General features: G+C 71.9%; 107 protein-coding genes, 4 pseudogenes and 1 riboswitch (2 of these 112 only partly in view). Of the genes and pseudogenes, 74 read left to right on the top strand and 37 right to left on the bottom strand.

Going from position 1 to position 113,411, the window contains the following annotated elements:
• Both FK529_RS02410 and FK529_RS19935 read left to right on the top strand, forming a co-directional pair.
• A protein-coding gene (locus FK529_RS02410; protein WP_205124347.1) for a DNA/RNA non-specific endonuclease crosses the window boundary here: on the top strand, positions 1–424 show its 3' portion. It extends 44 nt beyond the left edge of the window; the window shows 424 of its 468 coding nt (coding positions 45–468); its start codon lies off the left edge, out of view; the stop codon is at positions 422–424.
• Between the two features lie 48 nt (positions 425–472).
• A complete protein-coding gene (locus FK529_RS19935) occupies positions 473–640 on the top strand; it encodes a hypothetical protein (RefSeq protein WP_158635022.1) in 168 nt (55 codons plus the stop codon).
• A 451-nt stretch (positions 641–1,091) separates the two neighbouring features.
• Here FK529_RS19935 and FK529_RS02405 read toward each other — a convergent pair whose 3' ends face one another.
• Positions 1,092–1,787 carry a DUF6474 family protein gene (locus FK529_RS02405; protein ID WP_146559209.1) on the bottom strand — a complete coding sequence of 232 codons (696 nt, stop codon included), beginning with the start codon at positions 1,785–1,787 and terminating at the stop codon, positions 1,092–1,094.
• A gap of 97 nt (positions 1,788–1,884) precedes the next feature.
• On the opposite strand from FK529_RS02405, the gene FK529_RS02400 reads away from it, so the two are divergent.
• Positions 1,885–3,432, top strand: a complete 1,548-nt coding sequence (locus FK529_RS02400; protein WP_231702881.1) for a TM0106 family RecB-like putative nuclease — start codon at positions 1,885–1,887, stop codon at positions 3,430–3,432.
• Between the two features lie 45 nt (positions 3,433–3,477).
• Here the strand turns inward: FK529_RS02400 and FK529_RS20245 are convergent, their stop codons facing one another.
• On the bottom strand, positions 3,478–4,470 hold the full coding sequence (locus FK529_RS20245) for a hypothetical protein (protein WP_146559207.1): 993 nt from the start codon (positions 4,468–4,470) through the stop codon (positions 3,478–3,480).
• A 189-nt stretch (positions 4,471–4,659) separates the two neighbouring features.
• On the opposite strand from FK529_RS20245, the gene FK529_RS02390 reads away from it, so the two are divergent.
• The 3 genes from FK529_RS02390 (at position 4,660) to FK529_RS02380 (ending at position 6,848) form a co-directional block, all read left to right on the top strand.
• Positions 4,660–5,142: an XRE family transcriptional regulator gene (locus FK529_RS02390; RefSeq protein ID WP_231702880.1), complete on the top strand. Its 483-nt coding sequence runs from the start codon at positions 4,660–4,662 to the stop codon at positions 5,140–5,142.
• Positions 5,143–5,232: 90 nt separating this feature from the next.
• Positions 5,233–5,745: a hypothetical protein gene (locus FK529_RS02385; RefSeq protein ID WP_146559204.1), complete on the top strand. Its 513-nt coding sequence runs from the start codon at positions 5,233–5,235 to the stop codon at positions 5,743–5,745.
• Entirely contained in the window at positions 5,742–6,848 is a 1,107-nt protein-coding gene (locus FK529_RS02380; protein ID WP_146559202.1) for an MAB_1171c family putative transporter, read from the top strand. Before FK529_RS02385 ends, FK529_RS02380 begins: the two co-directional genes overlap by 4 nt.
• Here FK529_RS02380 and FK529_RS02375 read toward each other — a convergent pair.
• From FK529_RS02375 to FK529_RS19930, 5 genes are all read right to left on the bottom strand, one after another.
• On the bottom strand, positions 6,845–7,603 hold the full coding sequence (locus FK529_RS02375) for an SDR family oxidoreductase (RefSeq protein ID WP_146559200.1): 759 nt from the start codon (positions 7,601–7,603) through the stop codon (positions 6,845–6,847). The genes FK529_RS02380 and FK529_RS02375 overlap by 4 nt on opposite strands.
• 60 nt (positions 7,604–7,663) lie before the next feature.
• Positions 7,664–8,422 carry a TMEM165/GDT1 family protein gene (locus FK529_RS02370; RefSeq protein WP_146559198.1) on the bottom strand — a complete coding sequence of 253 codons (759 nt, stop codon included), beginning with the start codon at positions 8,420–8,422 and terminating at the stop codon, positions 7,664–7,666.
• A 235-nt stretch (positions 8,423–8,657) separates the two neighbouring features.
• Positions 8,658–9,263 (bottom strand): class I SAM-dependent methyltransferase, encoded by a 606-nt coding sequence (locus FK529_RS02365; protein ID WP_146559196.1) that lies wholly within the window; start codon positions 9,261–9,263, stop codon positions 8,658–8,660.
• Positions 9,264–9,470: 207 nt separating this feature from the next.
• On the bottom strand, positions 9,471–10,073 hold the full coding sequence (locus tag FK529_RS02360) for a superoxide dismutase (RefSeq protein WP_146559194.1): 603 nt from the start codon (positions 10,071–10,073) through the stop codon (positions 9,471–9,473).
• A 153-nt stretch (positions 10,074–10,226) separates the two neighbouring features.
• Positions 10,227–10,403, bottom strand: a complete 177-nt coding sequence (locus FK529_RS19930) for a hypothetical protein (protein WP_158635021.1) — start codon at positions 10,401–10,403, stop codon at positions 10,227–10,229.
• A 279-nt stretch (positions 10,404–10,682) separates the two neighbouring features.
• On the opposite strand from FK529_RS19930, the gene FK529_RS02355 reads away from it, so the two are divergent.
• The 7 genes from FK529_RS02355 (at position 10,683) to FK529_RS02325 (ending at position 15,475) form a co-directional block, all read left to right on the top strand.
• Entirely contained in the window at positions 10,683–11,081 is a 399-nt protein-coding gene (locus FK529_RS02355) for a hypothetical protein (protein ID WP_146559192.1), read from the top strand.
• Positions 11,082–11,116: 35 nt separating this feature from the next.
• A complete protein-coding gene (locus FK529_RS02350) occupies positions 11,117–11,536 on the top strand; it encodes a DUF2752 domain-containing protein (protein WP_146559190.1) in 420 nt (139 codons plus the stop codon).
• Positions 11,537–11,601: 65 nt separating this feature from the next.
• Positions 11,602–12,510 (top strand): S49 family peptidase, encoded by a 909-nt coding sequence (locus tag FK529_RS02345; RefSeq protein ID WP_146559188.1) that lies wholly within the window; start codon positions 11,602–11,604, stop codon positions 12,508–12,510.
• Positions 12,511–12,642: 132 nt separating this feature from the next.
• Positions 12,643–12,993: a rhodanese-like domain-containing protein gene (locus FK529_RS02340; protein ID WP_193559651.1), complete on the top strand. Its 351-nt coding sequence runs from the start codon at positions 12,643–12,645 to the stop codon at positions 12,991–12,993.
• Positions 12,993–13,826, top strand: a complete 834-nt coding sequence (locus FK529_RS02335) for a DUF4328 domain-containing protein (RefSeq protein ID WP_146559186.1) — start codon at positions 12,993–12,995, stop codon at positions 13,824–13,826. The genes FK529_RS02340 and FK529_RS02335 overlap by 1 nt, the downstream gene beginning before the upstream one ends.
• Positions 13,811–14,569, top strand: coding sequence for a glycerophosphodiester phosphodiesterase (locus FK529_RS02330; protein WP_146559184.1), 759 nt, complete (start codon positions 13,811–13,813; stop codon positions 14,567–14,569). The genes FK529_RS02335 and FK529_RS02330 overlap by 16 nt, the downstream gene beginning before the upstream one ends.
• Positions 14,570–14,578: 9 nt before the next feature.
• Positions 14,579–15,475, top strand: a complete 897-nt coding sequence (locus tag FK529_RS02325) for a DUF5926 family protein (protein WP_146559182.1) — start codon at positions 14,579–14,581, stop codon at positions 15,473–15,475.
• A gap of 40 nt (positions 15,476–15,515) precedes the next feature.
• On the opposite strand, the gene FK529_RS02320 is transcribed toward FK529_RS02325, so the two are convergent.
• The 3 genes from FK529_RS02320 to FK529_RS02310 all read right to left on the bottom strand — a co-directional run bounded on the left by FK529_RS02320 (position 15,516) and on the right by FK529_RS02310 (position 18,585).
• The gene (locus FK529_RS02320; RefSeq protein WP_146559180.1) at positions 15,516–16,172 is read right to left on the bottom strand and encodes a TetR/AcrR family transcriptional regulator; all 657 of its coding nucleotides are present in this window, start codon (positions 16,170–16,172) and stop codon (positions 15,516–15,518) included.
• A gap of 9 nt (positions 16,173–16,181) precedes the next feature.
• Positions 16,182–17,576 (bottom strand): LCP family protein, encoded by a 1,395-nt coding sequence (locus FK529_RS02315; protein WP_205124346.1) that lies wholly within the window; start codon positions 17,574–17,576, stop codon positions 16,182–16,184.
• Positions 17,577–17,805: 229 nt separating this feature from the next.
• The gene (locus tag FK529_RS02310; RefSeq protein ID WP_146559178.1) at positions 17,806–18,585 is read right to left on the bottom strand and encodes a CPBP family intramembrane glutamic endopeptidase; all 780 of its coding nucleotides are present in this window, start codon (positions 18,583–18,585) and stop codon (positions 17,806–17,808) included.
• 63 nt (positions 18,586–18,648) lie between these two features.
• Between FK529_RS02310 and FK529_RS02305 the strand changes: the two genes are divergently transcribed.
• Entirely contained in the window at positions 18,649–20,112 is a 1,464-nt protein-coding gene (locus FK529_RS02305) for an NCS2 family permease (protein ID WP_146559176.1), read from the top strand.
• A 3-nt stretch (positions 20,113–20,115) separates the two neighbouring features.
• Here FK529_RS02305 and FK529_RS02300 read toward each other — a convergent pair whose 3' ends face one another.
• Positions 20,116–20,835: a hypothetical protein gene (locus tag FK529_RS02300; protein WP_146559174.1), complete on the bottom strand. Its 720-nt coding sequence runs from the start codon at positions 20,833–20,835 to the stop codon at positions 20,116–20,118.
• 76 nt (positions 20,836–20,911) lie between these two features.
• Here FK529_RS02300 and FK529_RS02295 point away from each other — a divergent pair, with 76 nt between their 5' ends.
• Together FK529_RS02295 and FK529_RS02290 are read left to right on the top strand one after the other, a co-directional pair.
• Positions 20,912–21,478, top strand: a complete 567-nt coding sequence (locus FK529_RS02295) for a TetR/AcrR family transcriptional regulator (RefSeq protein WP_146559172.1) — start codon at positions 20,912–20,914, stop codon at positions 21,476–21,478.
• Positions 21,475–23,004: an MFS transporter gene (locus FK529_RS02290; protein ID WP_146559170.1), complete on the top strand. Its 1,530-nt coding sequence runs from the start codon at positions 21,475–21,477 to the stop codon at positions 23,002–23,004. The genes FK529_RS02295 and FK529_RS02290 overlap by 4 nt, the downstream gene beginning before the upstream one ends.
• A gap of 13 nt (positions 23,005–23,017) precedes the next feature.
• Here FK529_RS02290 and FK529_RS02285 read toward each other — a convergent pair whose 3' ends face one another.
• Positions 23,018–23,752 carry a DUF2470 domain-containing protein gene (locus FK529_RS02285; protein WP_146559168.1) on the bottom strand — a complete coding sequence of 245 codons (735 nt, stop codon included), beginning with the start codon at positions 23,750–23,752 and terminating at the stop codon, positions 23,018–23,020.
• Between the two features lie 87 nt (positions 23,753–23,839).
• On the opposite strand from FK529_RS02285, the gene FK529_RS02280 reads away from it, so the two are divergent.
• The 3 genes from FK529_RS02280 to FK529_RS02270 are packed head-to-tail and all read left to right on the top strand — an operon-like array spanning position 23,840 to position 25,844.
• Entirely contained in the window at positions 23,840–24,235 is a 396-nt protein-coding gene (locus FK529_RS02280) for a hypothetical protein (RefSeq protein WP_146559166.1), read from the top strand.
• 53 nt (positions 24,236–24,288) lie between these two features.
• Positions 24,289–25,221, top strand: a complete 933-nt coding sequence (gene pheA, locus FK529_RS02275) for a prephenate dehydratase (protein WP_146559164.1) — start codon at positions 24,289–24,291, stop codon at positions 25,219–25,221.
• Positions 25,218–25,844 (top strand): histidine phosphatase family protein, encoded by a 627-nt coding sequence (locus FK529_RS02270; RefSeq protein ID WP_146559162.1) that lies wholly within the window; start codon positions 25,218–25,220, stop codon positions 25,842–25,844. Before pheA ends, FK529_RS02270 begins: the two co-directional genes overlap by 4 nt.
• 4 nt (positions 25,845–25,848) lie before the next feature.
• Here the strand turns inward: FK529_RS02270 and FK529_RS02265 are convergent, their stop codons facing one another.
• Together FK529_RS02265 and FK529_RS02260 are read right to left on the bottom strand one after the other, a co-directional pair.
• Positions 25,849–26,193, bottom strand: coding sequence for a metallopeptidase family protein (locus tag FK529_RS02265; protein WP_126195512.1), 345 nt, complete (start codon positions 26,191–26,193; stop codon positions 25,849–25,851).
• A gap of 2 nt (positions 26,194–26,195) precedes the next feature.
• On the bottom strand, positions 26,196–27,200 hold the full coding sequence (locus FK529_RS02260) for a septum formation family protein (RefSeq protein ID WP_146559161.1): 1,005 nt from the start codon (positions 27,198–27,200) through the stop codon (positions 26,196–26,198).
• Between the two features lie 88 nt (positions 27,201–27,288).
• Between FK529_RS02260 and serS the strand changes: the two genes are divergently transcribed.
• Positions 27,289–28,542 carry a serine--tRNA ligase gene (gene serS / locus FK529_RS02255; protein ID WP_146559159.1) on the top strand — a complete coding sequence of 418 codons (1,254 nt, stop codon included), beginning with the start codon at positions 27,289–27,291 and terminating at the stop codon, positions 28,540–28,542.
• Positions 28,543–28,738: 196 nt separating this feature from the next.
• Here the strand turns inward: serS and FK529_RS20440 are convergent, their stop codons facing one another.
• Complete coding sequence (locus FK529_RS20440; RefSeq protein ID WP_231702879.1) at positions 28,739–29,920, bottom strand: roadblock/LC7 domain-containing protein; 1,182 nt, start codon at positions 29,918–29,920, stop codon at positions 28,739–28,741.
• Complete coding sequence (locus FK529_RS02245) at positions 29,917–31,506, bottom strand: MBL fold metallo-hydrolase (protein ID WP_146559157.1); 1,590 nt, start codon at positions 31,504–31,506, stop codon at positions 29,917–29,919. Before FK529_RS02245 ends, FK529_RS20440 begins: the two co-directional genes overlap by 4 nt.
• Positions 31,507–31,607: 101 nt before the next feature.
• On the opposite strand from FK529_RS02245, the gene FK529_RS02240 reads away from it, so the two are divergent.
• From FK529_RS02240 to FK529_RS02205, 8 genes are all read left to right on the top strand, one after another.
• Positions 31,608–32,372 carry a lysophospholipid acyltransferase family protein gene (locus FK529_RS02240; RefSeq protein WP_146559155.1) on the top strand — a complete coding sequence of 255 codons (765 nt, stop codon included), beginning with the start codon at positions 31,608–31,610 and terminating at the stop codon, positions 32,370–32,372.
• Positions 32,373–32,442: 70 nt separating this feature from the next.
• On the top strand, positions 32,443–33,264 hold the full coding sequence (locus FK529_RS02235) for an HAD family hydrolase (protein WP_146559534.1): 822 nt from the start codon (positions 32,443–32,445) through the stop codon (positions 33,262–33,264).
• A gap of 257 nt (positions 33,265–33,521) precedes the next feature.
• A complete protein-coding gene (locus tag FK529_RS02230) occupies positions 33,522–35,726 on the top strand; it encodes a SpoIID/LytB domain-containing protein (protein ID WP_146559153.1) in 2,205 nt (734 codons plus the stop codon).
• A 58-nt stretch (positions 35,727–35,784) separates the two neighbouring features.
• Positions 35,785–36,990: a UDP-galactopyranose mutase gene (glf, locus tag FK529_RS02225; RefSeq protein ID WP_146559152.1), complete on the top strand. Its 1,206-nt coding sequence runs from the start codon at positions 35,785–35,787 to the stop codon at positions 36,988–36,990.
• Positions 36,987–38,924 carry a glycosyltransferase gene (locus tag FK529_RS02220; protein ID WP_146559150.1) on the top strand — a complete coding sequence of 646 codons (1,938 nt, stop codon included), beginning with the start codon at positions 36,987–36,989 and terminating at the stop codon, positions 38,922–38,924. The genes glf and FK529_RS02220 overlap by 4 nt, the downstream gene beginning before the upstream one ends.
• The gene (locus tag FK529_RS02215) at positions 38,921–39,514 is read left to right on the top strand and encodes a phosphatase PAP2 family protein (RefSeq protein WP_438947162.1); all 594 of its coding nucleotides are present in this window, start codon (positions 38,921–38,923) and stop codon (positions 39,512–39,514) included. Before FK529_RS02220 ends, FK529_RS02215 begins: the two co-directional genes overlap by 4 nt.
• The gene (locus FK529_RS02210) at positions 39,514–40,434 is read left to right on the top strand and encodes a decaprenyl-phosphate phosphoribosyltransferase (RefSeq protein WP_146559148.1); all 921 of its coding nucleotides are present in this window, start codon (positions 39,514–39,516) and stop codon (positions 40,432–40,434) included. Before FK529_RS02215 ends, FK529_RS02210 begins: the two co-directional genes overlap by 1 nt.
• Positions 40,412–42,430, top strand: a complete 2,019-nt coding sequence (locus FK529_RS02205) for an arabinofuranosyltransferase AftB family protein (protein WP_146559146.1) — start codon at positions 40,412–40,414, stop codon at positions 42,428–42,430. The genes FK529_RS02210 and FK529_RS02205 overlap by 23 nt, the downstream gene beginning before the upstream one ends.
• A 75-nt stretch (positions 42,431–42,505) precedes the next feature.
• Here FK529_RS02205 and FK529_RS02200 read toward each other — a convergent pair whose 3' ends face one another.
• Entirely contained in the window at positions 42,506–43,378 is an 873-nt protein-coding gene (locus FK529_RS02200; protein WP_146559144.1) for an alpha/beta fold hydrolase, read from the bottom strand.
• A 137-nt stretch (positions 43,379–43,515) separates the two neighbouring features.
• On the opposite strand from FK529_RS02200, the pseudogene FK529_RS02195 reads away from it, so the two are divergent.
• Positions 43,516–44,622, top strand: a pseudogene (locus tag FK529_RS02195) (alpha/beta hydrolase); the annotation flags it as partial.
• Positions 44,623–44,667: 45 nt separating this feature from the next.
• On the opposite strand, the pseudogene FK529_RS02190 reads toward FK529_RS02195, so the two are convergent.
• Positions 44,668–44,937: pseudogene (locus FK529_RS02190) on the bottom strand (alcohol dehydrogenase catalytic domain-containing protein); the annotation flags it as partial.
• Positions 44,938–45,095: 158 nt separating this feature from the next.
• On the opposite strand from FK529_RS02190, the pseudogene FK529_RS02185 reads away from it, so the two are divergent.
• Both FK529_RS02185 and FK529_RS02180 read left to right on the top strand, forming a co-directional pair.
• A pseudogene (locus tag FK529_RS02185) lies at positions 45,096–45,272 on the top strand (2-C-methyl-D-erythritol 2,4-cyclodiphosphate synthase); the annotation flags it as partial.
• A gap of 43 nt (positions 45,273–45,315) precedes the next feature.
• Positions 45,316–45,579 (top strand): annotated as a pseudogene (locus FK529_RS02180) (DICT sensory domain-containing protein); the annotation flags it as partial.
• Here the strand turns inward: FK529_RS02180 and FK529_RS02175 are convergent.
• The 7 genes from FK529_RS02175 to FK529_RS02140 all read right to left on the bottom strand — a co-directional run bounded on the left by FK529_RS02175 (position 45,539) and on the right by FK529_RS02140 (position 52,107).
• Positions 45,539–46,285 carry a (2Fe-2S) ferredoxin domain-containing protein gene (locus tag FK529_RS02175; RefSeq protein WP_146559142.1) on the bottom strand — a complete coding sequence of 249 codons (747 nt, stop codon included), beginning with the start codon at positions 46,283–46,285 and terminating at the stop codon, positions 45,539–45,541. The pseudogene FK529_RS02180 and the gene FK529_RS02175 overlap by 41 nt on opposite strands.
• Positions 46,282–47,262 carry an ABC transporter substrate-binding protein gene (locus FK529_RS02170; protein WP_146559140.1) on the bottom strand — a complete coding sequence of 327 codons (981 nt, stop codon included), beginning with the start codon at positions 47,260–47,262 and terminating at the stop codon, positions 46,282–46,284. The genes FK529_RS02175 and FK529_RS02170 overlap by 4 nt, the downstream gene beginning before the upstream one ends.
• Positions 47,263–47,306: 44 nt before the next feature.
• A riboswitch (cobalamin riboswitch) is annotated at positions 47,307–47,424 on the bottom strand.
• Position 47,425: 1 nt separating this feature from the next.
• Complete coding sequence (locus tag FK529_RS20435; protein WP_158635020.1) at positions 47,426–48,913, bottom strand: ABC transporter ATP-binding protein; 1,488 nt, start codon at positions 48,911–48,913, stop codon at positions 47,426–47,428.
• The gene (locus FK529_RS02155) at positions 48,910–49,695 is read right to left on the bottom strand and encodes a hypothetical protein (RefSeq protein WP_146559136.1); all 786 of its coding nucleotides are present in this window, start codon (positions 49,693–49,695) and stop codon (positions 48,910–48,912) included. Before FK529_RS02155 ends, FK529_RS20435 begins: the two co-directional genes overlap by 4 nt.
• Positions 49,692–50,546, bottom strand: a complete 855-nt coding sequence (locus tag FK529_RS02150; protein ID WP_231702878.1) for a hypothetical protein — start codon at positions 50,544–50,546, stop codon at positions 49,692–49,694. The genes FK529_RS02155 and FK529_RS02150 overlap by 4 nt, the downstream gene beginning before the upstream one ends.
• Positions 50,543–51,541 carry a hypothetical protein gene (locus FK529_RS02145; RefSeq protein WP_146559134.1) on the bottom strand — a complete coding sequence of 333 codons (999 nt, stop codon included), beginning with the start codon at positions 51,539–51,541 and terminating at the stop codon, positions 50,543–50,545. The genes FK529_RS02150 and FK529_RS02145 overlap by 4 nt, the downstream gene beginning before the upstream one ends.
• The gene (locus FK529_RS02140; protein ID WP_146559132.1) at positions 51,511–52,107 is read right to left on the bottom strand and encodes a hypothetical protein; all 597 of its coding nucleotides are present in this window, start codon (positions 52,105–52,107) and stop codon (positions 51,511–51,513) included. The genes FK529_RS02145 and FK529_RS02140 overlap by 31 nt, the downstream gene beginning before the upstream one ends.
• 221 nt (positions 52,108–52,328) lie before the next feature.
• Here FK529_RS02140 and ftsY point away from each other — a divergent pair, with 221 nt between their 5' ends.
• The 6 genes from ftsY to FK529_RS02110 all read left to right on the top strand — a co-directional run bounded on the left by ftsY (position 52,329) and on the right by FK529_RS02110 (position 61,069).
• Complete coding sequence (gene ftsY, locus FK529_RS02135; protein ID WP_146559130.1) at positions 52,329–53,921, top strand: signal recognition particle-docking protein FtsY; 1,593 nt, start codon at positions 52,329–52,331, stop codon at positions 53,919–53,921.
• Between the two features lie 222 nt (positions 53,922–54,143).
• Positions 54,144–55,409, top strand: a complete 1,266-nt coding sequence (locus FK529_RS02130) for an ammonium transporter (protein WP_166436367.1) — start codon at positions 54,144–54,146, stop codon at positions 55,407–55,409.
• 51 nt (positions 55,410–55,460) lie between these two features.
• Positions 55,461–55,799 carry a P-II family nitrogen regulator gene (locus tag FK529_RS02125; protein WP_146559126.1) on the top strand — a complete coding sequence of 113 codons (339 nt, stop codon included), beginning with the start codon at positions 55,461–55,463 and terminating at the stop codon, positions 55,797–55,799.
• An 8-nt stretch (positions 55,800–55,807) separates the two neighbouring features.
• Positions 55,808–58,312 (top strand): [protein-PII] uridylyltransferase, encoded by a 2,505-nt coding sequence (locus FK529_RS02120; protein WP_146559124.1) that lies wholly within the window; start codon positions 55,808–55,810, stop codon positions 58,310–58,312.
• Positions 58,313–58,321: 9 nt separating this feature from the next.
• Positions 58,322–59,893, top strand: coding sequence for a signal recognition particle protein (gene ffh, locus FK529_RS02115; RefSeq protein ID WP_146559122.1), 1,572 nt, complete (start codon positions 58,322–58,324; stop codon positions 59,891–59,893).
• 93 nt (positions 59,894–59,986) lie between these two features.
• Positions 59,987–61,069: an amidohydrolase family protein gene (locus FK529_RS02110; protein ID WP_146559120.1), complete on the top strand. Its 1,083-nt coding sequence runs from the start codon at positions 59,987–59,989 to the stop codon at positions 61,067–61,069.
• 46 nt (positions 61,070–61,115) lie between these two features.
• Here the strand turns inward: FK529_RS02110 and FK529_RS02105 are convergent, their stop codons facing one another.
• Positions 61,116–62,378 (bottom strand): acyltransferase, encoded by a 1,263-nt coding sequence (locus tag FK529_RS02105; protein WP_146559118.1) that lies wholly within the window; start codon positions 62,376–62,378, stop codon positions 61,116–61,118.
• Positions 62,379–62,623: 245 nt separating this feature from the next.
• The gene (gene gad / locus FK529_RS02100; protein WP_146559116.1) at positions 62,624–64,006 is read right to left on the bottom strand and encodes a glutamate decarboxylase; all 1,383 of its coding nucleotides are present in this window, start codon (positions 64,004–64,006) and stop codon (positions 62,624–62,626) included.
• A gap of 226 nt (positions 64,007–64,232) precedes the next feature.
• Here gad and rpsP point away from each other — a divergent pair, with 226 nt between their 5' ends.
• The 22 genes from rpsP (at position 64,233) to FK529_RS01990 (ending at position 82,559) form a co-directional block, all read left to right on the top strand.
• Positions 64,233–64,709: a 30S ribosomal protein S16 gene (rpsP, locus tag FK529_RS02095; RefSeq protein ID WP_146559114.1), complete on the top strand. Its 477-nt coding sequence runs from the start codon at positions 64,233–64,235 to the stop codon at positions 64,707–64,709.
• The gene (locus tag FK529_RS02090; protein ID WP_013126270.1) at positions 64,709–64,957 is read left to right on the top strand and encodes an RNA-binding protein; all 249 of its coding nucleotides are present in this window, start codon (positions 64,709–64,711) and stop codon (positions 64,955–64,957) included. Before rpsP ends, FK529_RS02090 begins: the two co-directional genes overlap by 1 nt.
• Before the next feature lie 4 nt (positions 64,958–64,961).
• Positions 64,962–65,483 carry a ribosome maturation factor RimM gene (gene rimM / locus FK529_RS02085; RefSeq protein WP_146559104.1) on the top strand — a complete coding sequence of 174 codons (522 nt, stop codon included), beginning with the start codon at positions 64,962–64,964 and terminating at the stop codon, positions 65,481–65,483.
• A gap of 3 nt (positions 65,484–65,486) precedes the next feature.
• Positions 65,487–66,179: a tRNA (guanosine(37)-N1)-methyltransferase TrmD gene (gene trmD / locus FK529_RS02080; protein ID WP_146559102.1), complete on the top strand. Its 693-nt coding sequence runs from the start codon at positions 65,487–65,489 to the stop codon at positions 66,177–66,179.
• Positions 66,180–66,312: 133 nt separating this feature from the next.
• Positions 66,313–67,350 carry a sensor histidine kinase gene (locus tag FK529_RS02075; protein WP_146559100.1) on the top strand — a complete coding sequence of 346 codons (1,038 nt, stop codon included), beginning with the start codon at positions 66,313–66,315 and terminating at the stop codon, positions 67,348–67,350.
• An 85-nt stretch (positions 67,351–67,435) separates the two neighbouring features.
• Positions 67,436–67,738, top strand: coding sequence for a YbaB/EbfC family nucleoid-associated protein (locus FK529_RS02070; protein ID WP_146559098.1), 303 nt, complete (start codon positions 67,436–67,438; stop codon positions 67,736–67,738).
• Entirely contained in the window at positions 67,735–68,013 is a 279-nt protein-coding gene (locus FK529_RS02065; protein WP_146559096.1) for a hypothetical protein, read from the top strand. The genes FK529_RS02070 and FK529_RS02065 overlap by 4 nt, the downstream gene beginning before the upstream one ends.
• On the top strand, positions 68,010–68,894 hold the full coding sequence (locus FK529_RS02060; RefSeq protein ID WP_146559094.1) for a hypothetical protein: 885 nt from the start codon (positions 68,010–68,012) through the stop codon (positions 68,892–68,894). Before FK529_RS02065 ends, FK529_RS02060 begins: the two co-directional genes overlap by 4 nt.
• The gene (locus FK529_RS02055) at positions 68,878–69,297 is read left to right on the top strand and encodes a hypothetical protein (protein ID WP_146559092.1); all 420 of its coding nucleotides are present in this window, start codon (positions 68,878–68,880) and stop codon (positions 69,295–69,297) included. Before FK529_RS02060 ends, FK529_RS02055 begins: the two co-directional genes overlap by 17 nt.
• Positions 69,298–69,306: 9 nt before the next feature.
• Positions 69,307–71,718 (top strand): Tex family protein, encoded by a 2,412-nt coding sequence (locus FK529_RS02050; protein WP_146559090.1) that lies wholly within the window; start codon positions 69,307–69,309, stop codon positions 71,716–71,718.
• Between the two features lie 67 nt (positions 71,719–71,785).
• On the top strand, positions 71,786–72,763 hold the full coding sequence (locus FK529_RS02045; RefSeq protein WP_146559088.1) for a hypothetical protein: 978 nt from the start codon (positions 71,786–71,788) through the stop codon (positions 72,761–72,763).
• A gap of 61 nt (positions 72,764–72,824) precedes the next feature.
• Positions 72,825–73,166: a 50S ribosomal protein L19 gene (gene rplS, locus FK529_RS02040; protein WP_019203499.1), complete on the top strand. Its 342-nt coding sequence runs from the start codon at positions 72,825–72,827 to the stop codon at positions 73,164–73,166.
• A 142-nt stretch (positions 73,167–73,308) separates the two neighbouring features.
• Positions 73,309–73,935: a hypothetical protein gene (locus tag FK529_RS02035; protein ID WP_146559086.1), complete on the top strand. Its 627-nt coding sequence runs from the start codon at positions 73,309–73,311 to the stop codon at positions 73,933–73,935.
• 67 nt (positions 73,936–74,002) lie between these two features.
• The gene (gene lepB, locus FK529_RS02030) at positions 74,003–74,854 is read left to right on the top strand and encodes a signal peptidase I (protein WP_146559084.1); all 852 of its coding nucleotides are present in this window, start codon (positions 74,003–74,005) and stop codon (positions 74,852–74,854) included.
• Between the two features lie 6 nt (positions 74,855–74,860).
• Entirely contained in the window at positions 74,861–75,544 is a 684-nt protein-coding gene (locus FK529_RS02025; RefSeq protein WP_146559082.1) for a ribonuclease HII, read from the top strand.
• A 43-nt stretch (positions 75,545–75,587) separates the two neighbouring features.
• Positions 75,588–75,893, top strand: a complete 306-nt coding sequence (locus FK529_RS02020) for a DUF2469 domain-containing protein (RefSeq protein ID WP_040768524.1) — start codon at positions 75,588–75,590, stop codon at positions 75,891–75,893.
• A gap of 163 nt (positions 75,894–76,056) precedes the next feature.
• A complete protein-coding gene (locus tag FK529_RS02015) occupies positions 76,057–76,425 on the top strand; it encodes a YraN family protein (protein ID WP_146559080.1) in 369 nt (122 codons plus the stop codon).
• Positions 76,425–77,939 carry a YifB family Mg chelatase-like AAA ATPase gene (locus tag FK529_RS02010; protein WP_146559078.1) on the top strand — a complete coding sequence of 505 codons (1,515 nt, stop codon included), beginning with the start codon at positions 76,425–76,427 and terminating at the stop codon, positions 77,937–77,939. Before FK529_RS02015 ends, FK529_RS02010 begins: the two co-directional genes overlap by 1 nt.
• Before the next feature lie 2 nt (positions 77,940–77,941).
• Positions 77,942–79,090 (top strand): DNA-processing protein DprA, encoded by a 1,149-nt coding sequence (gene dprA / locus FK529_RS02005; RefSeq protein WP_146559076.1) that lies wholly within the window; start codon positions 77,942–77,944, stop codon positions 79,088–79,090.
• Between the two features lie 216 nt (positions 79,091–79,306).
• Positions 79,307–80,458: a mechanosensitive ion channel family protein gene (locus FK529_RS02000; protein WP_146559074.1), complete on the top strand. Its 1,152-nt coding sequence runs from the start codon at positions 79,307–79,309 to the stop codon at positions 80,456–80,458.
• Positions 80,407–80,607, top strand: coding sequence for a DUF6802 family protein (locus tag FK529_RS01995; protein ID WP_158635019.1), 201 nt, complete (start codon positions 80,407–80,409; stop codon positions 80,605–80,607). The genes FK529_RS02000 and FK529_RS01995 overlap by 52 nt, the downstream gene beginning before the upstream one ends.
• Before the next feature lie 107 nt (positions 80,608–80,714).
• Positions 80,715–82,559: a phosphoenolpyruvate carboxykinase (GTP) gene (locus FK529_RS01990; RefSeq protein ID WP_146559069.1), complete on the top strand. Its 1,845-nt coding sequence runs from the start codon at positions 80,715–80,717 to the stop codon at positions 82,557–82,559.
• 26 nt (positions 82,560–82,585) lie between these two features.
• On the opposite strand, the gene FK529_RS01985 is transcribed toward FK529_RS01990, so the two are convergent.
• Positions 82,586–83,737, bottom strand: coding sequence for an FAD-dependent monooxygenase (locus FK529_RS01985; RefSeq protein ID WP_231702877.1), 1,152 nt, complete (start codon positions 83,735–83,737; stop codon positions 82,586–82,588).
• Between the two features lie 166 nt (positions 83,738–83,903).
• On the opposite strand from FK529_RS01985, the gene FK529_RS01980 reads away from it, so the two are divergent.
• Complete coding sequence (locus FK529_RS01980; protein ID WP_146559067.1) at positions 83,904–84,434, top strand: FAS1-like dehydratase domain-containing protein; 531 nt, start codon at positions 83,904–83,906, stop codon at positions 84,432–84,434.
• 26 nt (positions 84,435–84,460) lie between these two features.
• On the opposite strand, the gene eccA is transcribed toward FK529_RS01980, so the two are convergent.
• Together eccA and FK529_RS01970 are read right to left on the bottom strand one after the other, a co-directional pair.
• Positions 84,461–86,146 (bottom strand): type VII secretion AAA-ATPase EccA, encoded by a 1,686-nt coding sequence (gene eccA / locus FK529_RS01975; RefSeq protein WP_146559065.1) that lies wholly within the window; start codon positions 86,144–86,146, stop codon positions 84,461–84,463.
• 59 nt (positions 86,147–86,205) lie between these two features.
• Positions 86,206–86,688, bottom strand: coding sequence for a hypothetical protein (locus FK529_RS01970; protein WP_146559063.1), 483 nt, complete (start codon positions 86,686–86,688; stop codon positions 86,206–86,208).
• A gap of 104 nt (positions 86,689–86,792) precedes the next feature.
• Here FK529_RS01970 and FK529_RS01965 point away from each other — a divergent pair, with 104 nt between their 5' ends.
• From FK529_RS01965 to FK529_RS01950, 5 genes are all read left to right on the top strand, one after another.
• On the top strand, positions 86,793–87,572 hold the full coding sequence (locus FK529_RS01965) for an ABC transporter ATP-binding protein (protein WP_231702876.1): 780 nt from the start codon (positions 86,793–86,795) through the stop codon (positions 87,570–87,572).
• The gene (locus FK529_RS01960) at positions 87,572–90,145 is read left to right on the top strand and encodes an ABC transporter permease (protein WP_146559059.1); all 2,574 of its coding nucleotides are present in this window, start codon (positions 87,572–87,574) and stop codon (positions 90,143–90,145) included. Before FK529_RS01965 ends, FK529_RS01960 begins: the two co-directional genes overlap by 1 nt.
• 82 nt (positions 90,146–90,227) lie before the next feature.
• A complete protein-coding gene (locus tag FK529_RS01955) occupies positions 90,228–91,124 on the top strand; it encodes an NAD(P)/FAD-dependent oxidoreductase (RefSeq protein WP_231702875.1) in 897 nt (298 codons plus the stop codon).
• Complete coding sequence (locus tag FK529_RS20430) at positions 91,076–91,267, top strand: hypothetical protein (protein ID WP_231702874.1); 192 nt, start codon at positions 91,076–91,078, stop codon at positions 91,265–91,267. Before FK529_RS01955 ends, FK529_RS20430 begins: the two co-directional genes overlap by 49 nt.
• Positions 91,264–92,133 (top strand): RNA polymerase sigma-70 factor, encoded by an 870-nt coding sequence (locus FK529_RS01950; RefSeq protein ID WP_146559057.1) that lies wholly within the window; start codon positions 91,264–91,266, stop codon positions 92,131–92,133. The genes FK529_RS20430 and FK529_RS01950 overlap by 4 nt, the downstream gene beginning before the upstream one ends.
• A 34-nt stretch (positions 92,134–92,167) precedes the next feature.
• Here FK529_RS01950 and FK529_RS01945 read toward each other — a convergent pair whose 3' ends face one another.
• Positions 92,168–92,932 carry a class I SAM-dependent methyltransferase gene (locus FK529_RS01945; RefSeq protein WP_146559055.1) on the bottom strand — a complete coding sequence of 255 codons (765 nt, stop codon included), beginning with the start codon at positions 92,930–92,932 and terminating at the stop codon, positions 92,168–92,170.
• Between the two features lie 25 nt (positions 92,933–92,957).
• Here FK529_RS01945 and FK529_RS01940 point away from each other — a divergent pair, with 25 nt between their 5' ends.
• From FK529_RS01940 to FK529_RS01915, 6 genes are all read left to right on the top strand, one after another.
• Entirely contained in the window at positions 92,958–94,100 is a 1,143-nt protein-coding gene (locus FK529_RS01940) for a glycosyltransferase family 4 protein (RefSeq protein WP_146559053.1), read from the top strand.
• A 289-nt stretch (positions 94,101–94,389) separates the two neighbouring features.
• On the top strand, positions 94,390–94,605 hold the full coding sequence (locus FK529_RS01935) for a hypothetical protein (RefSeq protein WP_146559051.1): 216 nt from the start codon (positions 94,390–94,392) through the stop codon (positions 94,603–94,605).
• Positions 94,606–94,688: 83 nt separating this feature from the next.
• Complete coding sequence (locus FK529_RS01930; RefSeq protein WP_146559049.1) at positions 94,689–96,368, top strand: NAD(P)/FAD-dependent oxidoreductase; 1,680 nt, start codon at positions 94,689–94,691, stop codon at positions 96,366–96,368.
• A complete protein-coding gene (locus FK529_RS01925) occupies positions 96,365–97,849 on the top strand; it encodes an ATP-binding protein (protein WP_231702873.1) in 1,485 nt (494 codons plus the stop codon). The genes FK529_RS01930 and FK529_RS01925 overlap by 4 nt, the downstream gene beginning before the upstream one ends.
• A gap of 168 nt (positions 97,850–98,017) precedes the next feature.
• A complete protein-coding gene (locus FK529_RS01920; RefSeq protein ID WP_146559047.1) occupies positions 98,018–99,103 on the top strand; it encodes an S-(hydroxymethyl)mycothiol dehydrogenase in 1,086 nt (361 codons plus the stop codon).
• Positions 99,100–99,726 carry an MBL fold metallo-hydrolase gene (locus FK529_RS01915; protein ID WP_146559045.1) on the top strand — a complete coding sequence of 209 codons (627 nt, stop codon included), beginning with the start codon at positions 99,100–99,102 and terminating at the stop codon, positions 99,724–99,726. Before FK529_RS01920 ends, FK529_RS01915 begins: the two co-directional genes overlap by 4 nt.
• A 79-nt stretch (positions 99,727–99,805) precedes the next feature.
• Here the strand turns inward: FK529_RS01915 and FK529_RS01910 are convergent, their stop codons facing one another.
• Both FK529_RS01910 and FK529_RS01905 read right to left on the bottom strand, forming a co-directional pair.
• Positions 99,806–101,221 carry a condensation domain-containing protein gene (locus tag FK529_RS01910; RefSeq protein ID WP_146559043.1) on the bottom strand — a complete coding sequence of 472 codons (1,416 nt, stop codon included), beginning with the start codon at positions 101,219–101,221 and terminating at the stop codon, positions 99,806–99,808.
• Between the two features lie 99 nt (positions 101,222–101,320).
• Positions 101,321–103,030 (bottom strand): MmpA family trehalose lipid delivery protein, encoded by a 1,710-nt coding sequence (locus FK529_RS01905; protein ID WP_231702872.1) that lies wholly within the window; start codon positions 103,028–103,030, stop codon positions 101,321–101,323.
• A 29-nt stretch (positions 103,031–103,059) separates the two neighbouring features.
• Here FK529_RS01905 and FK529_RS01900 point away from each other — a divergent pair, with 29 nt between their 5' ends.
• Positions 103,060–104,259, top strand: coding sequence for a polysaccharide biosynthesis protein (locus tag FK529_RS01900; protein WP_146559041.1), 1,200 nt, complete (start codon positions 103,060–103,062; stop codon positions 104,257–104,259).
• Here the strand turns inward: FK529_RS01900 and pgfA are convergent.
• Positions 104,189–105,526: a cell envelope lipid trafficking protein PgfA gene (pgfA, locus tag FK529_RS01895; protein ID WP_146559039.1), complete on the bottom strand. Its 1,338-nt coding sequence runs from the start codon at positions 105,524–105,526 to the stop codon at positions 104,189–104,191. The two genes, FK529_RS01900 and pgfA, sit on opposite strands and share 71 nt — an antisense overlap.
• A gap of 165 nt (positions 105,527–105,691) precedes the next feature.
• On the opposite strand from pgfA, the gene FK529_RS01890 reads away from it, so the two are divergent.
• Positions 105,692–106,888, top strand: a complete 1,197-nt coding sequence (locus FK529_RS01890) for an acyltransferase family protein (protein WP_146559037.1) — start codon at positions 105,692–105,694, stop codon at positions 106,886–106,888.
• Positions 106,889–107,155: 267 nt separating this feature from the next.
• Here the strand turns inward: FK529_RS01890 and FK529_RS01885 are convergent, their stop codons facing one another.
• The 3 genes from FK529_RS01885 to FK529_RS01875 all read right to left on the bottom strand — a co-directional run bounded on the left by FK529_RS01885 (position 107,156) and on the right by FK529_RS01875 (position 112,200).
• Positions 107,156–111,445 (bottom strand): alpha-(1->3)-arabinofuranosyltransferase, encoded by a 4,290-nt coding sequence (locus FK529_RS01885; protein WP_146559035.1) that lies wholly within the window; start codon positions 111,443–111,445, stop codon positions 107,156–107,158.
• A complete protein-coding gene (locus FK529_RS01880) occupies positions 111,432–111,632 on the bottom strand; it encodes a DUF2613 family protein (RefSeq protein ID WP_068740648.1) in 201 nt (66 codons plus the stop codon). The genes FK529_RS01885 and FK529_RS01880 overlap by 14 nt, the downstream gene beginning before the upstream one ends.
• Positions 111,633–111,705: 73 nt before the next feature.
• On the bottom strand, positions 111,706–112,200 hold the full coding sequence (locus tag FK529_RS01875) for a universal stress protein (protein ID WP_146559033.1): 495 nt from the start codon (positions 112,198–112,200) through the stop codon (positions 111,706–111,708).
• Positions 112,201–112,359: 159 nt separating this feature from the next.
• Between FK529_RS01875 and FK529_RS01870 the strand changes: the two genes are divergently transcribed.
• Positions 112,360–113,411 carry the 5' portion of a glycoside hydrolase family 3 N-terminal domain-containing protein gene (locus FK529_RS01870; protein ID WP_146559031.1) on the top strand. The gene runs 112 nt beyond the window's last position, so the window shows 1,052 of its 1,164 coding nt (coding positions 1–1,052); its start codon is at positions 112,360–112,362; its stop codon lies off the right edge, out of view.

Below are 113,411 nucleotides of genomic sequence, written 5' to 3'. Positions count from 1 at the left end.
AGGTGTCACCTATTTGTGCAGCAGTCCCATTTCAGATGGCAGCCATTTCAATGCAGACGGCAGCCTTAAACCGAATACCACTTACGAGGCTGGTGAACATCGTTACCGCTATCGCACCGATGCGAACGGTCACATCATCCAGTTCGACGCGGACGTCTTAAAATTCAAGACCCACGAAGGTCGCCTTAAGCATGACTCCGATACTCCTGGTAAACTTCCAGGAAACCACGCCGGACACCTCGGTGGCGACAGATTCGGCGGGTCGCACAAGCTTGACAATATCGTCTCGCAGTTGTCGTCGGTCAATCTAAGTGCATACGAGATGCTTGAGAACAAGTGGGCGACGGCCCTAAAGGAAGGGAAGGACGTGTCTGTTCACGTGCAGATTACGAATGACCAGACGGGTCGCCCCAGCACTCTTTGAGATTGATTACAGTATCGACGGAGACTGGATTCACGAGGAGATCGACAATTGAGCGAGGATTACGAGTCCACTCTTGCGGATGCACAGTCGGAAATCATCGCTGCAGCGCTTGAGTTCTCGGGCGACGATGTCGACGATGTGTACGTTCTGTTTGCAACCGAGACGACCCTGTATGCGCAGGTATTCTATTCTACCGCGCACGTAACACGATCGTGATGAAGTCCCAACTCCCGGGTGTCGACGTGTCAAGCAGCCGTCAAATCGCGCTGATGCGATATGTTGTTGCACAACTGCGCCGAGTGCGCGACTCCGCTCTCACCGCTGATCGACCGGTTCCGGTTGAAGCGCGACTGCATTACAAAACTCAGACTGGCAGCTTGCATACGGAATTTAGTTACGAACCCCTCGAACTTGCCACCGACGAAAGCGAAGATGACCTGGTTCTCCGATGGATGGAGTCGGAGGAGGGGCAGAACGGCACTGTCGCTCATGCACGGTAGTTGTAGACGCTCTGCCGACAGATCCCATACTGTGAACTACCACTGGTTTCATGCCGCCTCCATTTGAACCCTGACACGGCACGACCAGGGGCCCGGCGCTGCGCTGGCGCCAGCGCCTCTCCGATGCCGACGAGTCGACGTCCACGGGCTGCGGCTCGGCCGCGGAGCTACGAGCTCACGCCGAGGCGGTTGAGGAGGTCCGCATCGATGCCGTCCAGCTCGCGGGCGATCGCCTGGTGCGCCGGGCGCCGGCGCGCGGGCGGCATCGATTCGGACGCGGTGATCGCGGTGGCGAGGTCGTCGAGGCGCTGGGCGACCGCGGTGGTGAAGGACTTGGTCTCCGCATCGGGGTGCGTCGCCGCGAGCTGATCCAGCGATCGGCGGGCCGTGACGACCCGGGCCGAGAGCCCGCCGCCGTACCCGGCGAACGCTGCGACCTCGTCGACGGGCACGCCGAGGCGCGAGGCCTTCGCGGCGTCGAGCTGGTTCCGGCCGGCCTGCGCCGCCCGGTACACGATCGGGACGACGACGGGCGCGAGCAGGCGCGCGGTCGAGACGTAGCGCTTGAGCCGCGCCTCCGACAGGAGTTTGCCGTCGACGGCCGCGCGGGCCTTCGTCTCGGCGATCTTCAGGTTGGTCGCATCGGCCTTGCCCTGCGCCTTCGCGATGATCTTCGAGCGCTGCAGGTCGGTCTTCAGCGCCTTGCGCTCGCTCTTCGACGCGGTCTTCACGAGGCGCTTGGCGTCGCGATCCGCGTTCTTGGCGGCGAGCTTCGCCTCGAGGCGCGCCTTGGACTTGAGCGCCTTGGCCTGCGCGCGGCGCTCCGCGCGGGAGGACTTCGTCTTCTTGCCGAACAAACCCATCAGTGCACGTCCTTGTAGGTCAGTACTGCCGTCCGGTACAGCATTGCACAGCGCGGCTCCGCGGGTTGTCGGTGCCGCCCGCCATACTGCTAGTGAAGTGAACATCGACGAGGCAACGACGACGAATCCGGTGAGCGCGCGGTCGCTCACCGGATGTCGGCACCGCCTGGCGCTCGAGGCGCGGGCACCGCAGAGCGATCCCGATCCCGGCGTGGAGCTGCGGGTCGAGGCGGCGGCGGTCTTCCGCGCCTCCGTCCGGGACCGGCTGCCTGGGCTGACGATCATCGAACCGGGGGAGGGCGCGGTGCGGCGCACTCTCGCCGCGATGGAGGCGGGCGCCGACCGGATCTGGAACGCCGTGCTGCCCACCGCGCACGACCGGCGCGGCCACAGCGAGCTCCTCGTCCGCCTCGCGGACGGCTACATCCCCGTCATCGTCGTCAACCACAAGACCTGCGATCCCGGCGCGGGGGCGATCACGTCGCCGCTGGACCGCTGGGAGCCCCGCGAGGACCCGACGGTCCGCTTCCGGCAGCACCGCGGCGACCAGATGCGCCTCGCGCACCTCACCCGGATGCTGCAGGACGCGGGCTTCGCGTCCCGGACGCTCCTCGGCGGGTGCATCGGGGTCGACGGTGCGCGCATCGTCGTCCAGGAGGTCGCGCCCCTGCTGGCCGCCTACGACGAGCGGTTCGCGGACCGTCGGGACGTGCTGGCCGGCACCGTGGCGACGGAGCCCGTGCGGGTGGCCGAGTGCCGGCGGTGCCCCTGGTGGCCGCAGTGCGCGCAGACCCTGACGCTCGCGCGGGACGTGAGCCTGGTGGCCGACGGGCGCTCGGCGACCGGGCTGCGCGCGGCGGGCATCGGCACCGTCGACCAGCTGGCCGAGTACGACGGGCCTCAGCCCGAGGACGTGCCCGTCCCCATCGCGGACCTGCGGGCCATGGCCCGCGCGTGGCGGGAGGGGCAGGTGCTCGTGCGCAGGCGCCCCGAGGTGAAGGTGCGCCGGGCCGACGTCGAAGTGGACGTCGACATGGAGAGCTACCAGGAGTACGGCGCCTACCTGTGGGGCACCTGGCTGCGGCGCGACGGCGTCGACCTCGGCTACCGGCCCTTCGTCACCTGGGACCCCGTGCCCACGCGCGACGAGGCCCGCTCGTTCGCCGAGTTCTGGGCCTTCCTCATGGACCGTCGCGCGGAGGCGCACGCCGCGGGCAAGACCTTCGCCGCGTACTGCTACTCGCAGAACGCCGAGAACAAGTGGCTGCTCGCCTCGGCGGACCGGTTCGCGGGCGAGCCGGGCGTGCCCGCGCGCCGCACCGTGGAGGAGTTCATCGCCTCGCCCGAGTGGGTCGACATGTTCGACGCCGTCGGCGACGCCTTCCTCTCCCTCGAGGGCCGCGGCCTGAAGAAGGTGGCGCCCGTCGCGGGATTCCAGTGGCGCGACGCGGAGGCCGGCGGCGAGGCGTCGATGCTCTGGTACCGCGTGGGCGTGGGGATCGACGCGGGCTTCGCGGACGAGGACCGGGCCGTCCAGCGGCAGCGGATCCTCGACTACAACGAGGACGACGTGCGGGCTACCGCCTCGCTGCGCGCGTTCATGTCGAGCGAGAAGGTACTCGACCTGCCGGTGGTCGGCGGTTAGGGCCCGCCCGCGGCGAGGGATTCGGGCCCCGCGCGGCGCGGGTGGTTACGCCTGGGACTGGCGCAAGTGCGCACGGCGCAGGGCGTCGGCGAAGCTGCCGCTGCCCAGGAGCGCGATGCCGCCGAGGATGGCGATCATCGCGGGGGAGAGCTGTCGCGCCGTCTCGGCCGCGACCGGCGCTACCCGCTGCGCCGAGCTGTACGCCGCGGCGAAGACGGTGCTGTCGCCGCTGCTGCCGGAGCTCTGTTCCGCCTGCTGGCGATCGGTGTTCGACGGTGCCGGGGCAGCGGGAGGCCGAGCCGGGGCCGCCGGAGCCGCGGGGGCGGCCGGCGTCGGCGCGGGTGCCGGCGCCGGGACGACCGGACCCATCACGAGCGACGGGGCGACGAGCGGCGCCACTGCGGCCGGGGCGGCGGGCGCCGGGGCGGCCGGGGCCGTTGCGGCGGGAGCCGGAGCAGCCGGTGCCGGATCCGAGGCGCGAGACTCGTCGCCGCTGCTCGAGGAGTCGCCGTCCCGGCCCGACCCCGGCGACATGGGAAGCGGGTTGCCCGTGCGGACACCGGTGCCGCTGGAGATCGACGCGCCGCCCGAGCCGGTGGACCCGGTCGACGTGCCGGTGCCCGAGCCGGCGGAACCGGTGTCCCCGCCGGGCGCGCCCGTCGAACCGCCCGTCGAACCGCCCGTTGAGCCGTTGCCCGGGGAGCCGTTGCCCGCGCCGCCGCCGAGGATGTCGCCGATGATGCCGAGCAGGCCGCCGTGGCTGTGGCCCTGGCCCGTGCCGGGCTGGGTGCCGCCCGTCCCGGTCCCGCCCTCCGGGGCTGTGCCCGAGCCCGAGCCCGTGCCGCCCGACGATCCGGTGGTGTTCGAGGAATCGCTGCCGTCCGCGGGCTGCGAGGTCGCGCCGGTCGGCCCGGAGTCGCTGCCGGAATCCTGCGAATCGGGGGCGCCCCAGGCGGGCGCGGAGGCGATGGCGCCGACGGCGAGAGCGGTGATGCCGATGGCGCGGAGCCTGCGCGTGAGACGGGTCGGACGCGACACAGCACACCCCTTCCGCCATCCGTGCACGAGCGTAGGTAAGAATACAGTATCGGCGCCCATGAGTAATGGCTGATCACGAAGCTACCGTGTCTCATGGTGAATGCGCTATAGTGTGATAAAGGCTTGTGGACTCGCAATAAGTTGTGTTCAGTGAGTCTGGAGTGCCGGTGATAGAGAGGGATGGCACAAGTGGAGACAGGTAGTAAGTACGACAGCGACGCTCTGGTGGGCCAGGGCCTGTTCGCGAGTCGTCTCGAGGAGCTGTTCCGCACGGTGCCCGGCCCGAACGGTCGCGCATTCACGGCGAAGGCGATCGCCCAGCGTTCGACCGCCCTGGGGTTCCGCTTGGGCGAGTCCTACCTGAGCCAGCTCCGCTCCGGCAAGGCGAAGTCGCCGTCCTTCCGCACCGTCGAGGGCATCTCCGCCGCGTTCGGCGTGGACGTGCACTACTTCCTCGAGGACGAGGCCGCTCAGCGCACCCGCGACCAGATCCACCTCATGCGCCTGCAGGCCGACACCAAGGTGCAGATGGCCGCGTTCCGCCTGGCCGGGCTCTCGCCCGACTCGGTGAACATGGTCAACGAGCTCATCAAGGTGCTGCGGGTGCAGCAGGGCCTGCCCGCCGACCCGCCCGAGCTTCCCGTAGACTCGCGCGAAAACGAGGGGATCTAGCCTCACCGGCTGTCGCGTCGCGGCCTTCCCGGCCGCCGTGAGTGTGCCTCCGGCACGCGTCGTCCCTCTGCGACCGTGTGGAGGTGGGCTGTGCGTTCCGTCAAAGCGCTGCGCCGCCTGTGCGAGAACGAGGTGCGCAGCCTCGATCTGGATCTGCCCTTCGACGCCGTGCAGTTGTGTGAGAAATACGGCAAGCGCCGCGGCCGGGACATCCTGGTGATCTCGCAGCCGCTTCCCGTCGGTATGCCGAACGGGCTGTGGCTCGTCGGCGATGACGCCGACTACTTCTTCTACCAGGCGAATACCTCGCGCACGCACCGCGACCAGATCATCATCCACGAGTTCGGCCACCTCATCGCGGGCCACCAGCACGCCGGTCCGACAGCGGCCGCCCCGCGGTCCGCCGAGATCTCCTCGCCCGAGGCCGACGCGGCCCTGCACCGGACCTGTTACGACGACGAACACGAGTGGGAGGCCGAGATGATCGCCTCCATCATCCTCGGGTGGGCGTCCGAGGCCGGTGCCCTTGCCGGCCGCACCGCCAAGCACGACAGTCTGCGCGGTATTCAGCGCGCCCTGGGAGGTCATTCCCGGTGGTTGTGAAGCTCGTGAACGTACTCGGCGTCGCGTTCTTCACCCTGGTCCTGTGCTGGCGCATCGACCGGCTCTATCGCGCGAAGGCCGGCATCCAGGCCGTGGCGGTCACCGTCGCCATCGCCGCGCTCACCTTGGCCGTGCTCCTGCTCGGCTCGACGATCGCGCCGACCATCGACGGTGTGCTCTGGCGCGGCGCCTCCCGACTCGGCGGGTACGCCTCGCTCGCGCTGTGCGTCGCCGCGCTCGCCGTCGCCTTCTTCTACGGCCCCACGGAATCGGCCCGCCAACGTCGCGCGGGGATGGAGGCCGTGCCGCTCATCGCCGCAGTCATCGGCCTGTCGGTCGCCATGACCGTGACGCCGCCGTCGTTGCGCGACGCCAGCCTCGACACGCTCACCGTGCAGGAACTGGGCTTCGCCGTCTTCTTCGTCATCGCGGGCGGCTACCTCATGTACGGGCTCGCGGACTGCGTCCTCTCGTTGACCCGGCTCATGCCCTTCGCCGACGGGTACCTGATCACCTCGCTGAAGCTCATGGCCGGCGGGCTCGCGATCACCGCCGTCGGCTACCTCGTCCAGGTGGCCTTCGTGCTCACCAGCGCGGGCCACGTGGCCTCGTGGCCGATGCTGCTGGTGCTGTCGCAGGCGTGCACGGCGGGCGGCATCCTGCTGTTCGTCGTGGGACTGAGCTACCCGGGCGTGCGGGGCTTCGTCGTGCAGCTGCAGTACCGCAAGAAGCACCGTCGGGACTACCGGCGACTCGAGCCGCTGTGGACCCTGCTCACCACCGCTGTTCCGGAGGTGGTGCTCGACGCGGGTACGGGCCGCCGCGATCCGCACCTGCGGTTCCAGCGACGCGTCGTCGAGATCCGCGACGTCCTGGTGCAGCTCAGCCCGTACCTGCCGGAGGATTTCGGTGACGGCGTGCCCGAGGAGAACGTGCACAACCTGCTCGTCGCGATCGACCTGCGCGCCGAGGCCGGGGCGTCCCCGGCACCGTCGTCGATGGTGCTCCCGCCCGACGGGCCGTCCATCGACGACGACGCCGCCCCGCTCCTCGTCCTGTCGGACGCGGTCGGGGCGACGCCGGCGGAGGAATTGCAGATCTAGCGCGGCGCCATCCGCAGCGCCCCATCCATCCGGATCGTCTCGCCGTTGATGTAGTCGTGCTCCGCGAGGAAGTACGCCAGCTGCGCGTATTCCGACGGCTCGCCCAGGCGCGACGGGAACGGGATGCCCGCCTCGAGGGTCTTCTTGAACTCGGGGGTCACGCCGGCCAGCATCGGGGTGTTGATGGTGCCGGGCGCGATGGTGTTCACGCGGATGCCGAACTGCGCGAGGTCGCGCGCGGCGGTGATCGTCATGGCGTGCACGCCGCCCTTGGACGCGGTGTAGGCGATCTGGCCGATCTGGCCCTCGAACGCCGCGACCGAGGCGGTGTTGACGATGAGGCCCCGGGAGCCCTGCTCGTCGACGGCCTCCTGCTTGCTCATCTGGTCGGCGGCCAGGCGCATCACGTTGAACGTGCCCACCAGGTTGATGTTGATGACCGTCTGGAACAGGTCCAGCGCGTGCGGGCCGTTCTTCGACAGGATGCGGCCGGCCCAGCCGACGCCCGCGCAGTTGACGGCCACGCGCAGCGGGCCCGCCTTGACGGCCTCGGCGATCGCGGCGAGGACCTCGTCCTCCTTGGTCACGTCGGTGGCGACGAGGTGCACGTTCTCGACCGGGGTCGCCTTATCGATCGACGGCTGCAGGTCGAGCCCGAAGACCGTGGCGCCCGCCTCGGCGAAGCGCTGTGCGGTGGCGGCGCCGAGGCCGGATGCGCCACCGGTGACGATGACGGAGGAGCCGGAGACGTCCATGGCTGATTCCCTTCTGTAGTGGAGCGCGCTCGCCGGGTGGGCGGCGCGACCCACCTCACACTAGTGAAGGGAGGTGCCTCCCGGGCCGGGGATGCTCTGCTCCGTCGTCGGTACTTCCGGGGCTTGCGATGCGGGCGGGGTCGACGGTGCCGCCGCCGCTGCGCGGTGCGCACGGCGAACGACGATCCCGCCGGCGATCATCGTCACGGCGACGGCCAGCCCGGTGACGATCCGGCTCGTGCCGTCGAGCTCCGGCCAGGCCTCGGCCAGCAGCCACGCGCCGAAGCCGAAGAACAGGATGGTCGCGCCGATCGCGATCGCCCGCTCCGGCAGCCGCGAGCCGAGCACGGCGCCGACCGCGATGGCGAGGGCGTCGGCCGCGACCATGCCGAGCGTCGAGCCGAGCCACACGCCGAACCAGTTGTGCTGCGTGGAGAGGGTGATCGTCGCGAGCATCGTCTTGTCGCCGAGCTCGGCGAGGAAGAAGGCGGAGGTCACGGCCAGGAAGACCGAGCGGGTGACGCGATCAGCGGTGCCGCTCTCGTCGTCGGAGAGGGTATCGCCGCGCCACGTCCAGAAGGCGAAGACCAGCATCGAGATGCCCGCCACCGCGGTGATCAGGTGGGTGGGGATGGCGGAGCCGAGGGCGAAACCGATGCCGACCGAGACGATGTGCGTGAGCGCCGTGGCGACGGTGATTCCCAGCAGGACGACCCACCACTTGAAGCGGGCGGCGAAGGTCATCGCCATGAGCTGGGACTTGTCGCCGAGTTCGGCGACGAAGACGACGGTGAAGCTGATGAGCAACGCCTCGAGCACGGTGTTTCAACCTCCTGTGAAGACCTGTGCCACACGGATCCGACGGTCGGTCGCGCGATCAGGGTCCGCTCAGGCGCTCCTCCCTTTCAGGCCTTGTCGATGCTAGTTGCGAAAGAGCGAAAGAGCAAGTAGCGCAAGAGTTTTAGTCCCCTGAGAAGAATCTTCATAGGTCCGTCGAGCCGGATTCGGGCGACCGGATCCGCTGGTGCCGGGCGCCCGGGCACCATCGGTCGGTTCAGCTGCGGACGGCGAGGAGCTGCGCCATGGGAAAGCGGTAGTCCTTGTCCCGGTAGACGATCCGCCACGACTCGGCGAGGCCCGCGTCCGCGAGCACGCGGGCGAACTCGTCGGGGTGCCAGCGCCACGCGGGCGCGACGGCATGGTCGAAGGGGAGCGGCGGACCGGGATCGTCGACCGATTGGAAGGCGACGAGGACCGGAGTGCCCGGGGTGATGCGGCGCGACCAGGTTCGCACCGCCGCGACGACCTCGGTCGGTTCCACGTGGATCAGGCTGAACCGCGCGAGGATCGCGGCGATCGGCCCGTCGGGAAGAGTGGCGAGGGAGGCGTCACCGTCGACGAACCTGAGGCCCGGATGCAGGCGGCGCGCGTGCCCGAGCATCTCCGCACTGGGGTCGAGGCCGATCACGTCGAGGCCACGTCCCGCCAGGTCGGCGGCGACGTGGCCGAGCCCGCAGCCGACGTCGACCGTGCGCCCCGGGCGTCCCGCCGCGACCTCCGCGAAGGCCGCCGCGGCGTGCCGCTCGACGGGGTACTGATACGGATCCGGGAACATCTCGGCGTAGAGGTCGGCGAGAGCGTCGTATCCGGGCTGTGTCATGGGCACACTCTCGCAGCGGGCACCGACACCGACGCTCAGCGGACGTCGGGGGGTGCGGGTAGCGGTGGCGCGCGAGAGCACGGGAACCTTTCGAATGCGTGGGTTGCGAACACACGCTAGCGAATTGCGCGCGCGGCGCAGTATCGGGAACGACGGAACCCCGTCGGCGCGGAGGCGCGCGACGGGGTTCCGAGACGGAGGCGGGGATCAGCCCTTGGCGGCGGCGTAGCGCGCGGCCACGTCCTCCCAGTTCACGACGTTCCACCAGGCCTTGACGTAGTCGGCCTTGACGTTCTTGTACTGCAGGTAGAAGGCGTGCTCCCACATGTCCAGCAGGAGCAGCGGGGTCAGGTTGATGGAGATGTTGCCCTGCTGGTCGGTGAGCTGCTGGATCACGAGGCGCTGACCGATGTGATCCCAGGCGAGGACCGACCAGCCGGACCCCTGCAGCGTCATCGCGACGGCAGTGAAGTGGGCCTGGAACTTGTCGAAGTCGCCGAAGTACTCGTCGATCGCGGTCGCGAGCTCGCCGACCGGCTTGTCGCCACCGTTGGGGGAGAGGTTCTTCCAGAAGATCGAGTGGTTGGTGTGGCCACCCAGGTGGAAGGCGAGGTTCTTGCTGAGCAGCGGCGCCTTGGTGGCGATCGAGCCGTCCTCGCGGGCCTCCGCGAGCTGCTCGAGGGCCTGGTTCGCGCCGGCGACGTACGCGGCGTGGTGCTTGCTGTGGTGCAGCTCCATGATCTCGCCCGCGATGTGGGGCGCGAGCGCGCTGTAGTCGTAGTCGAGGTCCGGCAGAGTGTAGACGGCCACGTCTTTCCCTTCGATTGAGGAAGCGATCGCTTCCTGTGCGTCCTTCGTACGCTTCCAGCCTTTCTTATCTGGAATGGTTCCGCAATAAGGACGGCGGAAAGCGTATGAAGTGCGGTTGAGGTTCGCGGGCGCGGATGGCGCGGGCGGGGCGGATCAGCCCAGGGAGACGATGAGCACGAGTGCGAGCGTGAGCGCCGCGACCGTCAGCAGGGTGCGGGTCAGTGAGCGCGAGAAGTACACGGTGCACGAGCTGCGCGGCGCGACGTCGGTACCGGCGGCGAAGGAGTGAGTGCGCTTGACCGTCATCGCGTCGCCTTCCGTGTGTTGCATCTGTGAAACCCGTCACAGGTGTGGTGTGGAACACTGTAGCGGACGTGCGGACGGGGAGGGAAATCGGTCGGCGCGATATCCGGCTGAAACGGGCGCGCCGGCACCCGTCAGTCTCAAATGCCCGATGTTTGTTGTTCATTCGGGCGGATGTGACCCACTAGACCGGGGGGTTGGTTTACGGCGTCCACCTGCACCGCGCCACGACGACCCGATAGGAACACGACTCGTTCCTATCGCGAATGCTTGGATTCCGTCGCCCGGCGCGGGAACATGGTGGACATGACCGGAACCAGTTTCGGGGTGCGCACCCAGCGCCCCGGCGGTGATCGGGCCGGCCGCATCCGCACCATGGTCAGCGGCCGCCAGACCCGCGCCGACATCGTCGTTTCGACGGCCCTGCTCGCCGTCTCCTTCGCGGCGACGATCTGCAACCTCGTGTTCGCCATCCGCGCGATGCCCTCCCTCCGCGAGTGCGCGGCGATGGCGTGCACGTACACCGGGGACTTCGACGTCCTGGCGATCACCTTCCTCACGTCGCTGCTGGTCGGCACCACCTTCGGCGTGCACGCGGTGCTCAACATGCTCAATCGGCGCAGCTCCTGGGGCTACGCGCTGCTCGATGCCCTGGTCTCCGTGGGCTCCCTGGTCGGCGCCCTCGCCATCGTCTCCGCGCTCTGACCGGTGGTCCCTGCGGCGACGCTAACCTGGTGTCCATGACCACGACCGCCCCGTCGACGTCCGCGCGCCTGCGGGCGTCCGCCTGGCCGCTGGCCGCGGCAGCGGGCGCCGGCGTCGTCGTCCTCGCGCTGCACCTGCGCGATCCGCACGTCCAGAACAGTTGGGGCGTCTGCCCGCTGTACGCGGCGAGCGGGCTGTACTGCCCTGGCTGCGGTGGACTGCGCGCCGTCAACGACGTCACCAACGGCGACTTCCTCGCCGCGCTCGGCTCGAACGCGCTGATCTATCCGGCGGGCCTCGTGATGGCGTGGTTGTGGCTGGCCTGGCTCGGTCGCCGCGCGGGCTTCGCGGTTCCCGCCGTACCGCAGAACAAGTACCTGTGGATCACCGTCGGCGTGCTGATCATGGTCTGGACCGTCGCGCGCAACCTCCCGGGTTCCCCGCTGGCACCCTGACCTTCGCGACGGTCGTGACCTGCGGCGATGACGGGATGTCGGGTTCTCCCGCTACCGTCGGGGCCATGAGTCCCCTCGTGACCGAACTGCAGGACGCGGCGAAGGCCGCCAGTCACCGCGTGCGCGCCGCCCTCGGGCAGGCCGGGGGAGTGATCCCGGTCGTGCGCCTCGAAGGCCCGATCGCGGCGCCCGCGATGTCGGGCGGGCTCGGCCGCGGGGTTCTGAACCTCGCCGGGGTGGAGCCGGTGCTCCGCCGGGCCTTCGAGACCGACGACGCCGTCGCCGTCGCGCTGGTGCTCAACAGCCCCGGCGGCTCGCCCGCGCAGTCCGAGCTCATCGCCACCCGGATCCGGCAGCTCGCCGCGAAGCACGAGCTGCCCGTGCTGGCCTTCGTCGAGGACGTCGCCGCGTCGGGCGGGTACTGGCTGGCGTGCGCCGCCGACGAGATCTTCGTGACCACCACCTCCATCGTCGGGTCGATCGGCGTGATCTACGCGGGCTTCGGCGCCAAGGAGCTGATCGGCAAGATCGGCCTAGAGCGCCGGGTCGTCACCGAGGGCGACGCCAAGCACCGCCTCGACATGTTCGAGGACGTCCGTGAGGGCGATATCGAGTGGCTGCACGGCGTCCAGGGCGATATCCACAATGCCTTCCAGGAGTGGGTCACCAGCCGGCGGGGCGACCGTCTCGGGGATGACCCGGCCCTGTTCACGGGCGAGGTGTGGATCGGCCGTGCCGCGGTGGACTTGGGTCTGGCCGACGGGATCGGCACCCTGCGCGGCGTGCTCGACGAGCGCTTCCCCGACGCCGAGATCGAGGCCCTGCACGCCCCGAAGCCGCTGCTCGCGCGCCTGTTGGGCAGCGGAACCGCGATCGACGGTACCGGCCTCGCCGCGTCCGTCACCGCCGGCGTTCTCGACGGCGCGCTCGCCGGGCTGCAGCGCCGCGGCCTGTGGGCGAATTTCGGGGCTTGACATGCTCGATCCACAGGGGGCGGATTCGCTGCTGGTGAGGCGCTTGCTAAGCAACCCTCAAGTTGTGGATGAGTCTGTGGAAACTGTGGATGAATCGTCGGCGGCGCCTGCCGCCCGTGGAAGACTGGAGCTATGACGGACTACCCCGCAGACGGTCCGATCACCGTCGATGCCCTGCCCGCGGATCTCGCCGCCGCGCCGGGGCTCACCGTGCTCGACGTCCGCGATCCGGACGAATGGGACCTCGGCCACGCCCCCGGGGCCGTGCACCTGCCGCTGCCCGACCTGCCCGCCCGGTTCGGAGAGATCGACCCGGACGATCAGGTGTGCGTGATCTGCCGTGGCGGTGGCCGCTCCGAGCAGGCCGTCCGCTACCTCGAGACCGTGGGGATCGAGGCCGTCGTCGTGGACGGCGGGATGATCGCCTGGGCGTCCCTCGGCAGGCCCGTCGTGCGACCGGACGGCAGCCCGGGGGCCGTCTGATGCACCCGAACCCCGCGCGCACCGCGCAGCCGCGCGCCCGCCTCCGGTGGCTCGCCCGGCGCCCGCCCGAGACGCTGCCGGTGCCGCGCCGCGCACCGTCGGCCCCGACGCCGACGCCGCGGTACCCGACGACCCCCCGCTGGGGCCTGCGCCAGGACTTCAGTCCGCCCGCGGACGCCGCGCCGACCACCGCGGAGACCGCGGCCGACGCGACCCCCTTCGTCCTGCGCCTGACCATCGGCATCGTCCTCGCCGCCGCGGTCGTGGAGGCGCTGGCCTACCTGCTGCTGGTGATCAACCGGTCGGGTCCCCTGCCGGGCTGGCTCGCGGCGACCGCCACCGTCGCGGTGTTCGCGATCGGGTGGCTGGCCGTGCTCGCGGTGATCGCGCTCTTCGTGGTGCTCACGCTATGGCTGCGGGTATCGCGGGAGCGCGCCTACGCGGCCGTCGGTACCAGCGAGCCCCGCCCCGCGTGGCAGCTGTGGGTGTACTGCCTGGTCCCGGTGGTGAACCTCGCGGCGGCACCCGTGCTCGTGCTGGAGCTGGCCGATGCGCAGCGCCGCGCGGCCGGGCAGGCCACGGATCGTCGCGCGGTGTTCATCCGGCGCTGGTGGGCGGCATGGGTCGCGCTGACTATCGTCACGGTGGCGTGCGTGGCGTATTCGCGTGCGGACGGCGGTCTTCAGCACGGCGCCGACGCGATGGTCTACACCGCGCTGACCTACCTGCTGAGCGGGGCCTTCCTGCTGCTCACGGCACGGTTGGTGCGCATGATCGACGGGGGGCCGACGGCCCGGGAGCAGGAGGGCGGGACGCGATGGTTGGCGGCGTAGCGGGAATCGTTGCCCATCGGGGCGCCAGCGGGGAGTTCCCCGAGCACACCATGAGCGCCTTCGAGGCCGCGGTCGCCGAGGGCGCCGATGCGATCGAGTGCGACGTCCGGCTCACCAAGGATCACCACCTCGTCTGCCTGCACGACCGCACCGTCGAGCGCACCTCCGACGGGACGGGCGCCGTCTCCGAGCTCGACCTCGCCGACCTGAAGGCGATGGACTTCGGTTCGTGGAAGCGGCCCGGCCATCCCGAGCCCGTGGTCACCCTCGAGGAACTGATCGAGCTGGCCCGCACGTCCGGCCGCAAGCTCTTCGTCGAGACCAAGCATCCGGTGCGCTTCGGCGGGATGGTCGAGCAGAAGCTGCTCGCCGCGCTCCAGCGCCACGGGCTCACCAAGCCCGAGGACGTCGCCGACGCGCCCGTCGTCGTCATCTCCTTCTCCGGATCCGCCGTCTGGCGCGTGCGCCGCAACGCCCCCGGAGTCCCCACCGTGCTGCTCGGCGAGGCCTCCCGGCTGCTCGGCGGCGGCGCGGCCACCGCGGTCCGCGCCCAGGGCATCGGCCCGTCGGTGGACTCGCTGCGGGAGCGGCCCGACACCGTCGCCAAGGCCCGGGCCGCCGGCCGGTTCACGTACTGCTGGACCGTCGACTCCGAGGCCGACGTCGCCCTGTGCAACGGCCTCGGCGTCGAGTGGATCGCCACCAACCACCCGGCCCGTACCCGCTCCTGGCTGCGGGGATAGGCTCTCCACATGGGTAGACGCGAACGCAATGCCACTCCCCGCGAGGGATCGAACCGTGCCGAGAAGGTGGCCGCCCGGCGCGCCCGCGCCGAGGCGTCGGCCGCCGAGGGCAGCCGCCCGTTCGAAGGCCTGGCCGCCGAATGCGACATCGTCGCGCTCCGCAACTTCGTGCCCAGCGCCACCGCGCCCCTGACCGTCACGGGCGCGAACCGCGAGGTCCGGCTCGCGACGGTGCTCCCCGGCGCCGCGCAGGCCCTGGTCCGCGAGGAGTCCGACGGGGTCATCGGCTACGCCGCCCTGCAGACCGCGACCCGACCGCTGCAGCCCGGCGCCGCGCTCGCCGGCGCCGCCCGGTTCGCCGCCGACGCCGAGGTGGGGGAGGCGCTGGCGGAGGAGTCCGACGGTGCGCTGCTCGAGGTCCTGGACGCCGCGGGGCCGCTCGCGGTCACCGTGCACAAGGACTTCGACTGGTGGCTCGCCGGCGCCGCCGATGCGCAGACCCGGCAGCTCGTCGAGCACGCCAACTCGCTCATCACCCCCGCCGCGCGCCTCGACCTGGGCGCCGACGGCATCGGTGCGCCGTGGTGGGCCGACACCGGCTCCAAGGCGCACCTGCGCTGGGTGCACCCCGCCCCCGAGGACGAGCTGATGGCCGCCCTGGCCCGCGTGCACGCCGCCGGCGGACTCACCGTGGGCGAGGGCTCGCGGTTCGCGGGCTCGTTCCGCTCCGACGGCCTGCTCGTGCCCGTCTTCGATCTCGATCGCGATTCGCACCCGGACGAGTGGGTGGCCGGCACCGTCGAGCTGGCCAAGCGCCTCGCCGAGGCCCTGGCCGACGACTCCGAGCTCACCGCCGCGCAGCGGCGCTCCCGCGACGGCCTGCGCGGCCGTCAGGTCTCGCTGTAGTCCCGGCCGACCGGCCCGGTCCGGAGGGATCGGGCCCGGCTCAGCCGTGGAAGCGGTCGCCGAGGGCGCCGCGCAGGTGCGCCAGGATCGTCTCCCGCACGTCGTAGGTCTCGGCGCTCGGGTCCAGGGCGCCGAGCGCGCGGGCCAGTCGGGGCCGGTCGACGACGTGCTGCGGGATCTCCCGCTCGTACCAGGCGCTCGCCGACGGGCTGGCCTCGCGCATCGCCTGGTTGGTGCGCACCGTGACCTCGCCGATCGTGATCCGCCACAGGCCCAGCAGCAGGTGCAGCGACTCGTCCTCGGGGATGCCGATCTCGTCCGTGGTCCGCAGGAACTCGTCGAACGACCACGCCGAGTAGGCGTCGATGATCTCGTCGGCCGAGAGCACGTCGACCACCCACGGATGCCGGGTGAGGTGATCGATCACGGTGAGCGGCAGCTCCACCAGCCGCTGATGAGGATCTTCCGGCAACTCGGGCACGGGGGTGTTCCACGACTGATGCTCGAGAACGGCGCCCAGGAGGTCGTTCTTCGAATCGAAGTAGTGGTAGATGCCCATCGCGCTGATGTCGAGGCGCGCCGCCAGGGTGCGCATCGAGAACTTCAGCGGATCGGTGGCGAGGATCTCGGCCGCGGCGGCGACCACTTGCTCCCGGTTCACCTTCGGCGGACGGCCGATGCGGCCGCGTGCAGTCATGGCGACACCCTAACCGGTACCGGGGGTTCCACTGAGGAGGCGAGCGGGAATCGGTTGGTCCGCGGCAAGCAGCCTGAAGAACTCGTCGGTGTTCTTTCCCCAGGCCAGCGAGTCCCCGTCGCTGGTGTACGTGCTGCCCGCGGTGGGGGTCGTGGTGGTGACGGTGCTCCCGCTCATCGCCCACGCGAGGCGCGCGAGATCCCATAGGTGAGTGTCCTCGTCGACGGACAGCGCGTCGGCCACCGCGTTCGACAGGCCCCACAGCTCGAACGGATTGAGCAGCGTCGTGGGCGAGGTCACCTCCGTGAACAGCGCCGACATGAATTCCCGTTGGTGCACCACCCGGTCCAGGTCGGCGTTCGGGGTTGCGCGGGTACGCACGTAGCCGAGCGCCTGGGCGCCGTCGAGCGTCTGGCAGCCGGCCTTGATCCGCAGGCCCGCCTTCGGATCGTTGATCGGGTACTTCGGGCACATCTCGACGCCGCCGACCGCGTCGACCATGTTCGCGAAGCCGCCGAAGCCGATCTCCGCGTAGTGGTCGATGCGCACCCCGGACGCCTTCTCGAAGGTCTGGACCAGCAGTTGGGCGCCGCCCGCCTGGCCGGCGCCCGACGTGCTGCCCAGGAAGTAGGCGGCGTTGATCTTGTGCCCGCCCTGCCCGGGGACCTGTACGAAGAGGTCGCGGGGGATCGAGACCAGTGTCGCATCGCCCGATTTCGGGATGTGCACGAGCATGATCGTGTCCGTGCGGGCCCCGCCCAGGTCGCCGCCCGTGGCGAGCGCCTTCTGCTGCGCGGGGGTGAGGCCCTCCCGCGCGTCGGTGCCCACGAGCAGCCAGTTCGTGCCCGGCGTGTCGGCGACGCGGCCCGCGTACGACGCGAGCGCCGGAATCCGCGTGAGCTTGCCGTCGAAGTAGATCGTGCCCGCGACCGTGCCCACGAGCAGCAGCACGAGGAAGATCCCCAGCCAGCGGAAGGGATGCAGCTTGCGTTTGCGCCGGACCTTCTTCGGCGCGGGCGCCGCGGGCGCGGGAGCGGCGGAGGAGCGCCGGCGTGGTTCCCGGTCCCTGCCGCGGTTCGTGTTCCGAGGGGGGCGCGGGGGCGGCGGGACCCGCCCGCCGGTGCTGCCCCGGGCGCCGACGGGCCGTCTGACCTCGCTCGCGGGGAGCGGCTCGGGTTCCTGGCGGGGGGCCCATCCCGGCGGCGGGCTCTGGGGTGCGGGGTTCCGAGGTGCGGGCCGACGGGGCGGTTGTTGCCCGGGCCGCTGCGGGGGCGGGACGGGTCGCTGGCCCTGGCGCGGGCGGGGGGTGCCCTGCGGGTACCGGGGCGCGCGGGAGCGCGGGTCGCCCTCGGGGACCTGCGACCAGGCGAGGTTCCGCTCGTCGCGCGGTCGTTCGTCGTTCACGCAGATCGACTGTACTGGGCACGACTGAGAATCCGGCGAGATGACCGGCGCGGGCGGCACCGGCCCGGCGTGCGGGGCGGTGCCGGGGGGACAGTTCTCGAACGGCGCCCATTCAGATTCTGCATAACGCCTGTTCGCGGGGCGGTCTGCGAGGTGGAGCTGCGGTTATTCAGTTTCTGAATGGCGCTCGCGAGGAACCCGTCGCCTCACGGAGTGCCGGTCGGCGGGATCACGTGAGGAAGCCCAGATACGGCCGCAGGAGCGCGAAGCCGACGAAGGCCACGACGTCGAGCAGGAAGTGCGCGATCACCAGCGGCCACAGCTTCCGCCACCGCTCGTAGGCCGCCCCGAAGACCACGCCCATCACCAGGTTCCCCAGGCCCGCGCCGAAGCCCTGGTACAGGTGGTACGAGCCGCGCAGGACGGAGGACGCCGCGACGGAACCGGCCGGCCCCACGCCGAGCTGCCGCAGCCGGGTCATGAAGTAGCCGACGACCACGACCTCCTCCGCGACGGCGTTGCCCGCAGCGAGCAGGACGTAGGTGAGGATCCGCCACCACTGCACGTCGCCGGACGCGGGCACGACGCTCGCCGTGACGCCCAACGCCCGGCCGGCCGCGTACAGCGCCAGGCCCGGGATGCCGATGAGCGCGGCCAGCCCGGTGCCCAGCCCGACGTCGCGCAGCAGCGCCCGCCGCGGCCGGCGCAGCGCGAAGCCGATATCGGCGAATCCGATCCCGGACCGGTACAGCAGGTACAGCGCCAGCGCCGCCCAGCCGAACAACTGCACGGCGCCGAGCACCTGCAGCAGGAAATCGATCACCGCGTGCGGGCTGCGGACGGGATTGAGCGTCACCGTCGTCCCGCGTACCCCGGGCCCGAGCTGATAGCCGATGAGGCGCACCGTCGAATACAGTCCCGACCAGGCGAAAGTCACCAGCAGCACGATCGCGACCTCGGCGCGGAGGGGGCGCCGTTCAGCGATCGGGACGGGCTCGGAAGCGCTCACCGGGACACCCTATCCGTGTCCCGTTACGATTGCCCGGTCCTGCAGCGAGTAAGGGGTCCCATCGTGTCTGCTCCGACCAGAGAGCCCCAGCTGGGGCCCATCGACCGGTACTTCCGCATCTCCGAGCGCGGTTCGACGGTGCCGCGCGAGCTCCGTGGCGGCCTCGTCACGTTCTTCACGATGGCCTACATCGTGGTCCTCAACCCGATCATCATCGGCGGCGTCGCCGGCAACAACAAGAACGTCGACGTGCTCGGCAACGTGCTCCCCACCGCGCAGGTCGCGGCGGTGACGGCGCTCGTCGCGGGCGTGATGTGCATCGTCTTCGGGGCGATCGTCAACTACCCCTTCGGCATCGCCGCAGGCCTCGGCGTCAACAGCCTCCTCGCCGTGAGCATCGCGCCGCAGGTCACCTGGCCCGAGGCGATGGGGCTCGTGGTGATCGACGGCATCATCATCGTGCTTCTCGGCGTCACCGGCTTCCGCACCGCCGTCTTCCGGGCCATCCCCGCCGAGCTCAAGGCGGCGATCGCCGCGGGCATCGGCTGCTTCATCGCGTTCATCGGCTTCGTCGATGCGGGGTTCGTGCGGCGCATCCCCGACGCCGCGGGCACGACGGTGCCCGTCGGCCTCGGCATCGGCAACTCCGTCGCGGCGTGGCCGACGGCGGTCTTCGTCTTCGGTGTTCTGCTCCTCGGCGTGCTCGTGGTGCGCAGGGTGCCGGGGGCGATCCTGCTGGGCATCGTCATCACCACGATCGTCGCCCTGATCGTGCAGCGGGTGGCGGGCCTCGGACCGTCGTTCAAGGACCCGCACGGCTGGAGCCTGAACATCCCCGAGCTCCCGTCGAGCCTCGGCGGCCTGCCGGACCTGTCGCTGGTCGGCGAGGTCGACGTCTTCGGCGCGTTCACCCGGATCGGCGTGCTCGCCGCGTCGGTGCTGGTCTTCGCGTTGGTGCTGTCGAACTTCTTCGACGCCATGGGCACCATCACGGGCCTGACCAAGGAGGCCGGCCTCATGCGCGAGGACGGCACCGTGCCGAACATCGGTAAGGCGCTCGCCGTCGAGGGCGCGGGTGCGATCGTGGGCGGCGGCGCCTCGGCCTCGTCGAACACCGTCTTCGTCGAGTCCGCGTCGGGCATCGCCGAGGGCGCCCGCACGGGCCTGGCGAACATCGTGACCGGTGTGCTCTTCCTCGCCGCGATGTTCTTCACCCCGCTCTACGAGGTGGTGCCGTCCGAGGCCGCGGCGCCGGCGCTGGTCATCGTGGGCGCCATGATGCTGGGCCAGCTCAAGGACATCGACTGGACGCAGTTCTCCGTGGTGCTGCCCGTCTTCCTCACCGTGGTCTCGATGCCCTTCACCTACTCGATCGCCAACGGCATCGGCATCGGCTTCATCACCTGGGTGGTGATGGCCGTCGCGCGCGGGAAGATCAAGGAGGTCCACCCGCTGCTGTGGGTCGTGTCCGGGCTGTTCCTGCTGTACTTCGCCAAGGAGCCGATCGAGGTGCTGTTCGGGATCTGAGCGTTATCTCCCGTCGCCCTGATCCGACGGTGACCGGTGCTCCGCTCTCGCCGCGGCCCTCTCCGCCTTCTCGGCGGCCTTCTCCGCGCGGGCGGACTCCTTGGCCTCGATCTTCGCCTGCTTGGCCGCCGCCTTGTCGGCCGCCTTCTGCTGCTTGCGGTCCGCACGGCCGCGCTTCCAGACGATGAGCCCGATGACGATGGCGAGCGCGACGATCAGCCCGATGATGCAGCCCCACAGGGTCGCCCCGCGGAAGCCCGGCGCGCGGACGTTCATCGACTCCCTGCCGGCCTGGGCGGCACTGCTGATCGCCAAGGCGATGCTCGCTGTCATCAGGTTCGGGATCGACGCGACGACCCCGAGGAACGCCGCGACAGCCGCGATCGCCGGATGGTGTCGGAGCTGGCCGGCCGCGAGCACGAGTAACCACACCGTGATCGCGGTGCAGACGAAGCCGAAGGACAGCCCCATGCCCACGCCGCGCGAGAAGCTGTTGTCCACCCAGTTGCCGACGGTATTGCCCCACCAGCGCGGAATGAACGCGGCGCCGACGAAGTAGACGATCACGAGCATCAGGGCGACCACGAGCAACCCGATCCCGCGCCGCAGCCAGAGCCTCGCGGCGTCGCCGGCGCGGGCCGCGATACCGGGGGAGCCCGATGCCGCGGAATCGTGCCGGTCGATCGGGCTGCCGGGCCGGTGGTCCTCGGGTGTGGTGCTCATCGCACCAATCTAGCCCGTTCTTCGGCATCGCACCTGATGTACAGTCGTACATGTACTAACGTCCATTAGGAGCGCGATGACCACAGCACCCCGCCGCCGTGACCCCGAACGCCGTCGCCGGGAGATCGTTGAGGCGGCCGCGGCGGTCATGGTGGAGACGGGCCCCGACGCGCTGACCCATCGGAAGGTCGCCGCCCGCGCCCGGGTGCCCCTCGGCTCGACGACGCAGTACTTCGCCACGCTCGACGACCTCCGGGCGGCGGCACTCCAGCTGCTGATCGAGGACGCGGAGCACTGGCTCGACGAGTTGGAGGCCACCTTCGTGCGGGAGGGCGCCACGCCGTCGGCGTACACGGCCGCGCTGTACCGCTACCTGATCGACCCCCGGCTCGTCGGTGCGGATTTCGCCCTGACCTGCGCTGCGGCTTTGCATTCGGATCTGCGGGTGGTCAGCATCCGCTGGTCGGAGGATTTCGCCGCAACGCTGGAGCGCTACCTCACCCCCGACAGCTCGAGGGCGGTGGCGATGCTGACCGACGGCGCCGTCATGCACACCGTCCTCGGTGCGCACCCTCACGACCCGGCACAACTCGAACGCGCGATCACCGCGCTCTGGATACCCCGACAGGAGTCGACGCGATGACCGACGTCCAGAACCCGCCGCTCGCGTCCGCAACGCGACGCTGGGCCGCGGCCCTGCTGCTCTCGGCGAGCCTGCTCGTCATCACCGTGGACATGACGATCCTGAACATCGCCGTCCCCGATCTCGCGGCCGACCTGCGGCCGACCGCCGCGCAACAGCTCTGGATCATCGACGTCTACTCGCTGGTGCTCGCGGGTCTCCTCGTCTCCACGAGCTCGCTGGGGGATCGTTTCGGGCGTAAGCGGATGCTGATGCTCGGCTACGTCGTCTTCGGCGTCGCCTCGGCGCTCGTGCTGTGGGCGGAGACGCCCGGCCAGGTGATCGCGCTGCGCGCGGCGCTCGGCGTGGGCGGCGCGATGATCATGCCCACCACGCTGACGATGCTGCGCGTGATCTTCACCGATCCGGCGGAGCGGGCGAAGGCTCTCGGGCTGTGGGCCGCGGTCTCGGGTGTCGGCGCCGCGGTCGGCCCGATCGTGGGCGGCGTTCTGCTCGAGAACTTCTCGTGGCGGGCCGCCTTCATGGTCAACGTGCCGATCATGGCGATCGTGCTGATTCTCGCGGTGTTCCTGCTGCCCGAATCGAAGGTCGCGACGACCGGCGCGTGGGACTGGGTCGGCGCGATCATGTCGATCACCGGGATGGTGGCGCTCGTGTGGGCGATCAAGCGGTTCGCGAAGGAGCACACGCTGCTCTCGGGCCCGGGCCTCGTGGCGCTGCTGATCGCGGTCGTCGTGCTGGGGCTGTTCGTGCGGCGGTCGCTGCGCCGGTCCGAGCCGTTGCTCGACGTGCGGCTCTTCGAGCGCCGGCAGTTCTCCGCGGGGATCCTGGCCGCTCTCGGCGTGATGTTCGCGATGGCCGCGGCGCTGCTCCTGCTGGCGCAGTGGATGCAGCTCGTGGCCGGGTACGGCCCGCTCGAGACCGGTGTCCGGTTGCTCCCGGTCGCGGTGGCCGCGGTCGTCTCGTCGCTGGCCGCGCCGTGGTTGGCGAATGCGCTGAACGCGCGGATCGTCCTCGCGGGCGGCCTCGTCGCCGCGGCGATCGGCATGGTGCTCATCGCGGCGCCCGCGCAGCTGGACTACGCGGGCCTGATCGCGCCGCTGATGCTCGTGGGGCTCGGCATGGGGGCGATGACGGTGGCGTCGGCGATGATCATGTCTGGCACGCCGGAGGAGAAGGCGGGCAACGCCGCCGCGCTCGAGGAGACGAGCTACGACCTGGGCAACGTGCTCGGAGTCGCGATCCTCGGCAGTGTCGCCGCGATGCTCTACACCGCAGACGCCGACTTCGGGTCCATCCCCGGCGTCGACGCGGCGACCGCCGGCGCGGCAGGGGAGTCGCTGGGTGCCGCCATGGCGATCGCGCAGCAGGCCGGCCTACCGGCGTTGGCGGAGCATGCGAGCAGCGGCTTCACCGCATCACTGCAGACCACGGGTCTGGTCGGCGGCGTGATCCTCTTCGTCGTCGCCGTGGGCGTCTACGCCCTCACCCCGAAGGGCACCGACATCACGCAGCAGGCGCACTGAGCGTCGAGCGGAATCAGCTCGCGCGGAGGCCGTTGAGGAACGGGCAGCCCAGCAGGATGCGGATGCCGCGCTGCAGGGCCGCCAGGTCGTCGGCGGGCTGCGCGAAGTTCAGGCGGACGTCGACGTCGGAGAGCTCGTGGTGCTCGGCGCGCAGGCGGATGCCGAAGCGGTCGATGCCCAGCAGCCGGACCCGGTGGTTGCGCAGCCTGCCGGGGAGGCGGCGGGCGAGCTGCCCGACCATCTCGGGGTGCCCGCTCTCGACGTGCGCGAGCCACGCGATCTCGTAGCCGGCGAACGGATCCGGCTCGGCGGCGGCCAGCTCGTCGCCCGTCACCGACGAGGCACCGGCCGCGTCCGCGAGCACGGCCGTCTCGATCGGCATCGTCAGCAGCCGCGATCCGTAGCCCACGTCGAGCAGCTCCTCGACCGGGTTCTCCGCGGCCACGCGGGCGGCGAGGGCGGCGCCGTCGGCCACCTCGGACAGCCGGCCGGACAGCCAGACCAGGGAGCGGGTGCGCTCGCGCAGCGGGAGCGGCGAGATGTCGTTGATCTCGACCATGGCGCGCACGCCCTCGAGCCAGGGCGCGTCGTCGGCGACCGCGACCACCAGGCGGTCGCCCAGCACGTGGTGCAGCGCGACGGTGATCGGCTCGAAGCCGTCGGCCGCAAGGACCGCGGCATGGGGGACGGCCGCGATGGTGCGGACGCGCTCGGCCGGTGTCGGCTCGGCGATGGTCGGGGCGCTCATGACGACTCCTCTCGCTCAGTGGTGGACATGAAGGTAACCCTAACCTAATGCAGCAGGCAACCCCGGGCAAGGGTTAGGGTCACGATGATGGCGATCGAACTGGAGCTGCTCGCGCCCCCGCGCGAGCCGATGTCCCTGGTCGACGGGCTGGCCGTGGCGGCACCGTCGGGCCGGAAGCTGTGCACCTATGCGCCCGGCGACCCGACGGCGCTCTCGGAGTTCCTCGTGCACGGCGTGCACGAGGACGGTCCGGGATTCGAGATCGCGGTGGCCGACGCCGACGAGGCCGTGGCGGTGCTGTGCGCCGTCATCGCCGCGCTCACCGGCGACGACATCCCGGCCGCCCTCGCCGCGCCCGACGAGGCGCGCCTCGCGGCGCTCCACCCGATGGCGCAGGACGCGGTGCGCGAGCGGCTGCGTCACCTCGTGATCCCGGACCCGCAGGCGATCACCGACCGCCTGCGCGCCCTGGGCCTGCGCTAGGCCGGGAGGCCGGCGGGCCCGCCTCACCGCGGCCGCCCCGCTACGCTCGTAGCGTGACGCGCATCGCCTACTTCGGCCCCGAGGGGACGTTCACCGAGATGGCGCTGCTCCAGTGCCAGGACCTCGCGGCCCGCGGCGCGATGTCGGTGCCGGGCGTCGAGCTCGTCGGGGCCGAGCGGATCAGCGCCCCCAGCCAGGTGGCCGCCCTCGAGATGGTGGCCGACGGTGCCGCCGACCTCGCGTGCGTGCCGATAGAGTCGTCCGTCGAGGGGCCCGTGACCCCGACGCTCGACACCCTGGGTTTCGGTGCGCCGCTGCAGATCTTCGCGGAGACCGACCTGGCGGTCGCATTCTCCATCGCCGCGGCGAAGCCGCTGGCCGAGGCCCGAACCGTCGGTGCCTATCCCGTGGCCGCCGCCCAGGTCCGTGCGTGGCTCGCGACGAACCTGCCGCAGGCGCAGGTGGTTCCGGCCGCCTCGAACGCCGCCGCGGCCCTCGACGTGGCCGAGGGACGCATCGACGCCGGCGTGACCACCGCCCTCGCGGCCCAGAGGTACGGCGTACCCACGGCGGCCACCGGCGTCGCCGACGTTGCCGACGCCCGCACCCGGTTCGTGTTGTGCGGCAAGCCCGGCCCCGCGCCGGCGCGCACCGGCAGCGACTGCACCTCGGTGGTGCTCGACGTGCCCAGCCGGCCCGGATCGCTCGCCCTCGCGATGGCCGAATTCGCCCTGCGCGGCGTGGATCTCACCCGCATCGAGTCGCGCCCCAAGCGAACGGTCTTCGGCAGCTACGTCTTCCACTTCGACTGCGTCGGCCACATCGACGATCCCGCCGTGGGCGAGGCGCTGCGTGCCCTGCACCGGGTGTGCGACGAGCTGCGCTTCCTCGGCTCCTGGCCCCGGCCGGGCGGGCCCGGCAGGGCCCCCGTCGACCCCGGCGACTCCGAGGCCTGGTTCGACGGCCTCCGCAGGGGCGAGCGATGACGGGGCTGCTGCACCTGGTCCGGCACGGCCAGACCACCGCGAACGTCGCGCGGATCCTCGACACCCGCCCGCCCGGCGCGCCGCTCACGCCCGAGGGCGTCGAGCAGGCACGCCGGTTCGGCGCCGAGCGCCGCGGCACCGCTCCCGCCGTGCTGCTCAGTTCCGTCGCGCTCCGCGCCCAGCAGACCGCCGGGCACATCGCCGCCGAGTGGGGCGTGGCGACCTCCGCGGTCGACGGGGTGCACGAGGTGCAGGCCGGCGACCTCGAGGGTTTCAACGACGAGGACTCCATCGAGGTCTTCCGGGACGTGGTGCGCCGGTGGTACGCGGGCGAGCCGACGGCCGCGATGCCCGGCGGCGAGAGCGCGGAGGACCTGCTCGCGCGGTACCTGCCCGCCGTCGACGCGATCCGCGCCGAGCACCTCCCGCACGGCGACGCCTACCTCGTCAGCCACGGGGCCGCCATCCGGCTCGTCGGCTTCCACCTCTCCGGGGTCGACGGTGCCTACGCCCACCAGCACCACCTGCCCAACACCGGCGAGATCGTGCTCCGCCCCGTCGACGCCGGCTGGGAGCTCGTGAGCTGGGCCGACGCACCGTCGCACCTGGATCCGATGGGCTGATCCTTCAGGCCCAGCCCAGGTCGTGCAGTCGATGGTCGTCGATTCCGAAGTGATGGCCGATCTCGTGCAGGACGGTCACGCGGATCTCGTGGCGCAGCTGCTCCTCGGTATCGCAGATGTCCATCAGCGCCTCGCGGTAGATGGTGATGGTGTCGGGCAGGGTGCCCACGTAGTTCCAGTCCCGCTCGGTGAGGGAGATGCCCTCGTACAGGCCGAGCAGCGTCGGCTCGTCCTCGTTGCGGTCGCGGACCAGCACGACCACGTTGTCCATGGCCTTCGCGAGTTCGGGCGGGACGTCGTCGAGGGCGTCGGACACCCACTCCTGGAAGGCGCGGCGGGAGACGTGCACGGCTACCGGCCGGGGCCGGGCGTCGGGGCGGGCGCGGCGCCGGGGAAGGTGGGCATGACGGGCTTCTTGCCGTCGATGAGCAGGTCGGGCGACTTCGCGGAGCCCGTGATCGGGGTGAACGTGCGGCCGTCCTTCGACGAGGCCAGGAAGCAGATCACCGAGCGCGAGCCGGCGGTCCACGAGGGCTGCGAGAGGGTGTTCCACGCCAGCTGCAGTCCCGACTTGCGGAGGCCGTCCTGGGAGCCGAACCAGCCCGTCGTGCGCGACGGGCAGATCCGGCTCAGGTAGTCCTCCTGCTGCCGCTCGGTGGGCCACGAGGCGTCGGGGAAGGCCTGTCGCATGTCGATCACCGCGGTCACCTCGAAGGCGTGGGGCTGGACGCACGCCACGGGTGCGGTGCGCTGGCCGCGCTCGTCGATGCCGATGCAGGTGCCCGGCGGCCAGGTCAGCGACTTGTCCTGGTTCACGATCTTGCCCTGGCTCTCCAGGGCGTTGCCGGCACCGTCGACCACCTGGACGCCGCAGCGCATCGTCCGGTCCCCGGACTCCCACGCCTTCTGGCCGGCGGTGAGCAGGCCCATCTGGAACCGGCCCATCGGGTCGAGGCGGGTGCCGAGGTACTCGGTCACCACGGGCGGGCACAGCTGATCGCGCTGCGCCGCGAGCGCCGCCTCCGACGGGTACGGCGCGTTGTCGGGCAGCGTGCGGGCCGGCTCGCCGGCGACCTCGAACTTGTGCGGCTGCAGGCAATCGACGGGCGCCATCGTCGTGGGATCCTTGTCCCAGGTCAGGCAGGTGCCGGGCGCCGACTTGGCCAGCGTGGTCCCGGCCGCGGCCAGGCGCGGCGCCTTCTCCTCGTTCTTCGGCTCGAAGGCGCCGGTCGCGAACAGGACTCCGCCGATCGCGAGCGCGCCCACGATCACCGCGGCCAGGACGGCGCGCACGGTCAGAGCGCCGGCGCGTTCCGTCGAGGCGGGTGCGGGCTGGGTTTCGGTATCGTCGGCCATCGCCCTCCATCATGCCCGGTCCGGGGCGGGAAGCGTGCGCGGTGTAGCGGTTGGGGCGGGCCGACGGTGCCGTAATAGGCTGGCACCCGTGATCGACGTCAAGCTGGTACGCGAGAACCCGGACCGTGTGCGCGCCTCGCAGCGCGCCCGTGGAGAGGACCCGGCGCTGGTCGACGCCCTGCTGTCCGCCGACGCGGACCGTCGGGCGGCGGTGCTGGCGGCCGACACCCTGCGGGCCGAGCACAAGGCGTCGTCGAAGTCGATCGGCAAGGCGGCCCCCGAGGACCGCAAGGCCCTCGTGGCCGCGGCCGGTGAGCTGGCCGCGCAGGTCAAGGAGGCCGAGGCCGCGCAGGCCCGCGCCGACGAGGCCTTCGACGAGGTGGCGCGCAAGATCGGCAACGTCATCATCGACGGGGTGCCCGCCGGCGGCGAGGACGACTTCGTGGTGCTCGAGCACGTGGGCGAGGTCCCCGAGATCGAGGCCCCGAAGGACCACCTCGAGCTCGCCGAGGGCCTGGGCCTGCTCGATATGGAGCGCGGCGCCAAGGTCTCGGGCTCGCGGTTCTACTTCATGACCGGCTACGGCGCGCTGTTCCAGATGGCGCTGCTGCAGCTCGCGGTGCAGAAGGCCGTGGCGAACGGCTTCACGCTGATGATCCCGCCCGTGCTGGTGCGGCCCGAGGTCATGGCCGGCACCGGCTTCCTGGGCGCGCACGCCGACGAGATCTACCGCCTCGAGGAGGACGATCTGTACCTCGTGGGCACCTCGGAGGTGCCCCTGGCCGGCTACCACATGGACGAGATCATCGACCTCTCCGACGGCCCGGTGCGCTACGCCGCGCAGTCGAGCTGCTTCCGGCGTGAGGCAGGCTCGTACGGCAAGGACACACGCGGCATCATCCGGGTGCACCAGTTCGACAAGATCGAGATGTTCGTCTACTGCAAGCCCGAGGACGCGGAGGCGGAGCACCAGCGCCTCCTCGACTTCGAGAAGGAGATGCTCGCCGCCGTCGAGGTGCCCTACCGGGTGATCGACGTGGCCGCGGGCGACCTCGGCTCCTCGGCGGCGCGCAAGTACGACAGCGAGGCCTGGGTGCCGTCGCAGGGCCGCTACCGCGAGCTCACGTCGACCTCGAACTGCACCACCTTCCAGGCCCGACGGCTCGGCATCCGGTACCGCGACGCCGACGGTCGGCCGCAGATCGCGGCGACTTTGAACGGCACGCTGGCCACCACGCGCTGGCTCGTCGCGATCTGGGAGAACCACCAGCAGCCCGACGGTTCCGTGCGCGTCCCCGCGGCGCTGCAGCCGTTCCTCGGAACAGACGTGCTGCGGCCGTAGTCGGGTCGATACCCGAGAGTTCGCGTCGAGATGCGATCGCTCGCGTTCGCCTCCGCGCGGGCGGGCTCGTGCGCTCAGACACGGCTCTCCGATTCTGTCCGATGCGGTCGCGGTGGCCAGGGCGGACAGAATCGGAGAGTCGGGGATCGGCTGGGTAGGCCCACCGGTGACCGGAGGCCCACCGGCGCCCCGGGGTTCAGAGCTCGATCTGCTCCGCGAGCTTGGTGAGGCGGAAGCGGGCCATCGCGAGGTTGGCGCGCGAGCGGTCGAGTACCAGGTAGAGGAACAGGTCGTCGGTGCCCTGGTTGATGGGGCGCACGATCTGGTACTGCGTGCCGAGGGTGATGAGGATGTCCTCGATGTGGTCCTCGAGGTCCAGATCGCCCAGCGTGCGACCCATCGCCTGCACCAGCGCGGAGTTGCCGGCCGCGGCGACCTCGAGGTTGAACTCCGCGGGGTTGCCGGCCGTCGCGAGGGCCATGCCGCTGCTCGCGTCGACCAGCGCCACGCCCAGGGCGCCGTCGATCGTCATGGCTTCGTTCAGGGACTCGTTGAATGCGGTCATGTCACCGGATTCCTTCGGTTGGTGGGGTGCCTGGCGGTGCTGCAGGTCTCGCAGGGTCTCGGGGTCGACGTAGGTCTCGTCGATCTGCGTGTACGGGAAGGGGTCGATCGCGAGCGGCTCTGCGAAGGCCGGCGCATCGACCTCGACGTCCACCACCTCGACGTCGATGTACGACTCGTCGGGCTCGTCGAGGGTGTCGGTCTCGGGGTGCGACTCGAACGTCGCCTCGAAGGTCTCCCCGTCGGCGTGCGAGGACTGCGGCGCGTCGGTCCGGAGGTCGTCGACGGGGTTCTCGGCGCGGGGCTCGAAGCGCGGCGGCGCGAACTGGTCGAAGCCGCCGTCGAAAGCGGTGTCGAAGCCGCCGTCGAAGCCGGTGGAGGAGGTGCTCGACGCCGTCTGCGGCCCCGTCGACGCGCTGTAGCCGAACACGCCCGCGTCGAACGTGTCCGTCGCCTGCTGCACGCCCTGGAAGGTCTCCGACGTGAGCGGATCCGTCAGGGGATCGGGCTTGGTGCGCGGCGCCTCGGGGTCCGGCGTCCCCGGGGCGGACGGGGGCGCGCCCGCGGCGGCACGGGCCGCCTCCTTCGCGGCGACCTGCACCTCGGGCGGCGGGATCACGCGCGGCCGGCGGGGCGCCTGGGGCGGCTGCTGCCCCGGGGGCGGGGCCTGCGGTGGAGTGAGCGGTGCGGGCGGCACCGTCGGGGGAGCGGGCGGTGCGGCGGGCGCCGGGCGCGAGCCCATGCCCGTGTCGTGCACGCCGTAGTAGTCCTCGACGCGCTGCCGGTTGTTGCGCGGACGCCGCGGCCCGCTCATGTCAGCTTCTTCGCGCGCAGCTCGTGCCCGCTGGAGGTGAGGCACCGTCCGGACTCGAGGTCCCACTGCCAGCCGTGCAGGTTGCAGGTCAGCTTGCCGCCCTCGACAACGCCGAACTTCGACAGGTCGGCCTTGAGGTGCGGGCAGCGGCGCTGCACCTCCCAGCCGTCCAGCTCGGTCGAGGCGGTGTCGTCGTGCGCCTCGGAGAACCAGCCGTCGGCGTAGGCGATCCGCTCGTCGGTGAGGCACTTGAAGAAGGTGTAGAGGAACTCGTTGTAGCCGCCGATCCGCCACGTGGTGAACCGCGTCGACAGGAAGATCGTGTTCACCCAGTCCGGCTCGTCGTCGCGGAGCACGGTGCGGACCAGCTCGGCGGCGATGCGGAAGCCGTACCGGTACTTGCCGTCGCCCTCCTCGGGGCCGCGGACCGTGCGGTTCGGGAAGTCGAGCACCACGGTCTCGACGGCCCCCGTCGAATCCGCCATCTCCAGCCCGACGGGGTAGCCGATCCCGTCGCTGATCAGCGGCGATGCCTGCATGATCGGCTCGAACTTGGCCTTGAGGGCCGGCAGCAGGGGCTGCCCGTCGTCCTGGGCCCAGGTGGCCTTCTCGGCCTCGAGGACCGTCGCCTGGCGCGCGGCGAAGGCGTCGAGGTAGGCGGTCTTGTTCTCGAAGATGTCCATCACCTCGGCCTCGGGAACCGGGTGGGTCAGGGAAACGAGTTCCTTGCCGCGGAAGTCGCCGACGGTGCCGGGGATGAACAGCAGGCCCCCGTCGTTGCCGTTCTTCTTCATCTCCTCGAGGAAGGTGATCTGGTCCGGGAAGATGTTCGACGGGTCGCCGCCGATCGTCTCCCGGTCCACCCGGCCCTCGTCGTTGAGGTAGCGCAGCTCGGGGTCGAGGAAGGCGGGCGGGCCCGCCGACGGCACCACCCAGGTGCCGGCGACCTGGTCGACGTAGCTGCGGGCGCGGTCCATGCCGCGCTGGCGCTTCTGCTCGGCGAAGCGGCGCTTGGAGCCCTTCGGCATGTCGTAGACCATCGGGTACCAGATGGCGCCCGAGTACTGCAGCAGGTGCACGTCGACGCCGCCGAACTCGTCGAGCACCTCCATGTCGACGGGGCGGGCGTCGTTCATGTTGAACAGCACCGTCTCGCCGTCGGAGACGATCAGGCCCGAGTCGCCGATGGGGCCGTCCGCGGGGGCGCGCAGCGCGATGATCATCACGTCGAGGTCGCCCCGGGGGCCGCTGATCGTGTGCTTCACCGAGTCCTGCGTCTCGAAGAACTTCGTGAAACCCAGCTTCTCCAGCTCGCGCCGCAGGTCCGGCACGGGGTAGTCGGGCAGCAGGACGGTGGCGTCCTTGCTCACGTTCTCCGCGAGGTTGCGCGCGTCGAAGTGGTCCCGGTGCAGGTGGGAGACGTAGAGGTAGTCGACGTCGCCGAGCGTCTTCCAGTCCAGCTGCGTGTTGTCCGGGAAGGGGAACCACGACGCGAAGTACGCGGGGTTGACCCACGGATCACACAGGATGGTGCCTGCGGCGGTGGAGATGTGGAAACCCGCGTGCCCGACGCTGGTGACCTGCACTGTGGAACCTTTCGCCCGTGTTCGTTACCGCTACAGCGTAATGGGCGCCCGAGCACCCGGGCGACACACCGCGGACTCGGCTCCGCGGCTACGCTGACGGTGTGGAACCCGTGTACGGAACGATTCTCGAAGTTGCCCGCGGTATGTGGGCCTTCCAAGGCATCAAGTTCACCGAGGTGGACTTCCAGAAGTTCCCGCGTTCGGGCGGGGCGGTGGTAGCGATCAATCACACCGGCTACCTGGACTTCCCCTTCGCCGGGAAGCCCGCGTACGCCGCCGGCCGCCGCAAGGTGCGCTTCATGGCGAAGAAGGAGGTCTTCGACAATTCGAAGACCGGCCCGCTCATGCGGGCGTTGCGGCACATCCCCGTCGACCGCGAGGCCGGTGCCGACGCCTACCGGGCGGCGGTGGACGCGCTCAAGGCGGGCGAGCTCGTCGGCGTCTACCCCGAGGCCACGCACAGCCGCAGTTTCGAGCTCAAGGGCTTCAAGTCCGGCGCCGCGCGCATGGCGATCGAGGCGGACGTGCCGATCGTCCCCGTCGTGGTGTGGGGCGCCCAGCAGATCTGGACCAAGGGCCTGCCCAAGCAGCTCGGCCGGAAGAAGTTCCGCATCATCATCGGCGTGTGCGATCCGCTCGATCCGGTGGGCCCGCCCGACGAGCTGACCGCGCGGCTCAAGGAGTCGATGCAGGCCATGCTGCTGCGGCTGCAGGACCTGTACGGCCCGCACCCGCAGGGGGAGCCGTGGGTTCCGCGCCGGCTCGGGGGCACCGCGCCCACGCTGGAGGAGGCCGACGCCATGGACGCCGCCGACCTCGACGCGCGTCGCCGGGCCCGGGAGGAACGTCAGGGCGACGGTGCCTGACGCGCCATCGACGGCGGGGCTGCCTGACGCGCCATCGACGGCGGGGCTGCCTGACGCACCGGGGCTCGACGTGCTCGGCGCCGCCCCGATCCTGGTCGCGAGCGACGTCGACGGCACGCTCGTGGACGACCACGAGCGGCTCACCCTGCGCACGCACGTCGCCGTGAACGCGGTCCGCGATGCCGGCGGCCACTTCGTGCTGGCCACCGGCCGGCCGCCGCGGGCCGTCGACCCCATCGCCGACCAGTTGGACTTCGCGCCGCTCGCGGTGTGCGCGAACGGTGCGGTGCTCTACGACACCGGCTCGGGCCGGGTGGTCTCGGCGGCGTTGATGTCGACGGAGCTGTTGGAGGCCGTCGCCGAACTCGTCTACCGCCACCTCCCCGGTGCGGGGTTCGCCGCCGAGCGGGTGGCGAACGGTGAGCACGATGCCGCCACGCCGCGGTTCGCCGCGTCAACCGGGTATCAGCACGCCTGGCTCGAACCCGACACCGTGACCGCCGCCGACGCCGAGGTCCTCGCGCACCCCGCCGTGAAGCTGCTGGTCCGGCAGCCGGGGCTGACGTCGGACGAGATGCACGCCCGCATCGCCCCGCACCTGAACGGCCTCGCCGACGTCACCTACGCCACCAACAACGGGCTCATCGAGTTCCACGTCCCCGGCGTCACCAAGGCCACCGGCATCCAGCTGGCGATCGAGCACCTCGGGCTCACCGGCGACCTCCGCACCGCCGCCTTCGGCGACATGCCCAACGACGCCGCGATGCTGCGCTGGGCGAGCATGGGCGTGGCCATGGGTAACGCGCACCCGGTGGCCCGCAGCGCCGCGAACGCGGTCACCGCGACGAACCTCCACGACGGCGTCGCCCGGGTGCTGGAGCGCTGGTTCTAGGTTCGGGTTCGACGGCGCGCCGCCGGTCCGGGCCCGCGTGGACCCGCGGAGATCAGTAGTTCTGCGCGGAGGGTATGCGTGGCGCGCATACGTTCCCTGGAGCGTTACGTCTGTCCGCGGAGGAACGGACGCCCTGTTGTGACTGATGTGACAAATGGTGCCCGGGTGACGAATGGGGCAGATGGTGTTAGTCTCGACCTCACGTTGAGCTTTGCCCTTTCCGGGTGCGGCTCACTGCGTCGAGCTAAGGAGAAGCCATGCCCGTGTGGATCGACGGCGGTCCTCGTCGCCGCCGCGGACGGCGTACCGTCGCGCTCGCGATGCTCCCGGCCCTGGCCGTGGGCGGCGCGGCCGCGCTGCTCAGCACCACGAACCTCGTCGGCGACCCGGCGCTGGCCGCCGGCAGCGAGGTGACCTTCACCGGACAGGGCAACGGCCACGGCCGCGGCCTCGGCCAGTGGGGCGCCTTCGGCTACGCGAAGTCGGGCTGGAAGGCCGAGCAGATCGTCGCCCACTACTACGGCGGCTCCCAGCTGGCCCGCGCGGATGTGAAGCTGCCCGTCCGCGTCCAGCTCACCACCCAGAAGGCTGCGAACGTGCTGGCACCGGCCGGCGCCAAGATCGGCGATCAGCAGGTCGCCCCCGGGCAGGCCGTGCGGCTCGAGGGCGGCAACGCCGTCATCACCACCGGCTGCAACGGCCCCGTCGTCAAGACCGTGCCGGCCGGCGGGGACGCGACGGTCGCCCCGCTCAACGCGGAGGCGAACCGCCCCGTCGGCGAGCTGCTCAAGTTCTGCGGCACCAACGCCGCCTACCGCGGCGCGGTCGCGGCCAAGGACGGCAAGGTCTTCAACGTGGTCACCGTCGAGGACTACGTGCGCGGCGTGGTGCCCGTGGAGAGCAAGGTCGAGTGGGCCGACCAGGGCGGCTACGAGGCCCTGCGCGCCCAGGCCATCGCGGCCCGGTCCTACGCGCTGGCCGAGAGCGCCAAGCGCGGCGACCGCTACAACGACACGCAGGACTCCCAGGTCTACGGCGGTGCGGGCAAGGAGGATCCGCGCGCCGACCGGGCCGTCGCGAGCACCGCGGGCCTGGTCATGGCCAAGAACGGCTACGCCGTCTCCACCGAGTTCTCCAGCTCCACCGGCGGCTACACCGCGGGCGGTGATTTCACGGCGGTCAAGGACGACGGCGACGTCGTCTCCCCGTTCAAGAACTGGACCCAGAAGGTCCCGACCGCGAAGATCGCGCAGGAGTTCGGCGTCGGCGAGTTCAAGTCCATCCGCGTGGTCAAGACGCAGTCGGCCCAGGCCGGCCGCGTGGAGGCCGCGGAGATCGTCGGCGCGAACCGCACCGTCACCGTGAAGGGCGACGAGGTCCGCAAGAAGCTCGGGCTGCGCTCGGACTGGTTCACCGTCGACGGCCAGGCCCCCGCGTCGGCGCCCGCACCCGGCGCCCCGAGCGCCCCCGGCGCGGCCACTGCGCCGTCGGGCGCCACCGCGGCCCCGGTGCCCGGGCGCGTGGTGGACCAGCCGATCGTCGCGGCCCCCGTCGACCCGTTCAATCCGGTCCCGACCGCCCCCAACGCGGCCCAGGCCGCACCGACCGGCGGTGCCGCGTCCACCGCCGTGGCGGCCGCCGCGCCCACCGCCCCGGCGGCCGCACCCGCGGCCCCGGCCGCTCCTGCTGCGCCCGCGGCCCCGGCCGCTCCGGTCGCGCCCGCGATCCCGACGGTGCCCGGTGCCGCTCCGGGCGCCGCCGCGCCCGTCGGCTCCGCTCCGGCCGCGCCGGCCGCTCCCGCCGCGCCGGCCGCTCCCGCCGCGCCTGCGGCTCCCACCGCGCCGGCCGCGCCGGCGATCCCCGGCATCCCCGCGCCGCCCGCCGCAGCCGCGGTAGCGCCCGGAGTCCAGGGAGTGACCCCCAAGGCCGCGATCGAGGCCGCCTACGCCGCCGCCGGCGGGGAGAAGGGGACGCTCGGCCGCGTCGTGGCGAACCCGATCGCCTTCCCCGACGGCTCGACCCTGCAGTCGTACCAGAACGGCACCATCTACTACACGAAGGCGAACGGCGCCCAGGTCGTCCCGTCGGGCGTCTCCGCGCCCGCGACCCTACTCAACTGGGCCACCGCCTTCGCCGCGGGCGGCGCGCCGAGCCTGCCGCCGCTGCCGCTGCTCAACCTGATCCCGGGCTGGGGCGATCTGCTCGGCCTCAACCCGACGCCCGCCGACACCCCGACGGGCGTCCCGGCGGTGCCCGTCGCCCCGGGCGACACCGCCGTCCCCGCCACCCCCGGCGCGAGCACCCCTGCGGCGCCCGCCGCCCCGTCGGCCCCCTCCACCCCGGGTGCGCCGTCCGCTCCGGCGGCCCCGGCGACCACCGCACCCGCCGCTCCGGCGGCACCCTCGGCGCCCGCGGGATCCACCCCGCTGCCGGTCCCGACGGTGCCGAACGCCCCCGCTTAGTCACAGGCCCGGGCCGGGTGGCGTCATCGACGCCCCCCGGCCGGTACCCTGAACGTCCGTGGCGACCGAAAACTCTTCGACCTATGACCTGATCGTCGTCGGCTCCGGCTTCTTCGGCCTGACCATCGCCGAAAGGACCGCCGCGGAGCTCGGCAAGCGGGTCCTGGTGATCGAGCGCCGGCCGCACCTCGGTGGCAACGCGTACTCAGAGGCCGAGCCCGAGACCGGCATCGAGATCCACAAGTACGGTGCGCACCTCTTCCACACCTCCAACGAGCGGGTGTGGGAGTACGTCAACCGGTTCACCGACTTCACCGGCTACCAGCACCGCGTGTTCGCGATGCACAAGGGCCAGGCGTACCAGTTCCCGCTGGGCCTGGGCCTGGTGAGCCAGTTCTTCGGCCGCTACTTCACCCCCGACGAGGCGAAGGCGCTCATCCAGGAGCAGGCCGCGGAATTCGACTCGAAGGAGGCGCAGAACTTCGAGGAGAAGGCGATCTCGCTGATCGGCCGCCCCCTCTACGAGGCCTTCATCAAGCACTACACGGCCAAGCAGTGGGAGACCGACCCGAAGAACCTGCCCGCCGGCAACATCACCCGCCTGCCGGTGCGCTACACCTTCGACAACCGCTACTTCAACGACACCTACGAGGGCCTGCCCGTCGACGGCTACACGGCGTGGCTCGAGAACATGGCCGCCTCCGACCTCATCGACGTGCGCCTCGACACCGACTGGTTCGACGTGCGCGACGAGCTGACCGCCGCCTCGCCGGGGGCGCCGATCGTCTACACCGGCCCCCTGGACCGCTACTTCGACTACTCCGCGGGCCGGCTCGGCTGGCGCACCCTCGATTTCGAGACCGAGGTGCTGCCCACGGGCGACTTCCAGGGCACCCCGGTGATGAACTACAACGACGCCGACGTGCGGTACACCCGCATCCACGAGTTCCGCCACTTCCACCCCGAGCGGGACTACCCCACGGACAAGACCGTGATCATGCGCGAGTTCGGCCGCTTCGCCAACGACGACGACGAGCCCTACTACCCGATCAACACCCCGTCGGACCGCGAGATGCTCGCGACCTACCGGGCGCTCGCCAAGACCGAGGCCGCGGAGCGGAAGGTCCTGTTCGGCGGCCGGCTGGGGACCTACCAGTACCTCGACATGCACATGGCGATCGCCAGCGCGCTGTCGATGTTCGACAACACCCTGCGCCCGCATCTCGAAACCGGTGCCGCGCTCATCGAGGAGACGGCCAAGTGACCAACAAGGCGACAACCCTTCTGCAGCGCGTCGTCCTGCCGCGCCCGGGTGAGCCCCTCGACGTGCGCTCGCTGTACATCGAGGAGGCCGAGACCAACTCGCGCCGCTCGCACGCGCCGACCCGCACGTCGCTGAACATCGCGGGCGAGTCCGAGGTCAGCTTCGCCACCTACTTCAACGCCTTCCCCGCGTCGTACTGGCGCCGGTGGACCGTCCTGCAGGACGTGGTGCTGCGGATCGAGCTCAAGGGCACGGCCCGCGTCGACCTCTACCGCTCCAAGGTCGACGGTGCGCGCATCGCCCTCGGCGGCAGCCTGGTGGAGACCGACGCCACCGGCTACGGCGTCGCCGAGTTCGCAACGGACCTCGGCCCGTTCGAGGACGGCGGCTGGATCTGGTTCGACGTGACCGCCGACAGCGACACCGAGATCATCTCCGCCGGCTGGTACGCCACCGTGGGCGAGGAGGGCCTGCCGGCCAAGCGCGTCACCGTCGGCATCCCCACCTTCAACCGGCCCGACGACGCCGTCGCCGCGCTCGTCGCGCTCACCAGCGATCCGCTGGTCGACGAGGTGATCGACGCCGTGCTCATGCCCGATCAGGGCAGCAGGAAGGTCATCGATCACCCCGGCTACGAGGCCGCGATCGCCCCGCTCGGCGAGCGCTACCGCCGCTTCGAGCAGGGCAACCTCGGCGGCTCCGGCGGCTACGGCCGGATCATGTACGAGGCGCTGCGCCTCACCGACAGCCCGTACGTGCTGTACATGGACGACGACATCGCGATCGAGCCCGACTCGATCCTGCGGGCGCTCGCCTTCGCCCGCTTCGCCAAGACCCCGATGCTCGTCGGCGGGCAGATGCTCAACCTGCAGGACCGCAGCCACCTGCACTGCATGGGCGAGGTCATCGACCGCAACGCCTTCATGTGGACCGCGGCTCCCTTCGTCGAGTACGACCACGATTTCTCGAAGTACCCGCTCCAGGACAAGCAGCACAGCAAGAACCTGCATCGGCGCATCGACGTCGACGGCAACGGCTGGTGGATGTGCCTCATCCCCCGCGTGGCCGCCGAGGAGATCGGGCTGCCGCTGCCGCTGTTCATCAAGTGGGACGACTGGGACTACGGCCTGCGCGCCGCCCGCGCCGGCTACCCGACGGCGACGGTGCCCGGCATCGCCATCTGGCACATGGCCTGGTCCGACAAGGACGACGCGATCGACTGGCAGGCCTACTTCCACCTGCGCAACCGGCTCGTCGTCGCCGCCATCCACCACGAGGGCGACCACCGCGGCATCATCAAGAGCTCGATCAAGGCGCTCATGAAGCACCTCCTGTGCCTCGAGTACTCGACGGTCGCGATCCAGATCGAGGCCATGCGCGACTTCCTGCGCGGCCCCGAGGCGCTCTACGAGCTGCTGCCCACCGCGCTGCCGAAGATCGCGGCGATGCGCAAGGAGTACCCCGACGCCGTCGTCCTGCCCAGCGCCACCGAGCTACCGCGCACGTCGGGTGAGGCCACGGCCTTCGGCACGAAGATCCCGCTGAACCCCGTGACCAAGGTGTCGACGCTGGTCAAGGCCGTCCGCAACAACCTGCGCCCGGCCGATCCCCGCAGTCACGAGGTGCCGCAGGCCAACTATCCGCCGCTCGAGGCGCGCTGGTTCAGCCTGGGCCGGGTCGACGGGGTCACCGTCACCACCGCCGACGGCCGCGGCGTGGTCTACCGCCAGCGCGACCGGGAGAAGATGTTCGCGCTCATGCGCGAGAGCCTGGCCGTGCACCGCGAGGTGGATCGGCGGTTCGCCGAGATGCAGCAGCGCTACCGTGCCGCGTACACCGACCTGACCAGCCGCGAGGCGTGGTCCGAAATCTTCGAGCCCGCGGCGCGGGAAGCGGAGCGAGCGGCCCGGAACGAGATCGAGGAGAGCAAGTGAGCAATGCCCCGGAGCAGGCACTGAGCCCCGAGGAGATGATCCTCGTGGGGGTGCAGGCGCAGCTGGCCGACCGCCCGGGCGTGGTGCCCGCGGCCCGCGGACTCAGCCACTTCGGCGAGCACTCGCTCGGCTGGCTCGGCCTCGCCGCGCTCGGCGCGGTGGTGCAGCCGCAGCGCCGGAGGCAGTACGTCACCGCGGGCGTCGGCGCCTTCGTCGCGCACGCAGCGTCCGTCGTGATCAAGCGGATCGTGCGCCGCAAGCGCCCCGATCACCCGTACATCACGGTCGGCGTCGGCACCCCGAGCAAGCTCAGCTTCCCGTCCTCGCACGCCACCAGCTCGACGGCCGGCGCGATCCTGCTGGGCCGCGCGTCCGGCGTTCCCGGCGGCGCGGTGCTGGCGCCCGCCGCGATCGTTCCGCCGATGCTCGCCTCCCGCTTGGTCCTCGGCGTGCACTACCCGACGGACGTCGCCGCCGGCGCCGCGATCGGAGCGGCGACCGCGTTGGCCGCGATCGAGGGTGAGAGACTATGGGCTGACCGGGCGGCGCGCCGCGCCTCGAAGAACCAGAGCAAGGAATCGAACAGCTGATGAGCGAGGAGCCGATCGAGCACGGCGAGCCGAAGGCACCGTCGAACCTCGCCACCGGACTGATCAAGGCGATCCGGCCCCGCCAGTGGGTCAAGAACGTCCTCGTCGTGGTGGCTCCTCTCGCCGCCGGGCGCGACCAGCTGCAGTACGTGCAGTTCGGCAACGTCGGCATCGCGTTCATCGCGTTCTGTCTGGCCGCGTCGTCGATCTACCTGATCAACGACGCCCTCGACGTCGAGGCCGACCGCGCGCACCCCACCAAGCGCTACCGCCCGATCGCCGCCGGCGTGGTGCCGGTGAACCTGGCCTACGTCCTGTCCTTCGTGTTCGGCGCCGGGGCCATCGCGGTCTCCCTGCTCGCGAACAAGGAGCTGGCCATCGTGATCGCGGTGTACATCGTGATCCAGCTGGGCTACTGCTTCGGCCTCAAGCACCAGGCGGTGCTCGACATCTGCATCGTGAGCTCCGGCTTCCTGCTGCGCGCCGTCGCCGGTGGCGTGGCGGCCGAGCTGCCCAAGGGCCTGTCGCAGTGGTTCCTGCTGGTGATGGCCTTCGGCTCGCTGTTCATGGCCGCGGGCAAGCGCTACGCGGAGCTGCAGCTCGCCGAGCGCACCGGCGCCAAGATCCGCAAGTCGCTGGAGTACTACACCACCACCTACCTGCGGTTCGTGTGGACGCTCGCGGCCACGGCCGTCGTCCTCTGCTACGGGCTGTGGGCGTTCGACAAGACGGCCCACCCGAACAACATCTGGTACGGCCTGTCGATGGTGCCGTTCACCATCGCGATCCTGCGCTACGCCGTGGACGTCGACGGTGGCGAGGCGGGCGAGCCCGAGGAGATCGCGCTGGGTGATCGCGTGCTGCAGGTGCTCGCGATCGCGTGGATAGGAACCGTCGTTGCCGCGGTCTACTTCGCCTGACGCCACGGCCCCGGACGACGCGAGCGCGAACGCCGCCGGGGCCCCGTCCACCTTCTCCGCACCCCGGGTCAGCTTCTGGCTCGGGGTGGCGGCGTGCGCGGTCCTGTTCGGGTACGGCGCCTGGCAGCGCCGGTGGATCGCCGACGACGGCCTCATCGTGCTGCGCACCGTCCGGAACCTGCTCGCCGGCAACGGCCCCGTCTTCAACGCGGGTGAGCGCGTCGAGGTCAACACCTCCACGGCCTGGACCTACATCATCTGGTTCTTCTCGTGGATCAGCCGCGTGCAGACCGAGTACGTGGTGCTCACCGTCGCGCTGGTGCTGTCCGTCGCCGCGATCCCGCTGGCGATGCTCGGCACGTCGCGCCTCTACCGCGGCGGCCCCGGCTGGTCGCGGCTGCGCGGCTCCGGCCTGCTCCTGCTGCCCGCGGGCGGCCTCGTCTACATGGCGCTGCCCCCGGCCCGCGATTTCGCGACGTCGGGCCTCGAGGTCTCGCTGACCATCTTCTGGGTGGCGCTGCTGTGGTACCTGGCGATCTGCTGGTCGCAGGCCGACCGCGCGCCCGTCGAGCGGCGCGAGCGGATCCGGTACTGGGCGCTCACCTGCACGACCGCGTTCGTCGCCGGGCTGTCCTGGCTGGTGCGGCCCGAGATGGCCGTCGTCGGCGGCCTCGTGCTGCTGGTCATGTTCTTCGCCCCCGTCGGGCTGAAGCTGCGGCTGGCGCTCACCGCCGCCGCGGGCCTCCTGCCCGTCGGCTACCAGATCTTCCGGATGGGCTACTACGGCCTGCCCGCGCCCAACACGGCCGTCGCCAAGGACGCCACCGGCTCGAAGTGGGGCCAGGGCTTCACCTACCTGATGAACCTGGTCGAGCCGTACTCGCTGTGGCTTCCCGTGCTGGCGCTGGCCGTCGCGATGCCGGTGATCCTGCTGTCCGCGCGCGGCGCCCGCGCCCCGCTGACCGGCCGCTTCCGGCTGCCGCGCGGCGGCGTCCGCGGCCTGCGCGATCACCTGCAGCGGCCCGCAGTCATCGTCGTCGTGATGCTCCTCGGCGGCGTCATCGAGACGCTGTACTGGCTGCGCCAGGGCGGCGACTTCATGTCGGGCCGCGTGCTGCTCGCGCCGCTGTTCCTGCTGCTCCTGCCGGTGATGGTGATCCCGCTGCGGATCCCGTCGCGCCGTCCCGAGGATTCGACGGTCCGCGGCATCGCCCGGCTGGCCACCGGCACCGCCGGCGCCGTGGTCGCGGCGGGCCTGTGGGTACTGGTCCTCGGCTGGGCGCTGCACGCCACCACCTTCCGCGGCCAGCCCGACGGCACCGCGATCGGCACCTCCGGCATCGTCGACGAGCGGGCCTTCTACTCGCTGCAGACCGGCCACGCCCACCCCCTCACCGCCGACGACTACCTCGACTACCCCCGCATGCAGTCGCTGCAGGAGATCCTGCGCGCGACCCCGCGCGGCGGCGTCTACCTGCCGTCCTTCGATTACGACTGGTGGTTCATCGACCCGCTGCCCTACCCGCGGCCGGACGACGTGCCGCAGCGGCAGACGGTCTTCTTCACCAACCTCGGCATGACCGGCATGAACCTGCCGCTCGACGTGCGCGTGTGGGACCAGATCGGCCTCGCCTGGCCCATGGCCTCGCGCACCGCGCGCCTCGAGGACGGCCGCATCGGGCACGACAAGGAGATGTTCCCGGACTGGGCCGTCGCCGAGGCGAAGGCCTACGCGAAGCGGCCGGCGCTGCCGCCGTTCATCGATCCCGATTGGGTGAACCAGGCGCGGGCGGCGTTGACCTGCCCGCAGATCCAGCAGTTGCAGGCGTCGTACTCCGCGCCGCTCACGTTCGACCTGTTCAAGCGCAATCTCAAGCTCTCGTTCGCGAACTACGCGCTGCGCATCGATCGGGTACCCGAGTACACGCTGCGGATGTGCCGCATGGACGTCCCGCCGCCGCTCACCGAGGAGCAGAAGTCGATGCCACGGCCCTGATGCAGCGGCATCGGCCCGGCGACGCGGGCGTGGCTCGCGCGCCGGTGCGGATTCATGGCGGGCGTTCCGGCGGGCTCAGAGCCGGTGGCGGTCGAGGAAGTCCTCGATCGCGGCGGCGAAGACCTGGTTGTCGTCGCCGGCCACCATGTGCCCGGCGCCGCTGACGTCGGCGACCTCGGCGTGCGGCACCCGCTCGAGCATCTTCGCGATGCCCTCGTCGCTGACCACGTCGGACTTGCCGCCGCGCACGATCAGCGTCGGGACGGTGACGTGCGCCGCCGCGGCGCCGAGCCGGTCCCTGTCCTGGATGCGGGCTTCGCCCCGGTCGTCGCCGCGGAGGAACGCCGGGTCCCAGTGCCAGTACCAGCGGCCGTCGTCGCGCAGCCGCACGTTCTTCTTGAGGCCCTCGAGATTACGGGCGCGCTTGCGGGTGGGGTTGTAGGCGGCCACGGCGTCGGCGACCTCGTCGAGGGTGGCGAAGCCGTCGGTGTGCGCCGAAAGGAACTCGGTGACCCGCTCGATGCCCTTCTTCTCGGCGTCCACGACCACGTCCACGAGGACCAGTGCGGACGCGATCCCGGGGTTCTCGCCGACGGCGCACAGGCTGGTGATGCCGCCGAGGGAGGCTCCGATCAGCACGGGCGGCGGTCCGTCGAGCGTGCCCAGGACGGCCAGCAGGTCCCCGACGAAGTCGCCCAGCGCGTACGCGCCGGTCTGCGCCCACGCGGTGTCGCCGTGGCCGCGGGCGTCGAGAGTGATCACCGCGTACCCGCGCTGGGCGAGCGCCGCGGCGGTGCGGTCCCAGGAGTGCCGGGTCTGCCCGCCGCCGTGCAGGAGCACGAGCGTGGTGCCCTCGCCCCCGGCCGCGCGGCGCCAGCGGTCGCCGGCGATGCTCAGGCCGCCCGCGTCGATGGTGAAGCCCTCCGCGGGCGGGTGCATTTCGGTCATCGACCAGTACTATCACGGCGTATCGGCCTCGCCGGCGCTACGAGGACGGTGCGGCGCGCAACATCTGCCCGAGGTGACCCCGGGCACGCTCAGCGCGGCACCGGGACGGCGAATGACACGCATGTAACACTGGTCCCATGTCATTGCTGGGCCGAATCGGAACGTTGCTCGTGGCCGGGGCCGTGGCGGCGGGCACCGTCGTGGCACCGTCGGCCCTGAACCCCGCGCCAGCGCACGCCGACCCGGCGCCCGCGAAGTCCCGGATCACCGGGGCGCAGTGGCAGGGCGACCATCAGGTGGACCTGTCGGTGTACTCGGCCGCCATGAACGCCACGATCACGGTCCAGCTGCTGCTGGCCCGCGATTGGCACGCGGACCCCAAGGCGAAGTTCCCCACGCTGTATCTGCTCGACGGGATGCGGGCGCGCGAGGACCGCAACGGCTGGCTGCTGGAGACGAACGTCGCCGACTTCTACCGCGACAAGAACGTCACCGTCGTGCTGCCCGTCGGCGGCCAGTCCAGCTGGTACACCGACTGGAAGCGCCCCGACAACGGCAAGAACTACCAGTGGGAGACCTTCCTCGCCAAGGAACTGCCGCCGCTGCTGCAGCAGGGCTGGCGCGCCACCGACGCGCGGGCCGCGGCCGGCGTCTCCATGGGCGGCACCGCCGCCTTCACCCTGGCCGCCCGCAACAAGGGTCTCTACCGATTCGCCGGTTCGTACTCGGGCATCCTCTCCACGAGCACCCCGGGCACGCCTGAGTCGATCGGCATCGCCATGCGCGACGCGGGCGGTTTCAACGCCGACGCGATGTACGGACCGCCGACGGATCCCGCCTGGGCCCAGCACGATCCGCTGAAGCTGGCGGAGAAGCTGCGCGGAACCAGCCTGTACTTCAGCTCCGGCAACGGCTCCGGCGGGACGGGTGCGCCGACGGACGTCCAGGCAATGGCCCTCGAGGTGCTCGCCCGCTCGTCCAACCAGGCCTTCGCCATCGAGCTCAACCGGCTCGGGATCCCCGCCAACGCGCTCTACCGCCCGTCGGGCAACCACAGCTGGCCGTACTGGCAGTTCGAGAACGGTCAGGCCTGGCCGCAGGTGCAGGCCGCGCTCGGCGTCGCCAACCCCAAGCCCTGCGGCATCGCCGGCGCGATCGGTGAGGCCGCGCCCAAGGCGCCCAGCCTGGGGGCGTGCGTCACCGCCGAGTACGCGGTGCCCGGCGGCCGGGCGCAGGACTTCCGCGGCGGCCAGGTCTTCTGGTCGGCCGACACCGGAGCGCAGGTCGTCGGCGGCGTCGTCGAGATCGACGACGGTACCGACGAACTCATGGCCCGGGACGACCTCGGTCTCGGCCCACGCGGGACGGTTCTCATCCCCCCAGAACTTGGCTGCACCGTGGTAGCACTTCAGATCGCTGGCGCAGATTCCCACTGCATCGACCTTGATCAGCGCCTCGCCCGGGCCCGGAGTGGGTACCGGTAGCTCCTCCAGCCTGTAGTTCTCCGGTCCGTGGCAGACCACGGCCTGCATGGTGCGGGGTACAGAACTCGCCGACATTTTTCACCTCTGCGTGAAGTTTTTAAAGTTTCAGCTGACCATATGTGTTCTACACCGCCTTGCAAGGGAGTGGCGACGAAATGAATGAATTTGGTTGATGAAATCTTTCCACTCCCCTGTGAAAGAAGCGTGCAGACGCCAAAGACCCCGCCAGGGATCAGGTGATCGGCAATCGCCCCCGAATCGGCGTACGCCGCCACGAGGCCGAGGCGCTGCTGAGCGATACCGTCGCCGCACCGATCTCTTTGTCGGCCACCACCACCGACGGGCTCGGACTCACCGGCCGTGGTGAGGGAATCGCTGCCATGGCGACTGCCCTGGTCTCCAGCACGCGGGGCATTTCGGCACGACGACCGCCGCACGATGGAGCTGGCCGACAAGATCGGGTTCGCCGGTGTGTACGGCGCCGGCATCTCCGCCTTCAGCGACGGCAACGTGCACAGGGCCCCTCTGGATCCGGACGATCCCCTCGTCGACGAGTGGACGGTAGCCATCGTCGGTCCCCATCTCTGCGCGCTCATCGCGGCCAGGGACTGCCACGACAACGGCCCGGACCTGGAGCGGACGTTCGACTTCGTTCAGACTTTTGAGCGGACGACGGTCACCCAGGCGATTCGGAGCGTGCTTCACCGATTTTCCTAGGTGCGATGGCGTGGTCCGGATCGCCGCGGCGCTCCCTCGGGAGCAGGAGATGATCGGCGCGCCACCCACGGATCAGGTGTGCCTCCACCAGGCCGGGTACCTCGTCGACGCTGACCCGCCCGTACCACGCGTCGTCCGGCTGCACCGTGACGACGGGGGCGTGATTGCAGGGGAACTGGCAGCCGGTGACGGTGATCAGCGCGTCGTCGTCGCCGAGGCCCGCGCGCCGCAGCTCGTCGCCGAACGCCGACGTCACAGCCGACGCGCCGAGCGCGGAACACCGGGGGCCACGACACACGAGCACCTGGTGCCGGTGCCGCGGCACCTCCTCCCATGCGGGGGAGTGCAGGGGCGCGGCGTCCGCGGTCGTCGGCGCCCCGCCCGCGGCGATCGCGGCCGCGAGTAACTCGGCGTCCGGCGCGGCGAGCAGCTGCGGCGCGAGGCGGAGCGTCGGCGGACCGTCGTAGCCCCGGAGCCAGTGCGCCGCCACCCGGCGCAACCACGACCGCTTGGGGCCGGGCTGCGCCCAGCCCGCGCCGATCAGCAGGACGTCGGAGGCGCCGCGGTCGGCGACCGCGGTGAGGACGTCGACCAGCGCGGGGTCGTGCACCTGCAGGAAGGCGGGCTCCGCTCCGGCGCCGTGGGCGAGTGCGGTCAGTCCGACGGGGTCGATCCCGGCGGACATGCCGACGAGGATCGCGGTCACGGCAGCGCGCGGATGCCGTCGGCGAGGCGCCGCGCACCGTCGAGCAGGCGCACGCCGGAGGTGGTCTCGGAGAACGGGATCACGATGAACCGGTTCTCGCGGACAGCCCGCAGCTGGCTCAGCGCGGGGTCCGTGCGCGCCTGCTCGATCCGCGCCTGCGCCGTGTTGCCGACGGAGTCCGCCACGACGATGACGTCGGGGTTCGTGCCGACCACGTGCTCGAGCGAGACCTCGGCCCAGTTGCCCGGCAGGTGGGCGAAGACGTTCACGCCGCCGACCGACTCGATCAGCAGTTGGGGCGTGCCCGTGCCGGCGCCGACGTTGAGCCCGGACTGCGCGCCGAAGTCCCACCAGAGGATGCGCTGGCCGCGCGCCGCGCCCTTCAGTGCGGTCCCGCCGAGCTCGTTCTTCTGCTCCGCGACGAGCTTCGCCGCGGCGTCCTCGGTGCCGAAGGCCTTGCCCGCGGCGGTCAGCTCGTCCCAGATCAGGTCCCACGACGCGCGCGCCGGCTTCGTCGCGCAGCCGGCCGGGGCCAGGAGGGTGGCGATGCCCTGGCCCTGCAGGCGCGCGCGGTCGCCGGCGTTCTTCTCGCTGAACGCCGAGTTGTACGAGCCGTAGACGAGGTCCGGCCGCACCGAGAGCATCGTCTCCTGCGTGGGGTACTTCGCCGCCAGCACGGGGATCCGCTCGTAGTCGGCCCGGAAGCGCGGGGCGACGGCGTCATCGAGGTAGGCCGTGCCCACCATCCGGTCGGCGACGCCGAGCGCGAGCGCCACCTCGGTCGCGCCCTGGTTCATCGTGACGATGCGGCGCGGCTCCGCCCGCACCTCGGAGGTGAAGTCACAGGTGGTGACGTTGACCGGGAATCGCTCGGAGGGGGCCGCCGCGGGCGTCGCCGGGGCGGTGCCGCAGCCGCTGAGCAGGAGCGCCGCCACGGCGGGCAGGGCGAGGGGAGGGACGAGGGCGCAGGGCCGCATGGGTCGGACTCGATTCGTCGGCCGCCCCGTGCGCGGGGGCGGAGGTGGACAGCTGCGAGTCGGCCGGTATCGGACTCGAGGCCGCGGATCGCCGCCTCACACCGTTGCGCGCCAGTCCCGGATTCCCACCGGGTTCCCTGTGTCCGACTCGAGCGTGACGCTATCAGGCGGTCCCGGTCCGGTGTCGCGTCGCCGCGAGCGCCGCGAGGGACGCGACGGCGGTCCACGCTGCGAGGATCGCCAGCGACACCGAGGGCGACCAGGTCGCGGTGTTGGCGGGTACGCCGATCGTCGCGAGCTGCGCGCTCGTCGCCGGGAGCCATGCCGCCAACGACCGCCCGAAGGGCAACGCGGGCACCGCGATCGCCTCCACGAGGAACCACCAGCCCAGGACGGTGCCGACGGCGGCGGTCGTCGACGACGTCAGGTGGCCCACGGCGAGCCCCAGGAGCGCGAGCAGGGCGCCCGCGACGGGCGCCGTTGAGAGCAGCCGCAGGACCTCGGCGGCGGGCGAGGACAGGCCCGTGACCAGCCCGACGACGATCGCCGCCGCCGCGCCCGCGAGTCCCACGCCGGCGCCGGCCACCGCGGCGACCACGGCCTTCGCGCCGTACCCGACAACCGGTCGCGGGATCAGGATGCGGGTCAGCGCGAGCGTCCCGTGATCGCGGTCGAGCCCGATGAGCAGCGCCCCGGCCACCGCGATGAGCGCGCCGCCGACGAGGGCGAAGCCGTACGCCGCCGTGGTCACCGTGGCGCCGCGGAAGACCGGCGCGAAGACGCCGACGACGACGGCCGCCGCGAGCGCGACCGCCGCAGCACCGCCGAGCGCGGCCCGGAAACCACGGGAGGTCACCGCCTTCCGCGCCTCGGCCGTCACCGACCTGCGCCCGACGGACCGCGGCTTCGGGACTTCCGGCGCGGACGGTGCCGCACCTGTGTCGGCGTCGCCCGTGAGCCGGAAGTACAGCGCCTCGAGCCCGGACCGGCCCGGCGCCGCGGGTTCGACCAACTCGGCCAGCGGGGCATCCGCGACGACGCGCCCCTCGTGCAGGGCGACGATGCGATCGGCCGTCTGTTCCAGCTCGCTGAGCAGGTGCGAGGACAACAGCACCGTGCGGCCCTCGTCGGCGAGCGCGCGGAGAGTGCGGCGGATCCAGGCGATCGCCTCGGGATCGAGCCCGTTGACGGGCTCGTCGAGGACGATCACCGGTGGGTCGCCGAGCACGGAGCCGGCGATCGCGAGCCGCTGCCGCATCCCGAGCGAGAATCCGCCGACGGGGCGATCGGCGACCCGCTGCAGTCCGACGAGCTCGAGTGCGGCGTCGACGCGCGCGTCCGGCAGCCCGATCGCGGCAGCCATCCAGCGCAGGTGTTCGCGAGCCGTCCGCGACGGCGCGGCCCACTCCGCGTCGAGCAAGACCCCGATGGTCGCGCCCGGGTTGGGCAGCTCGTCGTACCGGAGGCCGTCGATCTGGACCGTGCCGGAGGTCGGGGTTTCCAGGCCGGCGATGAGGCGCAGGGTGGTCGACTTCCCGGCGCCGTTCGGGCCGATCAGTCCCGTGACCTCGCCCGACGGTGCCGTGAACGTCACGTCTTCGACGGCCACCGTCGTGCCGTAGCGGACGGTGACCCCGGAGAGTGCGATCACCGCGGCGTCGCAGCGATGGCGGTGCCGGAGGGCTTCGTGGAGACGGGCTTGCCGCCCTTGCCGCTGGCGGCGAGCTCGCCGAGCGCCGCGAGGCCGCCGGTGGCAATCGGCGACCACTTCCCGGTCTGCAGTCCGATGAGCACCTGGTCCTCCCACGCGACGAGGCACGCGGCGGCCGGGGTGGCGGCGAGCTCCTGCAGCGCCGGGGCGACGTCGTCGCCGGCCTTGGCCAGCGCCTCGATCACCCGGGGCCGGTACTGGGCGTACACGGGCTTGATCGCGTCGTAGACGGCCTGCTCGGCCGCGTTGAGCGCGCTCACGGGGCCGGCGAGCGCGGGCTGCGACTGCTCGATGACCGGCTTGATCGCGGCCAGGAAGGGGCCGAACAGGCTGAGGATCGGGTCGTAGGCCTGGCCGGCCGCGAAGGCCTCGTCGGTGAACGCACCGGCGGCGGGCGCCAGCAGGATCAGCGACGCGAGACCGCCCTTCTCCCGCGGCTTGGGCCAGCCGAGCGGGCACTGGATATCGGCCGGGTTCACCCCGGGCGCGACGGTGGACGCCGCCCCGCCGGGCTTCGCCGCAGATGTCGTCGCCCCGCTGGGCGTGGTCGCCGACGGCGTCGCCGCGGTCGGCTTGACCGCCGACAGCGCGGCGGAGGAACTACTCGGAGACGGTGCCGGCTTCGGCGTGGGAGCCGCCGTCGCGGCGCCCGCGACGGGGACGGTCACCGCGAGTGCGGCGGCGACGGCGGTACGTGCGAGTGCGGGCGGAATCCGGGTCATGGTGCCTTCTTCGGTGCGGTGGACGGGGGAGCGGATGCGCCGGCGGAGGGCGGTAGCCCCGGTTCGAAGACGCCCTCCAGGTGCCAGACGCCGGTGAAGTCGTTGAACGGGCCGCCCTCGATGTGGCTGGTCCAGTCGAGGGTGAAGCGCCGCGTCGCCGGATCGAACGTGCCGGTCGCGGTCGGGCCGGTGGCCTTGGCCGCAGCGGGCTGCGCGAGCCAGCGCTGCGAGACGACGTCCCAGGCCTTCCCGACCTGCTCCTGGCCCGCCGCGGCGGCGTCCGTGCGGGGCACCGGCTTCGGCGCACCCTGGTTGAACTCCTGGTTGTTCCACGATGCCGCCCACGCGGAGACGTCCGCCGTGAGCTTCGCCCCGGTGCGGGTCACCGACGGCGCGGGCAGCGCCGCGCGGGTCTGCGGATCGACGGCGTTCGTGGAGATGCCGAACAGCACGTCGAAGAACTTCGTCGGCGTGATCACCGAACCGGACAGCGAATCACCGTTGCGGAATCCTGGCTTCGCCGCGGATTGGTAGGCGCCGGTGCGGAGCCCGCCCGCGGTACCCGGCTTCAGGGCGGTGACGCGACCCTCGTCGATCGGCGAATTGGCGTTGTTGACGAACGGGCCGTCCGCGGTGCCGCCGACGATCGCCATCTTGAAATAGGTGCCCGTCGGCTTCCCGTCGGCGAATCCGCCGGGGGTGAACCGGAACAGCCCGACGAGCTGCTCGGTGGTCTCGGGTTGCGACGGCGCCGCCGTGCTACAGGCGGCGGAGGTCGCCGCGGCCAGGGCGACGAGGGCGAGCGCCAGCGGCCGGCGCGCCCGCGGGCGATGGGTGGAGCGGGGGATCACAGCAGGGCCTTTCGTCGGGTCCCGAGGACAGCGCCCCCGACGGCGAGCCCCAGGACGAGCTCCGCCCAGGGCAGGGCTGCGAAGGTGCCACCCGGGACGGGCAGCGCGGCGTTCGCCGAGGCAAGGCGCCGGTATTCGGGCAGGTTGTCGTTGATCGCTCCGGTGAGCGAGGCGAGATCGGACGACACCGTCTGCCAGGAGGCGGTGAACGCGCGGATCTCCGGGGTGCGGCGGACCGTCGCGCCGCGGTCGATCTCGCCGACCGCGCCGACCAGGGAGAGGAAGTCGTGCTGCAGCCGCACCACCTGCTGCTCGGTCATGATCGGCGCGAACCGGTCGACCACCCGGCCCGCGGACCGGGCCCCGTCGAGCAGGCCGGAGGCGAACGGGTGGACCACGAGCGTGATGGCGCACAGGGCCGCCGCGACGGTCGCCCACCGGCGTGGCGCGGCCGACCGGGCGCGGAGCAGAACCGCCCCCGCCACGGCCAGCCCGATCCCGATCAGGAGGAGCAACTGAGGGAGCGTGCCGAGGCCGCGGACGCGGGACAGAGCGTCGACGTCGGGCTGCGCGGCACGGGCCGCCGCGAGCAGGTCCCGCGCGTTCGCCTCGACGTCGGCCGACCGGTTCGCGTAGTCGACGGTGCGCGGCGCCGCCGCGAGCCGCCCGGCCGCGGCCTCCGCGCGGGTGGCAGCGCCGAACCGGGCGATCGCGTCGACGTCCCCGTCGAGGCGGTCCAGGGATTCCGCGGTCAGGTGCGGCGCGAAGGCGTCGAGCATCTTCGTTGCGCCGGCCGTCGTGGTGGGGAGGCCGCCGGCGACGGAGCCGAGCGCGAGGGCGATGCCCGCGACGAGGAGGAACCAGGCGGGCCACCGTCGGGTAGCCGGAGTCGCCGCCGTGCGCGGGGGCGCGACGGCGCGCAGCCGGGGGACGCCCCCGAGCAGTACCGCCGCGCCGGGCGCGGCTACTTGCTGTACGTGCCGGTGAGATGCCACAGGCCGGTGAAGTTGTTGAACGGTCCGCCCACGATCTGGCTGGTCCACGTGATCGAGTAGCTGGAGCCGTTGATCGTGCCGGTCACGCGGCTGGTCTTGCCCGGGAGTCCGCCGCCGGGCTTCGGGGCGCCCTGGTTGAAGACCTGGCCGTTCCAGGCGACGCCGAAGGCCGACAGGTCGCCGGACAGCGACGAGCCGTTGCGGGTGATGGTCGGGACCGAGGTGGCGGATCCGGTCTGCGGGTCGGTCGCCTTCGTGGAGGTCACGAAGTCGGAGCCGAAGAAGGTGCGCGGCGAGGTGACCTGGCCCTGGTAGGAGCCGGAGGTCAGCGAGCCGGACAGCGGGGTGATGGTCTTATCCGAGTTGGTCGAGTTGCCGTTCGCGAGGAAGGGGCCCGAGGCGGACCCGCTCGGCAGGATCATCCGGAAGTACGAGCCTGAGCCGATCGAGAACGTGCCCGTCAGGGTCTCGGCGTTCGCGGCCGGCGTGGCGACGACAGTGGCCGCCGCTGCGGTGGCCGCGGCCGCGGCGACGATGACGGCGCGGCGGGAGAAGGTGGTGCTCATGACGGCGATCTCGCTTTCTTCAGGAGGTGAGGAGCCCGATGGAAGCTGAACGCTAGTTGCGGTCGTACGGCACACGAAGGGTTGCGATCACTGCGATCCGGGTTACGTGATTTCCACCGCAGCGAGGACCGGCGCCGCCGGGCCTCGTCGTCGTCCACCCAGTCGGGACCGTGCCCGCATCCTCGGCCCGGCGCTGAGCGGGCGTTGACTACAGTCGAGGCGTGAGTACATCGGCCATCGCCATCATCATCGCCGTCGTCGCCATCCTCGTCGTGCTGGCGGCGCTGGTGACCGGCTTCTACCTCAACAAGCGGCGCCGCGTCTCCCTGAAGGACGACGAGACGACGGAGCCCAAGAGCCTCGACAAGTCGGGCGGGTACAAGGCCGGTGGAGGCTTCACCTTCAGTGAGGGCACGCGCGAAGCCGAGCCCGTGCCGCTGGTCCCGACGGCGCCGCCCGCGCCGAAGACGCCGCCCGCGCCGAAGACGCCGCCCGCGCCGAAGACGCCGACGACGACGCCGCCCGCGCCGGATCGGGAACAGAAGGTCTCGCTCAAGGACCTGCAGGAGTCGCGCGAGCAGGAGGCCGCCGAGGCCGCGCAGGCGCAGGCGGACGCGCGCCTCGCCGAGGCCGAGGACATCGACCCCGGTATTGCGAACGTCGCCCCGGAGGCGCCGACCGAGATCGAGCTGATCGAGGACGCGCCCGCCACCCACACCGAGACGCCCACCGCGTCCGAGGCTCCGGCGGCCGATGCCGCGACGACCGCGCCGGCCGAGCCCGGTGCGCCGGTGGCGCCGGCCGAGCCCGGTGCGCCGGTGGCGCCCGCCGAGGTCGAGGCTCCTGCAGTGGAGGCGGCACCGTCGGCCCCGGCCCCGCAGTTGGACGAGATCGCCCCGACGGCGGGCCGCCTGGACCGGCTCAAGGGCCGGCTTGCGCGCTCCCAGTCGACGGTCGGTGCGTCGCTGCTCGGCCTGCTCGGCGCGGGCGACCTCGACGAGGAGTCGTGGGAGGAGATCGAGGACACGCTGCTCCTCGCCGACCTCGGCACGCCGACGACACTGGCCGTCGTCGAGAAGCTGCGCGACCGGATCGCCGCCCAGGGCGTCTCCAGCGCCGCCGAGGCGCGTGCCCTGCTGCGTCAGGTGCTGATCGAGGAGCTGCATCCCGAGTACGACCGCAGCATCAGGGCCCTGCCGCACGCCGGCGCACCGTCGGTGCTGCTGGTGGTGGGTGTCAACGGCACGGGCAAGACCACCACCACGGGCAAGCTGGCGCGCGTGCTGGTCGCCGACGGGCGGCGCGTGCTGCTCGGCGCCGCCGACACCTTCCGCGCCGCGGCCGCCGACCAGCTGCAGACGTGGGGCGAGCGCGTGGGCGCCGAGGTCGTGCGCGGCAAGGAGGGCGCCGACCCCGCCGCCGTGGCCTTCGACGCCGTCGCCAAGGGCACCGCGGAGGGCGTGGACGTGGTGCTCATCGACACCGCCGGCCGCCTGCACACCAAGACCGGGCTCATGGACGAGCTGGACAAGGTCAAGCGCGTGGTGGAGAAGAAGGCCAAGGTCGACGAGGTGCTCCTCGTCCTCGACGCGACCATCGGCCAGAACGGCCTCGCGCAGGCGAAGGTCTTCGCCGAGGTCGTGGACATCACGGGGGTCGTCCTCACCAAGCTCGACGGCACCGCCAAGGGCGGCATCGTCTACGCGGTGCAGCACGAACTGGGCGTGCCGGTGAAGCTCGTCGGCCTCGGTGAGGGCGCCGACGACCTCGCGCCGTTCGAGCCGGCCGCCTTCGTCGACGCCCTTCTCGGATAGGAATCTCCGGCGCCGCCGAAACACGGGCGTAACCGAAGGCCTCGATGAAGGGCTGACCGGTTACATACGGGCAACACGAGCGCCTCCACCGGGAAACCACAGCCGCAGAAGCTGTTCTCACTCGCGCCGCAACGGCGGCGCGCCCCGAGGAGGTTTCCCGTGCTCTTGGCTTCTGTGCCCGACGAACTGTTCGGCAAGGTGGATTCCGGCACCACCGCGTGGATGCTGACGTCCGCGGCGTTGGTGCTGCTGATGACACCCGCTCTGGCGTTCTTCTACGGCGGTCTCTCCCGCCAGAAGAGCGTTCTCAACATGATGATGATGTCGATCGGCTCGCTCGGTGTGGTCTCCGTGATCTACGTGCTGTGGGGCTACTCGATGTCGTTCTCCGGCGAGGGCAACTACCTCGGCCTGTTCGACAACCCGTTCACGTACTTCGGCCTCGACCAACTGACGGAGACGAAGACGTCGGGCGAGGACACCCTGGTGGTGCTCAACGCGGCGGGCAGCGGCCTCCCCGCGATCGTCTTCGCCGGTTTCCAGCTGACCTTCGCGGTGATCACCGTCGCGCTGATCTCGGGCGCGCTCGCCGAGCGCGTGAAGTTCGGGACGTGGCTGCTGTTCACCGGTATCTGGACGACCATCGTGTACCTGCCGCTCGCCCACATGGTGTGGGGCGGCGGCCTGCTGTCGGGCGCGGAGGGCGGCATCGCCGCGAAGATGTTCGGCACCACAGACGGCCACGCCACCGTGGCGCCCATCGACTTCGCCGGCGGCACCGTGGTTCACATCAACGCCGGTATCGCGGGCCTCGTGCTGGCGATCATCGTCGGCAAGCGCCTCGGCTTCGGCAAGCAGGCCTACCGTCCGCACAACATCCCGTTCGTGATGCTGGGCGCTGCGCTGCTGTGGTTCGGCTGGTTCGGCTTCAACGCCGGTTCGGCACTCGGGGCCAACGCCACTGCGGGCCTGGCCTGGGTCAACACGACCGCCGCCACCGCCGCCGCGATGCTCGCCTGGCTCGCGGTGGAGAAGTTCCGCGACGGCCACGCCACCACGGTGGGTGCCGCGTCGGGCGTGGTCGCGGGCCTCGTCGCCATCACCCCGGCCTGCGCGAACGTGACCCCCGTGGGCGCGATCATCCTGGGCATCGTGGCCGGCGCCGCCGCCGCCTTCGCTGTGGGGCTGAAGTCCAAGTTCGGCTTCGACGACTCGCTCGACGTGGTGGGCGTGCACCTGGTGGCCGGCCTGATCGGCACCGTCGCGCTGGGCTTCCTCGCCAAGGACACCGGCCTGTTCTACGGAGGCGACTACAAGCAGTTGGTGGTCCAGATCGTCATCGCTGCGGTCGCCCTGGCCTTCACCGCGGTTCTCACCGCGGTCATCGCCCTCGCGCTCAAGCCGCTCGGCTGGCGCATCGACAAGGAGGACGAGGCCGACGGCATCGACAACTCCGAGCACGCTGAGACGGCTTACGACCTGGTCTGAGGCGACCGGAACTAAGCTCAATCACAACCGACTCAAGCGAAGGAAAATCTTATGAAGCTGGTCACCGCGATCGTCAAGCCCTTCACGCTCGAGGACGTGAAGGCGGGCCTCGAGCAGGCCGGGATCCTCGGCATGACCGTCAGTGAGGTGCAGGGCTACGGCCGGCAGAAGGGGCACACCGAGGTGTACCGCGGCGCCGAGTACTCCGTGGACTTCGTACCGAAGGTCCGCATCGAGGTGGTCGTCGACGACGCCGTCGTGGACAGCGTGGTCGACGTGATCGTCGAGGGCGCCCGCACCGGCAAGATCGGCGACGGCAAGGTCTGGGTCACCCCCGTCGAGGCCGTCGTGCGCGTGCGCACCGGCGAGCGCGGCAACGAGGCCCTGTAGGAACGCCGATGACGGTGCCGGAGAGGTCGATCGCGCGGGGCGCCGAAGGCGGCCCGGTCGGGAGCGGCGGGCCGAGCGGGGGCGGGGGGCAGGTCGGCGCGTCAGAGCTGGTCGCCGCCCGCGCCCGCCTGCTCGACCGCGCGGCGGGGCAGCACCGCCTCGACCCCGCGGCCCTGCGCGGCGCCCTCGCCGACCTGGCGGAGGTGTGGCTCACGACCCACGGCTCCGCAGCCGGCATCGGCCCGGACAGCGGGCTGGCCCTCGTTGCAGTCGGCGGGCTGGGGAGGCGAGAGTTGCTGCCCCACAGCGACTTCGATCTCCTCCTCGTGCACGACGACGGGCTCGACCCGGCCCACGTGGCCGCGGTGGCCGAGAACATCTGGTATCCGCTCTGGGACGCGCACATCAAGCTCGACCACAGCGTCCGCACGGTTCCCGAGGCGGTCCGCGTCGCCCGGTCCGACCTCACTGCCGCTCTCGGTCTCCTCGACGCCCGGCACATCGTCGGTGATGAAGAGATCACCAATCTCCTCATCACCGGCGTGCGCCAGCAGTGGCGTGCTGATATTCGCTCCCGCGTCGACGACCTCGTCGACCAGGCCCGCGAGCGGTGGCGCCGCTCGGGGGAGATAGCCCATCGCGCCGAGCCGGATCTCAAGAACGGACGGGGCGGCATGCGCGACGTGCAGTTGCTCCAGGCCCTCTCGCTGGCTCAGCTCACGGACGGCATCCCGACCCCGTCGGCCGCCCCGAGCGGCACTACCGGCAACGACCTGGCCGCCGCGTACGCGCGGCTCCTGGACGTGCGCACCGAGCTGCACCGCATCGCGGGCCGCGCCCGCGACCAGGTGCGGGCGCAGGAGGCCGACGAGATCGGGGCCGCGTTGCGGCTCGGCGACCGGTTCGACCTCGCCCGCACCATCAGCGACAGCGGCCGCACCGTGGCGTACGCCGTGGACGTGGGCATCCGCACCGCCCAGAACGCCCTGCCGCGCCGCGGCTTCTCCCGGCTGCGCCGCCCGCCCGTCCGGAGGCCACTCGCGGAGGGAGTAGTCGAGCACGGCGGCGAGGTCACCCTTGCCCGCGACGCACGGCCCGACCGCGACGCGGGCCTGACGATCCGCGTCGCCGCCGCGGCCGCCGCCTCGGGGCTGCCCATGTCGGCGTCCACCCTGGCGCGCCTGGCGGAGGTCGCACCCGCCCCGCGCAGCCCCTGGCCCGCGGAGACCGTCGCCGACCTGCTCGCGCTGCTCGGCGCGGGGCGGGGCGCCGTGCCCGTCATCGAGGCCCTCGACCGCACCGGCCTCTGGGGCCGCCTGCTGCCCGAGTGGGGCGCCGTGCGCGACCTGCCGCCGCGCGACGCGGTGCACACGTGGACCGTCGACCGGCACCTCGTGGAGACGGCCGCGCACGCCGCGGGCCGCGCCACCGACGTCGCCCGGCCCGATCTGCTCGTGCTCGGCGCGCTGCTGCACGACCTGGGCAAGGGCCGCGGCGGCGACCACAGCGTGATCGGCGCCGAGCTCGCCGAGGCCATCGCCGCCCGTCTCGGCCTCTCCGGATCCGATACCGCGCTGCTCGCCGCGATGGTGCGGCACCACCTGCTGCTGCCCGCCGTCGCCACCCGTCGCGACCTCGACGATCCCGCGACCATCGAGATGGTCGCGGAGAAGATCGGCCACGACGCGGTGCTGTTGGAGCTGCTGCACGCCCTCGCCGAGGCCGATTCGCTCGCCACGGGGCCGGGCGTGTGGGGCGACTGGAAATCCCGGCTCATCGGCGAGCTCGTCCGGCGCACCCACCGCGTGCTGGACGGCGAGCCGGCGCCGCAACCCGGACCCGTGTCCGAGGAGATCGCGGCGCTCGCGGCCGCGGGCGGGACGCACGTGCGGATCACGCCGGCGCCCGCGCTGGGGCCGCACACCTTCACCGTCGCCGTCGTCGGGCCCGACCGGCGGGGCGTCCTGGCGCGGATGGCGGCGGTGCTCGCGCTGGCGGGCCTGCGGGTGCAGAGCGCCACCGTCGGCGCCGTCGGGGAGTCCGCCGTCAACACGTTCGTCGTGGTCCCGACCTTCGGCGATCCGCCCGATCCCGCGCTCGTCCGGCAGCGGCTGCTCGCAGCCCTGGACGGAGCCGACGTGCTCGCCGAGCTCCGTCGCCGCGAGCATGCCGCGGCGGCCCCGGCCGACGGGGGCGTGGCAGCGCCGCCATTGCGGGTTGCGGCGCCGCCCCGGCTGCGCTGGTTCGACGGCGCGCCCGGCACCGTCGTCCTCGAGGTCCGCTCCGGCGACACCCCGGGCCTGCTGGCTCGGATCGCGGGGGCCCTCGACGACGCCGGACTCGACGTCCGGTGGGCCAAGCTCGCCACGCTCGGAGCGACCGCCGTCGACGTCTTCTGCCTGGCGGTGCCGGGCGACGAGGCGGTCGTGCGGGCCGACGCGGAGCGGGCGGTCATCGCCGTCCTACCGGAGGCGGCGCCGCCTGCGCCACCGGAGGACGAGCAGACCCGATAGTCTGGAGCAATGTTCGAATCCCTCTCCGATCGGCTCACAGGCGCGCTCAAGGACCTGCGCGGCAAGGGCCGGCTCACCGACGCCGACATCGACTCGACGGCCCGCGAGATCAGGCTGGCGCTGCTCGAGGCCGACGTCGCGCTGCCCGTGGTGCGGGCCTTCGTCGCGCGCGTCAAGGAGCGGGCCAAGGGCCACGAGGTCTCGGCCGCGCTCAACCCGGCGCAGCAGATCGTCAAAATCGTCAACGAGGAACTCGTCGGCATCCTCGGTGGCGAGACGCGTCGGCTCAACCTGGCGAAGACCCCGCCGACCGTGATCATGCTCGCGGGCCTGCAGGGCGCCGGCAAGACCACGCTGGCCGGCAAGCTCGCGAACTTCCTCAAGAAGCAGGGCCACACGCCCATGCTCGTGGCCTGCGATCTGCAGCGGCCGGGCGCCGTCGACCAGCTCAAGATCGTCGGCGAGCGGGCCGGCGTACTCACCTATGCGCCGCATCCCGGTACCTCCGTCGGGGGCGAGGGCGCCCTCGGCGTGAGCGCCGCCGACCCCGTCGAGGTCGCGCGCGGGGGCATCGCCGAGGCGAGGTCCAAGCAGCACGACGTGGTCATCGTCGACACCGCCGGCCGCCTCGGTATCGATGAGGAGCTCATGGGCCAGGCCCGGGCGATCCGCGACGCCGTGGACCCCGACGAGGTGCTGTTCGTCCTCGACGCCATGATCGGCCAGGACGCGGTGACCACCGCGCAGGCCTTCGCCGACGGTGTCGACTTCACCGGCGTAGTGCTCACCAAGCTCGACGGCGACGCCCGCGGCGGCGCGGCGCTCTCGGTTCGCGAGATCACCGGTAAGCCGATCCTCTTCGCGTCGACCGGCGAGAAGCTCGACGACTTCGACGTCTTCCACCCGGACCGCATGAGCTCGCGGATCCTCGGCATGGGCGACGTGCTCTCGCTCATCGAGCAGGCCGAGCACCACATGGACCAGCAGAAGGCGGAGGAGGCGGCCGCCAAGATCACCTCCGGCGAGCTGACCCTGGAGGACTTCCTCGACCAGATGCTGATGATCCGCAAGATGGGTCCCATCGGGAACCTGCTGGGCATGCTCCCCGGCGCGGGCCAGATGAAGGACGCCCTCGCCGCGGTCGACGACAGCCAGCTCGACCGGATCCAGGCGATCATCCGTGGCATGACCCCGGCCGAGCGCAACGATCCCAAGATCATCAACGCCTCGCGCCGCCTGCGCATCGCGAAGGGCTCCGGCGTCACCGTCACCGACGTGAACCAGCTCGTGGATCGGTTCTTCGAGGCGCGGAAGATGATGTCGCAGATGGCCGGCTTCGGCGGCGGCGCCCCCAAGCGGCTGTCCAAGCGCAAGCAGAAGGGCAAGCAGGGCAAGAAGAACAATCGGGCCCGGCAGAGCGGACCTGCGGCGCCCAAGATGGGCGCCGGTTTCCCGGGCATGCCCGGCATGCCTGCCGGGATGGACCTGTCGAGCATGCCCAAGGGCCTCGACCGGCTGCCCCCCGGCCTCGAGGGCATCGACATGGCCGCGCTCGAGGAACAGCTCCGCAAGAAGCGGTAGTGCGTCGCGAAAACGGCGGATTCCTGCGGTGCGAAGCCGCAAATGGCCTCGTACCGTCGAAATCGCCCGGTTTCACGACGTAGGGTTGCGCGGATGAGCGATCTGCACTTCTCCGGCGTCGTCCTGCCCGGCGGTGAGGGCGAGTTCTGGGTGTCCGACGGTGTTGTACACCTGTCGGGTCCGGGTGGTCCCGCCACCGAGCTGCGCGGCTTCGCCGTGCCGGGCTACGTCGACGCGCACTGCCACGTGGGCATCGTCGAGAACGGTGAGCCCGACTTGGTGCGCGGCCGAGCGCTGGCGCTCCAGGACGTCGCCGTCGGCGTCACCGTGATCCGCGAACCCGGCTCCGACCTCGACACGTCGCCGCTGGACGGGGCGCCCGGGCTGCCGCGCATGGTGCGCATGGGGCAGCACATCGCGCTGGTCAAGCGCTACACCCGCGGGCTCGGCGAGCAACTCGACGACCCGTCGCAGCTCGTCGACGCGGTCCGGCGCCGCGCCGCCGAGGGGCACCCGTGGATCAAGCTCGTGGGGGACTGGATCGACCGTGCCGCCGGAGACCTCGCGCCGCTGTGGCCCGACGACGTGCTCGCGAAGGCCGTCGAGGTGGCGCACGACGCCGGCGCGCAGATCACCGCGCACGTCTTCGGCGAGGACGCGCTGCCGGGCCTCCTCGCCGCCGGCGTCGACGCGATCGAGCACGGCTCCGGGCTCACCGCCGACACCATTGAGACCATGGTGGAGAAGGGGATCGGCCTGGTGCCCACCATGATCCAGATCGAGAACTTCCCCTCGATCGCCGAACCCGCCCGCGAGAAGTTCCCCGTCTACCACCGCCACATGATGGCGCTGCACGACCGCCGGAAGGCCACCTTCCGGGCCGCCTGGGAGGCCGGCGTCGCGATGTACGCGGGCACTGACGCCGGCGGCTTCAACGTGCACGGCGCCCTGCCCCGCGAGATCGAGGCCCTCGCCACCGTCATGCCGCCGGAGGAGGCCATCGCCGCCGCCTCGTGGCGGGCCCGGCAGTGGCTCGGTTTCGCCGGCATCGATGACGGCACCCCCGCCGACCTCGTGATCTACGACGAGGACCCGCGCGTCGCGCTCGCCCATGGCGCTCTGCCGGCACCGTCGGCGGTGCTGGTCCGGGGCGAGCTCGCCGACCTCTCGCGATAAGCCCCCGACCGCGCTGGTCAGCTTGCGGTCGCCAGTGAGCGGAGAGTCACGAGGTCGAGGTGCGGGCGATGCCGGTGAGGCCCTCCTCGGCCGGTGCCTGCGCCGCTCGCGCGGGACGCGTGCGCTTCGCCGGACGCGGGCGGCCTACCCACCACTGCGCCTTCGGTGCACGGCTCAGTACCTCGACGATGCCGAGGGTGATCGCGATCGTCGCCACGTACGCGACGGCGGTGCCGAACGGTGATGGGAGCACCGTTGTGAGCCAGGGCGCGCCGTCGGCGGCCTTGGGGAGCAGCAGGGTGGACAGGACCATCACGTGCACGAGGAAGACGCCGAAGGCGCGCTTCGCGCCGTACGAGGCGAAGCGGGTCAGGCGTGGCAGACGGTGCCGGTGACGCGCCAGCAGGAGGCCCACGGTGTACACCGCCGCCACGAGCACGACGTAGAGCACGAAGTTGGCGGGTTGGAAGACGGCGGAGGCCACGATCGGCGCCGTCCCGTCGCTCAGCCGGGCCCGGTAGAGGACCTGCGCGCCGAGCGCGGTGAGCGCGGCGGCGGCGAAGACCAGGGGAGCGTGGCGCAGCAGGAACCCCTCGATGCGCTCGCGGTGGAAGGCCGTGAAGACGCCCAGCAGGATGAAGAACTGGTACGGAACGAAGGTGGCGTACAGGTGCCAGAAGTTCTCGCCCCACCAGCCGGTCGTCGGGTTCCAGTAGGTGGCCGCGACGTAGATCCCCACCTGGAGGACGGCGCTGACGGCCAGGACCGGGGCGTGGAACCGGCGGGTGCGCTCGGCGAACGCGAAGATCAGCGGGAACAGCAGGTAGATCTGCAGGGTGACGAAGATGAAGTAGAGCTGGTAGCCGTTGGTGCCACCCCACTTGAGGTTGTTCCAGAAATCGCCCAACTCGAAGGGGATCCGGCCGCCGTTGCCTCCGACCACCATGTCGTAGACCCAGTACGCGAACGCCCACAGCACGAACGGCGTGACCACCAGCGCCAGCCGTTTGCGCCAGAACTGGACGGGGCTCAGGCGCGCGCCGCGCTCGACGATGCCGTACGCCAGCACCAGGCCGGTGAGCGCGAAGAAGGCGTTGCGCGTGAAGTGCAGGTTCATCGCGATCGCATTGGTGACGGTGCCGTTGACCTCGTCGTTGGTGTTCGTCAGCGTGTGGATGAAGACCACGAGGAGGAAGGTGATGGTGCGGACGAAGTCCAGTTGGTACAGGTAGCCGCCGCGGGAACGGGCGGCCCCGGAGTCCCCGGCGGGCGCCGGGGACGGGGCGGGGCTATCCAGGTGCGTGGCCATGTGTCTGAGTCTGCGGTCCGATCCTGCGAGGTGGCTGTGTGCGGCCTGGCAGTGGTCTACACCGGGCTGACGGTGCACCGCGCAGGCGACGACAGGCTCAGTTTACCCGCCGGTAACCCTCGCTTTGTGGCACCGCCACGTGGAGTGGCGAGTCTCACGCGGCGCGGAACCGTGCTCGCGATCGATCCTAGCCGCCGTGCGGGGCGCGCAGCGGGAGCGCGCGTCCGGGAGCGGGTCGTGCCGCCTCAGTAGTGGAAGGCGATCCGCGGCCGGCGCGCGGCGCCCGCGGCCCCCAGTCGGTCGAGGGCGGCCGCGAGGTCGTTCCGCAGCTTGCCCGCGAGGTCGCCCGAGAAGCCCTCCCGCACGACGATGCGCAGGACCGTGACTTCCTGCGCGTCGGCCGGCATCGTGTACGCCGGAACCTGCCAGCCGTAGGCGCGCAGCTCGTGCGAGACGTCGAAGGCCGTGAACGGCGCACCGTCGTCGACCGTGAGGGTCACGACGGGCAACGCCGAGCCGTCGGTGACCACGTGCAGGTGTTCCAGAGCGGCGAGCTCTTGCGCCAGCCAGGTCGCGGTGCCGCGCAGCGCCCGCATGACCTTGGTGTAGCCGTCACGGCCGAGCCGGATGAAGTTGTAGTACTGGCCGATGATCTGTGCGCCGGGCCGCGAGAAGTTGAGGGTGAACGTCGGCATGTCGCCGCCGAGGTAGTTCACCCGGAAGACCAGGTCCTCGTCGAGGGCCTCCCGGTCGCGGAAGACCACGAAGCCGATGCCCGGGTAAGTGAGTCCGAACTTGTGGCCCGAGGCGTTGATCGACGCGACGCGCGGCAGGCGGAAGTCCCAGGCGAGGTCGGGGTCGAGGAAGGGCGCGACGAAGCCGCCGCTCGCCGCGTCGACGTGCACGGGGACGTCGGGGCCTCCCGCTTCCGCCAGGTCGTCCAGGGCGGCGCAGATCCCGGCCACGTCCTCGTACTCGCCCGTGAAGGTGGTCCCGAGGATGGCGACCGCGCCGATCGTGTTCTCGTCGACGGCCGCTCGCACCTGCTCGGGCGTGATCACGTAGCGGCCGGGCTCGATGGGCAGGTAGACGGGCTCCACGTCGAAGTAGCGGCAGAACTTCTCCCAGACCACCTGGACGTTCGACCCGAGGACGAGCTTGGGGGTGCTCGCGTCCAGGCCGCGCGCTCGGCGCGCCTTCCGCCAGCGCCACTTCAGGGCGAGGCCGGCGAGCATCACGGCCTCAGAGGAGCCGATCGTCGAGGTTCCCGTGGCGGACGCCGGATCGGACGGGTCCAGGCCCGGCGCGTGGAAGAGGTCCGCGACGATCGCGACGGTCCGCGCGTCGATCGCGGAGGTGGCGGGGTACTCGTCGTGGTCGATCGCGTTCTTGTCGAAGGACTCCGCCATCAGGGCCTGCCCCTGCGGTTCCATCCAGGTGGTGACGAAGGTCGCGAGGTTCATCCGGGACTGACCGTCGAGCATCAGCTCGTCGTGGATGAATCGGTAGGCCTCCGACGGTGTGGTCTCTCCGTCGGCGAGGCGGGCGCGGGGCAGCGGATCGGTGCCGAGCCGGCCGGCGTAGGCGGGGATGAGGACGGCATCGTCGTCGAGAGGATTCGTGTCCATGGCTAAACGCTACCCCCGCGCAGCGGTCATGGCAGGCCGAGCGATCCGTGCGGACGGTCGCGCGATTTCGTGCGGCCCGCGTGACATGGCAGAATGGAGCGCTGCTGACCGGCAGCGGCTGAGATACCGCCCGGCGGTCACGCAACCAGACGGCAAAACCGGGTGCGTTCATCCTGACGCATCGCTGAATTGCACACGTGACTACGAACGAAGGACCACACAGCACATGGCTGTCAAGATCAAGCTCACGCGGCTCGGCAAGATCCGCAACCCGCAGTACCGCGTCGTCGTCGCCGACTCGCGCACCCGCCGCAACGGCCGTGCGATCGAGTCGATCGGCAAGTACCACCCCAAGGAGGAGCCCTCGCTCATCCAGATCGACTCGGAGCGCGTGCAGTACTGGCTGAGCGTCGGCGCGCAGCCGACCGAGCCGATTCTCGCCCTCCTGAAGATCACGGGTGACTGGCAGAAGTTCAAGGGCCTCCCCGGCGCCGAGGGCACCCTCAAGACCGCCGCCGAGAAGCCGTCCAAGCTGGACCTCTTCAACGCCGCCCTCGCCGAGGCCGACAAGGAGCCCGCCGCGGCGGCCACCACGCCCAAGAAGAAGGCGGAGAAGAAGGCCGACGAGGCGCCCGCTGAGGCTGCTGAGGCGCCCGCCGAGGCTGCTGAGGCCACCGCCGAGGCTCCGGCCGAGGGCGAGTAATGAGTGCCGTCGTCGCCGATGCCGTCGAGCACCTCGTGCGCGGCATCGTGTCGAACCCGGACGACGTCCGCGTCGACCTCATCACCGGCCGCCGCGGCCGCGTCATCGAGGTCCACGTGAACCCGGACGACCTGGGCAAGGTCATCGGCCGCAGCGGCCGCACCGCCACCGCCCTGCGCACCCTCGTCACCGGGATCGGTGGCAAGGGCATCCGGATCGACGTGGTCGACACCGATCGGGTCCGCTGACCCGATGGAGCTCGTGATCGGTCGCGTCGCCAAGTCGCACGGCATCCGCGGCGAGATCGTCGTGGAGGTGCGCACCGATTCGCCCGAGCTCCGCTTCGCGGACGGCGCCGTCCTCACCGGCCGGCGCCCCCGCGAGAAGAACACCCGGACGTACACCGTCGCAGCCTCCCGGAATCATTCCGGGAGGCTGCTGGTGCGTCTGCAGGGCGTCACGGACCGCACCGCCGCCGACGAGCTGCGCGGCACCCTGTTCCTCATCGACTCCGCCGACGTCGAGCCGAGTGACGACCCCGACGAGTTCTACGACCACGAGCTCGAGGGCCTCGCCGTCCGCACCGTCGACGGCGAGGACGTGGGCGTCATCGCCGAGGTCCTGCACGCGCCCGGCGGTGAGCTGCTGTCGGTGAAGGCGCCCGACGGCCGCGAGATCCTCATCCCGTTCGTCACCGCCATCGTCCCCGTCATCGACGTGGCCGCGGGCGTCGTCACCGTCGACCCGCCCGACGGTCTCCTCGACCCGGAGTAGCCCGTGCGCATCGACGTGGTGACGATCTTCCCCGAGTACCTCGCGCCGCTGCGGCAGGCGCTCCTCGGTAAGGCCGTCGACAAGGGGCTGCTCGAGTTCGGCGTGCACGACCTGCGCGACTGGACGCACGACGTGCACAAGGCAGTTGACGACTCCCCGTACGGCGGCGGGCCCGGCATGGTCATGAAGCCGACGGTCTGGGGCCCCGCCCTCGACGACGTCTGCCCCGAGGGCGCGCTGCTCGTGGTCCCCACGCCCGCCGGTGTCCCGTTCACGCAGGCCATGGCGCTCGAGTGGGCCCGCGAGGAGCACATCGTCTTCGCCTGCGGCCGCTACGAGGGCATCGACCAGCGCGTCCTCGACGATGCCGCGCGCCGCGTCCGCGTCGTCGAGGTCTCCATCGGCGACTACGTGCTCATCGGGGGCGAGGCCGCCGTCCTCGTCATGGTCGAGGCCTTCGGCCGCCTCATCCCGGGGGTGCTGGGTAATAAGCTCAGCCACCACGACGACTCCTTCTCCGACGGTGCCGACGGCCTCCTCGAGGGCCCCTCCTACACGCGGCCCGAGGTCTGGCGCGACCTCGCGGTGCCACCGGTCCTGCTGTCGGGCGACCACGCCAGGGTCGCCGCCTGGCGCCGCGAGCAGTCGGTCGCCCGGACGGCGGACCGTCGACCGGATCTCCTGCCGCCCGCGTAACCCGCGCCACGGGCGCGGAGAACCGCGGGAAACGGAGCCGCGGTCGGTATGGTCAACCCGCGATGCTTCGTGATCGCGATCGCACCGAGGTGATCGGCGCGATCGATGCGATCCGAGCCCGGGAGGAGGACGAGTGGCACGGACACCGGCGGCGCGCTCGACGGGCCGTGGGGCCGTGCGCGCGCGACTGTCGCTGCTGGCGGGGGTCATCGTCCTCCTCGGTGCCGCCGCCCTCGCCGTGGTCCTCGTGCGGTACGCCGACGGCCCCGCGCAGGCGGCGATCGTGGCGGTGCCCGTCGCCGCCGTCGCGGCGGGCCTGATCGCCTGGGTCGCCGCCGACCGGGTGCTCCGGCGGGTCGGCGCCATCGAGCGGCGCTACCGCGAGCTCGCGGACGGCGACCCGCGGTTGCGCGTGAGCGGGACCGGGGGCGACGACGAACTCGCCCGTCTCGTCCGCACCCTCAACGACTCCCTCGAGCGGCGCCAGCGCGGCGCGGAGCGGCGACTCGACTTCGTCGGCGACGCCGCGGACGCCCTGCGCGAGCCCCTCGCCGTCGTGCGCGGGGACCTCGTCGCCGCGACCCGGCCGGGCGGCCCCGACCCCGCGCACGCCGTGCAGCGGGCCCTCGCCGACGCGGACCGGCTCCAGGCGACCGCCGCCGACGTCCTGCTGCTGGCCCGCCTCCGCGCCGGCGAGCGGCCGCAGCGCGAGATCCTCCCGTGGTTCGAGATCATGACCGGTGTGCGCGTCCCGGCCGCGGTCGGCTTCGCGGTCGAGGGCGATCTCGCGACCCTGGTGCTCGGCGCCCGTACACACCTCACCGTGCTTGCGCAGTACCTCGTCGACGAGGCCGCGCGGCACGCCGAGACGGCCGTCGCGCTGCGGATCGCGACGTTCGACGGCGCGGTCGTCCTCCGCGTGGACGACGACGGCCCGCCCACCCCCGCCGCCGAACGCGAGCGCGCCTTCGCGCCCTTCGAGGATCCCGATCGTCGCCGTTCGGACGGCACCGGGCTCAAGCTCGTCATCATCGACGAGATCGTCCGGGCGCACGGCGGCTCGGTCCGCGTCGAGACCTCGCCGCGCGGCGGATCGCGGCTGCGGGTGGAACTCCCCGCGGTGCGTGCGGACTCCGTCCCGGACTGGGAGTTCCGGCCGTCCGACGGATGATTGCCGCCGAAGCCGCCCGGGGGAAGCGGCAGCGCGGCATGATGATCCCAGCGGGCGTGGGGGCGTCCGCGGATTCGGGGGAATCATGGCTGAGATCAGCGGAGCCGCGGCGCTGCTCGCGGAGGTCGAGCGACGCGAGGCCGAGCTCGCACGACTCGACGAGGAGTTCCGCACCGCCCGCGTGACCGCGCGGTCGGAGGACCGCACCGTCGCCGTCACCGTCGACGTGCGCGGGCACGTCGTCGAGGTGGAGCTGGCGCCGGGCACGCCGCGCGCGCACCCCCCGGAACGCCTGGGCCCCTTGATCGCCGAACTCGCGACCCGCGCCGCCGGCACCCTGCGCGAGCACTACGAGCGCCGCGCCGCGCTGACCCGGGTGCCGCGATGATCTTCGAACTCGAGCCCGACGCCTGGGAGCGGCAGGCTCGCACCGTCGACGCCCTCGCGGACGGCCTGCGCCCGCCGGAGGCCCTGCCTCTCCCCACCGACCGGTACGCCCGCGCCCTGGGCGACGTCCCGGCCGCCTCCGACGCGGCGGCGCGGGACGTGCACGCGGCCGCGGTCGCCGAGCTGCGCGAGCTCGCCGCGTGCATCCGGCGGCGGGCTCGCCGCGCGTCCGAAGCGGACCGCGCCGGCGGCGCCACGATCGAGGCGGTCCCGTGACGGATCCGGCGTTCTGGCCGCAGGAGCCGGGCGCCTACGCGGCCACCGGCGAGGCGTACCTGGCCGCGCACGACGCGGCGCGCCGGATCGCCGCCGGGCTCGGCGTCGACGGGCCGTCGGGCGCGATGACCACCGCGGCGGCGCTGGACGCGGCCCGCGTCGCATTCCTCACGCAGTACGCCGAGCTCGTGGACGACACCCGGGCCCGCATGACCGACGTGGCCGCGCGCACCGCTCTCGCCCGGCTGGAGGCACGCGGACAGCACCCTCCCGGCGACCCCGGCGCCGAGCAGGCCGTCGGCCTCGCGGACGACCGCGGCCGAGCGGAGACCGAGGACGCGGCGGAGGAGGCGGGCCGACGGGCCGCGGAGCTCGCCGCGGGACACGGCGCGGCGGCGGGATCCTTCGCGCCCGTGGCGGGACTGGGCATGCTCGGCAGGGCCTTCGGGGCCGACGGTGCCCACCGCGCCGCGCATTACGCGGTGCCCGTCGCCGCGCCGGCGGATCTCGGCCTGCGGCTGCGCGAGGTGTGCGACGCCGTCACCGGACCCGCGCGGGGCTGGGTGCGGATGGCCGTCGCCGAGGTGACGGACGAGGCCGGGCGGCCCTGGCGGCTGATCGGCACCACCGAGCTCGACGGCTACCTGCGGCCCGGGGTGGTGCTGCGGGACGGCGAGCTCGCCGCCGGTAACGAGGCCTGGCCGGAGCTGTCCATCGCGACGTTCTGCGCGGCACACGGATTCGCCCCCGGCCCGGTGGTCGGCGCCGTGGAGCCGCCGGCGGACGTGTGCGAGTACCTGCGCGCCGCGGGGTTCGCGCCGGCGTGGTCGTCCGACGCGTGGGCCTCCGGCTGGGAGGACGCCGATGCACCGCTCGACTAGCCTGCCCGACCTGGCCGAGGCCGTCGCCGCGGTGCCCGCGGACCGGCGCCACGCCGCGGGGGTCGCCCTCGTGGCCGGTGCCCTCGACCGCGCGGCCGACCCGGCCCTCGATCCGGCGGGCGAGGTGCTGCTCGACGAGCGGCGGGCGCCGGGCAGCCGACGGGCGGAGGCGGTCCGCTTGGCCGCGACCGTCGATCAGCTGGATCGGGAGGCGCACGCGCGGCGCCAGGACGGCGACCACACCGGCTACATCCTGGGCTTCCAGTCCGCGCGGGTGATGGCGGCGCTGCACTTCCTGGTGCGCGACGGCGGCGGCGGCCTGGCCGACGTCGCCTACGAGGCGGTCATGGTGTGCGGCGCCACGGAGCCGGTGATCGCCGAACTCGTCGGGGACCGCCGGTAGGGTGGCCGCGTGAATTCGAGCGCGCCCGTCAGGTCCGTATCCGCCCGCATCGCCGAGGAGCTCTCGGTGGGGGAGAACCAGGTGGCCGCGGCGGTCCGGCTGCTGGACGAGGGGTCGACGGTGCCGTTCATCGCGCGGTACCGCAAGGAGGTCACCGGGAGCCTCGACGACGCCCAGCTGCGGCAGCTGGAGGAGCGCCTCGGCTACCTGCGCGAGCTCGACGACCGCAGGGCCGCCGTGCTCGCCTCGATCGAGGAGCAGGGGAAGCTGACGCCGCAGCTGCGCGAGGCGCTGCTCGCGGCCGAGACCAAGGCCCGCGTCGAGGACATCTACCTGCCCTACAAGGTGAAGCGGCGCACCAAGGCGCAGATCGCCCGCGAGAACGGCTTGCAGCCGCTCGCGGAGCGGCTGCTGTCCGATCCCACGCTGGTCCCCGAGGAGCTGGCCGCCGAGTTCCTGGGCGAGAACGTCGCGGATGTGGCGGCCGCACTCGAGGGGGCGCGCCACATCCTCGTCGAGCGGGCGTCCGAGGACGCCGAGCTGGTGGGCGCCGTCCGCGAGAAGTTCTGGGCCGATTCCACCCTGCGCACCGGCGTCCGCGAGGGCGCGGATCCGCAGAAGGCGCAGAAGTTCCGGGACTACTTCGAGTTCTCCGAGCCGCTCGACCAGATGCCCTCGCACCGCGTGCTCGCGGTGCTGCGCGGCGAGAAGGAGGAGGTGCTCTCGCTCCAGTTCGACGGCGGCGAGGACGCCGACTACGAGGCGATGGTCGCGTCCACGCTGGGGATCTCGAACCAGGGGCGCCCGGCCGACAAGTGGCTCGGCACCGTCGCGCGGTGGGCGTGGCGTACCAAGCTGATGGTCTCGGCCACCGTCGACGCGCGGACCCGGTTGCGGCAGCGCGCCGAGGACGACGCCGTGCACGTCTTCGCCACCAATCTCAAGGATCTGCTGCTGGCCGCGCCCGCGGGCACCCGGCCCACGCTCGGCCTGGACCCCGGCTTCCGCAACGGGGTCAAGACCGCGGTCGTCGACGGCACCGGCAAGGTGCTGGAGACGCTCATCATCTACCCGCACCAGCCGCAGAACCAGTGGGACCGGTCCAAGGCGCTCCTCGCGGCGCTGATCGCCCGGCACGACGTGGAGCTCGTCGCCATCGGCAACGGCACCGCATCGCGCGAGACGGACGCCCTGACCACCGAGCTGCTCGGCGAGATCACGAAGGCCGGCGGGCGCGTCCCCGCGAAGGCCGTGGTCAGCGAAGCCGGCGCGTCGATCTACTCGGCCTCGGAGTACGCCTCCCAGGAGCTCCCGGACATGGACGTCTCCCTGCGCGGCGCCGTGTCCATCGCCCGGCGCCTGCAGGATCCGCTCGCCGAGCTGGTGAAGATCGACCCCAAGTCGATCGGCGTGGGCCAGTATCAGCACGACGTCTCCCAGGCCAGCCTCGCGAAATCACTCGATGCGGTGGTGGAGGACGCGGTGAACGCCGTGGGGGTGGACCTCAACACCGCGTCGGCGCCGCTGCTCGCGCGCGTCTCCGGGGTCACCGAGAATCTGGCCGCCGCGATCGTCGCCCACCGCGACGGAGCCGGCGCCTTCCGCAGCCGCAAGGGGCTGCTGGACGTGCCGCGCCTCGGACCCAAGGCCTTCGAGCAGTGTGCCGGCTTCCTCCGCATCCGCGGCGGCGACGATCCGCTCGACGCCTCGGGCGTGCACCCCGAGGCGTACCCCGTGGTGCGGACGATCCTCGACCGCTCGGGGCTCGCTCTCGCGGAGCTCATCGGCAACGGTCCCGCCCTCGCGAAGCTGCGGCCCGCGGACATCGCCGCCGAGCTGGCCGACGAGCGGTTCGGCGTTCCGACGGTGACCGACATCCTCGCCGAGCTCGAGAAGCCCGGCCGCGACCCGCGCCCCGCCTTCGCGACGGCGACCTTCGCCGCCGGTGTCGAGAAGGTCGCCGACCTCAAGCCGGGCATGGTGCTCGAGGGCGTGGTCACCAACGTCGCGGCCTTCGGCGCCTTCGTCGACGTGGGCGTGCACCAGGACGGTCTCGTCCACGTCTCCGCCATGTCGGACCGGTACGTTTCCGATCCGCATGAGGTGGTCAAGTCCGGCCAGGTCGTCAAGGTCAAGGTGGTCGATGTGGACGTCGAGCGGCAGCGCATCGGCCTCACGCTGCGCCTGAACGACGATGCCGCCCCGAAGGAGCGCGGCCCTCGCGGCGGGGGAGCGCAGCGCGGCGGGCAGCGGGGCGGCGGGCCGCGCGGTGATGCCCGCGGCGGGCACGGCCAGGGCGGGCAGAACCGCGGCCAGGGGCAGCGCGGCGGAGGACAGAACCGGTCGTCGCGCGGCGGTGGGCAGGCGGCACCGTCGGGCTCGATGGCGGACGCGTTGCGCAAGGCCGGCTTCGGGAAGTAGTCGCGCCGTGTGCGCGGTCGGCGGCGTTCCGACCTGCGACGACGGTGCGCGACGTTAGGTTGGAGGTATGTCCACCTGGTTCGCGAACGACATCGTCGGAGGGGGACGGCTCCCGCTGTTCTCCTTCTTCGTGGGGCTGATCGTGGGCTTCACGGGCATCCGGATCAGTGTGCGGCTGATCCGGGCCAAGGTGCGCTGGTGGTTCGGCAACGTCAACCTCGGCGGCTTGCATCTGCACCACATGGTGTTCGGCGTGGTGCTGTGCCTGGGGTCCGCGATCGCCCTCATTGCGAATTTCGACACGGCCACGCAGACAACGGCCGCCGTGCTCGCGGGACTCTTCGGGGTGGGCGCGGCGCTGATCCTCGACGAGTTCGCGCTGATCCTCTACCTGCGGGACGTGTACTGGCAGGAGGAGGGCCGCGCGTCCGTCGACGCGGTGTTCGTGGCGATCGCGATGAGCGGCCTACTCCTCCTCGGGCTGCGGCCGCTCGACCTCGTGGACTTCGCGGGATTTCGCGACTCGCCCGAGCGGGCCGCGCAGATCGGCTTCGGTGTGATCAGCCTCGCTACCGCCGCGATCGTGCTGCTCAAAGGCAAGATCTGGACCGGCTTGATCGGGCTGTTCTTCTTCCCCCTGCTCCTGATCGGCGCGATTCGGCTCTCCCGGCCCGGCGCGCCCTGGGCCCGCTGGCGGTACGCCCAGAATTCGCGGCGCATGCTCCGCGCCCTGCGCCGCGAGCGCCGGTTACGACGCCCGCTGATCCGGGCGAAGATCGCCGTCCAGGACCTCATGGCCGGCCGCCCGGACCTGCTCCCGAACCTGCGCGCCGACGCGGAGAAGGAGCTGGACCGCACGGTCGTGCCCGCGCCGGCACCGCCCCGTCGACCTCGATCGATGGCTCGGCGGCTCACGATTTCGAGAAACCGACGGCGATCTGGCACAATCAACAGGTTGCCTGGGCTGCGTGCCTCCCGGGCGTATCCGGCTGCGGAGCGGCCGGCAGGACAGGAGTACGAACCGGTCGAACCCCCGCGACGGTAGTCGCGACGGGCCGCCAGGGTCCTCTACTCACGAAGACATGTAAGAAACGGATGATCCAGCGATGAACACGCTCGACTTCATTGACCAGCAGTCCCTGCGCAGCGATGTGCCCGACTTCCGCCCCGGCGACACCCTTGACGTGCACGTCAAGGTCATCGAGGGCAGCAAGGAGCGCGTCCAGGTGTTCAAGGGCGTCGTGATCCGCCGCCAGGGTGGCGGCGTGCGCGAGACCTTCACCGTGCGCAAGGTGTCCTTCGGCGTCGGTGTGGAGCGCACCTTCCCCGTGCACTCCCCGAACATCGCCAAGATCGACGTCCTCACGCGTGGTGACGTGCGTCGCGCGAAGCTGTACTACCTGCGCGACCTGCGCGGCAAGGCCGCGAAGATCAAGGAGAAGCGCTGACACCAGCGCCGCCGGCGGTCCGCGTGATCGCCGCGTAGCACTCCCGAGCGCCCCACGAGTCCTTCCGGACCGTGGGGCGCTCGTCTGTCTTCGCCTACGCTCGACGGCGAGGCCGCGTCGGCGCTCGGGGAGGGGCGGAACCGTGAGTCAAAGCTGTATCTATGTGATCTCGCTGGCGCCGCCCGGCGACCCGGATCGGCGGAAGCGAGCAGAGGCGGTCGCGGAGATCGCGGAGCGCCGCGGACCCGAGCTGTGGATCGCCGACGCGCGCTGGTGCCTGGACCAGGCGCGAGCGGACCCGCGAATTATGGAGCTGTGCGGGCACGCGTACCGCGGCGTCATCGACGCCTCGCCCGACTTCGACGACGGGGTGTACGACCAGGGTGCGTTGCAGGAGTTGGCCTCTACGCGGTGGCGATCGTCGTACCAGGCGGAGCGTCCGGTGGTGGACCTGGACTTCGGATGCGTCACTGCCGTCGAGAGCATAGTGGACCCGCGGTGTCCGAGCTGTGATCGGGACTTCACCGAAGTCCCGATGGGCGAGTGGTGCCAGCAGTGGTACGACAGCCGGGTCGAGCCGACGGTGACGTGTGGCGACTGCGGAACCACGGGTCTCATCGGCGATTGGCAGGGCGAGGGCGGCACCTACTTCACCGACTGCACGGTCGCGCTGTGGAGCTGGCCCGGTCTATCGCTGGTGCCCGGGCTAGACGCGGAGGTCCTGCGCGCGATCGGCCCCCGCCCGCGCCTCGTGTACGCGCACATGTGACTGCGACCGGCTCGCCCACCGGCTCGGTGTTGAGATCGTCGCTGCGCCCGCTCGGTAGTGTGTACCCGTGCCCGATCAGACGAACTCCCCGGAGACCCCCGAGCCCAGCGATTCCCCGCGCACGGGCGGTCGCCACGCCGCGCCGGCACCGTCGGGCGAGGGGAGCGGCACGGACGACGCGAACACCCGGAAGGGGCGGCGGTCGTCCGGCGAGAAGAAGAAGAAGAAGAAGACGAACTGGCCGCTCGAGGTGGGTGCGATCGTGCTGGTCGCGCTGGTTCTGAGCTTCTGCCTGCAGACCTTCGTCGGCCGCCAGTGGTACGTGCCGTCCGAGTCGATGGAGCCGACGCTGATCGGCTGCGAGGGCTGCACCGGGGACCGGATCGTCACTCAGAAGATCAGTTACTTCACCGGCGACCCGAAGCCGGGCGACGTGGTCGTCTTCCGGGCGCCCACTGAGTCCTGGGGCCTCGAGCCCGTGATTCCGGTGCGCTCGGACAACACGGTGGTCCGCGGCTTCCAGGAGGCGCTGTCCTACGTGGGCCTGCAGCCGCCGAACGAGAACGACCTGGTCAAGCGGGTGATCGCGGTCGGCGGCCAGAGCATCCAGTGTCGCCCCGAGACGGGCGTGACGGTCAACGGCAAGAAGCTCGTCGAGCCCTACCTCGCCGACGCCGCGAAGCAGCAGGCCGAACAGGATGCCTGCTGGGGACTGCCCTTCGGGCCGATCACCATCCCCGACGGGAACGTCTTCGCGATGGGTGACAACCGCACGATGTCGCGCGACTCGCGCTTCCACATCGGGGACGAGCTGCAGGGCACGATCCCCAAGGCCGACATCCGCGGCAAGGTCGTCGCAATCATCTACCCGTTCAGCCGTTGGCAGACGGTGGCTTCGATCAACCCGCAGCAGGGCTAGGGGCGCATGCGCGACCGGTGGCCGCCACGGCCGGTGGTGCGGTCGTCGTCCGGCTTGGGCACGTTGGAGACCGTGCTGGTGCGTGCGGGACTCGGACCCGTCGCCGGGATCGACGAGGCCGGGCGTGGGGCGTGCGCGGGACCGATGACGGTGGCGGCGTGCATCCTTCCGGCCCGGATCCCGCCGGCTCTTGCCCGGCTCGACGATTCGAAGAAGCTCACGGAGAACGCGCGGGAGCAGTTGTACCCGGTGATCCTGCAGCACGCGGTGAGCTGGTCCGTGGTGTCGATCCCGGCCCCGGAGATCGATCGGATCGGCGTGCACGTCGCCAACATCATGGGGATGCGGCGCGCGGTCGCGGGCCTGCAGGTGCGACCGGGGTACGTTCTCATCGACGGTTTCACCGTGCCAGGGCTGGGCGTCCCGTCGCTGCCGGTGATCGGCGGAGACGCCTCCGCGTCGTGCATCGCCGCGGCCAGTGTGCTGGCGAAGGTGACGCGCGATCGCGTGATGACGGAACTGGAGGACGACTTCCCCGGTTACGGCTTCGCGGTGCACAAGGGCTACTCGACGGCGGTGCACATGACCGCGCTGGGGGAACTGGGGCCGAGCGCCCAGCACCGCATGCGATACCAGAACGTGCGGGCCGCGCTGGCCGCGTCGTCGGGGAACCCGGCGGCGGCGCGGTAATCTGGAGCGGTTACCACTGATGACATCGGGTGAGGAGGACGACGTGAGCGCAGAGGATCTCGAGAAGTACGAGACCGCGATGGAGCTCTCCATGTACCGCGAGTACAAGGACGTGCTGAGCCAGTTCACCTACGTGGTGGAGACGGAGCGCCGCTTCTACCTCGCCAACGGGGTCGACCTGATCCCGCGGAACGCGGACGGCGAGGTCTACTTCGAGGTGCGGATGACCGACGCCTGGGTGTGGGACATGTACCGGCCGGCCCGCTTCCTCAAGCAGGCGCGCGTCGTCACGTTCAAGGACGTGAACATCGAGGAGCTCGATAAGCCGGAGCTGCGACTCCCGGAGTGACGGCCGCGTAGCGCCGATCGTGGCGCCGATCGCGCAGCGGATCGACTGACAATCTCCGCCCGGCAGGGCCCGTTCTCCACAACTTTGCGTACATAACGTTTTCTCTCCACAGGCACCGCCATCGCGGGCGATACCTGTGGTCGGTCGGCGGCACGATCGGTCCATGGGGAACAACGAAACGGGGCGCGCCGGCGAAGACGTGGTGTGCGACTTCCTGGTCGCTCGCGGGTGGACGGTGGTCGCGCGGAACTGGCGGTACTCGGGCGGGGGATTGCGCGGCGAGCTCGATGTGATCGCCCGCGCGCCGGACGGACTGCTCGCGATCGTCGAGGTGAAGACGCGGTCGGGGACCGCCTTCGGCACGGGATTCGACGCGGTGACGCCGCGCAAGGTGGCGCAGCTGCGGGCTCTCACGTCGCGCTGGCTCGCCGAGACCGAGGGCGCGTTCGCGCAGGTCCGGATCGACGTGGCGTCGGTCTTCACGCCGCCCGGTGGTCCGGTCACGCTCGAGTACCGGGCCGGGGTGGCGTGATGTCCGCGTTGAGCAAGGTGCACTCGGTGGCGATCACGGGGGTCGACGGCGCCGTGGTCGAGATCGAGGGCTGCATCGGCCCGGGGCTGCCGGCGGTGCACCTCGTGGGCCTGCCGGACACGGTGCTCAAGGAGTCCCGCGACCGGATCCGTGCGGCCATCGTCAACATCGGGATCAGGTTCCCCGACACCCGGGTCACCGTGGCGCTCTCGCCCGCGACGTTGCCGAAAGTGGGCTCGGTCTACGACCTTCCCCTGGCGATCGCGATCCTCCTCGCCGCGGAACGCGTGGCCGTCGGTCGGGTCGACGGCGCGGTCCTACTCGGCGAGCTGGCGCTCGACGGCCGCGTCCGCGGCGTGCGCGGCGTGCTGCCGGCCGTCCTGGCCGCGAAGGAGTCCGGCTTCACCCGCGCGGTGGTACCGCTCGCAAACCTCGGCGAGGCGGGCCTTGTGGACGGCATCGAGGTGCTCGGCGCCGCGCACCTGGCGGACGTCGTGGCCTGGCTCGCGGGGGAGGGGACGCTGGCGACGCCCGGGCCGCTGATCGCGGAGGACGTCGACCCGACGGTGGCGGACCTGGCGGACGTGGTGGGCCAGCCGGAGGCGAAGTACGCCCTCGAGGTGGCCGCGGCCGGGGCGCACCACATCATGATGACCGGGCCGCCGGGCATCGGGAAGACCATGCTGGCGTCCCGCCTGCCGGGGATCATGCCGGCGCTCGGGCGGCGCGAGGCCCTGGAGGTGAGCGCGATCCACTCCATCGCCGGAAACCTGCGGCCCGACCGGCCGCTCATCACCGTGCCGCCGTTCGTCGCGCCGCACCAGACCTCGTCGGTGAGCGCGCTCGTCGGCGGTGGCACCGGCCTCGCCCGCCCCGGCGCCGTCTCGCTCGCGCACCGCGGTGTGCTCTTCCTCGACGAGTGCGCCGAGATGGGCCCGCGATCGCTGGAGGCGCTGCGGACGCCGCTGGAGGAGGGGCAGATCCGGCTCGCGCGCCGCGACGGCGTGGTGAAGTACCCGTCGCGGTTCCTGCTCGTCATGGCCGCGAACCCGTGCCCGTGCGCGCCCGCCCGGAATCAGGACTGCACCTGCACGGCGACGGTCCGTCGTCGCTACCTCGGCCGCCTGTCCGGTCCGCTGCTCGACCGGGTGGACCTGTGGGTACGCATGGAGCCGCCCGGAACCGGGGCGCTGCACGAGGACGGCGGCGGGGAGGAATCCAGTGCGACCGTGCGCGACCGGGTACGGGGAGCCCGGGAGGCCGCGGCGGCCCGGTGGGGCGCCGAGGGATGGCTGACGAATTCGGAGGTGCCCGGCGTGGTGCTGCGCCGACGGTTCCGGCTCTCGGCGAAGGCGCTCCGCCCGCTCGAGCTGTACCTGCGGGCCGGGACGATCACGGCGCGCGGCGCCGACCGGTGCCTGCGGCTGTCGTGGACCCTCGCCGACCTGCTCGGCCTGGACAAGCCGGGCGAGGACGAAGTGATTCAGGCGCTGCAGTTCCGGGACAAGGAGTGACGATGACTGACGACGTGAGGCGCGCGTGGGCCTTCTTGAGCCGGGTCGCGGAGCCACCCTGCGGTCCGCTGATCGCCCTCGTCGAGGAGGTCGGGCCCGCCGCGGCGGCGGACATGGTGCGCCGGCAGGAGTTCCCGGACGGCTTCGAGGACGTGGCCGACGGCACCGTCGGGCGGGCGGGAGAGGATCGCTCCGACGCCGATCTCCATCACATCGCGCACCTCGGCGGCCGACTGGTGACGCCGGACGACGAGGAGTGGCCGCGGCAGGCGCTGGGGCGGCTCGCCGAGCGCCTGCCCTCGGAGGAGACCGACCACGAGGACGAGGTCCGCGAGCTGCGTCCGGTGGCGCTCTGGGTGGTCGGGAAGGGGCGACTCGACGAGCTGCTGGAGCGGTCGGTGGCGATGGTGGGGACCCGCGCACCGTCGAGTTACGGCGAGCGCGTGACCGACGACTTCGCGGCCGAGCTCGCCACGGAGGGATTCACGATCGTCAGCGGCGGCGCGTACGGGATCGACGGCGCCGCCCACCGCGCGGCGCTCACCGCGGAGGGGCCGACGGTGGCCTTCGTCGCGGGCGGCCTGGACCGGCCGTATCCCGCGGGGCACGCCGGACTCTTCCGGCGGATCGCCGACGCGGGCCTGCTCGTCTCCGAGTATCCGCCGGGCGGCGTACCCGCGCGGCACCGCTTCCTCAACCGCAACCGGATCGTGGGCACCGCGACGGGCGGTGTCGTCGTGGTGGAGGCGGGATTCCGGTCCGGGACCAAGAACACGGCGACGTGGGCGCGGCGTCGCGGAATACCCGTGTGCGCGGTTCCCGGACCCGTCACTGCGGCGACCTCGGTGACCTGCCACCAGCTGATCCGTGAGGGGGCGGTCCTCGTCACCCGGACCGCCGAGGTGATCGAAGAGGTGGGCCGGATCGGCGAGCTCGCGCGCGAACTCGAGGTGCCCGTGCGCCCCACAGACGGGCTCTCCGGGCCCGCGCTCCGGGTGCACGGCGCCCTCCCGGCGAGGTCGGCCCTCCCCGTCTCGGAGATCGCCGTGATCGCAGGCCTACCCGCCCGCGCCGTGATGGGGCAGCTCGCCCTGCTCGAGACGAAGGGACTCGTGCGGCGCGATGGTGCCCTGTGGCGACTGACGGGGTGACGCGCCCCCGACGGCACGGTCCCGATCTGCTCGGGCGAAAAGTCGTGAATACGATTTGTCGTCGCGGGACTTGGGGTGTTGACGAGAGAACCGCCCGCGAAGTGCCTAGTGTTGACCTCAGGGTGCGGTGTCCAGTAACCGGCGGGTCCCCTTTTCTTCCCGTAGATGCCCTGCGCGCCCTCCGCGCGCCGGGGATCGCTGATCGAGAGGTGAACGATGACGTCCCAACTCGCTATCGACTACGGGGCGGGGCTCTCCGACGCGTGGAGCTCCGTCGCGACCTTCGTTCCTAAGCTGGCCGCCTTCCTGGTGATCCTGATCATCGGCTGGATCGTTGCGAAGATCCTGTCGAAGGTCATCGCCAAGATCCTCGCCAAGGTGGGCTTCGACCGGCTCGCCGAACGCAGCGGTCTGCAGGGCGTGCTCGCCAAGAGCGACTACGACGCATCGACCCTGCTCGCCAAGGTCGTCTACTACGCGATTCTGCTCATCACGCTGCAGCTCGCGATCGGCGTCTTCGGCCCCAATCCGATCGGGGACCTGTTGTCGCGGTTCGTCGCGTGGCTGCCGAAGCTGTTCGTCGCGATCCTGATCATCGTGATCGCCGCGGCGATCGCGAAGGCCGTGAAAGACATCGTCGGTGGGGCGCTCGGCAGCGCCTCCTACGGCCCACTGCTCGCCACCATCGCCTCGCTGTTCATCTGGGGTGCGGGGATCATCGCCGCCCTCAACCAGATCGGCGTCGCCACGACCGTCACCACGCCCGTCCTCGTGGCAGTGCTCGCCACCGTGGGCGGCGTCATCGTCGTGGGCGTCGGAGGTGGCCTGGTGAAGCCCATGCAGCAGCGTTGGGACGGCTGGCTGAGCAAGCTCGAGGCCGAGATCCCCGCCCGGCGGGCTGAGCGCGAGGCCGCGGCGAAGGAGACCGCGCGGCACAGTCGGGCACAGCGCCCGGACCCGGCAGTGGGGGAGCAGGCGACGGCCCCGGGCGCTCAGCAGGGCCAGGGATACCCGCCGCTTCCGCCGCAGGCACCCCTCGCGGCACAGCACACGCAGGCCGCACCGCTCGCGGCGCAACACACGCAGCCCGCACCGGGCACCGGACCGCAGTTCGCCGCCCAGGGTGGCCAGCCGCCGACCGTCGGACAACCCGCCCAGCCGGCGGGCCAGCATCAGCCCGCCCAGTACCAGTACGGGGGACGGGCGCCGCAGCACAGCGCGCCGAGCCACCCGCAGGACTGTTCGACGGTGCCGTGCCCGCGGTCGAGCCCTCGCCCGGCGGCCTCTGGGTGCACGCCGAGGACGGCTGGTACGACGTGCACGCCCTGGACACGGACGGCGACGGCCTGGTGGACACGGGCACCCTGACCGACGCGCAGGGCACCGCCGTGTTCACGGACCTGGACGCCGACGGCGTGGCCGACGTCTACCACCGCGTGCGCCCGAACGGGACCTTCGAGACGTGGCGGTTCGTCGGCGGGCGGTGGCGACTCCTGGACAGAGGCGACCTCGCGTGAGCCGATTCGGGCGGCGTGAGACGCCGCACGTCACCCTCGGTTCTGTGACCTTGCCCGATGTGTGACACTGGTTCAAAGGTTCGTATGCGACTTTGGAGATGACACTTATGACGTCAGCCACGATTCCCGGCCTCGACGGGGATGCGGTCCCCACGAAGCACGCACAGCTCGTCGAGTGGGTGCGCGAGGTCGCCGAGCTCACGCAGCCCGACCGTGTGGTGTGGGCCGACGGCACAGACGCGGAGTGGGATCGCCTGACCTCGGAGATGGTCGCCGCGGGCACGTTCACCAAGCTGAACGAGAAGAAGAAGCCCAATTCCTTCCTCGCCCTCTCGGACCCGGCGGACGTGGCGCGCGTGGAGTCCCGCACGTACATCTGTTCGGAGACCAAGGAGGGCGCGGGCCCGACGAACAACTGGGTCCGTCCCGCCGAGATGCGCGCGACGATGACCGATCTCTACCGCGGCTCGATGCAGGGCCGCACCATGTACGTGGTGCCCTTCTGCATGGGCCCGCTGGGCGCCGACGACCCGAAGCTCGGCGTCGAGCTCACCGACAGCCCGTACGTCGTGGTCTCGATGAAGATCATGACCCGCATGGGCACCGCGGTGCTGGAGAAGCTGGGCGACGACGGCTTCTTCGTCAAGGCCATCCACTCCGTGGGCAAGCCGCTCGCGCCGGGCGAGGCCGACGTGCCGTGGCCCTGCAGCGATACCAAGTACATCACCCACTTCCCCGAGACCCGCGAGATCTGGTCGTACGGCTCGGGGTACGGCGGCAACGCGCTGCTGGGCAAGAAGTGTTACGCGCTGCGCATCGCCTCGGCCATGGCGCACGACGAGGGCTGGCTGGCCGAGCACATGCTGATCCTCAAGCTCATCTCGCCGGAGGACAAGGTCTACTACATCGCCGCGGCGTTCCCGTCGGCCTGCGGTAAGACCAACCTCGCGATGATCCAGCCCACCCTGCCGGGGTGGCGCGCCGAGACCGTCGGCGACGACATCGCGTGGATGCGCTTCGGCAAGGACGGCCGCCTGTACGCGGTGAACCCCGAGTTCGGCTTCTTCGGCGTCGCCCCCGGCACGTCGATGGACTCGAACCCCAACGCGATGAAGACCATCGAGGCGGGGAACACGATCTTCACCAACGTCGCCAAGACCGACGACGGCGACGTCTGGTGGGAGGGCATGTCGGCCGCGCCGCAGCACCTCACCGACTGGCGCGGCGACGACTGGGAGAGCTCGTCCGCCGAGAACGAGGACGGCGTCGTCACGGTCGCCGCGCACCCGAACTCGCGGTACACCACCCCGATGGCGCAGTGCCCGTCGATCGCCCCCGAGTGGGACGACCCGCAGGGCGTGCCGATCTCGGCGATCCTCTTCGGCGGCCGCCGCAAGACGACGGTGCCGCTGGTCACGCAGGCCCGCGACTGGAAGCACGGCGTCTTCATGGGCGCCACCGTCGGCTCCGAGCAGACCGCCGCCGCCGAGGGCAAGGTGGGTGCCGTCCGCCGCGACCCGATGGCGATGCTGCCCTTCCTGGGCTACAACGTGGGCGACTACTTCGATCACTGGCTGAACATCGGCAAGCAGGCCGACGAGTCCAAGCTGCCCGAGGTCTTCTACGTCAACTGGTTCCGCCGCGGCGAGGACAAGCGCTTCCTGTGGCCCGGATTCGGCGAGAACAGCCGCGTGCTCAAGTGGATCGTGGACCGCATCGAGGGCAACGCCGCCGGCAAGGAGACGCCGATCGGCATCGTCGCGACCCCGGAGGAGCTGGACCTCACCGGCCTCGACACCCCGGTCGAGGACGTCGCCGAGGCGCTCGCCGTGAACGTCGAGGAGTGGCGGGGCGAGCTGCCGTCCATCGACGAGTGGTTCGAGTTCGTCGGCGACAAGCTGCCCACCGGCCTCAAGGACGAGCTGGACGCGCTCAAGCAGCGCCTGGGCTGATCCCCGGGCGGCGTCCGTCGCGGGCGTCAGTCGGGCGGCGACCAGCGCTGCGCGGTGCGGAAGGCCCGGTCCATCGCGGCGTTCGGGGCGGCGCGCAGCGCGAGGTCGCGGCCGCGGACCACGGCGGGCGCGGACCACTGCAGCGCCGCGCCGATCAGGTGCGCCTGCCGTGCGATGGACTGTGTGCGGGGCCGCCGCGCCTTGTCGTAGGCGGCGAGCTTGGCCGGGATGTCCCGCAGGTCGTGGTCCCGCGCGATCGGCCTGAGCAGGGAGACGAGCACGGCCGCGTCCTCCAGCGCCAGGTTCGCGCCCTGTCCCAGGGTGGGCGGCATGGCGTGCGCGGCGTCCCCGACCAGTGCCGCCGGGCCCCGCGCGTAGGTGCGCAGCGGGTGCGCGAGTCGCTCGATCGGCTGGTAGCCGATGCGCCTCGGGGCGGTCGCCGCCAGGAGCGCGGGGATCGGGTCGTGCCAGTGGCCGTAGCGATCCTGGAGTTCCCCGGGTTCGGGCGGATCGGGGTCGGCCGCGGGCCGCACCGCGAACCAGTAGACGCGCCCGTCGCGCAGGGGGACGTAGCCGAACCGCTCGCCGCGACCGAAGGTCTCGCCGCTGTCGAGCAGCGGGACGGGGGTCTCGGTGATGCCGCGCCACGCCCCGTAGCCGCAGTACGCGGCCCCGGGGTCGCCGGCGTGGCTGCCCCGCACCCGGCTCCGGATGCCGTCGGCGCCCACCAGTACGTTCCAGTCCTCGAGCAGCCCGGTCGGGCCGAGGTCCAGGGTCTCGCGGCTGAGGCTCTCCACGCGGATGCCGGGGCGGACGGTGTCCGGGGCCAGGTCCTGGAGCAGGGCCCGGTGCAGGTCCGCGCGGTCCACTGCCCGCAGGTCGGCGACGACGGACGGCGAGAACTCGGTGAGGCGGGTGCCGTCCGCTCGGCGCGTGCCGTACGGCACGGACGGCGGACCGTCGGCGACGACCTCCCGCACCCGTTCCTCCAGGCCGAGCGAGCGGAGCGCCGTGAAACCGTTGGACTGCAGCGTGAGGCCGGAGCCGCGGGGCAGGAAGCGGGCGGCCTGTTCGAGGACGATCACCTCGGCGCCGGCGCGCTGCAGACCGGAGGCCACCGCAAGCCCGCCGATGCCGGCGCCGACGACGGCGACGCGCAGTGAGTTGGTCCGCCACATACCTCCGACGCTAGTGCGGAACGGCCGCCGTGTCACCGACGGGCGTGCCTCTGACATGCCGTGTTGTCATCGGGTGGTCCTACCGTTTGGGATCTCACCGGACCTGTGGTTATTCTTGTGCGTCCCTTCGCACTGAAGCGGGGGCCGGAGCCCTCGAGGAGTGACCGTGGCTGTCGCCGACGAGTGGGAACTGTGGTTCCCGGATGCTTACGAGATCGGCGCGGAGACCGTGCGGACGTTCGCTCGCGCGACCCGCAGCTGGGACATCCCCTACGCGGCCAGTCGGCGCCTCCCGGACGATGTCGTCGTGCCGGCCACGATGTTGGGCGCACCCATGCTGCAGGCCGCGTCCGGGGTGGTCGGCAAGGCCATACCGGGCTGTAACCTCTCGGCCATCCTGCACGCCGGCCAGACCTTCACGTACCTCCGCCCGCTGCACGTGGGCGACGTCGTCAGTCTCGGACTGCGGCTGACCTCGCACACCGTCAAGGCGCAGACCGACATGATCGTCGTCGAGTGCATGATCTACGCCGGTGAGGAGCCCGCGCTCGGCGGGGAGATCTTCCTGGTCCACAGCCAGCGGGAGACGGGGATCGACCTCGAGGCCGCCGATCGGCTCGCCGACGAGGTGATGATGACCGGCACCGGGCCGTCGAACAGCGACGCCTACGCCGCGAACGTCGCCGCGTCCCGGTAGCCCCGCCTGCCCTCCACCGGGCCGGCTCAGACCGCGGCGCCGAGGACCCCGTCGAGTGCCCGCGCCATGTCCGCCGCCTCGATCCGCATGAGGACGGCCTCGTCGACACCGGCGAGGTCCAGCCCGGAGTCGACGAGCCGCAGCTCCCGCTCCTCCTCCGCCGCCTCGATGACGTTCCGCACGAAGCGGCCGTTGCCCAGGCGGTCGAGCCGGTCGGCGATGCCGGCGCAGCAGGTTTCGAGGACCTCCGCCGCGTCGCCGGTGAGCACCGCATCGCGGGAGCGGGCCAGGGCGGCCCCGATCTCGGCGAGCTCGCCCGGGCTGTAGCCGGGGAACCGGATCCGCCGCGCGAACCGCGAGGCCAGGCCCTCGTTGGTGCCGAGGAACCGGTCGATCTCGGCGTCGTAACCGGCGACGATCACGACGAGCCGGTCGCGGTCGTTCTCCATCCGCGCGAGCAGGGTGTCGATCGCCTCCTGCCCGAATGCGTCGCCGCCCGTGAGGCCCTCCTGCACGAGCGTGTAGGCCTCGTCGATGAACAGCACCCCGTCGAGCGCGGAGTCGATCACCGCGGAGGTCTTCTGCGCGGTGGCGCCGAGGTACTGGCCGACGAGGTCACGGCGCGAGCACTCGACCACCGTGTCGGTCGCCAGCAGCCCCAGCCCGCAGTACATCCGCGCGACGATGCGCGCCACGGTCGTCTTGCCGGTGCCGGGCGGCCCGGTGAAGGCGAGGTGCAGCGAGCGGCTCCCGCTCGACAGCCCGCGGTCGGCGCGCACCCGGGCGAGCTGCATCGTCGTCCTCAGGCGGGCGACCTGCTCCTTCACCTCGCGCAGCCCCACCTGTCGCGCCAGCTCGTCGGCGGCCGCGGCGAGGAGCTCCTCGCCCGCCCCGGCGGCCGGCGCGTCCGGTGCCGCGGCGCATCCGTCCTGGGGGTCGAGTACCAGGCGGTGGCTCGGGTCGCGCAGGGCCGCCTCGGCGGGCGGGTACGACGGTGCCGCCCGCTCCAGCAGGACCCGGGCGCGCTCCTCGTCGCCCTGCTCGCGCAGGACGAGGGCGTGGCAGTAGCGGGCCGCGGCGGCGGCGCCGGGCACCGGCCCCTCGGCCGCGAGGGTGAGCAGCCGTGCGGCCTCGGCGAACCGGCCGAGCTGTGCCGCGGCGGATCCCGCGATCGTGGCCGCCGCGGCGACGAGCACGGCGTCGTCCCAGTCGGCGTGCCCGTCGAGCGCGGCCAGGGCGTCCGGCCACCGTCGGGTCCGGGCGGCGACGACGGCGCGCTGATACCGCGCGATCGGGGCCGGGCCGGCGGCGTCGAGGACGCGCTCGGCCTCGTCGGGCGCGCCGTCGGCCAGCAGGCGCGCGGCGTAGGCGACGTGGGCGGTGGCGGCGTCCCGCAGCGGATAGTCGACGTAGAGTCCGGTGGCGAAGGTGCTGCTCAGCGCGCCGGGCGGTAGGCCGACGCGGCGGGCGGCGGCGCCGATCGCGTCGGCGGTGCGGTGCAGCGCGGCCAGCACCTCGGCCGTGTGCTCGCCGGCCGCGGCACGGCCGAGCCAGGCATCGGCCATGCCCGGGTCGGCGGCCGTCGCGGCGTCGAAGGCGCGGCGCGCGAGCGCGGAATCGGGTGGCGACGACTCGAACTCGCCGATCCCGATGCCCAGCGCGGCCACGCCGGCGCGGAAGGCGTGCACGGCCTGCAACGCGGAAGTGTTCATCGATCCCCCCGGACAGCGACGAGGATCCCCCGATCCTCGCCGCTTCACCGTAGCGGCGGTCAGCGCGCGAGGAGGGCGATCTCGCGGATCTCGGCGAGATCGGGGCCGTTCTCGGGCGACGCCCAGAACCGCAGTCGCCAGTGATCGTCGCCCTCGCCGGCGTGCCGCGCGGCGGCCTCGACCTCGTAGTAGCCGCGGGCCATCGGGAACTCCAGCACCTCGCCGGGGCCCGCAGCGGTGGGGGAGAACCACTCGACGGAGCCGGAGGTGTCGACGTACAGCTGGGTGCGCAGCACGGTGTCCCATTCGCCGTCCGCAGGCGGCACCGCGTCCCAGTGCTCCAGTTCGACGGGCATCGCGCGCTGCGCGCGCGACGGGGACGCGAAGCCGGCGGTGGCGCGATTGGTCGCGGCGCCGTGCACGGTGACGGCGGCGAGCAGGTCATCGGGCACCCGGTGCCCGAAGCAGCTGCCGAAGAACTTCCCGTCGCGCAGGTCGAGCACGCCGGAGAGCTGCATCAGGATCCGTGGTTCGAGGCGCATCGGTCCATCATGACGGATGCGGGCGCGCGGGGCCCGATGTGTCCGGTTCGTCCTGGGGGAATGCCCTGATGCCGCAGGCCGGAGATTCTGGCATCCTCGTTGACATGTCACAGACTCAGTTCGCGCCGGCGACGCTGCCCACGCCCGAGGCGGTGGCCGCACGCGCCGTCGACGTCACCAAGGTCTACGGCGAGGGCGACAACGCAGTGCACGCGCTGGCCGGCGTCACGGTCGACTTCCGGGCGGGCGAGTTCACCGCCATCATGGGGCCGTCCGGTTCGGGCAAGTCGACGCTGATGCACTGCCTCGCGGGCCTCGACGCCGCCTCGGGCGGCTCGGTCCAGGTGGGCGGCACGGAGCTGACCTCGCTGGGCGACAAGCAGATCACCCAACTGCGGCGCGACCGGATCGGTTTCGTCTTCCAGAGCTTCAACCTGGTTCCCACCCTCACGGCGATCGAGAACATCACCCTGCCGCTGGACATCGCGGGCCGCAAGCCCGATCAACAGTGGCTCGACACCGTCGTCGACCGGCTCGGGCTGCGGCCGCGGCTCGGCCACCGCCCCACGGAGCTCTCGGGCGGGCAGCAACAGCGCGTCGCCTGCGCCCGCGCCCTGGTCGGCCGGCCGGAGATCATCTTCGGCGACGAGCCCACGGGCAACCTGGATTCGCGGTCCGGCGCCGAGGTGCTGTCCATCCTGCGCGCTGCGGTCGACGACTTCCGGCAGACCGTGGTCATCGTGACGCACGATCCGCGCGCGGCCTCCTACGCGGACCGCGTGGTCTTCCTCGCCGACGGACGCATCGTCGACGAGATGCGCAGCCCCACCGCGGACCGGGTGCTGGAGAAGATGATCCACCTCGACGACCTCGTCGCCGGCTGATGGCGAATCCGATGCGCCGGGTGGCGCTGCGGAACCTCTTGGCGCACAAGGGGCGCCTCGTCCTGACGGTGCTCTCGGTGCTGCTCGGCACGTCGTTCATCGCAGGCTCGATGGTGTTCACGGGCACCTTGCAGAAGGCCTTCGACGGGATCTCCGACCGGATCGCGGTCGGCGTCGACGCGCGGATCTCGCCGGAGAACCCCCAGGGGCAGGGTGGCTTCGGGCCCGCGGGCCCGGGGGTGCCGCTCTCCGTGGTGGATCAGGTGAAGTCGGTACCGGGCGTGCGGGTCGTGGTCCCCGCGATCACCGGCACCATCGCCCTGCGCGACGGCGACGGCGAGGTCGCCTCGCCCACCGGCGCGCCCCAGGTGGGTGGCGCGTACCTCCCACCCGGCGAGAATCTCGATCCCGAAGGGCTGAAGATCACGGGGGGCCGGGCACCGTCGGGCCCGAACGAGATGGTGCTCAACGACTCCGCGTCCGAGCGGCTGAAGCTGCCTGTGGGTGCGAAGACCACCATCGTGGCCCCGAATTCGGCGGGCCCGACCGAGGTCACGGTCGTCGGGACCTACTCGATCTCCTCCGACTCGGGCGGCTATCTGGGCGCGCTGTTCGCGAAGGGCGAGGCGCAGAAGCTGTTCAGCGACGGCGCCACGGCCCCCTACATCGAGGTCGGCGCCGCGCAGGGCACCTCGCCGGAGCAGCTGCGCGATGCGCTCGCCCAGCGTCTGCCCGACCTGAACGTCCAGACCGGCGCGCAGGTGCGGCAGGAGTTCGAGGACACGATCAACCAGGGGCTGAGCTTTCTCAACTACTTCCTCGTGGCCTTCGGCCTCATCGGGCTCCTCGTGGGCGTCTTCATCATCTACAACACCTTCTCGATGCTGGTCGCCCAGCGCCTGTCGGAGCTCGCGTTGCTCCGGGCCATCGGCGCCGGCCGGGAGCAGGTGCGCAACTCCGTGGTCCTGGAGGCGCTCGTCGTGGGCGTGATCGGCAGCGCACTGGGGCTCGCCGTCGGTATCGGCCTCGCGGTGCTCCTGCGCGCAGGCGTCACCGCCGCGGGCGCCGGCTTCCCCGACGGCGGGCTCGCCATCAGCCCGTCCGTGGTGATCACCGTGATGGTGGTGGGCACCGTGGTGACCGTGATCTCGGCACTGATCCCCGCGGTGCGGGCCTCGCGCGTGCCGCCCGTCGCCGCAATGCGCGCGCAGGACGGCGGCTCGCCGCAATCGCTGCTCGTGCGCGGCGCCATCGGCGCGGCCCTGTTGTTGTGCTCGCTGGCGCTGCTGTTCGTGGCCACCACCGCGACCGGCGCCACCGCCGCGATCGAGGTCGGCATCGCCGGCTTCGGGCTGATCCTCGCCATCGTGATCGGCGGCCCCGCCCTGGTCGCGCCACTGCTCGGCGGGGTCGGCAAGATCATCGCCGCCCCCTTCGGGCCCGCCGGCCGGCTGGGCCGCACCAACGTGATGCGGAACCCGCAGCGCACCACCGCCACCGCGTTCGCGCTGGTGATCGGCGTGGCGCTCGTGGGTGTGATCGGCACGCTCGGCGCGTCGATGCAGAAGTCGATCGACGCCCAGGTGGACCAGGGGATCCGCTCCGACCTCGTGCTGCAGGCCCCGTCGCTCGGCATGCCGCCCGCGGCGCTGACGGCGATCAAGGACGTGCCCGGCGTCGGTGCCAAGACCATCCTCTACGCCGTGCCGGTGCGGATCGGGGGCGAGCGAATCACCACCCTCGCCGTCGACGGCGACGTCACCACGCCGTTCAACCTCACCCGGAGCTCGGGCGAGCTGGCGCTGAAACAGGGCGGGCTACTCGTCGACGACCGCACCGCGCGCGAGCGTGGCTGGGACGTGGGCACCGAGGTGGAGCCGACGTCCGCCGTCGGCACCGCGAGGACGAAGCTCACCGTGACGGGGATCTACGCCGCCACCGGGGGGCCGCTGTCCGGTCCGGTGATCACCGCCGCCGATCTGAACACCGTGTACCCGCCCGCGACCGGCGCCACGGCCCCGCTCGTCACCCCGCAATCGGTGTTCGTCAACGCCGCCGACGGCACCTCGGTGAGCGACCTCAAGGAGCGCCTGCGGGAGGCCGTGAAGCCGCTGCTGGTGGTGAACGTCGACGACCAGGAGGACCTCAAGGAGCAGGCCGGGCAGACGATCACGACGCTGATGGGTGTGCTGTACGGGCTGCTCGGACTCGCCGTGGTGATCGCGATCCTCGGCATCGTCAACACCCTGGCGTTGTCGGTGGTGGAGCGGCGCCGAGAGATCGGCATGCTCCGCGCGATCGGCCTCATCCGCTCGCAGGTCCGCCGCTCGATCTACCTGGAATCGATGCTCATCGCCGTCTTCGGTGCCGCCCTCGGGCTGGTGCTCGGTGTGCTGCTGGGCGTCTCGCTCGTGCACTCGCTGCGCGACGAGGGCCTCGGTTCCGTGGTGGTGCCCTGGTCCACGGTGCTCACCATGCTGGTGGCCTCCGCGTTCGTCGGCGTCGGCGCGGCGATCCTGCCCGCCATCCGCGCCGCCCGCACCCCGCCGCTGGCCGCGATCGCGGAGGGCTGAGCCTCACTCCGACCCGTGTCACGGATCGTGTCCGGGCGGTGTCCTGTGTGCGGAAGACTCGAATTCGCATGAGGAGGCAATCATGAAGGTCGTCGTGATCGGCGCGGGCTATGCGGGCACCATCGCCGCGAATCGGCTGGTGAAGAAGGCGGACGCCGAGGTGACGGTCGTCAACCCGCGGCCCGGGTTCGTCGAGCGGGTGCGGCTGCACGAGCACATCGCCGGCAGCGGCTCCGCCGTCACGCCGCTCACCGAGATGCTCGACCCGCGGATTCGGCTCGTCGTGGGCACCGTCGCCACGATCGGCGACGGCACGGTGCTCCTCGCCGACGGCACCTCCCTCCCGTTCGACCGCGCGATCTACGCCGCGGGCGGGGCGCCGACCGCACCGCCGGGCACCCTCGCGGTCGGCACCCTCGAGTCGGCTGACGAGGCGCGCGCGGCACTCGCCGCCCTGCCCGACGGGGCCGCCGTCACCGTCGTGGGAGGGGGGCTGACCGGAATCGAGACCGCCGCCGAGGTCGCCGAGGCCCGCCCGGGCCTGCGGGTGACCCTGCGCAGCGAGGGCGAGGTCGGGGCGTCGCTCGGGACCGGCGCGCGGGCGCGGGTGCGGCGTGAGCTCGACCGCCTCGGCGTCGCCGTAGAGCGCGGCAGGATCGACGACGCCGACGGTGCCGACCTCGTGCTGTGGGCGATCGCGGCGCAGGTCAGCGACCTGGCGGCACGCAGCGGCCTCGCGGTGGACTCCGCCGGCCGGGTGGTGGTCGACGAGTTCCTGCGGAGCGTCTCCGACCCCCGGATCCGTGCCGTGGGCGACGGCGCGGCCGTGCCGGGCGCGCGGCTGAGTTGCCAGACCGCGTTGCCGCAGGGCGCGCACGGCGCCGACAACCTGGCGCGCGAGCTGGCGGGCAGCCCGAAAGGGCGTACTCGATGGGGTACACGGGGCAGAACGTCTCGATCGGCCGGACCAGCGCGGTGATCCAGGCGGCTCGGCGCGACGACACCCCCACCAGGATCCAGTTCGGCGGCCGCTCCGCGGCCTGGGTGAAGGAGCGGGTGTGCCGAATGGCCAAGGGCGCCGCCCGGACTGCGCGCTACGCGTGGCTGCCCGCGCCGCGATGAGTGCCGAAGACGTCTTCGCCGCGCATCGCCCGCTGTTGTTCTCCGTCGCGTACGAGATCGTGGGCAGCGTCGCGGATGCGGAGGACGTGCTGCAGGAGAGCTATCTGCGGTGGCGCGAGGTGGATCTCGGCACCGTCGCGAATCCGCGGGCCTACCTCGCGCGGATCGTGACCCGGCAGGCGCTCAACGCGCTGCGCACCGCGTCGCGGCGGCGCGAGGAGTACGTCGGGCCGTGGTTGCCGGAGCCTCTCGAGGCGCCGTCGGCCGACGGGCCGGCGGAGCACGTGCTCACCGGCGAGGCCGTGACCACGGCGATGCTGCTGGTCCTGGAGTCCCTGACGCCCACCGAGAGGGCCGTCTTCGTCCTTCGGGAGGTGTTCGAGTTCGGGTATCCCGAGATCGCGGAGGCGGTCGGCAAGAGCGAGGCGACGGTGCGCCAGACCGCCCATCGCGCCCGCGGGCATGTGCGAGCCCGGAGGCCACGGGCGGTGGCGGACCCGGCGACGGCGCGGGACGTCGCCGAACGCTTCCTCGCGGCCACGGCGAGCGGCGACGTGCAGTCGCTGATGGACCTGCTGGCGCCCGACGTGGTGTACGTCGGGGACGGCGGCGGCGTGAAGTCCGCGGCACGCCGGCCGGTCCTCGGCGCGGATCGGGTCGCGCGAATGATGATCGGCACCCTGCGCAAGTCCGGGGACTTCGGCGAGATGGGGCTGCGCTTCGGGGTGTTCAACGGCATGCCGGGGGTGGTCGTCTCGTTCGACCGGGTCGTCGACCTGGTGATGTGCGTCGAGGTCGAGGGCGCGCAGGTGACCGCCGTCTACGTCGTGCGCAATCCGGACAAGTTGAGCCGCGTCGTCGGATGACCAGCAGCGCGGTCGTCGATGGACCCGCGGTGTGTCAGTTCTTGCGGAAGACCAGGACCAGGTTGGAGACGAGCAGCTCCCGCAGGCCCGGCACCCGCACCATCCACCACGCCCACGACGGGTGGTAGCGCGGGAATGCGGCCACGAGCTCGGCGTCGTCGACGGTGCCGGCCCAGCGCAGGCCGTCGGCCGCGGTCACCGCGAACAGCGACGTCCCGTAGAGGTTCTTCGGCGGGTGCCCGTGCTTGCGGGTGTACCTGCGGGCGGCACGCGCGCCGCCGAGGTAGTGCGTCAGCCCCATCTCGTGACCGCCGAACGGGCCGTACCACAGCGTGTAGCTCAGGATCACCATGCCGCCGGGGCGGGTGACGCGCAGCATCTCCTCGCCCATCCGCTGCCAGTCGCGCACGTGCTCGGCGACGTTGGACGAGAGACAGACGTCGACGGCACCGTCGGCGATGGGCAGCGCGAGGCCGGAGCCGCGCAGGCCTCGCGACGAGGTGATCCCGGCGGCGTGCGCCTCCGACGGATCGGGTTCCACCGGCACGTAGACGGCGCCGTACTCGGCGAAGGCGTCCTCGAAGTAGCCGGGCCCGCCGCCGACGTCGAGGACGAGGGCGCCGTCGAGGTCCCCGAACAGGTCGCCGGTCAGCTCGACGGTGTCGCGCGCCAGCGAGCCGTAGAAGCGGGCCGGCTCCGACTGCTCGAACCGGAAGTCGGACAGCAGCCCCACCGAGCGCTTGAGCGTCGCGCGGCGGCGGAGGCGGGCGGTGGCCTTTTTCCAGGTCGCGGGGTACACGCCACCGGACGGTACCCTAGGACGCGTGCGTGAGGTCCTCCTGCTGTGTTGGCGTGACACCCGCCACCCGCAGGGTGGCGGTAGTGAGCTGTACCTCGAGCGCGTCGGGGAGGAACTGGCCGCCCGCGGCGTGCGGGTCACGCTGCGGACCGCGATGTACCCCGGCGCCGCCCGGTCCGAGACCGTGCGCGGCGTGCGCATCTCGCGGGGTGGAGGGCGGTTCACCGTCTACCCGCTGGCGCTCCTCGCGATCCTTCTCGCGCGGTTCGGACGCGGACCGCTGCGCGGCATCCGCCCCGACGCGGTGATCGACACGCAGAACGGCATCCCGTTCTTCGCGCGGCTCGTCGCGGGCGTGCCCGTGACGGTGCTCGTGCACCATTGCCACCGCGAGCAGTGGCCCGTCGCGGGCCGGCTGGTGGCGCGGATCGGCTGGTTCATCGAGTCGCGGCTCTCGCCGTGGTTGCACCGCCGCTCGCAGTACCTCACCGTCTCGCTGCCCTCGGCGGAGGAGCTGGCCTTGCTCGGCGTAGGGCCGGAGCGGGTGGCTGTGGTGCGCAACGGGATCGACGCCGTCGCGCCCGGTGTCGCGGACGTGCGATCGGCGACGCCGCGCATCGTCGTGCTCTCCCGGCTGGTGCCGCACAAGCAGATCGAGGACGCGCTCGACGTGCTCGCCCGCCTCGCTCGCCGCGTTCCCGATCTGCACCTCGACGTCATCGGCAGCGGGTGGTGGGATTCCGAGCTGTACCAGCATGCGGCGAAGCTCGGCGTGCTCGACCGGGTGACCTTCCACGGCCATGTCACCGAGCAGCGCAAGCATCGCCTGCTCTCCCGCGCGTGGGTGCACGTCATGCCGTCGCGCAAGGAGGGCTGGGGCATCACCGTGATCGAGGCGGCGCAGCACGCGGTGCCGACCGTGGGGTACGTCAGCTCGCGCGGGCTCACCGACTCCGTGGTCGACGGCGCCACCGGCCTGCTGGTCCGCGACCTCGCCGGGCTCACCGAATCGGTCTACGCGCTGCTCAGCGACCCCCTGCTGCGGGAGGAGCTCGGCGCCAAGGCGCGGGAGCGCGCGGGGGAGTTCTCGTGGCCCGCCACCGCCGACGGAGTCTCGCGCGTCCTCCGCGCGTCGGTCGCGGGCGAGCACGTCGGCGGGCTGGTCTGACCGCGAGCCGGGCGTTTCCGCTGCTCAGCAGCGGTTCTTCTGGTGGGGGACGGAACGCGGCGTGGGGGTCGGCCGGTCCCCTGCGAGGTGATCGCGGCTTGTGGTGGGGGACGGAACGCGGCGTGGGGGACAGCCGGTCCCCCATGGCACGAGCGGCTTCTGGTGGGGGTTCGAACGCCGGGCGGGCGGATCGGCGTCGCGCGGGGGACGACACTCGACGGGGACCACGTGAACGAGTGAGTCGCGGCCGCTGCTGACTAGTACGCCTGGTATCCGTTACCGTGAACACATGAGGCAACGTGAGGTGACGCCGCTGATGGCGTGGGCGTTCATCGGCCTCGGTGTGGTCGTTCTGGCGGCGGCGCTGATCCGCGATTGGTCGACGTGGCCCGACATCCGCACGATCCTCGGCGCGGCGATGGCGATCTTCGGTGCGGGCGAGATCGCTGTCGGTGTCTACGCGCTGCGCCGGGCGAAGAAGGGGCTCAATGTCGATGCACGCTGACATCGCGATCCACGCGGACCCGATGTGTTCGCTGAGAGCTGCACTCGCCGACGCGGAGGTCGCGGTCGTCGTAATCTGAAACTGTGGCTGAATCCGAGAAGCGGCGACCCGCGATCCTGACCGTCGATGACGATCCGAGCGTGTCCCGCGCGGTGGCCCGAGATCTGCGGCGCAAGTACGGAGACGAGTACCGGATCGTGCGCGCGGAGAGCGGCGAGCAGGCCCTGGAGGCGCTCAAGGAACTCAAACTCCGCGGCGACCTGGTGGCCGCGATCCTCGCGGACTACCGCATGCCGCAGATGTCCGGCCTGGAGTTCCTCGAGGCGGCGATGGACGTCTATCCGGGCGCCCGACGGCTGCTGCTCACGGCGTACGCGGACACGGGCGCCGCGATCGAGGCGATCAACGTGGTCGACCTCGACCACTACCTCCTCAAGCCCTGGGATCCGCCGGAGGAGAAGCTCTACCCCGTGATCGACGCGCAGCTGGAGGCCTGGCTGTGCAGCGACCACCGTCCCGTCCCGGAGATCAAGGTCGTCGGCCACCGGTGGTCGGCGCGATCGTCCGAGGTGCGGGAGTTCCTGGCCCGCAACCAGATCTCGTACCGCTGGTACACCGCCGAATCGCCCGAGGGGCAGCGGCTCCTCGCCGCCGCGGGCGCCGATGCGCAGCAGCTCCCGCTCGTCGCCGCGGCCGACGGGACCGCGCTGAGCGCACCGTCGGACAGCGAACTGGCGGCGCACGTCGGCCTGAACACCACCCCGTCGGAGGAGTTCTACGACCTGGTCGTCGTCGGAGCCGGTCCGGCCGGCCTGGGCGCCGCCGTCTACGGCGCCTCCGAAGGGCTGCGGACGGTGCTCGTCGAGCGGTCCGCGACCGGCGGACAGGCCGGGCAGAGTTCCCGGATCGAGAACTACCTCGGCTTCCCCGACGGGGTCTCAGGCACCCAGCTCACCGACCGGGCGCGGCGGCAGGCCACCAAGTTCGGCGCCGAGATGATCACGGCCGCCGACGTCGTCGAGCTGGAGGTGACGGGTTCGGGGCGGCGCTTGCGGTTCTCCGACGGCACCGTCGTGGGCGCCCATACCGTCATTCTCGCGACGGGCGTCGCCTACCGGCAGCTGGACGCGCCCGGGATGGAGCGGCTCACGGGCGCCGGCATCTTCTACGGCTCCGCCATGACGGAGGCGCCGGCCTGCGCGGGGCAGGACGTCTACATCGTGGGCGGCGCGAACTCCGCGGGCCAGGCGGCGGCGTTCCTGTCGAAGGGCGCGCGCTCGGTGACGCTGCTGGTGCGCGGCCCGTCGCTCGAGGCGTCGATGTCGTACTACCTCATCCAGCAGCTGGGTGCGATCGAGAACGTGCACGTCCGGCCCCACACGCAGGTGGTCGAGGCCCACGGCGACGACCACCTCACCGGGCTCACCCTGCGCGACACCCTGTCGGGCGAGACGGAGCAGGTGCCGGCCGATTTCCTCTTCGTCTTCATCGGCGCCGAGCCGCGCACGGACTGGCTCGACGGCGTCGTCGAGCGGGACGCGCGCGGCTTCGTGCTGACCGGCCCGGATCTCACGCCCGACGGTGCCGCCCCCGCGGGATGGGGACTGGACCGTCCGCCGTTCCTCCTGGAGTCGAGCGTCCCGGGCATCTTCGTCGCCGGCGACGTGCGGTCCGAGTCGGCGAAGCGCGTCGCCTCCGCGGTGGGCGAGGGCGCGATGGCCGTCATGTTCGTCCACCGCTACCTGGAAGGAGTCGACTCGTGAGCACTCATGACCCGTGCTTCGTCGACGAACTGCGCACCCTGTTCCTGTTCGAGAAGCTCAGCGACGAGCAGCTGGAGTGGCTGTGCCAACGCGGCCACGTGGAGACCTTCCCCGCCGGCCCCGTCTACTCCACCGGCGATCCGGCGCAATGGCTGTACGTGCTGCTCAAGGGAACGATCGCGCTGTCGCAGAAGGTGGGCGACGTCGAGGTCGAGACCAACCGCTCCGACCAGCGGGGCGCCTACGCGGGCGCGTGGTCGGCGTTCCTCGGCAAGGGCGGCCCGACGCAGACGCAGTACAACTCGTCCATGCGCGCGGTGACCGAGGCGCAGTTCTTCCTGCTTCCCGCCGAGGAGTTCAACAAGGCGATGCACGAGTGGTTCCCGATGGCGGTGCACCTGCTGGAGGGCGTCTTCTACGGCGGCCAGCGCAGCCGGCAGATGGTCGAGCAGCGCGAGCGGCTGCTGGCGCTGGGCTCCCTCTCCGCCGGACTCACGCACGAGCTGAACAACCCCGCGGGCGCGGCCACCCGCGCCGCGGCGGAGATGCGCACCCGCGTCGGCGGCATGCGGCACAAGCTGGCCGGCATCGCCGGCGGCAAGATGGACCGGACCCGCCTCGTCGACCTCGTGAAATTCCAGGAGGAGGCGGTCGAGGCGGTGGCGTCCGCCCCGGATCTGGGTCCGCTCGAGGCCTCCGACCGCGAGGACGAGCTCATGGACTGGCTCGACGACCACGACATCGGCGATGGGCACGTGCTCGCGCCCGTCTTCGTGGCCGCGGGCCTACGAACCGACTTCCTCGACCGCGTCGCGGGCTCGCTGGAGGACGATCGGATGCTGTCCGCCGCGCTGCGCTGGCTGTACTACACCGTCGAGACCGAGCTGCTCATGAACGAGATCAGCGAGGCCACGAGCCGGATCTCGACCCTGGTCCAGGCGGCCAAACAGTACTCGCAGATGGATCGCGCGCCCTTCCAGGTGCTCGACGTGCGCGAGCTGCTCGACAGCACCGTCGTGATGCTCAGCCGCAAGATCGGCGACGGTGGCGTCACCGTGGTCCGTGACTACGACCCCGACCTGCCCGACATCCGGGGCTACGGCGCCGAGCTGAACCAGGTGTGGACCAACCTCATCGACAACGCCGTGCAGGCGATGGGCGGCCACGGCACGCTGACGCTGCGCGCGCACCGCAAGGACGACGCGGTGATCGTCGAGGTCGCCGACACCGGGACCGGCATCCCCGCCGACGTCCTGCCGCGCATCTTCGAGCCCTTCTTCACCACCAAGGGCGTCGGCGAAGGAACCGGCCTGGGACTGGACATCTCCTGGCGGATCGTGGTGAACAAGCATCAGGGCGACCTGGCGGTGCGGTCGGAGCCCGGGAACACCGTGTTCACCGTGGAGCTGCCCATCGACGGGCCGCAGGGCGGCGACGTGGTCGACGATCCCGGCGAGGCGGGAGAAGGCGCGCAGCCCTGAGCGACAGTCCGCGGCTCGCCGATCAGCGGAGTCGCCTCGTCGATCGGGCCGTGCCCGGCCCCGTCGGCGGCATCCCCGCCGACTGGCGGAACCACGTGCATTGCGCTCGAATTCCCCTCGGCCCGGTGCGAGGATGGTGACAGCCGCACCCGGACCAGGAGGACAACCGTGCCGCAGACCGTCAGAGGAATCGTCGCCCGCGCGAAGGGGCAGCCCGTCGAGGTGGCCCCCATCGTGATCCCCGATCCCGGCCCCGGTGAGGTGGTCGTCGCGGTGCAGGCGTGCGGTGTCTGCCATACCGATCTGCACTACCGCGAGGGCGGCATCAACGACGAGTTCCCCTTCCTGCTCGGCCACGAGGCCGCCGGCATCGTCGAAACCGTGGGCGAGGGAGTCGATCACGTCGCCCCGGGCGATTTCGTGGTGCTCAACTGGCGCGCCGTGTGCGGCCAGTGCCGCGCCTGCAAGCGCGGCAAGCCGCAGTACTGCTTCGACACCTTCAACGCCACGCAGAAGATGACCCTCGAGGACGGTACGGAGCTCTCGCCCGCTCTCGGCATCGGCGCCTTCGCCGAGAAGACGCTGGTGCACCAGGGGCAGTGCACCAAGGTCGATCCCGAGGCCGATCCCGCCGTCGTGGGACTCCTCGGCTGCGGCGTGATGGCCGGCCTCGGCGCCGCCGTCAACACCGGCGGCGTCTCCCGCGGCGACACCGTGGCCGTGATCGGTTGCGGCGGTGTGGGTGACGCGGCGATCGCGGGCTCCCGCCTGGTCGGCGCGCGGACCATCATCGCCGTCGACCGCGACCCGAAGAAGCTGGAGTGGGCCCGCGAACTGGGCGCCACCCACACCGTCAACGCCGCGGACACGGATGCGGTGGAGGCGATCCAGGAACTGACCGACGGCTTCGGCGCCGACGTGGTGATCGACGCCGTGGGCCGCCCCGAGACCTGGAAGCAGGCGTTCTACGCCCGCGACCTGGCGGGCACCGTCGTCCTGGTCGGCGTGCCCACCCCGGACCTCACCCTGGACATGCCGCTCATCGACTTCTTCTCGCGCGGTGGGGCTCTCAAGTCGTCGTGGTACGGCGACTGCCTGCCCGAGCGGGACTTCCCCCAGCTGGTCGACCTGTACCAGCAGGGGCGCCTGCCCCTGGAGAAGTTCGTCACCGAGCGGATCGGGCTCGACGAGGTGGAGCAGGCGTTCTCGACCATGCACCGCGGCGAGGTGCTGCGATCGGTGGTGGTCCTGTGACGCTGCACGTGGAACGCGTCGTCACGTCCGGCACCTTCAGCCTCGACGGCGGCACCTGGGACGTGGACAACAACGTCTGGCTGGTCGGCGACGACAGCGAGGTCGTGGTGGTCGACGCCGCGCACTCCGCCGAGCCGATCGTCGCGGCGGTCGGCGGGCGGACGGTGCGCGGCATCGTGTGCACCCACGGGCACGACGATCACGTGACGGTCGCGCCGGAGCTCTCCGAGCGGCTCGACGCGCCGATCCTGCTGCACCCCGGCGACGACGTGCTGTGGGAGATGAGCCACCCGGGTGTCGGGCACGAGGATCTGACGGACGACGGCCGGATCGCGATCGGCGGCACGGAGATCCGCGTGATCCACGCGCCCGGCCACTCGCCGGGATCGGTCTGCCTGTACCTGCCCGAGGCGGGCCTGCTGTTCAGCGGCGACACCCTGTTCGCCGGCGGCCCCGGAGCCACCGGCCGCTCGTACAGCGACTTCTTGGTGATCATCGAGTCCATCCGCGACCGCCTGTTCGCGCTGCCGCCGGAGACGGTCGTGCACACCGGCCACGGCGACGGCACGACGCTGGGCGCCGAGTCCCCGCACCTGGAGGAGTGGATCCGCCGGGGTCACTGACCGCCGCTCCGATCCGCACCGGCTCGGATCCGCACCCGCTCGGATCCGCACCCGGTGTCGGGTGCGGATCCCGAGGGCACTACGCCGAGACGAGGGCGGGGGAGCGGTCGGCGACCTCGATGACGCGGTCGCGGAGCAGGCGGAAGACGATGTCCACCGAGCGGGTCGCCTGCGGCGTGTCCGGGTGCATCGCGTTGAAGTCGAGGCCCGACTCGTCGCGGTTGATCCACGTGAAGACCTCGCGCGAGGGCGTGGCGTTCGCGAACACCGAGAGGTCGTGCTGCCGCGCCAGTTCCGCGCCCGGGACCCGAGTGACGTCGATGTAGGAGAGCATCGGCGCGGTGAAGCCGTGCTCCACGGGGAAGTCGGGATCGTCGGCCAGCAGGTCGATCACCGGAAAGACCGGGGTGCGATCCAGCTGCTTCGCCGTCGCGACCGCCTCGTGCGCGTTCCGTGCGACCTGGTCGAACGTCCCGGACGCCGAGAACTGCACGGGCACCAGGGTGACGTACCAGCCGACGGCCATCGCGTCACCGGTGGCGGACCGATCGGCGCGGGGGATGAGCATGGTGAACAGTTCGTCGCCGGTGAGGCCCAGGTGCACCTGGCCCAGGGTGGCCAGGAGTGCGCTGTTCATGTTCGCGCCGGCCCGCTTGGCCGCCGCACTGAACCGCGCGGTGCGGTCGGCGTCGATGAACGAGCCGTGCACCGCGATGCGGCCCGGGGCGGCCTCGCCGTCGGCCAGGCCCAGCGGCAGCGGGAAGCGCGGCATACCGCCGGCTCGGCGCAGCGTCTCGCGCCACTGCACGACGTCCGGATGGGTCGGGGTGAGCGTGGCGGCCAGCGTGCGCTGCTCGCGGGTGAACTCGCGGTGCGGCCGCACCGGCACCGGCGTGTACTCGACGCCGGCCCGCGCCGCCGTGTACCGGGAGACGAGCTCGAAGAAGCTCACGGCCTGCGAGACGCCGTCCGTGTACAGGTGGTCCGAGCACACGACCATCTGGAAGTGCGGCGCCGGCGTCCCGGGCCGCGCGTTCTCGACCCCGGTCACCGCGAAGGCGAACGCCGCCCACTCGTGCAGCTCCGGCACGTTCGCCATGAGGTAGTCCTTGACGGTGGAGCCGGGATGCGCGTCCGACGTGGCCTCGATCGCGAGGGCGATCTGCTCCGGCGCGAGGGTGCGCCCGCGCGGATCCGGATCGGTCGAGACCGGGAAAGCGGTGTGGAAGACGCCGTGCGCCCGCACGAAATCGGCGAAGACCGATGCGACGGTTGCTTCCTCGAAAACATCGTGGATCGTGAATGTGGTGAACACCAGGCGGCGGGTGCACGCCTCGCCGGTGATGCCGCTGCGCAAGTGGTCGGCCTGCACGTAGGACGTGCAGACGTCCAGGTCGGGGGCGGTGCGCATCGCCTCCTTCGTGGTCTCGTCCGGAGCCCAGACGGTCCACTCACCCGATGGGCACTGCCACTGCTCTGAGAAACCGGAGATCATGGAGACCATGATGTCGAAGTCGGTAGCGCAGCAAAAGACGCGCGTAGGGTGAGAAACCTGACAAGTGTGAGGGGTTCACATTTCGTCGGGCACCCACCATCATGTGGCCGGGGCCGGGGCGGCACCGTCGGGTATGACGCTTCCGCGGGCCCGGCCCGTTGCGGCCGCAGCCGCGCCGCCGAACAGGACCGCCGCCCACAGCAGATGGGCCGCGACCGCGCCGGCCCGCTCCGCGCTCGACGCCGAGACCGTCGTGATCTCGCCGGGGACCCGATAAAGCCGCAGTTCAGGGGTGTCGACGGCAAGAGCGAGGCCGGGGAGCGGCACCGCGGGGAAGGCGGCCCCGCCATCGGCGGATACGGCCTCCACGAGAACCCAGCCGACGCCCAGCTCCGCCAGCCGGCCACCGAGGGCGTCGCCGCCCGCCGCGAGCGCGGCCTCCGCGTCGGACGCGGCACCCGGCACGCGGTCGACGGACTTCCCGCCGATGCGAAGTTCACCAGTCTGAAGAACGGGCGCCCGCAGCATCCGCGGCGCAGGGTCGAGGACCGGCGCGTCGGGCCCGTACGCATACGTCCGGAACATGCCCGGCGGCAGCACCGCGACCGACCCGCGGCCGGCGGGCACCGCCTCGGCGACGGTGCGCCACGCCGCCGGGTAGGTCACCGGGGCGAGCGCGCCGCCCACGCCCCACGCGAGGCCCGGCAGCACCGCGATCGGCAGCGCCACCGCCACCACCGCGCCCGCGGCGCGCGCCGCGGCCGGTACCGCCCCGACGAGGGCGGCGGCGCACGTCGCGTACAGCGGCACGGCCAGCGCCACCCACTTCTGCCCGTCGCGCAGCAGCCCGCTGCCCGGGATCGCCTGCACCACCGCCTCGAGTAACGCCGTCCCCGGGCCGGTCGCTGCGAGCGCCGGCAGCACCACCGCGCAGAGCGCGAGCAGGGCGATCCGGCCCAGCGGTGGGGCGAGCAGCCGCGTGCGGAGCACGAACAGCCCACCCGTCACCAGTGTGAGGGCGAGAACGGTCCAGAGCCAGGGGGCACCGTCGGGCACGGCCTGCCGGTTCCAGATGCCCCCGAGCCCCGCGAGGGAGCCGAGCGTTCCGAGGCCCGGCTCGGCGCGGGCGGCGAAGGCGGCGACGCTGGCCGGGTCGGCGCGCACGCCGCTGCCCGAGACGAGCGACGGGTAGAGCCACGGCGCCGCTGCGCAGACGAACAGCCCCAGCTGCCACGCCCACCGCCGCGGCGCGGCCACCACGCCCGCGATCAGCGCGAAGACCGCACCCGTCGGCGTGAGGCCGCCCGCGGCGAGACACGCCGCGAAGCCGCCGAGCTGCGCCCGCCCCTGCATCCGCAGGCCGACGACCACGGCCCAGCCGATCGCCGCGTACCCGGCCAGGAGGCTCCAGTGCCCCTGCAGCAGCCGCTCGGCGACGAACGGATTCCACAACCCCACCGTGGCGGCGGCGAGGCCCGCGCCCGGCCCCGCGGGCCGGCCCACGGCGTCCAGCACCGCGAGCGCGGCTCGGCCGAAGCCCCAACCCGCGGCCACCAGCGCGACGAACAGCAGCGCCGTGACCAGGAGGCCGCCGTCGACGACCTGGGATCCGACGGCCAGCAGGGCGTCCTGCGGCGTGGCGCGCGCGGCGTTGTCGCCGAGTCCGAGGGCGGTATCGGTGAGGTACGAGCGGGGCGTGGAGACCGCGTCGCGCAGCAGAAGGTAACGGCCGCCGACGGCCAGCGGGCCCAGGATCACGACGGCGAGCACGACGGACCAGGCGGCGAGGGCCAGGTCGCGCGATCTCATCGACCCGAGCCTACTGACACAATGGCCGAATGCGAGGTTTGGCGTGGGTCACGGTCGGCTCGATGCTGGCCAACCTGTGCTCCTACCTGGTGCACCTGCCCGCGAGCCGCTGGCTCGGGCCCGCCGGATACGGCGAGTTCGCGTCCCTCCTGCAGTTGTCGCTGATCCTCGCGGTGCCGGCGCTCGCGCTGCAGACCGTGGTCGCGCGGCAGGTCGTCCGCGGCGCTGGCGCTGCGCAGATGCGGGCGCTCGGCTATCGGATCGCCTTCGGCGCGGGGGTCCTCGCCGCCGTCTCCGTGCCCCTGGCCGCCGCCGGCCTGCACACCCGCGCCCTCACCGCCGCAGCCGCGCTGGCCGCCGCTCCCGCGCTGGTCCTGCTCGCCGTCGAGCAGGGGCTGCTGCAGGGAGAGCGCCGGTTCGGGCGGCTCGCGGCCCTGCTCGGCGTGGCGGGCGTGGGAAAGCTGGTCTTCACCGTGCCGGGGCTGCTGCTGGGCCCGGCGCCGGCACTGCTCGGCACGACGATGGGCGCCCTGCTCGCGGCCGCCATCGGCCGGGCGCTGGCGGGGGCCCCGGCGGGGCACGCGGCCGGGCCGGACGCGGGGGTGCGCGCGGTGCTCGGCGCCAGCTCGGTGCAGCTGGTGCTCGTCGTCTTCGCCTCGCTCGACCTGCTGCTCGCGCGGCCCGTCCTCGGTGCGGCCGCCGCCGGCACCTACGCCCTGGGCGCCGTCGCCGCGAAGATCGCGTTCTGGCTGCCGCAGGCCGTCGGCGTCGTCTTCTACCCGCAGCTCGTGACCCCGGGCCGGGCCCGCGGCGCGCTGCGCACCGTCGTCGGGCTGCTGGCGGGCCTCGGCCTCGCGTGCGTCGCCGGGGCGGCGGTCTGCGCCCCGCTCGCGACCATGCTGGCCGGCGAGGACTACCGGCCCGTCCAGGGGCTGCTCTGGCTGTTCGCGGCGCAGGGCGCGCTCCTCGCCCTGCTGCAGGGGCTGCTGCTCTACGCCATCGCCATCGAGCGCACCCGCTTGGCGCTGTTCGCGTGGGTCCTCGTCGCGGTCGAGGCGGCGATCCTGCTCACCCTGCCGCGCACCCCCGCGGAAATGATCACCGCCGCGGCGCTGTGTGCGCTCGCGGCGGTGATGGTGATCGGTGCGGTCGTGACCGTCAGCGCTCGTCGCGCTTACGGAAGTCGATCGCCTCGGTCTGCGACTCGTCCGGCCGCGGCTGAGCGTTGAAGGCCTCCGTCGCCGGATCGCCGCCCGCGTCGGGCGTGGTGATCGGGTCCTCGTCGATCGGTGCGGTGGGAGCGTTGTCACCGGAACCGCCGTCCCGGCCGCGGCCGCCCGCGCCCGCGGTGGCCGGCTTGCGGCCCAGGATCAGGGCGAAGATGCCGAGGCCCAGGGCGATGACGCCGAGAATGCCGCCCGCGACGGGTGCCACGTACTTCGCGACCGCGATCTTGTTCTGCGCCGACTTCGCGACCTCCGCCTGCGACCGGACCGTCGCATCGGTCCAGCGCTGCTTGGCGTCGAAGACGTCGAGCTTGAAGTCCCGGACCGGCCTCGGGGTGTTGGGCGCGACCTGGCCCGGCAGGCGGAACTGCTGGGTGTAGTGCAGCGACTGGTCGACGATGACGCCCGAGGTCGGATCGACCCACAGATCCACGGCGGTCTTCGCCCAGCGGTTCAGCGTGATGTCGTCCCTGGGGTCGACGCCGCCGATGCCCCACCAGCTCGCGGGCATGGTGAGAACGGTACCCAGCGTCGGGTCGTTGCTGTCGCGGATGGTGGAGAGGTCCACCCAGTCCTGCTGGCCCTGGAAGTGCAGCGTCTTGGTGCCGCTGACCTCCTTCTCCTCGACGAACTTCAGGCCAACGTTGCTGCGGGTGATCAGGTCGAAGAACTCGTAGTTCCCGTCCTGCGTAGTGCCCGCGGGGAAGCGGTACTGCAGGCCCTTGCGGTCGGCGAGCTTCACCGCCGGGGTGCTCTCCCCGGGCTGGTAGGTGGCCTCCGAGGTCCTGCCGGTGGGCCGGCCCGTCTCACGGTCCAGGGACACGCGGTCGAGCCAGGCCTGCACCAGGCCGTCGTCGCAGGGGCGCTTGTCCTGCACGGCGCCGGTCAGCTCCGGGTGCCGCGGCTCGCCGTTGGTCTTGATCGAGGGCACGACCATCGAGCTGCCGGACTGCACGGTCATCGCGGACTCGTCCGACGGGTTGGTCACGAGCGTGCGGGTCTGGGTGGTCACCGAGACCTCGTTGACCACGGCCCTACCCCTGTTGATCGAGCACATATCGAGCGACTTCGCCGGGAATTCGGCGTCCGCGGGGGAGTCCGCGACCTTCTCGGACTTCGCCACCGTGGTGGTGTCGATGTCCAGTGGGATCGTTGTCAGCTTGCCTGCGACGTACGCCGGTCCGGCGATCGCGGCCGTGATCAGCAGCGCGCCCAAGAAGATCAGGATCGGACCGATAACGCGTGCCAGCCGGCTACGGCCTACCGCCATCGAAGTGTCTCCTCACATGTCTTGCGGGGCGCGTCCGTGGTTCGCACACGCCGTCGGGGCACGTGGTCGCGCTCCCTTCCAAGTACCCGAGCCTACAGGTGGTGCCCGGGCGGCATGGGGCACGTGCGCGGGCGAGGGCCGAAACGCGGGTAGATTCGGTGGACGATGAGCACCGTCGGGACCAGTCACCTCGCAGCTGCGCGGCCTGCGGGTGCGGCCGGATTCGTGCCCGCACTCGAGGGCATGCGCGCCTGCGCGGCCATCGCCGTACTGCTCACTCACACCGCCTTCCAGACCGGTCAGGTGGGGTATTCGGTGGCGGGACGGGTGTGGGGCCGGTTCGACATGGCGGTCGCCCTGTTCTTCGGACTGTCGGGTTTCCTGCTCTGGCGGGCGCACGCCCGCGCCGCGTGGTCCGCATCCGACGGTCCGCCGACGGGGCGGTACTACCGATCGCGGCTCGTGCGGATCATGCCGGCGTACCTCGTGGTCGCGATCGTCGCGCTCGCCCTGCTGCCGCGGTCGGCGGCCCCGTCGGGCTCCACCTGGCTCGCGAACCTCACTCTGACCCAGGTCTTCGTGCCCTACTCGCTCACCGACGGCCTGACGCAGATGTGGTCGCTCTCGGTCGAGATGCTGTTCTACCTGCTACTGCCGTTGGCCGCGCTGGGGCTGGCGCGGTTGCGCGGAGCCGCGGCACGGTGGCGGGTGCCGGTGCTGCTCGCCGTGGCGGCGGTGTCACTGAGCTGGGCGTGGGTCGGCGCGGCGCTGCCCCTGCCGCCGGGGCTGAACCACCACAACTGGCTGCCCTCGTACGTGCCGTGGTTCGTCGCGGGCATCGTGCTCGCCGAGATCGTGAGCGCGCCGGCGTCCCACTTCGGCTCGGTGCGGCGGCTCGCGCGGCGCCGGCTGTGCTGGCCCGCTGCGCTCGTGGTGTTCGCGGTCATCTGCACGCCGCTCGGCGGCCCGGTGACCCTCGACACCCCCGAGACCTGGCAGTTCGCGGTCCGCATGGGCCTCGGCGGGGTGCTCGGCTTCCTCCTGCTGGCGCCGCTCGTGTTGGCGCCGGCGTCGGAGCCCTCGCGCTGGCTGGGATCGGGACCGATGCTCGCGCTCGGCCGCTGGTCCTACGGGATCTTCATCTGGCACCTCGTGGTGCTCACCGCGATCTTCCCGCTGTTCGCGATCGTCCCCTTCAGCGGTGCCTTCGCGAAGGTGACCGTGCTGACGCTGGTGTTCTCCATTGCCGTCGCGGCACTGAGTTACGCCTGGGTGGAGGAGCCGGCCCGCCGCTGGCTGGCCCGCCACGAGGCCCGACGGTCCGCCGCCGCCCTGGCGCTCGTCGCGCCGGTGGGGCGGTAGGTCCGCACGGAAGTCATGCGTGCCGCGCATGACCGCCGGTCCGTGCGGCGTAGTGCGGGGGACCGAACGGGGCGTGGGGGACGGCTGGTCCCCCACGAGGCGAACGGATTCCGGTGGGGGACGGAACGTGGCATTGGGGACGACGTCGGACTGGTCGCAGCTGCAGGGTCCGCTGCCGGGCTGATCCGGCGGGTATGCGCCCCACGCATGGCTGCGCTGCGCGACCATGTCCGCCTTCGCGGCTCAGTTCGCGGCTCAGTTCGCGGCTCAGCGCGCGGCCCCGCCGGCCCCATCGGCATCATCGGCCGCCGGCCCGCCACCGCCGCGCCGGCGCAGGATCCGGGCGGGCGGCACCGTCGACCAGGCCATCAGCAGCACGCCGGTGAGCGCGAGGCCCTGCGGCCAGGGGCCGTGGCCCACGTAGCCGGCCTCGGCGTGCCACGGTCCCGTCGCGAGCAGCAGCATCCCCGCCAGCACGAACCCGGAGGCGCCGAACACCCGGATCGCCGCCCGACGGTCCGCCGAGACGTGCAGCCCGGAGACCACCCAGGTCGCGAGGCCCGCCGCCGCCCACAGCGCGAGCCCCGGCCAGCCGCTGAGCACGAAGGCGACCACGCCGATCCCGAGGCCGGCCGCGATACCCGGCTGCCACGCCCGCAGGGGTCCGGCCTCGGCGCGCGGCCGGGAGCCGGGGACCAGCGCCAGCGCGGCGAGGATCACCAGCAGCGCGAGCCCGCCGAAGAGTCCGATCCGGTACGGGGCGTTGAGCGCGAACCGCAGGGTCACCGCGCCGTCGGTCCCGGCGGGCACGACCCAGCCCTGCTGCCACCCGTTCACGGTCACCGCGCGGAGGGCTGCGCCGTCCGGCCCCGTCGCCGCCCACCCGGAGTTACGGCTCTCGGGCACCACCAGCACCTGGTCGGCGTCGGCGCGGCCGACGGTCACCACCCGGCGGTCCGGGGTCCAGCTCTGCACCCGCGCGCTCTCGTCCCGCGCCGCCGCCTCGTTCGCCGTGGGCGTGTCCAGCGACAGCGAGTCCACGCTGAACGCAGGCCCGGGCGTCGCCACGATCTGCGTCCGTCCCGCCGGTAGTGGCACCGGCGCAGGATCGCAGGCCACAGCGCGGACGGGCTCGCCGTCGCGCAGCTCCCGCGCCCCGGCCTCGATCCGCAGGCGCAGCTCCCTCTCGCCGATCCGCACCGTCGGACCGGTCTCGCACGGCACCACGATCCGACGGTCCGCGGACGCGGGTTCCGAACCGGGGACGGGGGCACCGTCGGGGCCGACGGGCCGCACCTCGGCCAGCCCGGGCGCCATCTTCTCCGGGAAGCCGAAGTCGTTGATGTTGATCCGCTCGTCCCAGTCGAGCAGCGAGATCGAGATCGTATCCGTCACGGCCGGATCGACCTTCACGGTGACGGTGTCCCCCGCAGGCAGCTCCCGGACCTGGCGGCCGGTCCCCAGGTCGACGGCGATCCGCGTGGGCCGGGCGGGCGCCTCTCCGCGCGGCAGGCGGAGCGTGAGGCCGCCCACGACCTGCCGCGACGGCAGCCTCAGCCGCAGCACCGGCTTCGGCGACGTCGGCTCGGTGACGAACTGCGGCGCCGACCACACGGTGTTCGGGTCGCCGTCCACCGCCGCGGCGGAGCTCGCCCGGCCGTCGCCGACGGCCGATTCCGCGACCGCCGACGGCGCGCCCGGAGCCCCGAGCAGCGAGGACAGCGCCTGGCCCGGCCGCGCGCGGACCGTCAGCGAGGGGGTCACCGCGGCCGCCCCGGGCCCGTCGATGGTCCGCCGCAGCGGCCCCGGCTCCTCCGGCCCGATCGCGATGTCGGCGCACTGCACCGGGCCCGGTGCGCCGTTCTCGCCGGGCGTCACGACGCAGCCGGTGCGCCCCATCGTGTCCTGCCCGAACACCCAGCGCTGCGCCGGCCCGGAAGCGGGCAGCGCGACATCGTGCCGCGCCGGGATCGCCTTCCCCGACCGCGTGTCCGCGAGCTCGGCCTCGGAGATCGCGAACTGGTTGCCCCACGATCGGTCCGCGGTCTCGGCGGCGGTGATCCGCAGCCAGCGAGTGGGCTCCGACGGTGCGACCAGCGTGATCGGCGTGCCTGCCGTCACGGGATCGGAGTAGACGGTGCCCGCTTCGGTCGTGATGAGCAGGCGGGTGACCGCGGGGCCCAGCGCGCGACCGACGGTCACCGTCACCGACAGGTCGGCGCGGGGCTCGGGCAGCGTGAACTGCAGCCACTGGTTGATCGCGCGATCCAGGCCCGACGAGACCCACGCGGTGTTCTTGTCGCCGTCCACTGCGGCGGCCGTGCCCGCGCCGGGTAGCACCGTGCCGAGCTGCGTGGCGTCGGCGGCGGAGCTGGACGCGGAGACGGTCGCGCCCTCCCAGGTCCCGTCGACGAGGCCCGCCGCCGGGTAGTCGGGCAGGCGGTTCAGGGTGCGCCGCGGGTCGTCGACGGTGCGGATCGCCGAGCTGTGGTCGTCGACGCGGCCGAAGTCGGTCTCCCGGCGCTTGGGCGTGTCGGTGACGGTCAGCGGGCCCGCGGGCAGGCCCGCGGCCTCCGCGTCCGAGGCGAGCAGGGCGGCGCCCAGCTCGCGCCGGCCCGACGCGGCCGCATCGGCCTGCAGCCCCAGCAGCGCCTCCGGCCCGCCCGCGACGCGCGGCATGGAGGCCGCGTCGGCGAGGTACGGGCCGGTGGGAGCGGCCCCGTCGACGCGGTAGATCGTGATGGCGGGCAGCGGCGGCCGCAATCCCGAGTCGACGACCACCTTCTCGACGGTGGGGGGAGCGATGTCGGGGCCGAACCGCGCGACCTCGCTGATCCCCGGCGAGCCCTCGATCGCGGCGCGTGCCAGGGCCGGCCGGGCTGATCGCGATGTCGCGGGGTCGAGGTCGGCGCGGAGCACGAGGTAGGAGATGCCCTGGCGGCGCAGTGTCGCGGCCAGGCCGGCCGACGGGGTGCCGGCGCTGAACAGCCGCTGTACCGAGTCGAGGGCGCGGATCGCGCCGGGCGGGTTGAGCGGGATCGCGTCGCGCACCGCCCACGGCGTCTCGGCGAGGGGTTGGATCGGCTCGTCGCGGGTGAGGCCCCACAGCTGTGCGCCGAAGGGCGCGCCCGGCACGACGAGGGCGCGCTCGGCGCGGGCCTGGCCGGGTGCGGTTCCGCCCGCGTGCGCCGACAGCCAGTCCGCGGTCTGCGACCAGTAGTCGGGGATCGCGGAGTAGGGGCCGCGGGGCGCGAGCTTGCCCGTCCACGCCATGCCGCCCGCCAGTGCGAGCACCACGACCACGGCCAGGGCGCCGGCCGCGAGGCGATCCCGCTCGGGGTGCGCGAGCGCCCGGCGGACCTTCGCCAGGCCGACGGTGCCGGGCAGCGGCGCCCGGGCCAGCAGGTGCGCCATGCCCAGGACCAGCGGCAACCGCAGGAAGGGCTCGAGTTTGTAGACGTTGCGCAGGGGTGCGCCGACGCTGTCGAGGAAGACCCGCACCGGCTCGGCGAAGGGGGAGCCGAGGCCGCTCGCGTAGCCCGCGCCGATTCCCGCCAGCCCGACCAGCAGCACCGTCGCCCAGACTCCGCGCTGGGGCATCCGGCGCATGGCGATGCCGGCGATGCCGGCGCACGCGACCAGGCCGGTGACGACGACTGCGGCGGGTGCGGTGGTGAGCATGGCGCCGGCGGCGCGCTCGTCGGAGATGAACGGGCTCCACGAGGTGGTGCCGCGCAGTACCTCGGGCACCGACGCCCACTGCGTCGTCGCGCGCGCGGACTCGATGAACTCGAGGAAGGGCGGGCTGACGCGCCCCATGATGAGCAGCGGCACGATCCACCACGTGGTCGCCAATGCGACGCACACCGCCCACCAGGCGCTGAACGTCCAGAACCGGCGGGTGCCCGCGCCGAAGCGCAGATGCAGCAGCCACCAGAGAGCGGCGACGGCGCACGCCAGGCCCGTGGCCACGGCGTTGACCGCGCCCATCAGCGCGACCGCGACGGCCGAGCGCGCGGCCAGGTTCCGGACGGGCACGTCCGCGCCCTCCAGCAGCTGGACCAGCGGCAGCAGTACCCACGGCGCGAGCATCACCGGCGCGGTCTCGGAGCTGATCGCGCCCAGCGTCGTGAGCACCTGCGGCGCCAGCACGAACGCCGTGGCCGCGACGACCCGGCTGCCGCGCGAGCCGGTGCGCAGCGCCTCGGCGAGCCGGACGATGCCCCAGAAGCCCGCGAACAGCAGCAGCGCCCACCACAGGCGCTGCGTGATCCACGGCGGGACGTGGAGCAGCTGGCCCAGCGCGAAGAAGGCGCCGTGCGGGAAGAAGTAGCCGTAGGCCTGGTTCTGCACCTGACCGAGCGGGGACTGGCTCGACCACACGTTGGCCGCGCGGGCCAGGAACCCGATGGGGTTGGCCGTGAGATCGAGCTTGGTGTCGGCGACGATCTTGCCGGGCGCGGTGAGGAAGCTCAGCGCGAGCAGGGCGACGAACGCCCACGCGCCTGCGCGGCGGGTCAGGGGTTCGTCGGAGAAGTGGGGGCTACTTGTTGGCACCCGAGTCGTCGCGCTCGCCGTAGTTCGACGAGCCCTGCAGGAAGCCCTTGTCCTTCGACACGGTGTTGACGTCAGTGGTCGGCGACGTCTGCGCGACGGCCGCGCCGCTCACCAGTGCGAGGGCGACGGCGACGACGATGCCGGCGAGCGCGGCGGTGGCGCTGGCGATGATCGAGGTGCGGTCCATACGTTGAAGTCTACATGGGGCTCGACGGTGCGGAACTCCGCCGCGGGCGGGCCGTCGTCGGCCGCGGCGGGAATCAGAGGTCCGCGCAACCGGACGGCACGATCATCACCGGCCGCTTGCAGCCGCGCAGGACGTGCTCCGAAACGGAGGAGTGCCAGAGTGCCTTGATGCCCGAGATCCCGCGGCTGCCGGAGACGATGACGTCCACGTCGAAGGTGTCGGACGCGGCGATGAGGGCCGTCCACACCGTGGTGGAGACCTCGACGAGCTCGCCGCGCGCGGCGAAACCCGCGGCCGCCGCCAGCTCGACGCCCTGCTCATTGGTCTTCTTCGCCTCGTCGTGCACCGCGTCGCTCTCGCGGGTGAGTGCGGTCTCGGCGGCGCCTGCCCCGGCGACGCCGGACATGGCGGACAGGCGGGCGGCCTGATGGATGGTCGATTCCCAGGCGGTGACGACGATCGCCTCGGCGTCGCGGCCCTGCGCCAGGACCTTGCTGGCGTACCGGACGGCGCGCTGGGACGACTCGGAGCCGTCGTATGCGATCAGAACCTTGACGGGGACACTCATGCGGATCACCTCGATCTTCGCGGTTACCTGATGCCTCCAGATTACGCCGATCCGGCACAGTTGCAAGATGCAAGTCCGGGCGCGTCCGACCCGGTGCGGACTCACCGGATGCTGCGTCGGCCGGCTCGGGAGCGACGTCGATCTGACAGACTGGCCGCGATGCAGAAGCTCCGGAACCTCACGATCACGGTGATCGCCGCCGCCGGCGTCGCGGCCTGCGGTCCGTCGACCGCCGTCGCGCCTCCGTCGACGACGACCGCGGCGCAGGCCCCGTCGACGGCGATCTCCTCGGCGCCGTCGTCCGGGCCCGGACGCGCGGCGACGTGCGGTAGCGACTTCCTCGCGAAGCTCTCCGTGCGCGAGAAGATCGGGCAGCTGCTCATGGTCGGCGTGCGGGACGCGGCCGACGCCCGTCGCGCGGTGCGACAGGGCGCGGGCGGCGTGTTCATCGGCAGCTGGACCGACAGGTCGGTGTTCTCCGGCGGCACGCTGCAGAGCGTCGCGGGCGCCGGGAAGGTGCCGGCGATGGTCTCCGTCGACGAGGAGGGCGGACGCGTCTCCCGGGTGCCCGGCGCGAACCTCGTCTCCGCGCGCGAGCTGGCACGCACGATGACGCCCGCGCAGGCGCGGGCCGAGGGCGCGCGTGTCGGGAAGCTGATGAAGTCGATGGGGATCACCGTGGACTTCGCGCCCGATGCCGACGTCTCCGCCCAGTCCGACGACGCCGTGATCGGCGACCGCTCCTACTCCGCCGACCCGGCCGTCGTCGTGAAGTACTCGCAGGCATTCGCCGCCGGACTGCGCGACGGCGGCGTGTACCCGGTCTTCAAGCACTTCCCGGGGCACGGGAGCTCGTCGGGCGATTCGCATCAGGGCGGCGTCAGCGTGCCGCCGCTCGCCGCGCTCAAGACCAAGGACCTCGTGCCTTTCCGCGCCGCCGTCGACTCGGGCGACGCGGGCGTGATGATCGGCCACCTGACGGTGCCGGGCCTCACCGAGCCGGGCCTGCCCACCAGCCTCAGCCCCGCGACGATGCGCCTGCTGCGCGACGGTGCCGGATACGGCGCGAAGCCCTTCGACGGGCCGATCTTCACCGACGACCTGTCCGGGATGAAGGCGATCACCGACCGGTTCAGCGTGCCCGAGGCCGTCGCGAAGTCGCTCGAGGCGGGCGCCGACGTCGCGCTGTGGATCTCCACCGATCAGCTGGG

Origin of the sequence: Tsukamurella asaccharolytica (genome assembly GCF_007858435.1) — a bacterium.
Classification (GTDB): Bacteria; Actinomycetota; Actinomycetes; order Mycobacteriales; family Mycobacteriaceae; genus Tsukamurella; species Tsukamurella asaccharolytica.
Note: the sequence above shows the minus strand (reverse complement) of the source record. Positions and strands in the feature narration are given on the sequence as shown.

What these genes read in the sequence shown, in the direction of transcription:
- FK529_RS02405 (WP_146559209.1), bottom strand. Translation starts at nt 1,787, where the DNA reads ATGGGTTTGTTCGGCAAGAAGACGAAGTCCTCCCGCGCGGAGCGCCGC.
- FK529_RS02375 (WP_146559200.1), bottom strand. Translation starts at nt 7,603, where the DNA reads ATGGACGTCTCCGGCTCCTCCGTCATCGTCACCGGTGGCGCATCCGGC.
- FK529_RS02365 (WP_146559196.1), bottom strand. Translation starts at nt 9,263, where the DNA reads ATGACACAGCCCGGATACGACGCTCTCGCCGACCTCTACGCCGAGATG.
- FK529_RS19930 (WP_158635021.1), bottom strand. Translation starts at nt 10,403, where the DNA reads ATGCAACACACGGAAGGCGACGCGATGACGGTCAAGCGCACTCACTCC.
- FK529_RS02355 (WP_146559192.1), top strand. Translation starts at nt 10,683, where the DNA reads ATGACCGGAACCAGTTTCGGGGTGCGCACCCAGCGCCCCGGCGGTGAT.
- FK529_RS02350 (WP_146559190.1), top strand. Translation starts at nt 11,117, where the DNA reads ATGACCACGACCGCCCCGTCGACGTCCGCGCGCCTGCGGGCGTCCGCC.
- FK529_RS02345 (WP_146559188.1), top strand. Translation starts at nt 11,602, where the DNA reads ATGAGTCCCCTCGTGACCGAACTGCAGGACGCGGCGAAGGCCGCCAGT.
- FK529_RS02340 (WP_193559651.1), top strand. Translation starts at nt 12,643, where the DNA reads ATGACGGACTACCCCGCAGACGGTCCGATCACCGTCGATGCCCTGCCC.
- FK529_RS02335 (WP_146559186.1), top strand. Translation starts at nt 12,993, where the DNA reads ATGCACCCGAACCCCGCGCGCACCGCGCAGCCGCGCGCCCGCCTCCGG.
- FK529_RS02330 (WP_146559184.1), top strand. Translation starts at nt 13,811, where the DNA reads ATGGTTGGCGGCGTAGCGGGAATCGTTGCCCATCGGGGCGCCAGCGGG.
- FK529_RS02325 (WP_146559182.1), top strand. Translation starts at nt 14,579, where the DNA reads ATGGGTAGACGCGAACGCAATGCCACTCCCCGCGAGGGATCGAACCGT.
- FK529_RS02320 (WP_146559180.1), bottom strand. Translation starts at nt 16,172, where the DNA reads ATGACTGCACGCGGCCGCATCGGCCGTCCGCCGAAGGTGAACCGGGAG.
- FK529_RS02300 (WP_146559174.1), bottom strand. Translation starts at nt 20,835, where the DNA reads ATGAGCACCACACCCGAGGACCACCGGCCCGGCAGCCCGATCGACCGG.
- FK529_RS02295 (WP_146559172.1), top strand. Translation starts at nt 20,912, where the DNA reads ATGACCACAGCACCCCGCCGCCGTGACCCCGAACGCCGTCGCCGGGAG.
- FK529_RS02290 (WP_146559170.1), top strand. Translation starts at nt 21,475, where the DNA reads ATGACCGACGTCCAGAACCCGCCGCTCGCGTCCGCAACGCGACGCTGG.
- FK529_RS02285 (WP_146559168.1), bottom strand. Translation starts at nt 23,752, where the DNA reads ATGAGCGCCCCGACCATCGCCGAGCCGACACCGGCCGAGCGCGTCCGC.
- FK529_RS02280 (WP_146559166.1), top strand. Translation starts at nt 23,840, where the DNA reads ATGGCGATCGAACTGGAGCTGCTCGCGCCCCCGCGCGAGCCGATGTCC.
- FK529_RS02270 (WP_146559162.1), top strand. Translation starts at nt 25,218, where the DNA reads ATGACGGGGCTGCTGCACCTGGTCCGGCACGGCCAGACCACCGCGAAC.
- FK529_RS02260 (WP_146559161.1), bottom strand. Translation starts at nt 27,200, where the DNA reads ATGGCCGACGATACCGAAACCCAGCCCGCACCCGCCTCGACGGAACGC.
- FK529_RS20440 (WP_231702879.1), bottom strand. Translation starts at nt 29,920, where the DNA reads ATGAGCGGGCCGCGGCGTCCGCGCAACAACCGGCAGCGCGTCGAGGAC.
- FK529_RS02230 (WP_146559153.1), top strand. Translation starts at nt 33,522, where the DNA reads ATGCCCGTGTGGATCGACGGCGGTCCTCGTCGCCGCCGCGGACGGCGT.
- FK529_RS02210 (WP_146559148.1), top strand. Translation starts at nt 39,514, where the DNA reads ATGAGCGAGGAGCCGATCGAGCACGGCGAGCCGAAGGCACCGTCGAAC.
- FK529_RS02200 (WP_146559144.1), bottom strand. Translation starts at nt 43,378, where the DNA reads ATGACCGAAATGCACCCGCCCGCGGAGGGCTTCACCATCGACGCGGGC.
- FK529_RS02170 (WP_146559140.1), bottom strand. Translation starts at nt 47,262, where the DNA reads ATGCGGCCCTGCGCCCTCGTCCCTCCCCTCGCCCTGCCCGCCGTGGCG.
- FK529_RS02155 (WP_146559136.1), bottom strand. Translation starts at nt 49,695, where the DNA reads ATGACCCGGATTCCGCCCGCACTCGCACGTACCGCCGTCGCCGCCGCA.
- FK529_RS02140 (WP_146559132.1), bottom strand. Translation starts at nt 52,107, where the DNA reads ATGAGCACCACCTTCTCCCGCCGCGCCGTCATCGTCGCCGCGGCCGCG.
- FK529_RS02130 (WP_166436367.1), top strand. Translation starts at nt 54,144, where the DNA reads ATGCTGACGTCCGCGGCGTTGGTGCTGCTGATGACACCCGCTCTGGCG.
- FK529_RS02125 (WP_146559126.1), top strand. Translation starts at nt 55,461, where the DNA reads ATGAAGCTGGTCACCGCGATCGTCAAGCCCTTCACGCTCGAGGACGTG.
- FK529_RS02120 (WP_146559124.1), top strand. Translation starts at nt 55,808, where the DNA reads ATGACGGTGCCGGAGAGGTCGATCGCGCGGGGCGCCGAAGGCGGCCCG.
- ffh (WP_146559122.1), top strand. Translation starts at nt 58,322, where the DNA reads ATGTTCGAATCCCTCTCCGATCGGCTCACAGGCGCGCTCAAGGACCTG.
- FK529_RS02110 (WP_146559120.1), top strand. Translation starts at nt 59,987, where the DNA reads ATGAGCGATCTGCACTTCTCCGGCGTCGTCCTGCCCGGCGGTGAGGGC.
- FK529_RS02105 (WP_146559118.1), bottom strand. Translation starts at nt 62,378, where the DNA reads ATGGCCACGCACCTGGATAGCCCCGCCCCGTCCCCGGCGCCCGCCGGG.
- gad (WP_146559116.1), bottom strand. Translation starts at nt 64,006, where the DNA reads ATGGACACGAATCCTCTCGACGACGATGCCGTCCTCATCCCCGCCTAC.
- rpsP (WP_146559114.1), top strand. Translation starts at nt 64,233, where the DNA reads ATGGCTGTCAAGATCAAGCTCACGCGGCTCGGCAAGATCCGCAACCCG.
- FK529_RS02090 (WP_013126270.1), top strand. Translation starts at nt 64,709, where the DNA reads ATGAGTGCCGTCGTCGCCGATGCCGTCGAGCACCTCGTGCGCGGCATC.
- rimM (WP_146559104.1), top strand. Translation starts at nt 64,962, where the DNA reads ATGGAGCTCGTGATCGGTCGCGTCGCCAAGTCGCACGGCATCCGCGGC.
- FK529_RS02070 (WP_146559098.1), top strand. Translation starts at nt 67,436, where the DNA reads ATGGCTGAGATCAGCGGAGCCGCGGCGCTGCTCGCGGAGGTCGAGCGA.
- FK529_RS02065 (WP_146559096.1), top strand. Translation starts at nt 67,735, where the DNA reads ATGATCTTCGAACTCGAGCCCGACGCCTGGGAGCGGCAGGCTCGCACC.
- FK529_RS02055 (WP_146559092.1), top strand. Translation starts at nt 68,878, where the DNA reads ATGCACCGCTCGACTAGCCTGCCCGACCTGGCCGAGGCCGTCGCCGCG.
- FK529_RS02045 (WP_146559088.1), top strand. Translation starts at nt 71,786, where the DNA reads ATGTCCACCTGGTTCGCGAACGACATCGTCGGAGGGGGACGGCTCCCG.
- rplS (WP_019203499.1), top strand. Translation starts at nt 72,825, where the DNA reads ATGAACACGCTCGACTTCATTGACCAGCAGTCCCTGCGCAGCGATGTG.
- FK529_RS02025 (WP_146559082.1), top strand. Translation starts at nt 74,861, where the DNA reads ATGCGCGACCGGTGGCCGCCACGGCCGGTGGTGCGGTCGTCGTCCGGC.
- FK529_RS02015 (WP_146559080.1), top strand. Translation starts at nt 76,057, where the DNA reads ATGGGGAACAACGAAACGGGGCGCGCCGGCGAAGACGTGGTGTGCGAC.
- FK529_RS02010 (WP_146559078.1), top strand. Translation starts at nt 76,425, where the DNA reads ATGTCCGCGTTGAGCAAGGTGCACTCGGTGGCGATCACGGGGGTCGAC.
- dprA (WP_146559076.1), top strand. Translation starts at nt 77,942, where the DNA reads ATGACTGACGACGTGAGGCGCGCGTGGGCCTTCTTGAGCCGGGTCGCG.
- FK529_RS02000 (WP_146559074.1), top strand. Translation starts at nt 79,307, where the DNA reads ATGACGTCCCAACTCGCTATCGACTACGGGGCGGGGCTCTCCGACGCG.
- FK529_RS01990 (WP_146559069.1), top strand. Translation starts at nt 80,715, where the DNA reads ATGACGTCAGCCACGATTCCCGGCCTCGACGGGGATGCGGTCCCCACG.
- FK529_RS01985 (WP_231702877.1), bottom strand. Translation starts at nt 83,737, where the DNA reads ATGTGGCGGACCAACTCACTGCGCGTCGCCGTCGTCGGCGCCGGCATC.
- eccA (WP_146559065.1), bottom strand. Translation starts at nt 86,146, where the DNA reads ATGAACACTTCCGCGTTGCAGGCCGTGCACGCCTTCCGCGCCGGCGTG.
- FK529_RS01970 (WP_146559063.1), bottom strand. Translation starts at nt 86,688, where the DNA reads ATGCGCCTCGAACCACGGATCCTGATGCAGCTCTCCGGCGTGCTCGAC.
- FK529_RS01965 (WP_231702876.1), top strand. Translation starts at nt 86,793, where the DNA reads ATGTCACAGACTCAGTTCGCGCCGGCGACGCTGCCCACGCCCGAGGCG.
- FK529_RS01960 (WP_146559059.1), top strand. Translation starts at nt 87,572, where the DNA reads ATGGCGAATCCGATGCGCCGGGTGGCGCTGCGGAACCTCTTGGCGCAC.
- FK529_RS01955 (WP_231702875.1), top strand. Translation starts at nt 90,228, where the DNA reads ATGAAGGTCGTCGTGATCGGCGCGGGCTATGCGGGCACCATCGCCGCG.
- FK529_RS20430 (WP_231702874.1), top strand. Translation starts at nt 91,076, where the DNA reads ATGGGGTACACGGGGCAGAACGTCTCGATCGGCCGGACCAGCGCGGTG.
- FK529_RS01950 (WP_146559057.1), top strand. Translation starts at nt 91,264, where the DNA reads ATGAGTGCCGAAGACGTCTTCGCCGCGCATCGCCCGCTGTTGTTCTCC.
- FK529_RS01935 (WP_146559051.1), top strand. Translation starts at nt 94,390, where the DNA reads ATGAGGCAACGTGAGGTGACGCCGCTGATGGCGTGGGCGTTCATCGGC.
- FK529_RS01910 (WP_146559043.1), bottom strand. Translation starts at nt 101,221, where the DNA reads ATGATCTCCGGTTTCTCAGAGCAGTGGCAGTGCCCATCGGGTGAGTGG.
- FK529_RS01905 (WP_231702872.1), bottom strand. Translation starts at nt 103,030, where the DNA reads ATGAGATCGCGCGACCTGGCCCTCGCCGCCTGGTCCGTCGTGCTCGCC.
- FK529_RS01900 (WP_146559041.1), top strand. Translation starts at nt 103,060, where the DNA reads ATGCGAGGTTTGGCGTGGGTCACGGTCGGCTCGATGCTGGCCAACCTG.
- pgfA (WP_146559039.1), bottom strand. Translation starts at nt 105,526, where the DNA reads ATGGCGGTAGGCCGTAGCCGGCTGGCACGCGTTATCGGTCCGATCCTG.
- FK529_RS01890 (WP_146559037.1), top strand. Translation starts at nt 105,692, where the DNA reads ATGAGCACCGTCGGGACCAGTCACCTCGCAGCTGCGCGGCCTGCGGGT.
- FK529_RS01880 (WP_068740648.1), bottom strand. Translation starts at nt 111,632, where the DNA reads ATGGACCGCACCTCGATCATCGCCAGCGCCACCGCCGCGCTCGCCGGC.
- FK529_RS01875 (WP_146559033.1), bottom strand. Translation starts at nt 112,200, where the DNA reads ATGAGTGTCCCCGTCAAGGTTCTGATCGCATACGACGGCTCCGAGTCG.